Annotated in this window: 101 protein-coding genes; 66 read left to right on the top strand and 35 right to left on the bottom strand. The window is 67.6% G+C overall.

Annotation, left to right across the window (positions count from 1 at the left end; genetic code table 11):
• Positions 1–122: 122 nt before the first annotated feature.
• Positions 123–914 carry a helix-turn-helix domain-containing protein gene (locus AC1D2H_RS12635; RefSeq protein ID WP_478011183.1) on the bottom strand — a complete coding sequence of 264 codons (792 nt, stop codon included), beginning with the start codon at positions 912–914 and terminating at the stop codon, positions 123–125.
• A gap of 207 nt (positions 915–1,121) precedes the next feature.
• Here AC1D2H_RS12635 and AC1D2H_RS12630 point away from each other — a divergent pair, with 207 nt between their 5' ends.
• Positions 1,122–2,261: a GGDEF domain-containing protein gene (locus AC1D2H_RS12630; protein ID WP_478011253.1), complete on the top strand. Its 1,140-nt coding sequence runs from the start codon at positions 1,122–1,124 to the stop codon at positions 2,259–2,261.
• Here AC1D2H_RS12630 and AC1D2H_RS12625 read toward each other — a convergent pair.
• Together AC1D2H_RS12625 and AC1D2H_RS12620 are read right to left on the bottom strand one after the other, a co-directional pair.
• On the bottom strand, positions 2,258–2,506 hold the full coding sequence (locus AC1D2H_RS12625; RefSeq protein WP_477929979.1) for a hypothetical protein: 249 nt from the start codon (positions 2,504–2,506) through the stop codon (positions 2,258–2,260). The genes AC1D2H_RS12630 and AC1D2H_RS12625 overlap by 4 nt on opposite strands.
• The gene (locus AC1D2H_RS12620) at positions 2,503–2,715 is read right to left on the bottom strand and encodes a hypothetical protein (RefSeq protein WP_478011182.1); all 213 of its coding nucleotides are present in this window, start codon (positions 2,713–2,715) and stop codon (positions 2,503–2,505) included. Before AC1D2H_RS12620 ends, AC1D2H_RS12625 begins: the two co-directional genes overlap by 4 nt.
• Positions 2,716–2,914: 199 nt before the next feature.
• Between AC1D2H_RS12620 and AC1D2H_RS12615 the strand changes: the two genes are divergently transcribed.
• The 5 genes from AC1D2H_RS12615 to AC1D2H_RS12595 all read left to right on the top strand — a co-directional run bounded on the left by AC1D2H_RS12615 (position 2,915) and on the right by AC1D2H_RS12595 (position 7,065).
• Positions 2,915–4,027 carry an MlaE family ABC transporter permease gene (locus AC1D2H_RS12615; protein WP_478011181.1) on the top strand — a complete coding sequence of 371 codons (1,113 nt, stop codon included), beginning with the start codon at positions 2,915–2,917 and terminating at the stop codon, positions 4,025–4,027.
• The gene (locus AC1D2H_RS12610; protein WP_477929973.1) at positions 4,027–4,818 is read left to right on the top strand and encodes an ABC transporter ATP-binding protein; all 792 of its coding nucleotides are present in this window, start codon (positions 4,027–4,029) and stop codon (positions 4,816–4,818) included. The genes AC1D2H_RS12615 and AC1D2H_RS12610 overlap by 1 nt, the downstream gene beginning before the upstream one ends.
• Positions 4,815–5,861 carry an MlaD family protein gene (locus tag AC1D2H_RS12605; RefSeq protein ID WP_477929971.1) on the top strand — a complete coding sequence of 349 codons (1,047 nt, stop codon included), beginning with the start codon at positions 4,815–4,817 and terminating at the stop codon, positions 5,859–5,861. The genes AC1D2H_RS12610 and AC1D2H_RS12605 overlap by 4 nt, the downstream gene beginning before the upstream one ends.
• Positions 5,858–6,472: a PqiC family protein gene (locus tag AC1D2H_RS12600; protein WP_478011180.1), complete on the top strand. Its 615-nt coding sequence runs from the start codon at positions 5,858–5,860 to the stop codon at positions 6,470–6,472. Before AC1D2H_RS12605 ends, AC1D2H_RS12600 begins: the two co-directional genes overlap by 4 nt.
• 131 nt (positions 6,473–6,603) lie before the next feature.
• The gene (locus tag AC1D2H_RS12595) at positions 6,604–7,065 is read left to right on the top strand and encodes a DUF3592 domain-containing protein (RefSeq protein WP_477929967.1); all 462 of its coding nucleotides are present in this window, start codon (positions 6,604–6,606) and stop codon (positions 7,063–7,065) included.
• A 45-nt stretch (positions 7,066–7,110) separates the two neighbouring features.
• Here the strand turns inward: AC1D2H_RS12595 and AC1D2H_RS12590 are convergent, their stop codons facing one another.
• The 8 genes from AC1D2H_RS12590 to AC1D2H_RS12555 form a co-directional block, all read right to left on the bottom strand.
• Positions 7,111–8,502 (bottom strand): efflux transporter outer membrane subunit, encoded by a 1,392-nt coding sequence (locus AC1D2H_RS12590; RefSeq protein ID WP_478011179.1) that lies wholly within the window; start codon positions 8,500–8,502, stop codon positions 7,111–7,113.
• A gap of 1 nt (position 8,503) precedes the next feature.
• Positions 8,504–11,794 (bottom strand): efflux RND transporter permease subunit, encoded by a 3,291-nt coding sequence (locus AC1D2H_RS12585; protein ID WP_478011178.1) that lies wholly within the window; start codon positions 11,792–11,794, stop codon positions 8,504–8,506.
• An 18-nt stretch (positions 11,795–11,812) separates the two neighbouring features.
• Positions 11,813–13,042, bottom strand: a complete 1,230-nt coding sequence (locus AC1D2H_RS12580) for an efflux RND transporter periplasmic adaptor subunit (protein ID WP_478011177.1) — start codon at positions 13,040–13,042, stop codon at positions 11,813–11,815.
• Between the two features lie 193 nt (positions 13,043–13,235).
• Positions 13,236–14,810: a peptide MFS transporter gene (locus AC1D2H_RS12575; RefSeq protein WP_478011176.1), complete on the bottom strand. Its 1,575-nt coding sequence runs from the start codon at positions 14,808–14,810 to the stop codon at positions 13,236–13,238.
• 133 nt (positions 14,811–14,943) lie between these two features.
• Positions 14,944–15,516 (bottom strand): L,D-transpeptidase, encoded by a 573-nt coding sequence (locus tag AC1D2H_RS12570; RefSeq protein ID WP_478011175.1) that lies wholly within the window; start codon positions 15,514–15,516, stop codon positions 14,944–14,946.
• Positions 15,517–15,651: 135 nt separating this feature from the next.
• Positions 15,652–16,485 carry a hypothetical protein gene (locus AC1D2H_RS12565; protein WP_478011174.1) on the bottom strand — a complete coding sequence of 278 codons (834 nt, stop codon included), beginning with the start codon at positions 16,483–16,485 and terminating at the stop codon, positions 15,652–15,654.
• Between the two features lie 35 nt (positions 16,486–16,520).
• Positions 16,521–16,904, bottom strand: a complete 384-nt coding sequence (locus AC1D2H_RS12560; protein ID WP_477929956.1) for a hypothetical protein — start codon at positions 16,902–16,904, stop codon at positions 16,521–16,523.
• Between the two features lie 173 nt (positions 16,905–17,077).
• Positions 17,078–17,872, bottom strand: a complete 795-nt coding sequence (locus AC1D2H_RS12555; RefSeq protein ID WP_478011173.1) for an exodeoxyribonuclease III — start codon at positions 17,870–17,872, stop codon at positions 17,078–17,080.
• Positions 17,873–18,055: 183 nt separating this feature from the next.
• On the opposite strand from AC1D2H_RS12555, the gene AC1D2H_RS12550 reads away from it, so the two are divergent.
• The 3 genes from AC1D2H_RS12550 (at position 18,056) to AC1D2H_RS12540 (ending at position 21,958) form a co-directional block, all read left to right on the top strand.
• A complete protein-coding gene (locus tag AC1D2H_RS12550) occupies positions 18,056–20,377 on the top strand; it encodes a TonB-dependent receptor (protein WP_478011172.1) in 2,322 nt (773 codons plus the stop codon).
• Positions 20,378–20,606: 229 nt separating this feature from the next.
• The gene (gene pyrE / locus AC1D2H_RS12545; RefSeq protein WP_478011171.1) at positions 20,607–21,275 is read left to right on the top strand and encodes an orotate phosphoribosyltransferase; all 669 of its coding nucleotides are present in this window, start codon (positions 20,607–20,609) and stop codon (positions 21,273–21,275) included.
• Positions 21,275–21,958 (top strand): hypothetical protein, encoded by a 684-nt coding sequence (locus tag AC1D2H_RS12540; RefSeq protein WP_477929948.1) that lies wholly within the window; start codon positions 21,275–21,277, stop codon positions 21,956–21,958. Before pyrE ends, AC1D2H_RS12540 begins: the two co-directional genes overlap by 1 nt.
• Positions 21,959–21,990: 32 nt before the next feature.
• On the opposite strand, the gene gatB is transcribed toward AC1D2H_RS12540, so the two are convergent.
• From gatB to gatC, 3 genes are read right to left on the bottom strand one after another with little or no spacing between them, the layout of a single operon-like run.
• Positions 21,991–23,439 (bottom strand): Asp-tRNA(Asn)/Glu-tRNA(Gln) amidotransferase subunit GatB, encoded by a 1,449-nt coding sequence (gene gatB, locus AC1D2H_RS12535; RefSeq protein ID WP_478011170.1) that lies wholly within the window; start codon positions 23,437–23,439, stop codon positions 21,991–21,993.
• Between the two features lie 2 nt (positions 23,440–23,441).
• Entirely contained in the window at positions 23,442–24,929 is a 1,488-nt protein-coding gene (gene gatA, locus AC1D2H_RS12530) for an Asp-tRNA(Asn)/Glu-tRNA(Gln) amidotransferase subunit GatA (RefSeq protein ID WP_478011169.1), read from the bottom strand.
• Positions 24,926–25,225, bottom strand: coding sequence for an Asp-tRNA(Asn)/Glu-tRNA(Gln) amidotransferase subunit GatC (gatC, locus tag AC1D2H_RS12525; protein WP_477935574.1), 300 nt, complete (start codon positions 25,223–25,225; stop codon positions 24,926–24,928). The genes gatA and gatC overlap by 4 nt, the downstream gene beginning before the upstream one ends.
• A gap of 211 nt (positions 25,226–25,436) precedes the next feature.
• Here gatC and AC1D2H_RS12520 point away from each other — a divergent pair, with 211 nt between their 5' ends.
• The 5 genes from AC1D2H_RS12520 to rodA are packed head-to-tail and all read left to right on the top strand — an operon-like array spanning position 25,437 to position 31,190.
• Positions 25,437–26,480, top strand: coding sequence for a rod shape-determining protein (locus tag AC1D2H_RS12520; RefSeq protein WP_056191483.1), 1,044 nt, complete (start codon positions 25,437–25,439; stop codon positions 26,478–26,480).
• Positions 26,481–26,503: 23 nt separating this feature from the next.
• On the top strand, positions 26,504–27,508 hold the full coding sequence (mreC, locus tag AC1D2H_RS12515) for a rod shape-determining protein MreC (RefSeq protein ID WP_477935577.1): 1,005 nt from the start codon (positions 26,504–26,506) through the stop codon (positions 27,506–27,508).
• The gene (mreD, locus tag AC1D2H_RS12510) at positions 27,505–28,026 is read left to right on the top strand and encodes a rod shape-determining protein MreD (RefSeq protein ID WP_477935579.1); all 522 of its coding nucleotides are present in this window, start codon (positions 27,505–27,507) and stop codon (positions 28,024–28,026) included. The genes mreC and mreD overlap by 4 nt, the downstream gene beginning before the upstream one ends.
• Before the next feature lie 6 nt (positions 28,027–28,032).
• A complete protein-coding gene (gene mrdA / locus AC1D2H_RS12505) occupies positions 28,033–30,039 on the top strand; it encodes a penicillin-binding protein 2 (RefSeq protein WP_478011168.1) in 2,007 nt (668 codons plus the stop codon).
• Positions 30,036–31,190, top strand: coding sequence for a rod shape-determining protein RodA (gene rodA, locus AC1D2H_RS12500; RefSeq protein ID WP_478011167.1), 1,155 nt, complete (start codon positions 30,036–30,038; stop codon positions 31,188–31,190). Before mrdA ends, rodA begins: the two co-directional genes overlap by 4 nt.
• Here the strand turns inward: rodA and AC1D2H_RS12495 are convergent.
• A complete protein-coding gene (locus AC1D2H_RS12495) occupies positions 31,168–32,607 on the bottom strand; it encodes a sensor histidine kinase (protein ID WP_477935658.1) in 1,440 nt (479 codons plus the stop codon). The two genes, rodA and AC1D2H_RS12495, sit on opposite strands and share 23 nt — an antisense overlap.
• A gap of 99 nt (positions 32,608–32,706) precedes the next feature.
• Entirely contained in the window at positions 32,707–33,378 is a 672-nt protein-coding gene (locus tag AC1D2H_RS12490; protein WP_056191475.1) for a response regulator, read from the bottom strand.
• 202 nt (positions 33,379–33,580) lie between these two features.
• Here AC1D2H_RS12490 and recA point away from each other — a divergent pair, with 202 nt between their 5' ends.
• The 14 genes from recA (at position 33,581) to AC1D2H_RS12420 (ending at position 48,224) form a co-directional block, all read left to right on the top strand.
• Positions 33,581–34,618, top strand: a complete 1,038-nt coding sequence (recA, locus tag AC1D2H_RS12485; protein WP_477935584.1) for a recombinase RecA — start codon at positions 33,581–33,583, stop codon at positions 34,616–34,618.
• A 21-nt stretch (positions 34,619–34,639) separates the two neighbouring features.
• The gene (locus AC1D2H_RS12480; RefSeq protein ID WP_478011166.1) at positions 34,640–35,176 is read left to right on the top strand and encodes a RecX family transcriptional regulator; all 537 of its coding nucleotides are present in this window, start codon (positions 34,640–34,642) and stop codon (positions 35,174–35,176) included.
• Between the two features lie 176 nt (positions 35,177–35,352).
• Positions 35,353–35,931: a DUF2889 domain-containing protein gene (locus AC1D2H_RS12475; RefSeq protein ID WP_478011165.1), complete on the top strand. Its 579-nt coding sequence runs from the start codon at positions 35,353–35,355 to the stop codon at positions 35,929–35,931.
• 25 nt (positions 35,932–35,956) lie between these two features.
• Entirely contained in the window at positions 35,957–37,117 is a 1,161-nt protein-coding gene (sucC, locus tag AC1D2H_RS12470) for an ADP-forming succinate--CoA ligase subunit beta (protein ID WP_477935590.1), read from the top strand.
• 72 nt (positions 37,118–37,189) lie between these two features.
• A complete protein-coding gene (gene sucD / locus AC1D2H_RS12465; protein ID WP_056191464.1) occupies positions 37,190–38,083 on the top strand; it encodes a succinate--CoA ligase subunit alpha in 894 nt (297 codons plus the stop codon).
• Positions 38,084–38,211: 128 nt separating this feature from the next.
• Entirely contained in the window at positions 38,212–38,907 is a 696-nt protein-coding gene (locus AC1D2H_RS12460; protein WP_477935592.1) for a TerC family protein, read from the top strand.
• Between the two features lie 10 nt (positions 38,908–38,917).
• Complete coding sequence (locus AC1D2H_RS12455; protein WP_478011164.1) at positions 38,918–40,039, top strand: serine/threonine-protein kinase; 1,122 nt, start codon at positions 38,918–38,920, stop codon at positions 40,037–40,039.
• Positions 40,036–40,833 (top strand): Stp1/IreP family PP2C-type Ser/Thr phosphatase, encoded by a 798-nt coding sequence (locus tag AC1D2H_RS12450; RefSeq protein WP_478011163.1) that lies wholly within the window; start codon positions 40,036–40,038, stop codon positions 40,831–40,833. Before AC1D2H_RS12455 ends, AC1D2H_RS12450 begins: the two co-directional genes overlap by 4 nt.
• Before the next feature lie 51 nt (positions 40,834–40,884).
• Entirely contained in the window at positions 40,885–41,535 is a 651-nt protein-coding gene (locus AC1D2H_RS12445) for an FHA domain-containing protein (RefSeq protein WP_477935598.1), read from the top strand.
• Positions 41,536–41,703: 168 nt separating this feature from the next.
• Complete coding sequence (locus AC1D2H_RS12440; RefSeq protein ID WP_478011162.1) at positions 41,704–42,489, top strand: MBL fold metallo-hydrolase; 786 nt, start codon at positions 41,704–41,706, stop codon at positions 42,487–42,489.
• A gap of 250 nt (positions 42,490–42,739) precedes the next feature.
• A complete protein-coding gene (locus tag AC1D2H_RS12435) occupies positions 42,740–43,192 on the top strand; it encodes a pilin (RefSeq protein WP_478011161.1) in 453 nt (150 codons plus the stop codon).
• A 119-nt stretch (positions 43,193–43,311) separates the two neighbouring features.
• Positions 43,312–44,718: an O-antigen ligase family protein gene (locus tag AC1D2H_RS12430; protein WP_478011160.1), complete on the top strand. Its 1,407-nt coding sequence runs from the start codon at positions 43,312–43,314 to the stop codon at positions 44,716–44,718.
• Between the two features lie 89 nt (positions 44,719–44,807).
• Positions 44,808–46,490 carry a phosphoethanolamine transferase gene (locus tag AC1D2H_RS12425; RefSeq protein ID WP_478011159.1) on the top strand — a complete coding sequence of 561 codons (1,683 nt, stop codon included), beginning with the start codon at positions 44,808–44,810 and terminating at the stop codon, positions 46,488–46,490.
• Between the two features lie 27 nt (positions 46,491–46,517).
• On the top strand, positions 46,518–48,224 hold the full coding sequence (locus AC1D2H_RS12420) for a PglL family O-oligosaccharyltransferase (protein WP_478011158.1): 1,707 nt from the start codon (positions 46,518–46,520) through the stop codon (positions 48,222–48,224).
• Here the strand turns inward: AC1D2H_RS12420 and moaC are convergent, their stop codons facing one another.
• Positions 48,225–48,707, bottom strand: a complete 483-nt coding sequence (gene moaC, locus AC1D2H_RS12415) for a cyclic pyranopterin monophosphate synthase MoaC (protein WP_478011157.1) — start codon at positions 48,705–48,707, stop codon at positions 48,225–48,227.
• 154 nt (positions 48,708–48,861) lie between these two features.
• Here moaC and AC1D2H_RS12410 point away from each other — a divergent pair, with 154 nt between their 5' ends.
• Positions 48,862–50,463 (top strand): M48 family metalloprotease, encoded by a 1,602-nt coding sequence (locus tag AC1D2H_RS12410; protein WP_478011156.1) that lies wholly within the window; start codon positions 48,862–48,864, stop codon positions 50,461–50,463.
• Positions 50,464–50,466: 3 nt separating this feature from the next.
• On the opposite strand, the gene AC1D2H_RS12405 is transcribed toward AC1D2H_RS12410, so the two are convergent.
• Complete coding sequence (locus AC1D2H_RS12405) at positions 50,467–51,096, bottom strand: glutathione binding-like protein (RefSeq protein WP_477935611.1); 630 nt, start codon at positions 51,094–51,096, stop codon at positions 50,467–50,469.
• A 69-nt stretch (positions 51,097–51,165) separates the two neighbouring features.
• On the opposite strand from AC1D2H_RS12405, the gene AC1D2H_RS12400 reads away from it, so the two are divergent.
• Positions 51,166–51,798, top strand: coding sequence for a TetR/AcrR family transcriptional regulator (locus tag AC1D2H_RS12400; RefSeq protein WP_478011155.1), 633 nt, complete (start codon positions 51,166–51,168; stop codon positions 51,796–51,798).
• Here AC1D2H_RS12400 and AC1D2H_RS12395 read toward each other — a convergent pair.
• Positions 51,788–52,144, bottom strand: a complete 357-nt coding sequence (locus tag AC1D2H_RS12395; protein WP_477935615.1) for a phage holin family protein — start codon at positions 52,142–52,144, stop codon at positions 51,788–51,790. The genes AC1D2H_RS12400 and AC1D2H_RS12395 overlap by 11 nt on opposite strands.
• A gap of 249 nt (positions 52,145–52,393) precedes the next feature.
• Here AC1D2H_RS12395 and AC1D2H_RS12390 point away from each other — a divergent pair, with 249 nt between their 5' ends.
• The 7 genes from AC1D2H_RS12390 to AC1D2H_RS12360 all read left to right on the top strand — a co-directional run bounded on the left by AC1D2H_RS12390 (position 52,394) and on the right by AC1D2H_RS12360 (position 58,710).
• Positions 52,394–53,041, top strand: a complete 648-nt coding sequence (locus AC1D2H_RS12390; protein WP_478011154.1) for an energy transducer TonB — start codon at positions 52,394–52,396, stop codon at positions 53,039–53,041.
• Between the two features lie 94 nt (positions 53,042–53,135).
• Positions 53,136–55,385, top strand: coding sequence for a TonB-dependent receptor (locus AC1D2H_RS12385; protein ID WP_478011153.1), 2,250 nt, complete (start codon positions 53,136–53,138; stop codon positions 55,383–55,385).
• Between the two features lie 23 nt (positions 55,386–55,408).
• On the top strand, positions 55,409–56,092 hold the full coding sequence (locus tag AC1D2H_RS12380) for a Fe2+-dependent dioxygenase (RefSeq protein WP_477935621.1): 684 nt from the start codon (positions 55,409–55,411) through the stop codon (positions 56,090–56,092).
• A complete protein-coding gene (locus AC1D2H_RS12375) occupies positions 56,089–57,207 on the top strand; it encodes an alpha-hydroxy acid oxidase (RefSeq protein WP_478011152.1) in 1,119 nt (372 codons plus the stop codon). Before AC1D2H_RS12380 ends, AC1D2H_RS12375 begins: the two co-directional genes overlap by 4 nt.
• A gap of 10 nt (positions 57,208–57,217) precedes the next feature.
• Positions 57,218–57,502 (top strand): PepSY domain-containing protein, encoded by a 285-nt coding sequence (locus AC1D2H_RS12370; protein WP_478011151.1) that lies wholly within the window; start codon positions 57,218–57,220, stop codon positions 57,500–57,502.
• A gap of 3 nt (positions 57,503–57,505) precedes the next feature.
• Complete coding sequence (locus AC1D2H_RS12365; protein WP_477935626.1) at positions 57,506–58,051, top strand: cytochrome b/b6 domain-containing protein; 546 nt, start codon at positions 57,506–57,508, stop codon at positions 58,049–58,051.
• A 221-nt stretch (positions 58,052–58,272) separates the two neighbouring features.
• On the top strand, positions 58,273–58,710 hold the full coding sequence (locus AC1D2H_RS12360; RefSeq protein WP_056191416.1) for an SWIB/MDM2 domain-containing protein: 438 nt from the start codon (positions 58,273–58,275) through the stop codon (positions 58,708–58,710).
• 91 nt (positions 58,711–58,801) lie between these two features.
• Here AC1D2H_RS12360 and AC1D2H_RS12355 read toward each other — a convergent pair whose 3' ends face one another.
• Positions 58,802–59,194 (bottom strand): response regulator, encoded by a 393-nt coding sequence (locus tag AC1D2H_RS12355; protein ID WP_477935628.1) that lies wholly within the window; start codon positions 59,192–59,194, stop codon positions 58,802–58,804.
• A gap of 220 nt (positions 59,195–59,414) precedes the next feature.
• On the opposite strand from AC1D2H_RS12355, the gene AC1D2H_RS12350 reads away from it, so the two are divergent.
• Positions 59,415–60,221 (top strand): MHFG family PEP-CTERM protein, encoded by an 807-nt coding sequence (locus AC1D2H_RS12350; RefSeq protein ID WP_477935630.1) that lies wholly within the window; start codon positions 59,415–59,417, stop codon positions 60,219–60,221.
• Positions 60,222–60,367: 146 nt separating this feature from the next.
• Here the strand turns inward: AC1D2H_RS12350 and uvrA are convergent, their stop codons facing one another.
• On the bottom strand, positions 60,368–63,277 hold the full coding sequence (gene uvrA / locus AC1D2H_RS12345; protein ID WP_477935632.1) for an excinuclease ABC subunit UvrA: 2,910 nt from the start codon (positions 63,275–63,277) through the stop codon (positions 60,368–60,370).
• A gap of 76 nt (positions 63,278–63,353) precedes the next feature.
• On the opposite strand from uvrA, the gene AC1D2H_RS12340 reads away from it, so the two are divergent.
• The 6 genes from AC1D2H_RS12340 to AC1D2H_RS12315 all read left to right on the top strand — a co-directional run bounded on the left by AC1D2H_RS12340 (position 63,354) and on the right by AC1D2H_RS12315 (position 73,819).
• The gene (locus AC1D2H_RS12340; RefSeq protein ID WP_478011150.1) at positions 63,354–65,333 is read left to right on the top strand and encodes an alpha/beta hydrolase family protein; all 1,980 of its coding nucleotides are present in this window, start codon (positions 63,354–63,356) and stop codon (positions 65,331–65,333) included.
• Entirely contained in the window at positions 65,333–67,297 is a 1,965-nt protein-coding gene (locus tag AC1D2H_RS12335) for an alpha/beta hydrolase family protein (RefSeq protein WP_478011149.1), read from the top strand. The genes AC1D2H_RS12340 and AC1D2H_RS12335 overlap by 1 nt, the downstream gene beginning before the upstream one ends.
• 138 nt (positions 67,298–67,435) lie before the next feature.
• Entirely contained in the window at positions 67,436–67,660 is a 225-nt protein-coding gene (locus AC1D2H_RS12330) for a hypothetical protein (protein WP_477935638.1), read from the top strand.
• A 197-nt stretch (positions 67,661–67,857) separates the two neighbouring features.
• The gene (locus AC1D2H_RS12325) at positions 67,858–69,063 is read left to right on the top strand and encodes a hypothetical protein (RefSeq protein ID WP_477935640.1); all 1,206 of its coding nucleotides are present in this window, start codon (positions 67,858–67,860) and stop codon (positions 69,061–69,063) included.
• A gap of 85 nt (positions 69,064–69,148) precedes the next feature.
• A complete protein-coding gene (locus AC1D2H_RS12320) occupies positions 69,149–72,109 on the top strand; it encodes an ATP-binding protein (protein ID WP_478011148.1) in 2,961 nt (986 codons plus the stop codon).
• A gap of 279 nt (positions 72,110–72,388) precedes the next feature.
• Complete coding sequence (locus AC1D2H_RS12315) at positions 72,389–73,819, top strand: pectate lyase family protein (protein WP_478011147.1); 1,431 nt, start codon at positions 72,389–72,391, stop codon at positions 73,817–73,819.
• A 54-nt stretch (positions 73,820–73,873) separates the two neighbouring features.
• Here the strand turns inward: AC1D2H_RS12315 and AC1D2H_RS12310 are convergent, their stop codons facing one another.
• The 3 genes from AC1D2H_RS12310 to AC1D2H_RS12300 all read right to left on the bottom strand — a co-directional run bounded on the left by AC1D2H_RS12310 (position 73,874) and on the right by AC1D2H_RS12300 (position 78,847).
• On the bottom strand, positions 73,874–74,341 hold the full coding sequence (locus AC1D2H_RS12310) for a cupin domain-containing protein (RefSeq protein ID WP_478011146.1): 468 nt from the start codon (positions 74,339–74,341) through the stop codon (positions 73,874–73,876).
• A gap of 408 nt (positions 74,342–74,749) precedes the next feature.
• Positions 74,750–75,256, bottom strand: a complete 507-nt coding sequence (locus AC1D2H_RS12305; RefSeq protein ID WP_478011145.1) for a hypothetical protein — start codon at positions 75,254–75,256, stop codon at positions 74,750–74,752.
• A 69-nt stretch (positions 75,257–75,325) separates the two neighbouring features.
• On the bottom strand, positions 75,326–78,847 hold the full coding sequence (locus AC1D2H_RS12300) for a hypothetical protein (protein ID WP_478011144.1): 3,522 nt from the start codon (positions 78,845–78,847) through the stop codon (positions 75,326–75,328).
• A gap of 205 nt (positions 78,848–79,052) precedes the next feature.
• Here AC1D2H_RS12300 and AC1D2H_RS12295 point away from each other — a divergent pair, with 205 nt between their 5' ends.
• The 3 genes from AC1D2H_RS12295 to AC1D2H_RS12285 all read left to right on the top strand — a co-directional run bounded on the left by AC1D2H_RS12295 (position 79,053) and on the right by AC1D2H_RS12285 (position 80,982).
• Entirely contained in the window at positions 79,053–79,337 is a 285-nt protein-coding gene (locus AC1D2H_RS12295; RefSeq protein WP_478011143.1) for a hypothetical protein, read from the top strand.
• Positions 79,338–79,497: 160 nt separating this feature from the next.
• Positions 79,498–80,121 (top strand): hypothetical protein, encoded by a 624-nt coding sequence (locus AC1D2H_RS12290; protein WP_478011142.1) that lies wholly within the window; start codon positions 79,498–79,500, stop codon positions 80,119–80,121.
• Positions 80,122–80,148: 27 nt separating this feature from the next.
• Entirely contained in the window at positions 80,149–80,982 is an 834-nt protein-coding gene (locus AC1D2H_RS12285) for a sterol desaturase family protein (RefSeq protein WP_478011141.1), read from the top strand.
• 9 nt (positions 80,983–80,991) lie between these two features.
• On the opposite strand, the gene recQ is transcribed toward AC1D2H_RS12285, so the two are convergent.
• On the bottom strand, positions 80,992–82,881 hold the full coding sequence (gene recQ, locus AC1D2H_RS12280; protein ID WP_478011140.1) for a DNA helicase RecQ: 1,890 nt from the start codon (positions 82,879–82,881) through the stop codon (positions 80,992–80,994).
• Positions 82,882–83,145: 264 nt separating this feature from the next.
• Here recQ and AC1D2H_RS12275 point away from each other — a divergent pair, with 264 nt between their 5' ends.
• Positions 83,146–83,631: a cupin domain-containing protein gene (locus tag AC1D2H_RS12275; RefSeq protein ID WP_477935656.1), complete on the top strand. Its 486-nt coding sequence runs from the start codon at positions 83,146–83,148 to the stop codon at positions 83,629–83,631.
• A 13-nt stretch (positions 83,632–83,644) separates the two neighbouring features.
• On the opposite strand, the gene AC1D2H_RS12270 is transcribed toward AC1D2H_RS12275, so the two are convergent.
• The 4 genes from AC1D2H_RS12270 to pbpC are packed head-to-tail and all read right to left on the bottom strand — an operon-like array spanning position 83,645 to position 86,859.
• On the bottom strand, positions 83,645–83,968 hold the full coding sequence (locus AC1D2H_RS12270; RefSeq protein ID WP_478011139.1) for a hypothetical protein: 324 nt from the start codon (positions 83,966–83,968) through the stop codon (positions 83,645–83,647).
• Between the two features lie 53 nt (positions 83,969–84,021).
• Positions 84,022–84,276 carry a hypothetical protein gene (locus AC1D2H_RS12265; protein ID WP_478011138.1) on the bottom strand — a complete coding sequence of 85 codons (255 nt, stop codon included), beginning with the start codon at positions 84,274–84,276 and terminating at the stop codon, positions 84,022–84,024.
• Between the two features lie 22 nt (positions 84,277–84,298).
• Complete coding sequence (locus AC1D2H_RS12260) at positions 84,299–84,520, bottom strand: SlyX family protein (RefSeq protein WP_478011137.1); 222 nt, start codon at positions 84,518–84,520, stop codon at positions 84,299–84,301.
• Positions 84,521–84,525: 5 nt separating this feature from the next.
• Positions 84,526–86,859 (bottom strand): penicillin-binding protein 1C, encoded by a 2,334-nt coding sequence (gene pbpC, locus AC1D2H_RS12255; RefSeq protein ID WP_478011136.1) that lies wholly within the window; start codon positions 86,857–86,859, stop codon positions 84,526–84,528.
• A 129-nt stretch (positions 86,860–86,988) separates the two neighbouring features.
• On the opposite strand from pbpC, the gene AC1D2H_RS12250 reads away from it, so the two are divergent.
• Both AC1D2H_RS12250 and AC1D2H_RS12245 read left to right on the top strand, forming a co-directional pair.
• Positions 86,989–88,545 carry a DUF4331 domain-containing protein gene (locus tag AC1D2H_RS12250; RefSeq protein WP_478011135.1) on the top strand — a complete coding sequence of 519 codons (1,557 nt, stop codon included), beginning with the start codon at positions 86,989–86,991 and terminating at the stop codon, positions 88,543–88,545.
• A 20-nt stretch (positions 88,546–88,565) separates the two neighbouring features.
• Positions 88,566–89,099, top strand: a complete 534-nt coding sequence (locus AC1D2H_RS12245) for a PEP-CTERM sorting domain-containing protein (protein ID WP_478011134.1) — start codon at positions 88,566–88,568, stop codon at positions 89,097–89,099.
• A gap of 18 nt (positions 89,100–89,117) precedes the next feature.
• Here AC1D2H_RS12245 and AC1D2H_RS12240 read toward each other — a convergent pair whose 3' ends face one another.
• Positions 89,118–89,504 (bottom strand): DUF5329 family protein, encoded by a 387-nt coding sequence (locus AC1D2H_RS12240; RefSeq protein WP_478011133.1) that lies wholly within the window; start codon positions 89,502–89,504, stop codon positions 89,118–89,120.
• A 95-nt stretch (positions 89,505–89,599) separates the two neighbouring features.
• On the opposite strand from AC1D2H_RS12240, the gene AC1D2H_RS12235 reads away from it, so the two are divergent.
• From AC1D2H_RS12235 to AC1D2H_RS12195, 9 genes are all read left to right on the top strand, one after another.
• A complete protein-coding gene (locus AC1D2H_RS12235; protein ID WP_478011132.1) occupies positions 89,600–90,190 on the top strand; it encodes a putative 2OG-Fe(II) oxygenase in 591 nt (196 codons plus the stop codon).
• 7 nt (positions 90,191–90,197) lie between these two features.
• On the top strand, positions 90,198–91,325 hold the full coding sequence (locus tag AC1D2H_RS12230) for an aromatic ring-hydroxylating oxygenase subunit alpha (RefSeq protein ID WP_478011131.1): 1,128 nt from the start codon (positions 90,198–90,200) through the stop codon (positions 91,323–91,325).
• 121 nt (positions 91,326–91,446) lie between these two features.
• Positions 91,447–92,562 (top strand): DNA polymerase III subunit beta, encoded by a 1,116-nt coding sequence (gene dnaN, locus AC1D2H_RS12225; RefSeq protein ID WP_477928799.1) that lies wholly within the window; start codon positions 91,447–91,449, stop codon positions 92,560–92,562.
• Between the two features lie 94 nt (positions 92,563–92,656).
• Positions 92,657–95,206, top strand: coding sequence for a DNA topoisomerase (ATP-hydrolyzing) subunit B (gene gyrB / locus AC1D2H_RS12220; RefSeq protein ID WP_478011130.1), 2,550 nt, complete (start codon positions 92,657–92,659; stop codon positions 95,204–95,206).
• A 157-nt stretch (positions 95,207–95,363) separates the two neighbouring features.
• On the top strand, positions 95,364–96,818 hold the full coding sequence (locus AC1D2H_RS12215) for a class I SAM-dependent DNA methyltransferase (RefSeq protein ID WP_478011129.1): 1,455 nt from the start codon (positions 95,364–95,366) through the stop codon (positions 96,816–96,818).
• Positions 96,818–98,689, top strand: a complete 1,872-nt coding sequence (locus AC1D2H_RS12210; RefSeq protein WP_478011128.1) for a restriction endonuclease subunit S — start codon at positions 96,818–96,820, stop codon at positions 98,687–98,689. Before AC1D2H_RS12215 ends, AC1D2H_RS12210 begins: the two co-directional genes overlap by 1 nt.
• Entirely contained in the window at positions 98,686–101,076 is a 2,391-nt protein-coding gene (gene hsdR, locus AC1D2H_RS12205) for an EcoAI/FtnUII family type I restriction enzme subunit R (RefSeq protein ID WP_478011127.1), read from the top strand. The genes AC1D2H_RS12210 and hsdR overlap by 4 nt, the downstream gene beginning before the upstream one ends.
• 577 nt (positions 101,077–101,653) lie before the next feature.
• A complete protein-coding gene (locus AC1D2H_RS12200) occupies positions 101,654–103,009 on the top strand; it encodes a hypothetical protein (protein WP_478011126.1) in 1,356 nt (451 codons plus the stop codon).
• 8 nt (positions 103,010–103,017) lie between these two features.
• Positions 103,018–103,932, top strand: a complete 915-nt coding sequence (locus AC1D2H_RS12195) for a trypsin-like serine peptidase (protein ID WP_478011125.1) — start codon at positions 103,018–103,020, stop codon at positions 103,930–103,932.
• A gap of 392 nt (positions 103,933–104,324) precedes the next feature.
• Here the strand turns inward: AC1D2H_RS12195 and AC1D2H_RS12190 are convergent, their stop codons facing one another.
• Together AC1D2H_RS12190 and AC1D2H_RS12185 are read right to left on the bottom strand one after the other, a co-directional pair.
• Positions 104,325–104,858 (bottom strand): alpha/beta hydrolase, encoded by a 534-nt coding sequence (locus tag AC1D2H_RS12190; protein WP_478011124.1) that lies wholly within the window; start codon positions 104,856–104,858, stop codon positions 104,325–104,327.
• A gap of 97 nt (positions 104,859–104,955) precedes the next feature.
• A complete protein-coding gene (locus AC1D2H_RS12185; RefSeq protein WP_478011123.1) occupies positions 104,956–105,210 on the bottom strand; it encodes a helix-turn-helix domain-containing protein in 255 nt (84 codons plus the stop codon).
• Between the two features lie 214 nt (positions 105,211–105,424).
• On the opposite strand from AC1D2H_RS12185, the gene AC1D2H_RS12180 reads away from it, so the two are divergent.
• From AC1D2H_RS12180 to AC1D2H_RS12150, 7 genes are all read left to right on the top strand, one after another.
• On the top strand, positions 105,425–106,030 hold the full coding sequence (locus AC1D2H_RS12180; protein ID WP_478011122.1) for a transposase: 606 nt from the start codon (positions 105,425–105,427) through the stop codon (positions 106,028–106,030).
• A 23-nt stretch (positions 106,031–106,053) separates the two neighbouring features.
• Positions 106,054–106,527 (top strand): RNA polymerase sigma factor, encoded by a 474-nt coding sequence (locus tag AC1D2H_RS12175; RefSeq protein ID WP_478011121.1) that lies wholly within the window; start codon positions 106,054–106,056, stop codon positions 106,525–106,527.
• A 2-nt stretch (positions 106,528–106,529) separates the two neighbouring features.
• Positions 106,530–107,561 carry a FecR family protein gene (locus AC1D2H_RS12170; protein WP_478011120.1) on the top strand — a complete coding sequence of 344 codons (1,032 nt, stop codon included), beginning with the start codon at positions 106,530–106,532 and terminating at the stop codon, positions 107,559–107,561.
• Positions 107,562–108,028: 467 nt separating this feature from the next.
• A complete protein-coding gene (locus tag AC1D2H_RS12165; RefSeq protein ID WP_478011119.1) occupies positions 108,029–108,715 on the top strand; it encodes a hypothetical protein in 687 nt (228 codons plus the stop codon).
• A complete protein-coding gene (locus tag AC1D2H_RS12160) occupies positions 108,712–109,716 on the top strand; it encodes a relaxase/mobilization nuclease domain-containing protein (protein ID WP_478011118.1) in 1,005 nt (334 codons plus the stop codon). The genes AC1D2H_RS12165 and AC1D2H_RS12160 overlap by 4 nt, the downstream gene beginning before the upstream one ends.
• A 339-nt stretch (positions 109,717–110,055) precedes the next feature.
• Entirely contained in the window at positions 110,056–110,424 is a 369-nt protein-coding gene (locus AC1D2H_RS12155; RefSeq protein WP_478011117.1) for a hypothetical protein, read from the top strand.
• Between the two features lie 87 nt (positions 110,425–110,511).
• Positions 110,512–111,216 (top strand): S1C family serine protease, encoded by a 705-nt coding sequence (locus AC1D2H_RS12150; protein ID WP_478011116.1) that lies wholly within the window; start codon positions 110,512–110,514, stop codon positions 111,214–111,216.
• Here the strand turns inward: AC1D2H_RS12150 and AC1D2H_RS12145 are convergent.
• The 3 genes from AC1D2H_RS12145 to AC1D2H_RS12135 form a co-directional block, all read right to left on the bottom strand.
• Positions 111,185–113,197, bottom strand: coding sequence for a hypothetical protein (locus tag AC1D2H_RS12145; RefSeq protein ID WP_478011115.1), 2,013 nt, complete (start codon positions 113,195–113,197; stop codon positions 111,185–111,187). The two genes, AC1D2H_RS12150 and AC1D2H_RS12145, sit on opposite strands and share 32 nt — an antisense overlap.
• The gene (locus tag AC1D2H_RS12140) at positions 113,194–113,745 is read right to left on the bottom strand and encodes a PEP-CTERM sorting domain-containing protein (RefSeq protein ID WP_478011114.1); all 552 of its coding nucleotides are present in this window, start codon (positions 113,743–113,745) and stop codon (positions 113,194–113,196) included. Before AC1D2H_RS12140 ends, AC1D2H_RS12145 begins: the two co-directional genes overlap by 4 nt.
• Before the next feature lie 278 nt (positions 113,746–114,023).
• Positions 114,024–114,300, bottom strand: a 277-nt coding sequence (locus AC1D2H_RS12135; RefSeq protein WP_478011113.1) for an alpha/beta hydrolase, incomplete at its 5' end; no start/stop codon positions are given.

The raw sequence follows: 114,300 nt of genomic DNA, 5'->3' as shown, positions 1-114,300 counted from the left end.
CGATCGGCGAGGTGCGAAACCCCTGCGCCAGCGCGGCTTCGGCCCGCTCTACTGGGCGCGGCGCGGGTTGTCCCGGGCTGGGTTGGCCCCAGGCGCGCCGCGAGGGGCGCGGATACAAGGCGTCACGCCTCGGGGCGGATGTCGCGCACCCACTGGCGGAAGGCGCGCGGCGTGAGGCCGGTCAGCGCGCGGAATTGCTTGGTCAGTGCGCTCTGGTCGCAGAAGCCGCAATCCAGCGCGATGTCGCTGATGCGCCGGTCGCTGGCCTGCAGCAGCCGCGCCGCGGCGTCGATGCGCAGCTTGGTGAGGTACTGGCTGGGGCTGAGGCGAAAGATCTTCTTCATGCGCCGCTCGAACTGCGCGACGTTCAGGCCCGCATGGTCGGCCAGCATCTCGATGCCCAGCGGTTCGGCGTGCCGCGCCAGCATCAGGTCCACGACGGCGGCCATGCGCGCGTCGACCATGCCGGAGCGGCTGGGCTCCTCCAGGTCGCGCGACAGGCAGGCCAGGCCGATGACCTGGCCCGCGCGGTCATGCAGCGGCAGCTTGGTACTGAGGCACCAGCCGGGCTCGTGGTTGGCGAACAGCGTCAGGTCGAGGTTGTCGAGCACGGGCTCGCCGGTGCGGAACAGCTGCTCGTCCTGCGCCGTGTAGCGCTCGGCCATATGGGCCGGAAACAGCTGCCGCGCGGTACGTCCGATGGCGTCGCCCTGGTGCACCAAGCCGCAGCGTTCGGCGCAGGCCTGGGAGATCGACACATAGCGGCCGCTGCGGTCCTTGATGGAAAAGACCATGTCGGGCTGGCGGTCGAACAGGCCCTCCACCCAGGGCAGCGGCTGCGCCAGTTCACGCAGGAACTGCTGGCGCCAGTGCGCTACGCAGGGCTCGGGCGGGGGCGCGTCGGGGCTGATCAAGGCAGGGCGGCACAGAAATGGGCGCGCAGTGTGGCGCGCCGCTTTGCTCCCCAGCCAGTCCCCATCTGGGCGACGCATCAATCCGGATTGCGCGCCGGCCACCATTCACTCACGCGCACGCGCCCCGCGGCACTTTGCCGCATTCCACCGACCAACTTGCCACCTAGACTCGCGTTTCGACTGGCGGAAGGTCAGACCGTGCTGGACATGCTGCAGCTTCGCACCATCAGCGGCGTCACCGGGGTGATGGGCTGCCTGATGGCGCTGGTCATGTTCTTCCAGCGCCGCAGCTATCCGCCCTCCATCCATGGCCTGGGCCACTGGGCCGCCGCGCCGCTGGTGGGTTTCGCATCGGCGCTGCTGTTCACCTTGCGGGGCGCGCTGCCGGAGCTGCTGTCCCTCGGCCTGGCGAATGCGCTGATGTTTGCCGGCGCCGCCTTGTTCGTAGCCGGCAGCTACCGCTTCTTCGAGCAGCCGCTGTCGGCACGCAGCTGGGCGCTGCTGGGCATGACCGGACTCGCCATCGTGGCATTCATGCATTTCTTCACCGGGCCCTACGGCTACCGGGTGCTGTTCATGGGCCTGCTGTTGGGAGGCACGGGCGCCTGGCATGCGCACTTCATCTGGAACCAGCCGGCGCAGAGCTTCGCGACCCGCTTCACCGCCGTCGTGCTGCTGCTGAGCAGCACCATCATCCTGGCCCGCGCGGTGACGGCGCCCTTCATGCCGCCGCAGGAAGGCCTGTTCACGCCGTCGCCCATGCAGGTCATCTACCTGCTGGGGCTGGCCTTCGGCACGTTGCTGACCAGCATCGGCACGGTGTTGATGGCCTCGGAGCATTTGCGCCAGGAGCTGGAGCGTCTCATCACGCGCGACAGCCTGACCGGCGCGCTGACGCGCCGCGCGCTGTACACGACGGGAGAGGCGGAACTGTCACGGGCCCGGCGGCAGGGCCGCCCACTGTCGGTGCTGATGCTGGACCTGGACCATTTCAAGCGCATCAACGATGAGCACGGCCACCTGGTGGGCGACCGCGTGCTGGCCGACTTTGTCGAACGCGCGCATGCCGTGCTGCGCCGGCCGGCCGTGCTGGGCCGCTACGGCGGCGAGGAGTTCGTCGCCCTGCTGCCCGACACCGATGCCGCCCAGGCGCTGGCCGTGGCCGAACGCCTGCGCACCAGCACCGAGGGGGACGCGGCCCTGCCGCGCTGCCACGTCAGCATTGGCGTGGCCACGGCGCGACCGGAGGAGACGCTGGACGGCCTGATCAACCGCGCCGACGCCGGCCTCTACCAAGCCAAGGCCCAGGGTCGCAACCAGGTCGTGCAGCGGCTGATGACGTCCTAGCGGCGCGTTTTCTGGTCGCCGGCGCCGTGTTCTCCGCCCTTCACCATGCCGCCGCGTTTATCGGCGTCCAGCCCCGGCGTGGCGCGCAGGTCGGTGTCGACCTGGCCCTGCTGGAGATCGCGCGCGGCGCGGTGCACCTGCGGGTCCGGCTCGGGGTTGGTCGCCGTGTTCTGCTGGTCACGCTCATGCGGCAGCGAGGGCTTGCCCTCGGGCCGGGCGGCATCGGGGTTGATGGTCTTGCTCATCGCTTGGCGTGGCTCTTGCCAGCCTGTTCGGCGTCGCGCATCTCGCGGGCTTCGTCGATGTCGTGGGGTGCAGCCTCACGGGCCGCAGGCTCGACCGCGCCGCTCTTGACGAACTTCTCGACGGACTCGCGGTGGCGGCGAGCGGCGGCGTAGTTGCCTTCGCCTTGCAGGCCGTCGCCTTGGACGGGCGTCTTGGCAGTGGGTTTCATGGCGGGCTCCTGAATCGGCTGGGCGGGCTACAACTTTGAGCGCCGGCGCGCGCGGGCGCGGTCATCCACGCCGCCATTGGCGTGTCGGCCCACACCGACAGGGCCGGTGCGGCGGCGCGCCGTCCTACAAATCGCGCCGTCGGCGTCCGGGCCGCGAACGCGCAGCCGGGACAGAGCATGAGCTGTCATGTCCCATACCTTGTCAGCTCCCCTCCCTTCGTCCGGCGCTTCCGGCACGGGCGAGGCGCGCTGGGAGGGTAAGGGCCAGCAGTGGCGCCTGGTCTTGTCTGGCGACCTGAGCGGCGCAGAGCTGCCCAAGCCGCCCGCAGAACTGCCGGTGGCCGACGGCACGCGGCTGGGCTTCGACAGCGAGGCGCTCTCGCACTGGCAGCCGCCGCTGGCCGGCGCGCTGTGGCAACTGTTGGCGCCACTGGCGCGCGGCGGCGTCCAGCTCGACTTCGCCGGCCTGCCGCGCGGGCTGCAGCCGCTGCTGGGCCTGAGCCTTCCGCAGGCTCAGGCGCCCAAGCAGAAGCCGGTGGCCGATGACGAGGAAGCGCCCGATCCCGAATGGCGCAAGACCCTGGTCTTCATCGGCGACACGCTGGCCGCCCTCGGACGACTGATGCGTGGCCGCAGCGCGATGCGCATGAGCGACTGGCTCTGGCAGATCGAGCAGACCGGACCGCGCAGCCTGCCCATCGTGCTGCTGGTCAGCAGCCTGGTGGGCCTGATCGTGGCCTATATGGGCGCCGAGCAGCTGCAGCGCTTCGGCGCGCAGAGCTTCATCGCCAACCTCGTCACCATCGGCGTCGTGCGCGAGATCGCGGCCCTGGTCGTGGGCATCGTGCTGGCTGGCCGCGTCGGTGCTGCGTTTGCGGCCCAGATTGGCAGCATGCGCGCCGGCGAGGAGATCGACGCGCTGACGACGCTGGGGGTGGACCCGGTCGAGCACCTGGTGCTGCCGCGCATGCTGGCCCTGCTCGTCACCGGCCCGCTGTTGACGCTGTGCGCCGGCGTGGCCGGGCTGGCGGTGGGCGGGGCGGTGGCCRTCTTGCTCTACGACGTGCCGCCCATGGCCTATCTGACGACCACCCGCGAGGCGCTGGCGGGCTGGGACCTGTTCGTCGGCCTGCTCAAGGGCAGTGTCTACGCGGTACTGGTCGCGCTGGCAGGTTGCCGCCAGGGCCTGAACGCCGGGCGCAGTGCGCAGGCGGTGGGCGAAGCGACGACCGCGGCTGTTGTACAGGCCATTGTCTGGATGGTGGTGGCCGCCTCGACGCTGACCGTCATCTTCCAGCGCTTGGACATCTGATGGCCGACAAGAAGAAACAGCCTGACGAGGTGCTGATGCGCGTCGAGAACCTCAGCCTGCACGCCGGCGGCAAGGAGCTGCAGCATGGCCTGAACTTCGAGGTCAAGGCGGGTGAAGTGCTGGCCATCGTCGGTGCCAGCGGCTGCGGCAAAAGCACGCTGCTGCGCCACATGATCGGCCTGCAGACGCCGCGGACCGGCCGCGTGCTGTGGACGGCTGACGGCCAGCAGCGCGACGTGCACGGCGACGACCCGCCGCGGCGCGAGATCGGCGTCGCCTTCCAGGCCGGCGCGTTGTGGAGCAGCATGACGGTCGGCGAGAACCTGATGCTGCCGCTGGAGCTCTACACCGAGCTGGACGAGGCCGAACGCGAGCGCCAGGCGCGCTTCAAGCTGGCCCTGGCCGGCCTGGACGATCCCGCCACCTTCGACGCCGAGCCAGCCGCACTGTCCGGCGGCATGAGGAAGCGCGCGGCCATCGCCCGCGCGCTGATGCTGGACCCGCCACTGCTGTGCCTGGACGAACCTTCGGCCGGCCTGGACCCGCTCACCTCGGCGCGGCTGGACGACCTCATCAAGCGGCTCAAGGACGAGATGGGCCGCGCCATCGTCCTCGTCACGCATGAGCTGGAGAGCCTCTTCGCCGTGGCCGACAGGGTGCTCTTCCTGGACGTCGAAGCGCACACGGCAACAGCGCTGGGGCCACCCGCCGAGCTGCGCGACCACGGGCCGGATGCGGTGCGCGAGTTCCTGACCCGCGGTCAGTACGAGCCAGAGCGGGAGGCCGCGTGAAGCGCCGCCGCGCCAGCCCCTTCGTCATCGGCGCGTTCGTCGTCGGCGCCGTGGCCTTGCTGGTCATCGCGCTGATCGCCCTGCCCGGCCAGCACTGGTTCAAGCAGCCGGAACGCGTGGTGATGTTCTTCTCGGGCTCCGTGTTCGGGCTGCAGAAGGGGGCGCCGGTGGTGTTCCGCGGCGTGCGCATCGGCGACGTCACCGACATCACCGTGCACTACGACAGCAAGTCGGACAGCTTTGCCATCCCCGTCATCGCCAACCTCGACGAGGACGCCGTGCGCGGCCTGGACGGGCGCATGGGCAACGACGACATCGGCCATGCGCTGCCGACACTGATCAAGCGCGGCCTGACGGCCCAGCTCGGCACGCAGAGCCTGCTGACCGGGCAGCTCTACATCGACCTGGATTTCCGCACCAAGCCGCCCGGCAGGCTGCATGGCGGCTACAAGGGCGATGCGACCGAGATCCCGACCAGCGCGACCGCCTTCCAGGCGCTGAAGGACCAACTCGAAAGCGTCGACCTGAAGAAGATCGTCGACGACCTCAGCCAGATCGCCAACTCGGCGCGCCAGCTCATCGCGGCGCCCGAACTGAAGCAGGGCCTGAAGGATTTCGCCGCCACCGCCACCCACGCCCGCAGCCTGGCGGCGCAGCTGGACCGCCGCGCCACGCCGCTGACGAGCAGCGCCGAACGCGCGATGGCCAGCGTGGACCGTGCGGGCGACAAGGTCTCGATCGCAGCCGACAAACTGGGCACCGGCGCCGATCGCGCCAGCGATCTGCTGGACCCCAAGGGGCCGACCGTGCGCGACGTGCAGCGCGCGGTCAATGAGCTGGCGAAGGCCAGCGCCTCGCTGCGCGAAGCCGCCGACGGCGACGGCCCGCTGCTGCAGCAGACCGAGCGCACGATGCGCGAGCTGTCGCAGGCGGCACGCGCGCTGCGACAGCTCGCGCGGTCGCTGGACGCGCAGCCGCAGCAGCTGCTGCTCGGCCGCCAGCCGGATGCTCCCCCAACCGCCGCACCGGAGGCTGCCAAATGACGACCGCCATGAACCTGCGCCGCCGTGGCCTGCTCATGCTGGCAGCCGCAACTTTCGCCGGCTGCTCGACACGCAACACGCCACCACGCCGTCTCTACGGGCTGACCGGCATGCCGCCGCTGCCCGCCGATGCCAAACCCGGCCAGGACGGCCGCGCCTGGGTACTGAGCCCACAGCTGGCCCTGCCCGAGCTGCTGGACCGCGACGAGATCCTCGTCGCCGAGGGCAGTGCCGGCCTGCGTCCCTTGCCCGAGGCGCGCTGGGCCGAGCCGCTCAGCGAGGCGCTGCCGCGCCTGCTGGCCGAGGACCTGTGGCGGCTGCGCCAGCCCTACCCCGTCACGGTGGGCAAGCAGAACACGCCCGACGGGGAGTCGCTGCGCCTCGTCGTGCAGGTGGATGAATGGCTGGCACGGCCCGACAGCGGCGGGCTGCAGCTGCGGCTGCGCGCCCGCTGGCACTGGCTGCCGTTGCAGGCGCCGGCCGGCACCGCGCTGCCGCCTCCCGGCTCGGCCGACCTGAGCCTGCCTTGCGGCATGCAGGCAGACGCACTGGCCGATGCCTACCGCCGCAGCGTCATGCAGCTGGCCGCCCGCATCGTCGCGGCCTCGTGAGCCCTGCAGCTTCAGGCAGACCCTGAGAAAGCGCGCTCAGCGGCGCTGGAACAATCGCGGCCGCAGGGGCGGCTGCCTCGCTGAAAAAAGAACCGCGCCCGGGCCGCCCGAGGGCGCCAAGGGAGTGGGTGATGCTGGAAGGTTTCAGATCCTGGATCATGGTGGCCGTGCTGCTGATCGGCGGGCCCTATGTGATGTTCAGCGGCGCGAGCAATGCCCGCGACGTCAAGCGCCTGCAGGCCAATGGCCGCGAGGCCACCGCCGTGGTGGAAAGCATCGAGTGGCGCAAGAAGCGCGGCTCGGAGAGCGGCTTCCGCGGCCACATCGTCTTCAAGACGGAAGCCGGTGACCTGGCCCGTGGCGAGATCAGCCTGCCGCAGCAACTGGGTCAGTCCATGAAGGACGGCAAGACCGAGCCCATGGTCAAGGTGCGCTACCTGCCCAACGAACCCAGCGTCGTGCGCATGGCCGATATGGAGGACAGCTCCGGCGAGACGCGCTGGGTCGGCGCGGTGATGTTCGTCCTCGGCCTGGGCCTGCTGTGGTGGCGCTGGCGCAGGCGCGCGGCCGGACCGGCCACCGCGGCGGCCTGATCGCTACAGGGGCCGGCAGCGCCGGCCCCATGCACAACAGACGACCTACTGCGCCACTGTCAAGCGGGCCGCGAAAGCCTTGTGCACGCCCAGCAGGGCCGCGGCGCGCTGGGTCTGCACCTGGATCAACGCGTCCGCCGCCGCCAGGCGCTCCTGCTCGGCGCTGAGCAAGGCATAGAAGTCGGTCACGCCGGCTTCGTAGCGCTTCAGGGCCAATTCGCGGGCGCGCCGCGTCGCGTCGGCGGCCGTGGCCTGGGCCGTAGCCTGCAGCTCGGTCTCGCGCAGCGTCGACAGGCTGCCCTGGGCGTCCTGCAATGCCGTCAGCTGGGCCTGTTCGGCTCCGGCCACGGCGGCCTCATAGCCAGCGCGCGCCGCGCTCTCCTCGGCCTTGCGGGCGCCGAAGTCCAGGAAGTTCCAGTTCAAAGCAGCGGCGAGGCTGTGGATCTGCGTGCCGCTCTTGAACAGGTCGCCAGCACTGCCGGCGCTCCAGCCGATCTGGCCGGTCAGGCCCAGGCTGGGCCAGCGCGCGGCCCAGGCGACATGGGCGCGTGACGCGGCGGCCTGGGCCCGCACGGCGGCGGCCTTCACATCGGGGCGTGCGCTGAGCAATCCGGCCGGATCGGGCAGGCTGCCGAGGCTGATGAGGCGGGGCTCGGGCATGCCGGGCAGCGGGTCGCTGTCGGCCTTGTCGCAGTCGGCCGGCGGCTGGCCGCGCAGCACGTCGAGCTGCAGGCGCGTCAGGCAGGCCGCGTTGCGCAGCGCGGGCACGCTGGCCGAGGTCTGCGCGACGAGGGCTTCGGCGCGGGCCTGGTCGAGGGCCGTGCCGCGGCCGGCGCCGACGCGCGCCTTGACGAGGTCGAGCAGCTGGTTCTGCACGCCCAGCGTTTCCTTGGCGAGCGCGAGCCGGTGGCCGAGGCCGATGAGCTGGGTCTGCAGGTTCAGCGCCGTGCCAGCCAGGCTGAGTTGGGCCGCGTCGCGATCCAGCGCGGCGCCTTGGGCGTCATAACCGGCCGCCTGTGCGTTGGAGGCCGCGCGGCCCCAGAGATCGACCTCCCAACCCGCCGTCGCATTGACGCCGTAGCTGGTGAAGTTGTTGAACACGCCCTGGTCGTTGGGCGCGCGCTGGCGGCTGGCGCTGGCGCCCAGGCCCACGGTGGGCAGGCGGCGGGCGCCGGCCGCATCGGCCAGGGCCTCGGCCTGCTTCAGCCGCGCGGCGGCAGCGCGCAGGTCGCGGTTGTTGGCCAACACCTCATCGACGACGCGCTGGAGTTGGGCGCTGTCGACAAAGGCGGTGGTCATCTGCGCAGCGCCGGAGTTGGCGGGCGGCAACTGCGCAAACTTCTCGGGCGCGAGATTGGCCGGGCCCTTGGACAGGCCGGGCGCGGCGCAACCGACCAGCGCGACGGCCAGGGCGAGTGGGGTCAGACGGGCGAGCATGTCAGTGACCCTCCTTCTTCGTGGAGACATCGTCATCGATGCCGGGGTGGAAGGCATGGGCCGAGGCCTCGACCTGGGCACGCAGCGCCGCCGCACGGGCGCGGCGCTTCTCGGTGCTGGCGCGCAGCAGGCTGTAGAAGACCGGCGTCAGGAAGATGCCGAACAGCGTCACGCCCAGCATGCCGGCGAACACGGCGATGCCCATCGCACGGCGCATCTCGCTGCCGGCGCCGCTGCCCAGGATCAGCGGGATGACGCCGGCGCAGAAGGCGATGGACGTCATCAGAATGGGGCGCAGCCGCAGGCGGCAGGCCTCGATGACGGCGTCGCGGATGGACTTGCCCTGCTCCTCCAGCTCCTTGGCGAACTCGACGATCAGGATGGCGTTCTTGCACGCCAGGCCGACCAGCACGACCAGGGCCACCTGCGTGAAGATGTTCAGGTCCCCCGCCTGCCCGAAGGGCGGGAAGTGCGACAGCCAGACGCCGAACAGCGCCGACAGGATGCACATCGGCACGATCAGGATGATGGCCAGCGGCAGGCTCCAGCTCTCGTACTGGGCCGCCAGCACGAGGATGACGAGCAGCACCGAGAAGGCCAGCACCGCCGCCAGCGTCGGCACCTCGACGTTCAGCACCGGGATGGTGACGCTGCGCGTCAGGCGGTCCTGGTAGCTGAGCTCGGTGAACTCGTAGCCGAAGCCGCGCGGCAGCGTCTTCAGCAGGCGCTCGATCTCGGCCTCGGCCTGGCCCGACGAGAAGCCGGGCTTGGGTGCGCCGTTGATGTCGGCCGACGGGAAGCCGTTGTAGCGCGTCACGCGCGTCGGGCCGAAGGTCGGCTCGACGCTCATCAGCGAACCCAGCGGCACCATCTCGCCGCTGCCGTTGCGGGTCTGCAGCTGCGTGATGTCCTCGGCCTTGGCGCGGAAGGGCGCGTCGGCCTGCACGATGACCTGGTAGGTCTTGCCGAAGCGGCTGAAGTCGTTGACGTAGAGAGAGCCGAGGTTGATCTGCAGCGTGTCGTAGATGGAAGCCAGCGGCACGCCCATCTGCTTGGCCTTGGTGCGGTCGACGTTGGCGAACAGCTGCGGCACGTTGATGTCGTAGTTGGAATACGGCGTGCCGATCGACGTGTTCTGGTTGCCATAGACCTGGCCCAGCGTGCCCCAGACGGCGCCGTACAGGGCCTGCTCGCCCTGGCTGCTGCGGTCCTGCACCTGCACCTTGAAGCCGCCGGCGATGCCCAGGCCGTCGACCGGCGGCGGCGGCACGACGAACATGCGCGCGCCCTGGATCTGCTGGATGGCGCCGTTGACCTTGCCGAGGATGGCCTCCTTGCTCAGGTCATGCGAGGTGCGCTTGTCGAAGTCCTCGAGGCCGAAGAAGACGATGCCCTCGTTGGGAGCGGCCGAGAAGCCGGCGCCCGACAGGCCGGGGAAGGCCACCGAGTCCTTGATGCCGGGCACCTTCAGCGCGATCTCGCTCATGCGGCGGATGACTTCCTCGGTGCGGTCCAGGCTGGCGCCGGCCGGCAGCTGGGCGATGCCGATCAGGTACTGCTTGTCCGGCGCGGGCACGAAGCCGCTGGGGATGCGCGCCAGCAGCAGCACGGTGGCGCCCAGCAGCAGCGCGTAGACGATCAGCGCTGCCGACTTGCGGCGCAGGATGCCCGTCACGCCGCGGCTGTAGCCCTCGGAGCGGCGGTGGAAGAAGCGGTTGAACCAGTTGAAGAAGCGGCCGAAGACCTTGTCCATGCCGCGCGTCAGTGCATCCTTGGGCGCGTCGTGCGGGCGCAGAAGGATGGCGGCGAGGGCCGGCGAGAGTGTCAGCGAGTTGAAGGCCGAGATCACCGTGGAGATGGCGATGGTGACGGCGAACTGCTTGTAGAACTGGCCCGACAAGCCTGGCACGAGTGTGAGCGGGATGAACACCGCGCACAGCACCAGGGCGATGGCGATGATGGGACCCGAGACCTCCTGCATCGCTTTCACCGTCGCCGCATGCGGCGTCAGGCCGTCCTGGATGTTGCGCTCGACGTTCTCGACCACCACGATGGCGTCGTCCACCACGATGCCGATGGCCAGCACGAGGCCGAACAGCGTCAGCGTGTTGATGGAAAAGCCCAGCAGCAGCAGCACGGCGAAGGTGCCGATGATGGACACCGGCACGGCCACCAGCGGGATGATGGAGGCGCGCCAGGTCTGCAGGAAGATGATGACGACCAGCACCACCAAGGCAACGGCCTCGAACAGCGTGTGCACGACCTTCTCGATGGAGGTCTGCACGAAGCGCGTCGGGTCGTAGACGATGTCGTAGTCCACGCCCTTGGGGAAGCTGGGCTTGAGCCTCTCCATGGTCTTGCGCACGTTGTCCGAGATGGCCAGGGCATTGGAGCCCGGCGCCTGGAAGATGGCGATGGCCGCGGCTTCCTTGTTGTTCAGCAGGCTGCGCAGTGCATAGGTGTTGGCGCTGATCTCGACACGGCCGAGATCCTTCACGCGCACCATGGCGCCCGTCTTGGGTTCGCTGCGGACGATGATGTCGCTGAACTCCTCCTCGCTGGCCAGGCGCCCCTGGGCATTGATGGACAGCTGGAAATCGGTGTTCTTGGGCGATGGCGAGGCGCCGACGACACCGGCCGCGACCTGCGTGTTCTGTTCGCGGATCGCGCCCACGACGTCCGAAGCCGTCAGGTTGCGGGCCGCCAGCTTCTGCGGGTCGAGCCAGATGCGCATCGCATAGTCGCCTGCACCGAAGCTCAGCACCGAGCCCATGCCGGGCACGCGCAGCAGGTCGTCACGCACATTGAGCGTGCCGTAGTTGCGCAGATAGAGGGCGTCGCGCGAGTTGTCCGGGCTGACCAGGTGGACCACCATGGTCAGGTTGGACGCCGCCTTCTCGGTCGTCACGCCGATCTGGCGCACGATGTCGGGCAGGCGCGGCAGCGCGCGGTTGATGCGGTTCTGCACCGCCGTCTCGGCCGCTTCCGGGTGGGTGCCGATCTTGAAGGTGACGGTCAGCGTCATGCCGCCGTCGCCGGTGGCCTGGCTGTCGAAGTAGAGGACGTTCTCGAGGCCGTTGATCTGCTCTTCGAGCGGCGTGGCCACCGTCTCGGAGATCACGCGCGGGTTGGCGCCGGGGTATTGGGCGCGCACGACGACCTGCGGCGGCGCGACCTCGGGGTACTCGGAGATCGGCAGCAGCGGGATGGCCAGCGCGCCGATCAGGAAGATGAAGAGGGACAACACGGTCGCGAAGCGCGGCCGGTCGATGAAGAAGCGTGAGATGTCCATGGGGCTACCGCCTTGGGATTACTTCGAGGCGGCCGAAGCGGGAGCAGAAGCCGGGGCGGGAGCAGGCGCAGCACCCGGGGGAGCCGCCGGGATGGGCATGCCCTTGTCATCCACCTTCAGCACCTGCGGCGTGACCGGCGCGCCGGGGAAGGCGCGCAGCAGGCCGTCGACGATGACCAGCTCGCCGGCCTTGACGCCGTCGACGACGCGCATGCCGTCGATCAGCGCGCCCGGCGTGACCGGGCGGGGCTGCACGATGTTGTTGGCGCCGACGATGAGGACGACCTTGCGCGTCTGGTCGGTCGAGATGGCGCGGTCGGGCACGACGACGGCTTGGTAGCTGCCGCTGCCGATCAGCTTGATGCGGGCGAACAGGCCCGGCGTGAACAGGCCCTGCTTGTTGTCGAACACCGCGCGGCCGCGGATGGAGGCAGTGGCCGGGTTCAGGCGGTTGTCGACGAAGTCCATCTTGCCGGCATGCGGGTAGCCCTGCTCGTTGGACAAGCCCATCTGCACCGGGTTGGCCGCGTCGCGAGACGAGGCGCGGCTGCCCTCGCGGGCGGCGCGCATGTACTTCAGGTAGGTGGCTTCGCTGGCGTCGAAATAGGCGTAGACCTTGTCGCTGGAGACGACGGTGGTCAGCACCGGGTCGCCGACACCGACGAGATTGCCCGGCGTGACGTTGGCGCGCGAGGTGCGGCCGCTGACGGGCGCCGTGATGCTGGCGTATTCGACATTCAGCTTGGACTGCACCAGGGCGGCTTCCGCGGCCTTCTGGTTGGCCTCGGCCGAGCGCAGTGCCGAGCGCAGTTGGTCGATCTCCTGCTGGCTGACGGCGTTGATGCTGACCAGCTTCTCGGAGCGCGCCAAATCGGTGCGCGCTAAGTCGGCCTGCGTCTTGGCCGCGGCGATCTGCGCTTCGACACGGGCGACGTCGGCCTTGAAGGCGCGCGCGTCGATCGTGAACAGCGGGTCGCCCTTCCTGACGAGCTGGCCTTCCTTGAAGCGCACGGCGTCCACGGTGCCGGCAACGCGTGAGCGCACGTCGACGGTGTCGGGCGCTTCCAGGCGGGCCGTGAACTCGTCGAATTCCTGCACCTCGCGCTGGGTGGCCGGCGCCACCGACACCGGCGGCGGGCCGCCACCGTGGCCGCCCGGGCCGCCGGCGCCTTCCTGCTTCTGGCCGCAGGCGGCGAGCAGGGCGATGAGAACGGGGGTCAGGGTCAGCGCCAGATTCTTCTTGGACATGGGGGGCTCCGAATGCAAGCGGGCGACTGTAAGCACATCGCCGCGGCGCCGTTACCCCAAAACCTAAAGCCCGACCAGGCTGCTGACATTCCTTGTCAACAGGGCGGAACTGTGAACAAAAAAGCCGCCGGGCGCGGGGCCGGGCGGCTTTGGCAGTAACGCACGGGTTTCATGACCCCGTGCAGATGATTTATTAGTGGACGCCGTGCATCTTCTTCTTCATCCAGGGCGTCAGCAGCATCAGGATGACGCCGGCGCCGATGGGGATGGCCGTGAAGATCAGGAAGAAGACCGACATCGAGTACTTGGTAGAGATCTCGTCGATGTAGGCGCCGGTGGAGCCGGCCAGCTTGTTGGCAATGGCCGTGTTCAGGAACCAGACGCCGAACATCAGACCCAGCAGGCGCGCTGGCGCCAGCTTGGAGATATAGGACAGGCCCACGGGCGACAGGCAGAGCTCGCCCATGGTGTGGAAAAGATAGGCCAGGCACAGGAAGACCATGCTGACCTGGGCCGTCTTGGCGCCCGCCGGGATGCCGCTGGAGCCATAGGACAGCGCCGCGAAGCCCAGGCCCAGCAGCACCAGGCCGACGCCGAACTTGACCGGGCCGGCCGGGTTCCAGTGCTTCTCCCACATCTTGGAGAAGGCCGGCGCCAGGATGACAAGGAAGAAGGAGTTCAGCACGCCGAACCAGCTGGCCGGGACTTCCGATTGCTCCAGCGCGAACTCGCGCGCCAGCATCCACAGCACCAGGCCCCAGATGACTGCGAAGGCCAACGCCAGCAAGCCGTTGGCCAGTGCGTAGCGGCTGCCCGTGCTGCGGTTGAGCTTCCACAGCAGCCAGGTCAGGATCAGCGCCGGCAGCACGGTCATCAGCGAGTTGACGACCTTGAAGACGAAACCACTGGTGCCGACCAGGGTGCGGTCGGTGTAGTCGGCCGCGAAGATGGTCATGGAACCACCAGCCTGTTCGAAGGCGAACCAGAAGAAGATCGTGAAGAAGGAGAACACGAAGATGGCCTTCAGGCGGTCGGCCACGACATGGGCCGGCGCCTCGTCTGCCGCCGCGGCAGCAGCAAGCTTGGCGCGGTCTTCGGCCTTGGGCGGGCCGCCGATGTCGCCAAAGATGTGCTGGCTGAAATAGAACTGCAGCGCGCCCAGGATCATGAACAGGCCCGCGAGGCCGAAGCCCAGGTGCCAGGACACCTTCTCGCCGATGTAGCCGCACAGCAGGATGCCGAAGAAGGCGCCGGCGTTCACACCCATGTAGAACAGCGTGTAGCCGCCGTCACGGGCGTTGTCTTCCTTGGGACCGTAGAGCTGGCCGACGATGGCCGACACATTGGGCTTGAACAGGCCCGTGCCCAGCACGACGAGGCCGAGGCCGGCGTAAAAGCTCGGCACCGTGTTCATGAACATCGAGATGTGACCGGCCGCGATGACGAAGCCGCCGAACAGCACCGCGCGGCGCGTGCCGAGGTAGCGGTCCGCCAGATAGCCGCCCAGCACCGGCAGCAGATAGGCCATGCCCGTGTACCAGCCGTACAGCGACGTCGCCTCGGCGCGGGTCCAGCCCCAGCCGCCCTTGGCGACTTCGGTAACAAGGAAAAGCACCAGCAGGCCGCGCATGCCGTAGTAGGAGAAACGCTCCCACATCTCGGTGAAGAACAGCACGAAGAGCTGGTTGGGCTGGCCGAGGATGGTCGCCGGGGTCGGCGTCGCTCGGCCGGCCGCGGCCGGGTTGGCCACGGGGGAGGTGGTAGTCACGTCAGTCGTTCCAGGTGAAACCGCAGGAGGTGGGCGGGTAGCCCGCGCGGAAGCCTGGAATTGTCCCGCCCGCAGCGCGTTTTCCACGGACGGGCGGCCCAGGGATTGCCCTGGGTCGGCCGGCCCGCGGAACTCAGGGCGCGGCGGCGTGCGGCGTGCCCGCGGCGGCGGCGATCAGGGGTTCACGCTCCGGCAGGATGTAGACCAGGCTCTTGCCGCCGCCCAGCGTCGGCAGCACGACCTGGTCGAAGAAGGCGGGGTCGACGACGACGCAGCCCAGCGTGATGCGGCGATCTTCCAGCCTGGCGGAGGCGAGGCGCTCGGGGCGGCGTTGGCTGGCCGGCGCCGGGCGCAGGCGGTGGATGGCGAGGTTGGCGTCGTAGTCGAACCAGACGATGCGCTCGCCGTTCAGGTTGACGCCAGGCTGAGCCTCGAAGCGGCCCGATGGCGTCACGCGTTCGCTGACCTTCAGCGCCGAAGGATCCTTGCCGCGCGAGCTCTGCGGCTCCTGGTCGCCGGGCGTCAGCCCGAGCAGCACCGGCGCGCGACCGACGAGGCTGCCGTCGGCGGCGTAGATGGACAGGGTCGCCTGGCGCTTGTCGACGATGGCAAAAGGGCGGGCGTCTCCCGCGTCACCGGCGACGGGGCGTGAGATGACTTCCGCGCCCGCTGATGCGGCTGCAAGAAAGCCCGCCACGCCAGCCATGCCACATACGAAGGCCTTGGCCCGAACTGCCCAACTGCTGCCCACTCGACGCCCCTTGTCCCGGGCGGCGCAACCATCGCGCCTGCCTTGGCGGGCAGTCTAGGAAGAGGCTCTTGTAACCAACAGACAAGGAGTTCACGGTTTGGCGCTGTTACCTCGCCGTGAACCCGCCTGGGCCAGCATCTGGGGGGGCGCGGCGGCCGGGAAGAAGGCTGTCAGGGGTTGCTTTTCAGGCAGCACATAGACCACGGCGCGGCTCTGGCCCAGGTTGGGCAGCACGGTGCGCTCGAAGAAATCGACAGGAACATTGATGCAGCCCCAGCTGATGCGGTTGTCGGCCGCCGTCTTGGTGGCCAGGCGCTCCAGGCGGCGCTCCTTGGGGTCGCTGTTGATCACGCGGTGCATGGAGACGGCCGCGTCGTAGTCCACCCAGACCACCTCCTTGCCGTCGGCATTGAGGCCGGGGGCCGAGACGAAGCGGCCAGCGGGCGTCGTGCGCTCCTGCGGCTTGATCTCCTCGATGCGCTTGTTGCCGATGCCGGCCACCGTGCGGTCGCCGACGGCATAGCCGAGCAGCACGGGGCTGGTGCCGAGCAGTTGGCCGCCAGGGGTGAAGACATAGACCTGGGCACGGCGCTTGTCGACGATGGCGAAGGCGCTGCTGCCGTTGTCGGCCTCGCGCACGGCCCAGGCGGCGACGCGGGTCACGTCCAGCGGCGCGCGGACCTGGCCGAAGTCGAGCTGGCGGTCGATGACCGCGGGCGGCGACGGCTGTACCGCAGCGGAAGCCTTTGCGCTGGCCACCGGGCGGGGGGTCGGCGCCGCGAGCTTGCGCTTGAAGCTGCCGCCCGAGAAAGTGAAGAACACGGCCAGGGCCAGCGCAGCGATGACGCCGCCCTGGCCCAGGCCGATGAGGATGTCCCGCCGCCGGGCTGCGGCGGCGAGTTCGGCGCGTTCTCCGAAACGCATGGTCGGTGACGGAGGCCGCGCTCAGCCGATGACGCTCAGTGGCGGTCGGCGCGGGGGGCCGGGGTGGCCGGCTGGTCATAGCTCGGGCTCGGCGTCGTCGTGGTAGTGGTCGTGGTGGTCGTGGTGTCGCTCGGCAGCGCGGCCGTGCTGTCCACCGGCGGCGTCACCTTGGCCGGGTCATCGGCGGGGGCGGGCTGCTGGGCGATGGCGGCGTTGCTCTCGAGGGGCATGGCGGCGTTCGGATCAACCGGCGCTGCGTTCGGGTCGGCAGGTGTCTGCTCGCTCAGGGGCGCAGCGGTGGCTGCGGCCACGGGATCAGTCGGCTGCTTCTGGTCTTCGGTCTGGGCAACAGCCAAGCCGATGCCGCTGACAAGAATGGCGGCGGTCAATGCACTGGTGACGGTCTTGAGGGTGGACATTGGGAACTCCTATTCAAAGCGGGAACCGGCCTGGAGCCGGATGGCTGGGCCGGACATTTCCACCGGCTGAGGTCCACTCTAGGACGCCCGCTTCTCGCCCGGCGTCGGTGCCAAGCGTCATCTCATGTAGGAGGCTCCCCCAGCCTGTAGCGGCCGGTTACGCCGTGTTTTCGTTACAGCTTGAAGTCGTAGTCGATCGTCAGCGGTGCGTGGTCGCTGAACATCTGGCCGGTGTAGATGGCTTCCGTTCGGGCCAGGGCCGCGATGCCGGGCGTGGCCAGGTGATAGTCCAGCCGCCAACCGACGTTGTTGGCGCGCGCGGCGCCGCGGGCGCTCCACCAGGTGTATTGCTCGGCCTTGTCATTGAGCGTGCGGAAGACGTCGACCAGGCCGCCCCCTTCAGCGCCGTCATCGAACAGCGTCGTCAGCCAGGCGCGCTCCTCGGGCAGGAAGCCGCTGTTCTTCTGGTTGCCGCGCCAGTTCTTCAGGTCGATCTGCTTGTGCGCGATGTTGACGTCAGCCACCAGGATGAACTCGCGCTCGGCCTTCAGCGCCACCAGGTGCGGGTGCATCGCGGCCAGGAAACGGTACTTGACCGCCTGGCGCTCCTCGCCACTGGTGCCGCTCGGGAAGTAGACGCTGATGAGGCTGAGCTTGCGGCCGGGCTTGTCGAAACGCTTCTCGACCCAGCGGCCCTCGCTGTCGAACTCGCTGATCCCCAGACCGGTGATGAGGTCACTCGGCTCTTCACGCGTGTACAGGCCGACGCCCGAGTAGCCCTTCTTCTCGGCGTAGTGGAAATGCCCGCTGAGCTTGTCGCAATGGCGGAACTTGGCCTCCACCACATCGGCCTGTGCCTTGAGCTCCTGCACGCCCACCGCGTCGGCCTGCTGCTGGTCGAGCCACTCGAAGAAGCCCTTGCTGGCGGCGGAACGCACGCCGTTGAGATTGGCGGTGATGAAGCGCATTTGAACTAGGGAGAGGGTTGGTCCGGGGGAGTATCGCAGTGCAGCAAATGAACAACACCCACCGCACGGTTTCATCATCAAACGGTCACGCGATCTTTACGATCCCGTAGGAATCAGAGGCGTTACGAACGCCCATTTTTTCGCCCCCGCATGCCCTTACCCCCGCCAACCCGAGGATTTCCCATGCCGAACCCCCGCATTTCTCCGACCCTGCTCGCGCTCGCGCTGGTCGCGGCCTTCCCGATGCAGGCCGCCCTGGCACAGACCGCGACGGGCCCGGAGGCCAAGAAGGACGTCAGCCAGCTGGAAGCCGTCATCGTGACCGGCAGCCGCCGCGCCGAGAACCTGAAGGAAGTGCCGCTGTCGATCTCGGCGATCAAGTCCGAGGACCTGGACACCTACAACGCCAGCGGCCAGGACATCCGCGCGCTGTCCGGCAAGGTGCCGAGCCTGAACATCGAATCCGACTACGGCCGCACCTTCCCGCGCTTCTATGTGCGCGGCCTGGGCAACACCGACTTCGACATGAATGCCTCCCAGCCGGTGGGCCTGGTCTATGACGATGTCGTGCAGGAAAGCATCGCGCTGAAGGGCTTCCCGGTCTTCGACATGGCGCAGGTGGAACTGCTGCGCGGCCCGCAGGGCACGCTGTTCGGCCGCAACTCGCCGGCCGGCGTCATGAAGTTCGACTCGGCCAAGCCGACCAAGCGCCTGGAGGGCTATGCCAACGTCGGCTTCGGCCGCTGGAGCGCCGTCAACCTGGAGGCCGCCGTCAACGTGCCGGTGAACAGCGACCTGCAGCTGCGCGTGGCGGGCCTGGCCCAGCGCCAGAGCGACCGCGTCCACAACCCGCTGCCCAACGCCACGTCCGACCTCGAGGGCTACAACGACAAGGCGCTGCGCATGCAGGCCCTGTACAAGAACGGCAACTTCGAGGGTCTTTTCAAGGTCCAGGCCCGTGACTTCAAGGGCACGGCGACGACCTTCCGCGCCAACATCATGAAGCGCGGCACCAACGACCTCGTCGACGGCTACGACGACAGCTCCTACCCCACCGACGGCTACAACTCGCAGACGCTGAAGTCCAGCGAGGTCAGTGCCCGCCTGCGCTGGGACTTCGACGGCGTGTCGCTGTACTCCATCACCGCCCACGACCGCGCCAAGTTCTACAGCCGCGGCGACGTGGACGGCGGCTTCGGCTGCCGCTTCTGCGGCATCCCCGACGGCCCGAAGTACTACCCCTCCGGCTCGCAGACGCCCTATCCCTCGGTCATCCCCTTCGACGCCCAGACGGCCGACGGCATTCCCTATCTGCGCCAGACGACGCAGGAATTCCGCCTGCAGTCCAACACCAGCGCGGCCTTCCAGTGGATCGCCGGCCTGTACTACTTCAACGAGAAGCTGCAGGTCGACAGCTTCAACTTCGACAGCTTCGCCGTCGGCGACCCGCAGAACGGCTACGCCGTGCAGCACCAGCAGGCCAAGTCCTGGGCGGCCTTCGGCAACGTGAAGTTCGCCGTCACGCCGGACTTCAAGCTCACCGCCGGCCTGCGCTACACCGACGACAAGAAGGACTTCGACGCCGTGCGCACCTGGACGCCGGGCAAGGCGCCCAACGTCGACATCATCGGCCCCTTCTACACCCACCCCAAGTCCACCAACTGGAGCTGGGACGTCGGCGCCAACTACAACATCGACAAGTCCACCAGCGTGTTCGCGCGCGTCGCCACCGGCTACCGTGCACCGTCCATCCAGGGCCGCGTGCTGTTCGGTGATTCGATCTCCATCGCGAACTCCGAGAAGGTGCTGTCCGTCGAGGCCGGCTTCAAGGCCGACCTGCTGGACAACACCGCCCGCATCAGCGGCACGGTGTTCAAGTACCGCGTGAAGGACATGCAGCTGACGGCCGGCTCGGGTTCGACCAACCAGAACCGCCTCGTCAACGCCGCCAAGGCCGAGGGCCAGGGCTTCGAGCTGGACGCACAGGCCATCATCGCGCGCGACTGGCGCACGACGCTGGGCTTCTCGTACAACGACACGAAGATCAAGGATGCCAACCTCTTCGTGCTGCCCTGCGGCAATGCCGGCTTCCAGTTCCTGGAAGCCAACACCGGTTGCACGGTGCTGGATCCGGCCGGCCCGCTGGCCGGCACCGTCAGCATCAACGGCAACCCGCTGCCGCGCGCACCCAAGGTCACCTGGAACTGGACGCTCAAGTACAGCGTCGAGATCGGCGCCGGCGAGCTGAGCGTGCTGACCGACTGGGCCTACAAGGACAAGTACAACATGTTCCTGTACGAGGCGGTCGAGTACAAGGCCAAGTCGGCCCTGGAAGGCGGCCTGCGCGTCGGCTACGGCTGGGCCAACGGCAAGTACGAGGTGGCGGCCTACTCGCGCAACATCACCAACCACCGCCAGGTCGTCGCCGCCATCGACTTCGACAACCTGACCGGTATCGTCAACGAGCCCCGCAGCTACGGCGTTCAATTCAAGGCCAGTTTCTAGTCCTTGAGGGATGGACCTGACCGTGTACTCACGGGCAGCTCTGTCCTCAACTGATCCAGCGGGTTCTTGAGGGGCGGACCTGGCCAGGTACTCCTGGACAGCTCGGCCCCCAACTGGTTCAGCGCAAGACGACAAGCGGGCCCCGCCCGCGACTTGGTGAAAACCACGGACGGCCCGGCCTCCTTCTAGGGGTCGGGCCTGTTTTTTTGACCCCTAGAATCTTTGTCACATGTCCGCCGCGCCCACCGACTCTCTCGCCCAGTCCTTTGTCGCCTTCGCCGTCGAGGCGGGCGTGCTGCGCTTCGGCGAGTTCAAGACCAAGGCCGGCCGGCTCAGTCCCTACTTCTTCAACGCCGGCCTGTTCGATGACGGCGCCAAGCTCGGCCGCCTGGCTGGCTTCTATGCCGAACGCCTGATCGCTTCAGGCCTGCCGTTCGACATGATCTTCGGCCCGGCCTACAAGGGCATCACGCTGGCGGCGGCCGTGTCCATGGAGCTGGCGCGGCGCGGCCGCAACCTGCCCTTCGCCTACAACCGCAAGGAAGCCAAGGACCACGGCGAAGGCGGCACCCTGGTCGGTGCGCCGGTGAAAGGCCGCGTGCTCATCATCGACGACGTCATTTCCGCCGGCACCTCGGTGCGCGAGTCCATCCAGATGATCGAAGCTGCCGGCGCCACGCCTTGCGGCGTCACCATCGCATTGGACCGCCAGGAAAAGGCGGCCGAAGGCGGCGTGGACAGCCCGTTGTCGGCCGTGCAGCAGGTACAGCAGCGCTACAACCTGCCCGTCGTCGCCGTGGCAGGTCTTGCCGACTTGCTGGCCTATCTGGAGGACGCGCCCGAACTGGCCGCCCACCGCCCGGCCGTGCTGGCCTACCGCGAGCGTTACGGGGTCTGATGCGCGTCCTGCCCGTCGTTGCCGGATTGTTCCTCGCCAGCACCGCGCTGGCGCAGGACGCCACGCCCGCCAAGGGCATCTACACCTGCACGACGGCCGACGGCCGCAAGTTGACGGGCGACCGCCCGATTCCCGAATGCGTGGCGCGTGAACAGCGCGTGCTCAACCCCGATGGTTCTCAGCGCGCGACGCTGCCGCCCTTCCTCAGCCCCGAGGACCGAGCTGCCAAGGAGGCCGCCGACCGCCGCGCCGCCGCCGACCGCCTCGCCCAGCAGGACGCCATCCGCCGTGACCGCTCGCTGATGCTGCGCTACCCCACCGAGGCCTCGCACCTGCGGGCGCGCAACACCGCGCTGGACGATTCGAACAAGGCCATGCGCAGCTCCGAGCGCCGCATCAAGGACCTCAACGTCGAGCGCAAGCCGCTGCTGGACGAAGCCGAGTTCTACAAGGGCAAGCCGCTGCCGGCCAAGCTCAAGCAGCAGCTGGACGCCAACGACGCCAGCATCGAGGCCCAGGAAGTTCTCATCGAGAACCAGAAGGCCGAACTCGTGCGCATCAACAAAACCTTCGACGCCGAACTCAGCCGGCTGAAGAAGCTCTGGAGTGGTGCCACGCCGGGCTCGCTGCCTCCGCTCGGTGAGTTGCCGCCGACGGCGCCGCCACCGACGCCCAAGCGCTGAAATCGGCCTCAGAGAAACCCTGAGGCCAATGTTCAACCAAGTTTCTTCTTCAGCAGCTCGTTGACCAGGGCCGGGTTGGCCTTGCCCTTGGTCGCCTTCATCGCCTGGCCGACCAGCGCATTGAAGGCCTTGTCCTTGCCAGAGCGGTACTCGTCCACCGACTTCTGGTTGGCCGCCAGCACCTCGTCGAGGATGGCTTCGATGGCGCCGGTGTCGCTGACCTGCTTCAGGCCCTTGGCTTCGATGACGGCGTCCACGTCGGTGGCCTCGCCGCTCCACAGTGCCTCGAACACCTGCCTGGCGGCGTTGTTCGAGATCGTGCCGTCGGTGATGCGCGCGATCAGCGCGCCGAGCAGCGCGGGGCCAACCGGCGCCGCGTCGATCTCACGGTCTTCGGCATTCAACCGGCGCGAGATCTCGCCCATGACCCAGTTCGCCACCAGCTTCGGTTGCGCGCCCGCGGCCTTGGTGGCCTCGTAGTAGCGCGCCGTCGCCAGGCTCTGCGTCATCATCGTCGCGTCATAGGCAGGCAGGCCGTCGACGCTCTCGAAGCGCGCCGCCATCACGCGCGGCAGTTCGGGCATCTCGCCCTTGACGCGCTCCACCCATTCCGGCGCAATGACCAGCGGCGGCAGGTCGGGGTCGGGGAAGTAGCGGTAGTCGGCCGAGTCCTCCTTGCTGCGCATCGCGCGGGTCTCGCCGGTGTCGGGGTTGTAGAGGATGGTGGCCTGCTGGATCTTGCGGCCGTCCTCGATCTCGTCGATCTGCCAGTTGACCTCGTAGTTCACGGCGTCCAGCAGGAAGCGGAAGCTGTTGAGGTTCTTGATCTCGCGCCGCGTGCCATAGGGCTCGCCGGGCTTGCGCACCGACACGTTGACGTCGCAGCGGAAGGAGCCTTCCTGCATATTGCCGTCGCAGATGCCCAGCCACATCACCAACGCATGCAGCGTCTTGGCGTACTCGGCGGCCTCGGCGCCCGAGCGCATGTCGGGCTCGGAGACGATCTCCAGCAGCGGCGTGCCGGCGCGGTTCAGGTCGATGCCCGACTGGCCGTGATAGTCCTCATGCAGGCTCTTGCCCGCGTCTTCCTCGAGGTGGGCGCGGGTCAGGTTGACCTTGTGCTTCACGTCGCCGACGAAGAACTCGACCGAGCCGCCCTGCACCACCGGGATCTCGAACTGGCTGATCTGGTAGCCCTTGGGCAGGTCGGGGTAGAAGTAGTTCTTGCGCGCGAAGATGGACAGCGGCGCCACCTTGGCGCCGACCGCCAGGCCGAAGCGGATGGCGCGCTCGACGGCGGCACGGTTCAGCACCGGCAGCGTGCCCGGCAGCGCCAGGTCCACCGGCGAGGCCTGGGTGTTGGGCGCCGCGCCGAAGGCGGTCGAGCTGCCACTGAAGATCTTGCTCTGCGTGGAGAGCTGGACGTGGTTTTCGAGGCCGATGACGACCTCATAACCGCGGATGAGCTTGGAAGTAGGCATGTTCAGAATCCTGCCGGGGCGCGCTGGTGCCAGTCGGTCGCCTGTTGAAGCGCGTGGGCCGTGTGCAGCAGTTGCCCTTCCTTGAAGTAGTTGCCGATCAGTTGCAGGCCGACCGGCATGCCGCCCGCGCCGGTGCCCACGGGCACGCTCATGCCGGGCAGGCCGGCCAGCGAGCCGGGCAGCGTGAAGATGTCGGCCAGATAGGCCTGGGTCGGGTCGTCCTTGCCTTCGCCATGCTTCCAGGCGACGGTGGGCGCCACCGGGCCGGCGATGACGTCGCACTGCACGAAGCATTGCTGGAAGTCGTCCGCGATCATGCGGCGCAGCTTCTGGGCCTGCAGGTAGTAGGCGTCGTAGTAGCCGTGCGAGAGCACATAGCTGCCGATCATGATGCGGCGCTTGACCTCGGGGCCGAAGCCTTCGGCACGCGTCTTCTTGTACATATCGAGCAGATCGTCGTACTTGGCGGCACGATGGCCGAACTTGACGCCATCGAAGCGACTCAGGTTGGAGCTCGCCTCGGCCGGGGCAATGATGTAGTACACCGGGATGGCCAGTTCGGTACGGGGCAGGCTGACATCCACCAATGTGGCGCCCAGCTTCTCCAGTTCGGCCAGACCGGCGCGCACGGCGGCGTTCACATCCGCCGACAGGCCGGCCGGGAAGAACTCCTTGGGCAGTCCGACGCGCAGACCCGCCAGCGGCTTGCCGGCAGCAGCGCCCTCGCGGGCCACCAGCATCTGCGTGTGGAAGTCCTGCGGTGGCTGCTGCACGCTGGTGGCGTCGCGCTCGTCGAAGCCGCTCATGCTGGACAGCAGCAGTGCGCAGTCCTCGGCCGAGCGGGCCATGGGGCCGGCCTGGTCCAGGCTGGAGGCAAAGGCGATCATCCCGTAACGCGAGCACACGCCATAGGTCGGCTTGATGCCGGTGATGCCGGTGAAGCTGGCCGGCTGGCGGATGGAGCCGCCGGTGTCGGTGCCCGTCGTGCCGGGCACGAGGCGCGCAGCCACGGCCACGGCCGAGCCGCCGGACGAGCCGCCGGGCACGCGGCTGACGTCCCAGGGGTTGTGGGCCGGGCCGTAGGCGCTGTTCTCGTTGGCCGAACCCATCGCGAACTCGTCGCAGTTCAGCTTGCCCAGGCTCACCGTGCCGGCCGCGTTCAGCCGGGCCACGACGGTGGCGTCGAAGGGGCTGCGATAGCCGGCCAGGATCTTGGAGCCGGCCGTCGTCGGCATGTCGGCCGTGACGTAGATGTCCTTGTGCGCGATCGGCACGCCGGTCAGTGGGCCGGCCTGGCCAGCGGCCAGCGCCGCGTCGGCGGCGGTCGCGCGAGCCAGGGCACCCTCGGCATCGACGTGCAGGAAGGCGCCGAGGCTGGCGTGGGCGGCGATGCGGTCCAGCAGGCCTTGCGTGGCCTCGCGGCTGGAGACGGCACGGTTCTTCAGGGCGGCGGCCAGCTCGGCCACGCCCATGTCGTGAACGGGCTTCATTCGATGACCTTGGGAACGAGGAAGAGGCCGTCCTCGACGGCCGGGGCGCTGCGCTGGTTCAGCTCGCGCTGATTGCTCTCCGTGACGGCGTCGTCGCGCAGGCGCAATTCCACCTGCTGGATGGCCGACAGCGGCGTGTACAGCGGCTCAACGCCGGCGGTGTCGACGGCGCTCATCTGGTCCACGATCTTGAAGAAATCGTTCAGGTTGCCCAGCAGCGCCTCGGATTCGGCGGGCTGCAACTCCAGCCGCGCCAGGTTGGCGATGCGGCTCACATCGTCGGGGGTGAGGCTCATGGGTGCGTTTTCAGGTGTAAGGATTGAGCCGAAAACCCAGTGGCAGCGGGCTCAAAACGAAGGGGTTCGGTTATTATCGCCGCCCATCTTCATGGCCTTCGGGGCTGCCCATTCAGCGACGCGTTTCGTCGCCGGCCGGGCGGCCTCTTGGCTTTCCAGACCCCCCGTTTTCCCCAGCCGCGCCCCGCAGGCGAGGCTCTTCGCGCCCACCATGTTCGCCTCCCTGCGCCGCTATTTCTCGACCGACCTCGCCATCGACCTCGGCACCGCCAACACCCTGATCTACGTGCGCGGCAAGGGCATCGTCCTTGACGAGCCGTCGGTCGTGTCGATCCGCCACGAGGGCGGCCCCAACGGCAAGAAGACCATCCAGGCCGTCGGCCGCGAGGCCAAGGCCATGCTGGGCAAGGTGCCCGGCAACATCGAGGCCATCCGCCCGATGAAGGACGGCGTCATCGCCGACTTCACGGTCACCGAGCAGATGCTCAAGCAGTTCATCAAGATGGTCCACGACTCGAAGACGTTCAAGCCGTCGCCGAGGATCATCATCTGCGTGCCCTGCGGCTCCACCCAGGTGGAGCGCCGCGCCATCCGTGAGAGCGCCCTGGGCGCCGGCGCCAGCGAGGTCTACCTGATCGAGGAACCCATGGCAGCCGCCATCGGTGCCGGCCTGCCGGTGGCCGAGGCCTCGGGCTCGATGGTGGTCGACATCGGCGGCGGCACGACGGAAGTCGGCGTCATCTCGCTGGGTGGCATGGTCTACAAGGGCTCGGTCCGCGTCGGCGGCGACAAGTTCGACGAAGCCATCATCAACTACATCCGCCGCAACTACGGCATGCTGATCGGCGAGCCCACCGCCGAAGCCATCAAGAAGAACATCGGCTCGGCCTTCCCCGGCTCCGAGGTCAAGGAGATGGAGGTCAAGGGCCGCAACCTCTCCGAAGGCGTGCCGCGCAGCTTCACGATCTCGTCCAACGAGATCCTGGAGGCGCTCACCGACCCGCTCAACCAGATCGTCTCCGCCGTGAAGAACGCGCTGGAGCAGACGCCGCCCGAGCTGGGCGCCGACATCGCCGAGCGCGGCATGATGTTGACCGGTGGCGGCGCGCTGCTGCGCGACCTGGACCGCCTGCTGGGCGAGGAAACCGGCCTGCCGGTGCTCGTTGCCGAAGACCCGCTGACCTGCGTCGTGCGCGGTTGTGGCATGGCGCTGGAGCGCATGGAACGTCTCGGTTCCATCTTCACTTCGGAATAAGCTGCTAACCCGCCAGGCGCTCGATGCCCCTCGGCACCCTAGACCGCACCCCCCCGCCGTTCTTCCGCCAGGGTCCGTCGGCGCTGACCAAGCTCGCGCTGTGCTCGGCGCTCGCGCTGTTGCTGATGGTGGCGGACGCCCGCTTCAAGCTGATGCTGCCGGTGCGCGCCACCTTCGCGCTGGTGCTGCACCCGGTGCAGCGCCTGCTGCTGACGCCCGTGGACGCCTGGGAGACGGCGGGCGACTACCTGCGCGGCACCAAGCGCGCCATGGAGGCCGAAGACCAGGCCCGCCGCCAGCTCGCCCAGCAGGCCGAGCGCCTGTCGCGCGCCGAGGCCCTGCAGGCGGAGAACGAACACCTGCGCAAGCTGCTGGGCCTGAAGCCGTCGCTGAACGTGCCCTCGATGCCGGCCGAAGTGCTGTTCGAGGCGCCCGATCCCTTCTCGCGCCGCGTCGTCATCGACCGCGGTGCCGCGCTGGGCGTGGCGGCCGGCTCGCCGGTCATCAACGAGGCCGGCGTGCTGGGGCAGGTGACGCGCGTCTACCCGTTGTCTGCCGAAGTCACGCTGCTGACCGACAAGGAAGCCGCCATCCCGCTACTGAACGCGCGCACGCAGATGCGCAACGCCGCGGCCGGCCGCTCCGACGGCTCGGGCATGGAGCTGCGCTTCCTGGCCGCGAACGCGGACATCAAGGTGGGTGACCTGATGACGACCTCCGGCCTGGACGGCGTCTACCCGCCGGGCCTGCCGGTCGCCAAGGTCAGCGTCGTCGAACGGCGCGGCGACTCCAGCTTCGCGCAGGTGCTGCTGGCGCCCATCGCCCAGCCCGACAGCGCCCGCCACGTGCTCATCCTGCTGCCGCAGGACCGCCATCTGTCGGCCAAGAAGGAGGCTGAGGCCGCCACGGCCGAAGAAGCAGCCTCGGCCGCGGCCACCAAGGCGGCCATCCGCGCCGTCAAGAAGGCCGAGCGCGCCGAAAAGGCGGCCGAGAAGGCCGCCGCCAAGGCTTCGGGAGCATCTCAATGATCATGCCGCGCGCCGCCGACCAGCTGCTGCTGCCGGTCAACCCTCTGTTCATCGGCTTCACGCTGCTCGTCGCGCTGATGATCGACATGGTGCCCGCCGGCCGGGTCGCGGCCACGCCCGATGTGCTGGCCGTCGTGCTGGTCTTCTGGGGCGTGCACCAGCCGCGGCGCATCGGCGTGCTGTGGGCCTTCATCTTCGGCCTGGCCATCGATGTCCACGACGGCGCGCTGCTTGGCCAGCATGCCCTGGCCTACAGCGGCCTGAGCTTCGGCGCCATCACGCTGCACCGCCGCCTGACCTGGTTCCCCCTCTTTGCCCAGGCCGTGCAGGTGCTGCCGCTGTTCTTCGCCGCCCACGCGCTGGCGCTGATCGTGCGGATGATCATCGGTGGCATGTGGCCGGGCTGGGGCGTGCTGCTGGCGCCGGTCTTCGAGGCCGCGTTGTGGCCGATTGCGAGCTTCCTGCTGCTGGCGCCGCAGCGCCGCGCGCCGGACCGCGACGCGCATCGACCGCTCTAGCAACCCGTGGTCGTCCTCAAGAACCTCCACCAGGAGCTGTCGCGCTTCCGGCTGCGCGTGCTGGCCGCGGGCGCCTTCGTGCTGTTCTGCTTCGGCCTGCTGGTGGCGCGCCTGCTGTGGCTGCAGGTCACGCAGTACGACAGCTTCGCCGAGCGGGCCGAGTCCAACCGCATCGCCGTCGTGCCCATCGTGCCCAACCGCGGCTTGATCAAGGACCGCAACGGCGTCGTGCTGGCCAGCAACTACTCGGCCTACACGCTGGAGATCAACCCCGAGAAGGTCACCGACCTCGATGCCACCATCGAGGCCCTGGGCCAGGTCATCGAGGTCCAGGCGCGCGACAAGCGCCGCTTCAAGCGCCTGCTGGAAGAAGCCAAGCACACCGACTCCCTGCCCATCCGCACCAAGCTGACGGATGAAGAGGTCGCGCGCTTCACGGCCCAGCGCTTCCGCTTCCCCGGCGTGGAGATCAAGGCGCGGCTGTTCCGCTCCTACCCGCTGGGTGACGTCGGCGCCCACCTGATCGGCTATATCGGCCGCATCAACCAGGCCGAGAAGAAGGCCATGGACGACTGGGAGGAGGAAGACCTCGCCAACTACCGCGGCACCGAATACATCGGCAAGCTGGGCCTGGAGCAGGCCTACGAGAAGGAATTGCACGGCGCAACCGGCTTCGAGCAGGTGGAGACGAGCGCCGGCGGCCGCGCGGTGCGCCGGTTGGCCCACAAGCCACCCACGCCCGGCAACACGCTGAACCTGTCCATCGACATCAAGCTGCAGGCGCTGGTGGAGCAACTCTTCGGCGAGCGCCGCGGGGCGCTGGTGGCCATCGATCCGCGCAACGGCGAGGTGCTGGCCTTCGTGTCCAAGCCCAGCTTCGACCCCAACCTCTTCGTCGACGGCATCGACGCCGACTCCTGGCGCGACCTCAACGAGGACATCGACAAGCCGCTGCTGAACCGCGCGCTGCGCGGCACCTACCCGCCCGGCTCCACCTTCAAGCCGCTGATGGCCATGGCCGCGCTGAACAGCGGCAAGCGCGCACCCGGCACGGTCATCATGGACAACCTGACCTACAGCTTCGGTGGCCGCACCTTCGGCAGCCCGGAGACCGACCGGGCCGGCCCGAAGGACATGCGCCTGGCCATCGTCAGTTCGTCCAACGTCTACTTCTACAGCCTGGCCAACGAGATGGGCGTGGACCTCATCCACGACCAACTGGAGCCCTTCGGCCTGGGCCGCAGGACCGAGATCGACGTGCAGGGCGAGGTCACCGGCGTGCTGCCCTCGCAGGAATGGAAGCGCAACTATTTCCGCAAGAGTCCGGCGAACCAGAAGTGGTTCCCCGGCGAGACCATCTCGCTGGGCATCGGCCAGGGCTACAACAGCTTCACGATGCTGCAGATGGCCACGGCCTACTCGACCATCGCCTCGGGCGGCCAGCGCTACAAGCCGCGCCTGGTGCGCGAGATCGAGGACGTCGTGAAGCACGAGCAGCGCCGCGTCGCCAGCGATGCGCTGCCCGCGCTGCCGCTGAAGCCCGCCGACGTCGCCGTCATCCAGAACGCGATGAACGGCGTGACGCTGGAGGGCACGTCGCGCCAGGTCTTCCTGGGCGCGGGCTACCAGAGCGGTGGCAAGACCGGCACGGCCCAGGCCGTCGGACTGAAGGCCGGCGAGAAATACAGCAGCATCAAGGCGGACGAGCGCAAGCGCGACCATTCGCTCTACGTCGCCTTCGCGCCGGTGGACAACCCGACGGTGGCCCTGGCCGTCATCGTCGAGAACGCCGGCTGGGGCTCTTCCTCCGCCGCGCCGATTGCGCGCCGCGTGTTCGACTATCTGCTGCTGGGCCAATACCCCAGCGAGGAAGACATCGCCAAGACGCAGCTGGGCCAGACCTTCGCCCCCATCGGCACGCCGCGCAAGGTGGTGGACGTGCCGCTGTCCGGCTGGCAGCCGGTCTCGGCCGCCTCGGCGCCCCCCGCACCCTCTTCGGGAGCCTCGCGATGACCGTCATCRAACGCCCGCCCCTGTGGCAACGCCTGCGGCCCTGGCTGATCGGCTTCGACATCCCGCTGCTGATCGCCGTGCTGTGGATGTGCGGCTGGGGCCTGCTGTGCATGTACTCGGCCGGCTATGACCATGGCACGCGTTTCGTCGACCACGCCCGCAACATGGTGCTGGCCCTGGGCCTGATGTTCATCGTCGCCCAGGTGCCGCCGCAGAAGCTGATGGCGCTGGCCATTCCCCTCTACACCTTCGGCGTGGCGCTGCTGATCGCCACCGCGCTGTTCGGCGTGACAAAAAAGGGGGCCACGCGTTGGCTCAATATCGGCGTCACGCAGATCCAGCCCTCCGAGCTGCTCAAGCTCGCCACGCCGTTGATGCTGGCCTGGTGGTTCCAGAAGCGCGAGGGCCTGCTGCGCTGGCCGGACTTCATCGCAGCCTTCGCGTTGCTGCTTGTGCCGTTCCTGCTGATCGCCAAGCAGCCCGACCTGGGCACCGGCATCCTGGTGCTGGCCGCGGGCCTGTACGTGATCTTCTTCGCCGGCCTGCCCTGGAAGCTGATCGTGCCGGCCCTCGTGCTGGCCGCCGCCGGCGCCACGACCCTGGTGCTCAGCGAGGACGCCATCTGCCAGCCCGACCTCAAATGGCCGGTGCTGAAGGAGTACCAGAAGCACCGCATCTGCACGCTGCTGGACCCGTCCAAGGACCCGCTCGGCAAGGGCTTCCACATCATCCAGGGCGAGATCGCCATCGGCTCCGGCGGCGTGACCGGCAAGGGCTTCATGCAGGGCACGCAGACCCACCTGGAGTTCATCCCCGAGCGCACCACCGACTTCATCTTCGCGGCCTTCGGCGAGGAGTTCGGCCTGATGGGGGCGCTGGCGCTGCTGACCGGCTTCACGGCGCTGATCCTGCGCGGGCTGATGATCGCTTCCGATGCACCCACGCTGTTCACGCGCCTGATGGCCGGCGCCGTGACGCTGTCCTTCTTCACCTATGTCTTCGTCAACATGGGCATGGTCAGCGGCATCCTGCCCGTCGTCGGCGTGCCGCTGCCCTTCATCAGCTACGGCGGTACGGCGATGGTGACGCTGGGGCTGTCGCTCGGCCTGCTGCTGTCGATCGCCCGGGTCAAGAAGCTGGTAAAGACGTAGCCGGGAATCTGATCGTGAACCGGGCGCCCGGCCCCTGGCCATCGGGCGACTCCCCTCCTGCGGCGCGGCGTACCCGCGTGTCGTCCAGCGTCAGTTCGGCCTCGTGCTGCTGCACGATCTCCTGCACGATGGCCAGCCCCAGGCCCGAGCCTTCGACGCCGCTGCCGAGCGACCGATAGAAGGGCTGGAAGACCTTCTCGCGTTCGTTCGGCGCGATGCCCGGCCCGGTGTCCTCGACCTGCAGCACGACCACCTGGCCGAAGGGGTCCTCCACGACGCGCACCGTCACCAGGCCGCCGGCCGGCGTGTACAGCAAGGCGTTGTCGACCAGGTTGCGGATCAGCTCGCCCAGCAGCATCGCCTGGCCGTTCACGCGCAGCCGGCTGTCATCCGGCACCACGCCGTCATAACCCAGGTCGATGCGCCGCTCCAGCGCGCGAGGCACAAAGTCGCGCACCGAGTCGATGGCGATCTCGGCCAGGTTGACGGGCTCGCGCTTCATGGCCTGCTCGGCATCCTCGGCGCGCGCCATGGCCAGCAGCTGGTTGACCATGTGGGCGGCGCGCTCGCTCGCGCGGGCGATATGGGCGAGGGAGCGCTTCAACTCCTCCGGCGACGCGCGGCCGGCATCGATCTCGCGCTGGATCAGCTCGGCCTGGGTGCGCAGGCCCGCCAGCGGCGTCTTCAGCTGGTGGGCGGCGTCGGCCAGGAAATGCTTCTGCCGGCTCATCGACGAGTCCAGCCGCGCCAGCAGGTCGTTGATGGCCTGCACCAGCGGCGCCACCTCGTCCGGCACGCGCTGCTCGTCGATGGGCGAGAGGTCCGAGGCCTCGCGCGAGCGGATGCGGCGCTGCAGCTCGTTCAGCGGCGAGATGCCGCGCGCCAGCGCCAGCCACACCAGCAGCACGGCCAGCGGCAGGATGACGAACTGCGGCAGGATGACGCCCTTGATGATCTCGTTGGTCAACCGCGCGCGCTTGCCCAGCGTCTCCGCCACCTGCACCAGCATCGTCTTCGTCGATCCGGCCTGCCCCTCGGGCGCGATCCACAGATAGGCCACGCGCACCGCGTCCGTGCCGACCTCGTCGTCGCGAAAGTGCAGCTCCCAGGGCACGACGGGCGCGTCCTCGGTCGGCACGGGCAGGGTCGCGTCGCCGCTCAGCAGCTCGCCGCGCTGGCCGAGCACTTGGTAGAAAACCGTGTCCGAGGCATCCGCCCGCAGCAGCGCCGCCGCCTCGGGCGCGAGGGCGTAGCGGTCTCTTCCCTTGGTCGGCGCAGATTCCGCCGCGACCTGAAGCCCGAGGCTGCGCGCCATCTCCCCGAGCTCACGGTCGTACGGCCGGCTTGCAATGCCCTGCGCCACCAGCCACGTCAGCGCCACGCTGATCGGCCAGATCAGCAGCAGCGGAGCGAGCATCCAGTCGAGGATCTCGCCGAACAGCGAGCCCTGCGCAGCAGGGGCGCCCGCCCGAACCAGCGAGCCCTGCTCGGGGCTGGCGCCGTCCTTGTTGGGCATTTAGGAGTTGATCTTTTCGAGGCAGTAGCCGAGACCGCGCACCGTCGCGATGCGGATCGGGCCCTGCTCGATCTTTTTGCGCAAGCGGTGGATGTAGACCTCGATGGCGTTGTTGCTGACCTCTTCACCCCATTCACACAGCCGCTCGACGAGCTGGTCCTTGCTGACGAGACGACCCGCTCGCTGCAGCAGCACCTCCAGCAGCGACAGCTCGCGCGCCGACAGTTCCAGCATCTGCTCGTTGATGTAGGCCACGCGGCCGGTCGCATCGAAGGTCAGCGGCCCATGCTTGATGAGGCTGCTGGCCGTGCCCAGGCCACGGCGCGTCAGCGCGCGCACGCGCGCCTCCAGTTCCTGCAGCGAGAAGGGCTTGGCCATGTAGTCGTCGGCGCCCAGGTCCAGCCCCTTGACGCGCTGCTCGACGCTGTCGGCCGCGGTCAGGATCAGCACCGGCATCGTTGAGCCGCGTGCGCGCAGCTTGCGCAGCACCTCGAGACCGTGCAGGCGCGGCAGGCCGAGGTCGAGGATGACCAAGTCGAACTCATGAGTCGCCAGCGCCGAATCGGCCTCGGTGCCCGAGCTGACCCGGTCCACCGCATAGCCGGAGGCGCGCAAGGCCCGCAACAGGCCATCGGCCAGCACTTGGTCGTCTTCGGCAATCAGGATGCGCATCGTCTTGTCTCCTGCGCCGATGTTATGTGCGACCGCAACGCCGGCGGCTTGCGGCAGCGCAAGGCTGGCTCACGCCATGAGCCACCTTGTTCCTAGGATGCTCCTCAATCCTGAGCCGCTTGCTGCCGCGGATCGGGGGACAAACCACTGTACAAACATACAGATTGCCCCATAATTCAGCCCATTCCCCACGGAGATTCGCATGGACGCCCCGGTCAAAGCCCTCAACACCGAAAAAGCCAAGGCCCTGCAGGCCGCCCTCGCCCAGATCGAAAAGCAATTCGGCAAGGGCTCCATCATGCGGCTCGGCGAAGGCGAGGTCATTGAAGACATCCAGGTTGTTTCCACCGGCTCGCTGGGCCTGGACATCGCCCTGGGCGTCGGCGGCCTGCCGCGCGGCCGCGTCGTCGAGATCTACGGCCCCGAGTCCTCGGGCAAGACCACGCTGACGCTGCAGGTCATCGCCGAGATGCAAAAGCTCGCCGGCACTTGCGCCTTCATCGACGCCGAGCACGCCCTGGACATCCAGTACGCCCAGAAACTCGGCGTCAACCTGCAGGAACTGCTGATCAGCCAGCCCGACACCGGCGAGCAGGCCCTCGAGATCGTCGACGCGCTGGTGCGCTCCGGCTCGGTGGACCTCATCGTCATCGACTCGGTTGCGGCGCTGACACCCAAGGCCGAACTCGAAGGCGAAATGGGTGACAGCCTGCCCGGCCTGCAGGCCCGCCTGATGAGCCAGGCGCTGCGCAAGCTGACCGCCACGATCAAGAAGACCAACTGCATGGTCATCTTCATCAACCAGATCCGCATGAAGATCGGCGTCATGTTCGGCTCGCCCGAAACGACCACCGGCGGCAACGCGTTGAAGTTCTACGCCTCCGTGCGCCTGGACATCCGCCGCATCGGCTCGATCAAGAAGGGCGAGGAGGTCATCGGCTCCGAGACCAAGGTCAAGGTCGTCAAGAACAAGGTCAGCCCCCCGTTCAAAACCGCCGAGTTCGACATCCTTTACGGCGAAGGCATCAGCCGCGAGGGCGAGATCGTCGACATGGGCGTGGTCGCCAAGGTCGTCGAGAAGTCCGGCTCCTGGTACGCCTATCAGGGCGAGAAGATCGGCCAGGGCAAGGACAACGCCCGCGAGTTCCTGCGCGAGAACGTCGATGTCGCCCGCGAGATCGAGAACAAGATCCGCGAATCCCTGGGCGTCGCACCGCTGACCTTGGCGGCCGAGGAGTAAGAGCCGCCCGGGGCCTGCTGCATGGCGACCCGAGCGCCGCTGTCGCTGAAGGCCCGCGCCATCGGCCTGCTGGCCCAGCGTGAGCACAGCCGCGCCGAACTCCGGCGCAAGCTGTTGCGCATCGAGCAGCAGCAACGGCAGCAGCGCTTGCGCCTTGCCGCGGCGCAAGCGGCGGGTGAGGCTGAGCCGCCACCCGCGGCCATCGACGACGAAGATGAAGAAGAGGCTGGCGAGGCGGCCGTCGAGGCGCTGCTCGACAGCCTCGCCGCCGCCGGCTATCTGGACGAGGCCCGTTTCGTCGAGTCACGACTGCATTTGCGCGCCAACCGCTTCGGTGCCCAGCGCATCCAGCAGGAACTGGCCCAGCACGGGCTCAGATTGGATGCCGAACAGCAGGCGGGCCTGCGCGAAACCGAAATGGAACGCGCCCGCGAAGTCTGGAAGAAGCGCTTCGGCGACGCGCCTTCGCGCGACACGGCGGAGCAGGCGCGCCAGACCCGCTTCCTGCTCGCACGCGGTTTTGCCCCCGAAGTGGTGCGCCGCTTGCTGAGGGCCTAAGGCCCGCTTGACCGAGCGCGCAGGGGGAGTTTTCACCCTCCGTGCTACATTGCCGCCTGCCCTAAAACGAGGGTTCACCCGGTTACAGGCCCCTTTGCCCCATGGGCAAAGCGCTGCCAAGGCCGGGCAGACCACGTCCCGGCGCTGGCCGGGGAGATTCGCCATTCCCCCGCCCCATGCCCGCCGTCCACCCGTCCATCACGCGCCGCCCGCTGCATCGCCGCGCCCTCGATGTGCAGGTGTTCGCGCGCGATGACGGCCTGTTCGATGTCGAAGCCAGCCTGACCGATGTCAAGACGCACGACGTCCCGCTGGCTGGCCTGCCCCGCAAGGCCGGCGAGCCCATCCATGAGATGCACCTGCATTTGACCGTGGACGCGACGCTGACCATCACCGCGGCGAGTTCCGAAACGCTCTGGATGCCCTATCCCGGTGCCTGCAACGAGCACGGCGATGCCTATGCGCGCCTCATCGGCCTGAACCTGATGAAGGGTTTCCGCCAGGCCGTGCAGGAGCGCCTGGGCGGCACACGCGGCTGCACCCACCTCACCGAGCTTTGCCAGATCCTGCCCACGGCCGTCATCCAGGCCATGGCCGGCTCCGTCATCGACACGCGGGAGGGCGACGCCGCCGGCAATCCGCCCTTCCAGCTCGACCGCTGCCACGCCCTGCGTCGCGACAGTGCCACCGTGGCCAAGTTCTACCCGCGCTGGCACCAGCAAGCTGCTGCCCAGCCCGCCACTTCCGAATCCTGACTTCCCCGACCCGAGAGACCCAGCCATGAAAATCCACGAATACCAGGGCAAAGAAATCCTGCGCCAGTTCGGCGTGCCGGTGCCGCGCGGCATCCCGGCCTTCACCGTGCAGGAAGCCGTCGAGGCTGCCCAGAAGCTGGGCGGCCCGGTCTGGGTGGTCAAGGCCCAGATCCACGCCGGCGGCCGCGGCAAGGGCGGTGGCGTCAAGGTCGCCAAGAGCATCGATGACCTGAAGGAAAAGGCCGACGCCATCCTGGGCATGCAGCTCAAGACGCACCAGACCGGCCCCGAAGGCCAGAAGGTCCGCCGCCTCTACATCGAGGACGGCGCCGACATCAAGAATGAGCTCTACGTCTCGCTGGTCACCGACCGCGGCACGCAGAAGATCGCCTTCATCGCATCGAGCGAAGGCGGCATGGACATCGAGGAAGTGGCCCACTCCACGCCCGAGAAGATCATCACCGAGATGATCGACCCGCTGACCGGCCTGACCGAAGCTCAATCGCGCAAGATCGCCGCGGCCATCGGCCTGACCGGCGCGTCCATCGACCAAGCCGTCGACATCTTCGCCAAGCTCTACAAGTGCTACATGGACACGGACGCGTCGCTGGTTGAAATCAACCCGCTGAACTGCGACTCCAAGGGCAACCTGATGGCGCTGGATGCGAAGTTCAACTTCGACGCCAACGCGCTGTTCCGTCACCCGGAGATCGTGGCCTACCGCGACCTTGACGAGGAAGATGCTGCTGAAGTCGAGGCTTCCAAGTTCGACCTGGCCTACATCTCGCTGGACGGCAACATCGGCTGCCTGGTGAACGGCGCCGGCCTGGCCATGGCCACGATGGACACCATCAAGCTGTTCGGCGGCGAGCCCGCCAACTTCCTGGACGTCGGCGGCGGCGCCACGGCCGAGAAGGTCACCGAGGCCTTCAAGATCATGCTGAAGAACCCGGAAGTGAAGGGCATCCTGGTCAACATCTTCGGCGGCATCATGAAGTGCGACACCATCGCCGAAGGCGTCATCGTTGCCTGCAAGGCCGTGAACCTGTCCGTGCCGCTGGTCGTGCGCATGAAGGGCACCAACGAAGAACTGGGCAAGAAGATGCTGGCCGAATCGGGCCTGCCCATCATCGCCGCCGACACCATGGCTGAAGCCGCGACCAAGATCGTCGCAGCAGTAGCTTAATGACCTTGCGGGACAGGCCGCCCGAGCGTACTCGCGAGTAGCTCTGTCCCCAACTGACTAGGAACAGTTCTCATGTCCATCTACATCAACAAAGACACCAAGGTCATCACCCAGGGCATCACCGGCAAGACCGGTCAGTTCCACACCCTGGGCTGCCAGGCCTATGCCAACGGCAAGAACGCCTTCGTCGCGGGCGTGAACCCCAAGAAGGCCGGCGAGAAGTTCTCCGAGATCCCCATCTACGCGACCGTCAAGGAAGCCGCCGGCCAGACCGGCGCGACCGTGTCCGTCATCTACGTGCCGCCCGCGGGCGCTGCGGCTGCCATCTGGGAAGCCGTCGAGGCGGACCTGGACCTGGCCATCTGCATCACCGAAGGCATCCCCGTCCGTGACATGCTGGAAGTGCGCAACAAGATGAAGGCCAAGGAAGCCGCCGGCGGCAAGCGCACGCTGCTGCTGGGCCCCAACTGCCCGGGCCTGATCACGCCGGAAGAAATCAAGATCGGCATCATGCCGGGCCACATCCACCGCAAGGGCCGCATCGGCGTCGTGTCGCGTTCCGGCACGCTGACCTATGAAGCCGTGGCCCAGCTGACGGAGATCGGCCTGGGTCAATCGAGCGCGGTCGGCATCGGCGGCGACCCGATCAATGGCTTGAAGCACATCGACGTGATGAAGGCCTTCAACGACGACCCGGACACCGATGCCGTCATCATGATCGGCGAGATCGGCGGCCCGGACGAGGCGGAAGCCGCGCGCTGGTGCAAGGCCAACATGAAGAAGCCCATCGTCGGCTTCATCGCCGGCGTCACGGCGCCCCCCGGCAAGCGCATGGGCCACGCCGGCGCGCTGATCTCCGGCGGTGCCGACACGGCCGATGCCAAGCTCGCCATCATGGAAGAGTGCGGCTTCACGGTCACGCGCAATCCGTCGGAAATGGCCAAGCTGCTCAAGGCCCTGCTCTGAGCCTGCGCTGCTGAGCGCTTCGAGGGCCGTTCGCTGAACGGCCCTTTTCCTTTGCTGCCTGCGTAGTTGCACGCAGACGCAGCCCGCCCGGGCGGACCGACACTCGGGCCAAACACAACGAGCCTGCCATGGACCTGCTGAACGCCGCCTTCTTCATCGCGCTGCTGAAGATCATCTGGGTCAACATCCTGCTGTCCGGCGACAACGCCGTCGTCATCGCGCTGGCCGCGCGCAACCTGGCGGCCGAGCAGCAGAAGAAGGCCATCATCTTCGGCAGCGGCGCAGCCATCGTGCTGCGGGTCGTGCTGACTTTGTTCGCCGTGCAACTGCTGCAGCTGCCCTGGCTCAAGCTCATCGGCGCGGTGCTGCTGCTGTGGATCGGCATCCAGCTGCTGGCCGACAGCGATGACGATGCCGACGTGCACGCCAGCAGCAGCGTCTGGGTGGCCATCCGCACCATCCTGATCGCCGACCTGGTCATGAGCCTGGACAACGTCATTGCCGTGGCCGCGGCGGCCAACAGCGCCCCCGAAGGCGCACGCCTGATGCTGCTCATCATCGGCCTGGGCCTGTCGATTCCCCTCATCATCTTCGGCAGCACGCTGCTGCTCAAGCTGATGGAGCGCTTCCCGGTCATCATCACGCTGGGCGCGGCCCTGCTGGGCTTCGTCGCCGGCGAGATGGCCACCACCGACATGGCCGTGCACGAGTGGTTCGAAGCCCATATGCATGGCCTGGACTACGCGGTCAGCATCAGCTGCGCGGTTCTCGTCGTCGCCGTCGGCATGGCGCTGGCCCGCCGCGGCAAGCGCAAGGCGGCCTAAGATCGGTCGCATGGCAAGCGGCGCAAAAACTGGCTTCTGGCGGCGCCTCGTCGACCGGGTGTCAGGCCCGGCTGACGCGCAGCCCAGCGAGCTGTCCACGCTGCCCGCCGTCCAGCAGACCCTGGCGCCAGGCGCCTCCGCGCCTCAGGCCCTGCCAGCCGCCCCACCCCCCGATCTGCACGATTTCGAGATCGGCGCCGAGATCGGCCGTGGCGCCATGGCCATCGTCTACAAGGCGACGCAGCGCTCCACCGGCCGCCAGGTCGCCATCAAGCGGCTGGCGCTGAGCCGCGAGTTCTCCGCCGAAGACCTGGCCGACGTGCGCGAGCGCTTCATGCGCGAGGCCCGCGCGGCGCGTCAGCTGGAGCATCCCGACATCCTGCAGGTCGTCGATGCCGGCCAGGACGGCAACGACAGCTGGCTCGCCCTGGAATACGTGCTCGGCCGCGACCTCAGCCTTTTCACCCGGGTCGGCCAGCTGCTGCCCGCGCGCGAGGTCGTGCAGATCGGCGTGCGGCTGGCCCGCGCCCTGGGCTATGCCCACAGCCAGGGCATCGTGCACCGCGACATCAAGCCCGCCAACGTCATGCTGGACCGCATCAACGGCAGCCTCAAGCTGATGGATTTCGGCATCGCCCGCGTCGGCGACGGCAGCCGCACCCGCACGGGCCTGGTGCTGGGCACGCCGTCCTTCATGTCGCCGGAGCAGCTGGCCGGCCTGACGGTGGACGGCCGCAGCGACCTCTATTCCCTGGGCGTGCTGCTCTATCAGCTGCTGTGCGGCACGCTGCCCCACCAGAGCGAATCGATGGCGCGGCTGATGCAACAAATTGCGACCGAGCCAGCGGCCGACATCCGCACCCACCGGCCCCGGCTGCCGGAGGCCCTCGCCCTGATCCTGGCCCTGTCGCTGGAGAAACGCCCCGAGCTGCGCTACGCCAGCGGCGAGCAGATGGCCCGCGACCTCGAGGCCATCCTGGTAATGAGCATGCAGACCGAGGAGCCGGCCGCTCCCGAGGCTGTTTCCCCCCAGGATGGGGCGTTCGCACAAACACTGCGCTTGACGCCCGGGGAAGCAGGGCAGAATCCCCGATCCTCTGCCGAGCCCCACGAGCCCCCGCAAGCCTCATGACACTGGAGTTCTTCAGCGCCACCGACGTGGGACGTGCGCGCGACAACAACGAAGATTCGGTCGCCCTGGACGAGGCTGCCGGCTTGGCCGTGCTGGCCGACGGCATGGGCGGCTACAACGCCGGCGAGGTGGCCAGCCAGATGCTGACCAGTTTCGTCAGCTCCGAGCTGGGCCGCTGGCTCAAGGACGCCGGCCGCGAGGCCAGGGCCGGCGAAGTCAAGCGCGCCATGGACATCTGCGTGGACAACGCCAACCGCGCCATCTTCAACGCCGCCAACACCAATCCGCGCTATGCCGGCATGGGCACGACGCTGGTGCTGGGCGTCTTCCGCCCCGAAGGCCTGCTGCTCGGCCATGTGGGCGACTCGCGCGCCTACCGCCTGCGCGCCGGGCGGCTCATGCAGATCACGCGTGACCATTCCCTGCTGCAGGAGCAGATCGACGCCGGCCTGCTGACTGTCGAAGAAGCGGCGTTTTCCAGCAACAAGAACCTCGTCACGCGGGCCGTCGGCGTCGAAGACACGGTGCTGATGGAGCTGCATCTGCACGAAATCCAGCCGGGCGACACCTATCTGCTGTGCTCCGACGGCCTGTCCGACATGCTCGACGATGACAGCCTCGCCAATCTGCTCAACGGCAATCCGGCCTTGCCCGAGGCTGCACGCGCGCTGATCAACGCAGCCAATGACAGCGGCGGGCGCGATAACATCGCGCTTATCCTGGCCCGCGCAGAAGGCCGCCAACGTACCGAAGGACGGGGCTGGTGGCCCTTCGGTCGACGCGGCGGCAACTGACTGCTGTCCCATGCAGAGTCACGGCACGTACAACAGAACTTGAGGTCATAAATGGGCAAACTGGTGGTTTCGCTCGACGGCGTCGTGATCAAGGAGGTACAGATCACGAAGGACAAGACCACCCTTGGTCGGCGTCCCTACAACGACATCGTCATCGACAATCTTGCGGTCAGCGGCGAGCACGCCGTGCTGCAGATGGTCGGTGCCGACGTCTTCATTGAAGACCTCAACTCCACCAACGGCACCTACATCAACGGCAAGGCGATCAAGAAGCAGCTGCTGGCCGACAACGACACCGTCGAGATCGGCAAGTACAAGATCAAGTTCCTGCTCAACGATGGCGGCGACTACGAAAAGACCATGATCCTCAAGCCCGGTTCCGGCGCACCGCCGAACCTGGGTCTGGGCTCATCCTTCGGTTCGTTGGGTGCGGCCACGGTCGGCCCGGCCTCCATCAAGGTGCTGACCGGCGCCGCCGCCGGCCGCGAGGTCGCGCTGTCCAAGGTCGTCACGACGCTGGGCAAGCCCGGCGTGCAGGTCGCCTCCATCACCAAGCGCCCCACGGGTTACGTGTTTGCGCACGTCGAAGGGGGCCAGCGCCCGAGCGTCAACGGCATCCCGCTGACAGGCGAATCGATTGCATTGCGCACCGGCGATCTGATCGAACTCGCCGGCACGCAGATGCAGTTCATCCAGGGCTGAACAGCCCGCAGTTCAGGCCGGCAGCGGGCTTCGCGGCTGCTGTGACTTCCTCACGATAGCGAGACCCCCAAGTCGGTAATCCGACCGTCCGGCCTCGCTGACGGGTGCGTACATTCTTGGCTCGGCCTCGCCTGACGCGAGGCACCCCAATCCGAGCCACGCCCCCGCATGAACATCCGCGTCCTGGGTTGCTCCGGCGCCATTGCCGCCGGCTACAAGACCACAGCCTTCCTGCTCGACGGCGATGTCCTCATCGACGCCGGCACCGGCGTGGGCGACCTGCCGCTGGACGCGCTGGCCGCCATCGACCACATCCTGCTCAGCCATTCCCATCTGGACCATGTGCTGGGCATCCCGCTGCTGGCCGACGCGGTGCTGCGCCTGCGCGCCGCCGCCGGCCGCCCGCCCATCCAGGTCCATGCCCTGCCCGAGACGCTGGCCGCGCTGCGCCAGCACATCTTCAACGGCGTGATCTGGCCCGACTTCACCGCCCTGCCCAGCCGCGACGCGCCGGTGCTGAGCCTGCACGCCTTCCAGATCGGCGACCGCGTCGACCTGGGCGGCCGCGTCATTGAAGTCCTGCCCGCCGCCCACACCGTGCCCGCCGTCGGTTTCGCCGTCGATGCCGGCGCGGCCAGCGGCCATGCCCACTGGGTCTTCACCGGCGACACCGGCCCCAACCCGGCGCTGTGGCAACGCCTGGCCGACCTGCGCCTGTCCCATCTCGTCATCGAGACGGCCTTCAGCGACGATGAGGCGGAGGTCGCCCATGTCAGCCAGCACCTGTGCCCGGCCGACCTCGGCCATGAGCTCAGCCAGTTGGCCGGCAGCGTCGACGTGCGCATCACCCACATCAAGCCCGGCGAAGTCGACGCTGTCATGCAGGGCGTGCAGGCCTTGAACAGCCCGCACCGCATCAGCGCGCTGCAGGCCGGCCAGGACATGGCGCTCTAGCCTGCTCCGGCCTTGCGATCCCCCGATCAGGCGCCCTCGAGGCGCCTTTTTCTTGCCTGACGTTTCCTGCCCTGATTCGTCCCGCTGACAGAACGCGTCAGCCCGAAGTGACGTTTTTTGTCAGTCCAAGGCCGTGTCGCCCGCCATCCGTGCGCTTTCGCACGGCTGATCAGGCAGAAAAAGCTGGCACGGGCCCTGCATTCAGGGGGTGTGCCCTCCTCCCACCACTCACACTCTCTGGAGTACTGACATGAACCTGAAAGCACGTGCCCAACAAGGCTTCACCCTGATCGAACTGATGATCGTCGTGGCCATCATCGGCATCCTGGCTGCCGTCGCGATCCCGCAATACAAGGACTACACCGCCAAGGCCAAGGCCGGCAACGCCCTGTCTTCGGCTGACACCGCCAAGGCCGCCGTGGCCCTGTGCGCCCAGGAAGAAGGCGGCCTGTCGACCTGCAACACCGCTGGCGTCCTGAGCAACTACGCCTTCACGCAGACGGCTGAAGTCGCCTCGCTGACCATCACTGGCAACGGCGTCATCGCGCTGACCTTCAACGCCGCGACCAAGGTCGGCAACGACCTGGGCGCCAAGACCATCACCTTCACGCCGAGCCTGGGCACGTCCAGCGTCGTGTGGACGGCCACCACGACCGTGACCGCGCCGGTCCTGGTTGCCGCGATCCAGAAGAACAACACCTGATCCAGCGTTGTTCAACAAAAAGGGGCCTCGTGCCCCTTTTTTGCGTTTCTGCAGCGGTGATTCACTGACCTGCCCATCGCTGCTGTCAGTCCAACCCAGACATCCCCTACGGTCCTGCCATGCATCACAGAGATTGGGGCGCCAAGCTGACGGCGCTTGGGTTTGGCGGCGGGCTGCTGGTGTTCGTCCTGCTGATGCCGTTCTATTCGGCATTCAGCACGTCTGCACACAATGCCGCGAGGTTGGCGCAGGTCCCCTTGCTCCTGCTCGCAACGCTCTTCCTGCTGGTTGGCGGCCGTGCGCGGTGGGCGCGCGCCAACACCATCAAGCTCGCCGGCCTGGTGGTGTTGATGCTGATTTCGGCACTTCACGCCCATCAGCCGGCCGCCGCGTTCAGAGAGCTTTTCCTGCTCTTCTCGCTGTTCTTCCTGACGCTGGCCATCGGCTCACTTCAAGAAGAAATCGGGATGGAGAAGGTCCTCCTGGCCATCGTCTCGGCGTGGCTGCTCTACGAGGTGTTCTTCCTGCTGGCATGGAGCGCCAGCGCCCTGAACGGCGGCGCGGGCAACTTCTGGCTGATGGTGCCCGGATTCGACAACCCGCGCTTCCTGAATCACGCCCAAACACCCGCGCTGCCCATCCTGATCGGCGTGGCGAGTGACAGCAACAACTCGCTGCGGCTGCGGCGTCTTGGCTGGGTCGCTGCGACGCTCAGCATCGCCATCCTGATTGGCCTGGCATCGCGGGCAAGCATGCTCGCGCTGGTCTTGAGTGCGCTGGTGGTGACCCTGCTGTTTCGCAAGCAAGCGGCTCTCTATCTGAAATGCAGTTTGATCGCGCTGATCGCGGCGTCGATCTTCTACTTCTGCTTTTTCTACGCCTTGCCGTCGACGCTGGATTCGGCGGCCATGACGGTGCAGCACAGCACGACCGATCTGGTCAGCGATCATTCGCGCCTCTTCCTGTGGAAGATTGCCGCCGATCAGCTGATGAGTTCACCGTGGCTGGGCGTCGGGCCCATGCATTTTGCGGAGTACGTCAACCTGCGCGGCGCCCATCCGCACAATGTCTATATCCAATTCCTTGCGGAGTACGGATTGCCGACCACCTTGCTGGTGTTCGGCTGGTTGCTGCACCTGCTGTGGAAAGGCCTGCAAAAGCGACGGGCTGTGAAGCAGGCCCTCACCGGGGTCGATGTCGCGGTGGTCGCCGCCGTCTTTGCCTTGGCCATCGACGGATTCTTCTCCGGCAATTTCGTGATGCCGGTTTCGCAGGTGTGGATCTGCATCGCGATCGCGCTGTTCGCGAACGGCCCGGCGGCCGCCTCCGAATATGCACCCACCGTGCGGCAGGAAAGGCTGCCGGTACGCCGCATCATCATGCTAGCCCTGCTGGCCTTCCAACTCGTGCTGGCCTGGCCGACGCTCAGGGAGTACGAAATGCCGCGTCCCACGCTAGGCCAACGCCCAGCGTCGCCGGAATCGGAACCCAACAACCCACGCTTCTGGCTCGACGGCTGGCTCTGATCAGCCGCATGTGCCAGCCCCATTCATCCCGATAACCCGGCATGGCTCAGACCATATCGTCGACGCATCGAGGCACCCGGCATCCGTGGATGAGCGCGCTCAATGGCGTGATGCTGCTGACGCCGCCATCGGTGCTGGCCATGGCGGGTGGTGCCGCAAGCCACGATCTTCGTGCGCCCGTCTGCGGCCTGCTGCTCTCGCTGCTGATATTGGCGTTGCCGATGCTGCTCGTGAAGACCTGGCGCAGTTTTTTCCTGCTGCATCTGCCGCTGCTGGGCTTGTCGCCTCTGTTCATCTGGTACGTGCTCAACTTCTCGGCGCCACCTGATGAAAACGCATTCGCCGTGTTGCTGACCTCCTCGCCGGCCGAGATCGCCGGGTTTGTGTCGTTGTTCCACCTGCAATTGCCGCTGGGGCTGTGTGGCGCCGCGATCGCCTTGTATGCCGTCCATGCCGCCTGCCTGGGAAGCCAGCCGATTCCCTTGTCGGTGCGCCGCGCCGTGCGATGGCTGGCCGTCCCCCTGCTCGCGCTGCTGCTCTTCATGCCGTCCACGGGGCCGCACGGCATTCGAGTGGATATCGGCGAAAACGTGAACGGCTATCTCACGTCGAGCTATCCCCTCGGAGGCTTCATCAGCGTCATTGGCGGTCTGGAAGGCAACGCCCAGGCGATGGGAATGTTCGACGCGCATGAGCCTTTCGGCGTCCGCGCCAGCGTCGCCTCCGCCACGCCGCAGACTCACATCCTCGTCATCGGCGAGTCGGCCCGGGCCGATCGGTTCCATCTCCTCGGCTACGCCCGTCAGACCACGCCGGAACTCGAGCGCATTGACGGCCTGCTGGCGTTCAAACGCGTCTATTCGACTGGCAATCTGACCTTGCTCGCAGTACCCATGCTGATGACGGGCACCGCACCGGCGACGTACTCGCCGCAATCCGTTCGCGGGACGCTGATCGACCTCGCCAACGAAGCGGGCTACTTCACCGCTTGGCTGTCCAACCAGAACATGGAGCTCTACAAGATCGTCCACCCACGGCCCCAGGTTTGGCGCCAACCAGCGGACACAGGCAACTGGAGCGAAAACCATGCCACGCCGGACGACATCCTGCTCGCGCCGCTGGACGAGATGCTGGGCAACGAGCGCCCCCGCAAGCTCATCGTGATGCACACCTACGGCAGCCATTGGGACTACACACTGCGCCTGCCGGACAACGGCTTTCACTTCTCCGGCAGCGATCGCGAGACCGTGCGGGCCGCCATCCAGGCCGAGCAGTCCGGCAAGGTGGCGGCAGACGCCTACGACGACACCATCCTCCAGACGGACTTGGTGCTGAGCCAGATCATCCGGCGCGCCTCGAAATTGCCCGGCGAGGTCACGGTGACGTACATCCCCGATCACGGCGAAGCGCTGAAGGCGGTGGAAGGCCGTGCCACCCATGGCTTTCGGGACTTCAACACCAGCGAACTGCACATCCCGCTGCTCATCTGGGCCAATCCTGCATTCAGGAGCGCGCACGCCGCGCAGTGGCAGAACCTCAGCGCGCGCACAGGGCAGGTCGTCAGCCAGGACGCCGTCTTCCACACCGTCGCCTCCATGCTGGGCATCGAGTTCCCAGCACACGACTCTCAACGCGACGTCACCTCCCCAGCTTTTCGAGCCATTCATATCCGCCAACTCCAGTTCCGCATCGCCGGCAGCAGCGAGTTGCGTCGGTTGACAGATGCGCTGGACTGGCCCAAGGCCTGCCAGGAGCTGCACGCCTGCAACTGAGCTGCCGCCATGCCATCATGCGCGCCCATGTCGTCCCAGACCCTTGACCAGCCGCGAGCCGACACCGCGCCGCTCGGCCTCATCCTCGCCACCGCCCTGCCGACGCTGCTGGCCTTCAACCAGACACCGGCGGCCACGCTCTACAACCAGTTGCTCGCCCTGGCTGGATGGGGCGTGGCCTTGCTGCTGTGGGCGCGTGCCACCCCGGGCTGGCGCGCCGGTCTGAAGAGCCCTGCGGCCGCGGCCCTGGCCCTGCTGCTCCTCGCGCCCCTGGTCTCGATCGGCTGGCGCCACCTGCCCGCCTCGCTGGGCCTGGGTGCCGCCGCCGTCATCGGCGCCGGCCTGGCCGTGCTGCTCGTCGCCCAGGGCCTGACGCGCGAGCAGCGCAGCCACGCCGCCGAAGCCCTGTGCTGGGGCCTGCTGGTGGCGGGCCTGCTGAACATCGTCGTCAGCCTCGTGCAGGTCTTCATCCCCGACCTGGCCGACGGCAACCTCATCGCCCGCTCCGGCATCCCGGGCCGGGCCGTCAGCAATCTGCGCCAGCCCAACCACCTGGCCAGCCTGATGATGTGGGCCGCTGTCGCCGCCGTCTTCATCACCGAGAAGCGCCGTTGGCGCCTGGCCCTGCCGCCCCTGCTGTTCGCCTGCGTCTTTGCCGTCGTGCTGAGCGCCTCGCGCACCGGCTTCATCGGCATCGCCATGCTGGCGCTGTGGGGTGTCGCTGACCGCAAGCTCTCGCGCAGCGCCCGTTTTTCGCTGCTCGCCACGCCGCTGATGCTCGGCGTCAGCTGGCTGTTGATCTCGCTGTGGTCGGCCGAGAGCGGCCATGCCTTCGGCGCCGCCTCGCGCCTGTCCGAAGGTGCCGGCTCGCCGTCGCGCCTGGCCATCCTGCGTGATGCCTGGGCCCTGACGCTGGCCAATCCGGTCTCCGGCGTCGGCTGGGGCGAATTCAACTTCGCCTGGAGCCTCAGCCCCTTCCCGAGCCGGCCCATCGCCTTCTTCGACCACACCCACAACCTGCCCGCGCAGCTGGCCGTCGAGCTCGGCCTGCCCTGGGCCGGCGCCGTGCTGGCCCTGCTGGGCTGGGCCTTGTGGAAGGCCTGGTGCGGCGCCCTGCGCGAGGACGACGACGCCCCACTGCGCCGTGCCGCGCTGATGATCGTGCTGACCATCGCCCTGCACAGCCTGCTGGAGTACCCGCTCTGGTACGCCTATTTCCTGCTGCCGGCCTGCTTCGCCTTCGGCCTCACGCTGCCGGCCGATGCGCCTGCCCGACCCGCCGCTGCGGCACCCTGGCAGGTCGTGGGCGGCCTGCTGATCGCCGGCAGCCTCTTTGCGCTGTGGGACTACCACCGCATCGTCGCCATCTACATGCCCAGCGAGGACGCCGTGCCGCTGGGCGAACGCATCGCGACGGGCCAGCGCTCGCTGTTCTTCAGCCACCAGGCCGACTACGCGGCCGCCACCAGCCAGCCCGCGGGGCCGGCGGCGCTGGCAGCCGCGCGCCGCACCGCCTTCAGCCTGATCGACGCCAGGCTGCTGATGCACTGGTCGCAGTCGCTGGACCAGACGGGTGATGCTGAAGGCGCACGCTTCCTGGCCGACCGCCTGCGCGAGTTCCGCAATCCGACGGGCGACAACTGGTTTGCCAGCTGCGAAGACGCCGCTTCGGCGCCGGTCATGCCGCAGTGCCAGCCGGCATCGGGCGTCGTCGACTGGCGAACCCTGCGTTGATCAGACGGCGGCGTGCCAGTCGCCGCTCTTGCCGCCCTGCTTTTCCAGCACGCGCACGCGGTCGATGACCATGCCGCGATCGGCCGCCTTGCACATGTCATAGATGGTGAGCAGGCCGACCTGCACGGCGCACAAGGCCTCCATCTCGACGCCGGTGCGGCCCAGCGTCTCGACCTGGGCGCGGCACAGCACGCGGCTGCCCGCCTCGTCCAGCTCGAAGTCGACCGCCACGCGCGTGATCGGCAGCGGGTGGCACAGCGGCACCAGGTCGGAACAGCGCTTGGCGCCCTGGATGGCCGCGATGCGCGCCACGCCCAGCACATCGCCCTTCTTGGCGCTGCCGCTGGCGATCAACGCGAAGGTCTCGGGCAGCATGCGGATCTCGCCGGCCGCGACGGCCACGCGATGCGTCTCGGCCTTGGCCGACACGTCCACCATATGGGCCTGGCCCAGGGCGTCGAAGTGGGTCAGCGGGGTTGTCATGGCAGTGGCGCCCGGCCGCCCGAAGCCGCTGACGCGCCTCCTCGGGAGGCAGCGAGCAGGGCGAGCGTGGAGGCTGTCATTTCAGGAAACAAATAGGAAACCGAGTTGCAGGCATCATAGGCAGCCGGCTGCCGCCGGCCGGAGTTCCTGTTCGATGAAGAAGTCCCGTGTCCCCGCCCCTTCCCGCGCCCTGCTGACCCTGCTCGCGGCCGCCTGCCTCATCACCACCGCGCCCATCCAGGCCCAGGTCAACCTGCCAGCCCTGGGCGACTCGGTCTCGCAAGACCTCGATGTCGGCGCCGAGCGGGCCCTCGGTGAGCGCTATATGCGCATGATCCGCCTCGACCCCGCCTGCGTGCAGGACCCGCTGTTGCAGGAATACATGACGGGCATCTTCGAGCCGCTGGTGGCCGCGTCGCGCAAGCTCGGCCATGTCGGCGAAGACATCCAGACCCGCTTCGCCTGGGAGAGCTTCCTGGTCGAGGACAAGAGCATCAACGCCTTCGCGCTGCCGGGCGGCTTCGTCGGCACCCACCTGGGGCTCATCGCGATGACGGTGTCGCGCGACGAGCTGGCCTCGGTGCTGGCGCACGAGATCTCGCACGTGACGCAGCGCCACATCGCGCGCCGCATTGCCGGCGACTCCAAGAACAGCATGGTCGCCATCGCGGGCCTGCTGCTGGGCGTGCTGGCCGCGTCGCGCGGCAACATCGAGCTGGCCAATGCCGGCATCGTCGGCGGTCAGGCCGCGGCCACGCAGCTGTCGCTGAACTTCTCGCGCGACATGGAGCGCGAGGCCGACCGCGTCGGCTTCAACGTGCTGGTCGAGGCCGGTTTCGCGGGCAGCGGCATGGTCAGCATGTTCGAGCGCATGGAGCAGGCCTACCACCTGATGGACAACGGCGCCTTCCCCTACCTGCGCTCCCACCCGCTGACCAGCGAGCGCATCGGCGACGCGCGCACGCGTCTGGCGCTGGAACCGTTCGCGCGCCCGCGCGGGCTCGCCGAGCATGCGCTGATGGCAGCGCGCTCGCGAGTGCTGATGGACCCGCGGGTCGAAGCCTGGAAGGTGCTGGAGAACTACGACGCCGGCGCCCGCAACATCCGCGAGAGCGGCGGCTATGAACAGCTCGGCGCCCGTTATGCCGCGGCGCTGGCCTCCATCAAGCTGCGCAACTTCGACCGCGCCGAGGCCACGCTGCGCAGCGCCGAGGTGACGCTGCAGCTCATCAACCCCAGCCCCACCGAGACCGTCGCGGCCACGCGGCAACTGACCTATCTGCGTGCCGAACTGGCACAGGCCCGCGGCCGGCCGATGGAAGGCATCGCCGCGCTGGACACGCTGGCGGGCGAGAAGTCCCGCCCCATGCTGATGCAGCGCGTCGGCCTGGCGCTGGCGACCGGCCCGGCATCGCCCGCCTTGCGCGAAGCCGCGGATGCGCTGCAAACCCATGTGAGCCTCGAGCCCCGCGACTCCCTGGCCTGGGCCCAGCTCGCGCTGATCTGGCAGAAGCTGGGCCAACCGCTGCGGGCCGTGCGCGCCCAGGCCGAGGTGCATGCCGCCGCCGGTGACCTGAACGGTGCCATCGACCGCATGCGCTCGGGCCTGCGCCAGTCACGCGGGCCGGATGCCGACCAGGTCGAGGCCTCGGTCATCGACGCCCGGCTGCGCGCCCTCGTCTACGAGCGCCAGTCCCTGCTCGGCGAGATGTACCGCGGCCGCTACATCCCGCCGGACGTCGAACTCCCCAACTGAGCGTCAGGCAGCTTGCCGCTGCTCTTCCTGATACAGCGCGAACTCCTCGCGCAGCGCCCGCGCCACCGCCTCGCGCTGGCCGATGCGGCGGTGATAGGCCTTCACCGCCGGCCAGGCCGCGAGGTCGACGCCGGCATACGGCGCCCAGTTCAGCACGACGGCGAGGTAGATGTCGGCGATGCCGTAGCCACCTTCCAGGAATTCATGCTGCTGCAGATGCGCCTCCAGCGTGGCCAGGCGCAGCGCCGCCTTGTCCATCGAATAGGCCTTCACGTCGGCGCTGGCCTGGGGGTCCAGCAGGGGCACGAAGACGGCCTTGTGCAGTTCGGTGCCGATGAAGCCCAGCCACTGGCGCACCCGGGCGCGCGCATCGGCGGCGGTCGGCAGCAGGCCGGCCTCGGGCCATGCCTCGGCCAGGTATTGCAGCACCGCCGGGTTCTCGGTCAGCACCCAGCCGTCCGGGGTGCGCAGCGCCGGCACCTGCCCCATCGGGTTGATCTGCCAGTAATCACGGCCGTCCAGCGTGCGCTTGGCCTTGCTGTCCACCTGCGTGAAGCGCGCCTCGGCGCCCACTTCATAGAGCACGGTGCGGCTCGCCAGCGAACAAGCCATGGGGGAAAAGAACAACTCCATCTCGGTCTCCAACAGTGTTTTTGTACTGTATTGAATAGAATTCACTGTCGTCAATGAATTTCATGCGCCGTGGTACAAAAATCTGAAGACGAGGCTCCAGCCCCCGCGCCGCGTCCGCGTGGCCGGCCGCGCAGCTTCGACACCGAAGCCACGCTGGCCCAGGCGACGCTGGCCTTCTGGCAGCGTGGCTATGCATCGACATCGCTCGATGACCTGAGCCAAGCGACGGGCCTCAACCGACCCAGCCTCTACGGCGCGTTCGGCGACAAGCACGCGCTGTATCTGCAGGCGTTGCGCCTGTACACCGAGCAGTCCAATGCCGCCATTGCCGCGGCGTTCGCAGACCGTTCACTGCGTGATGGCCTGCTGCGGGTCTACGAGCTGGCGCTGCAGCTCTACTGCCCGGCCGGTGAGGCCGCGCGAGGCTGCCTGCTGATCGGCACGGCGGCCACCGAGGCGCCGCGGGACGAGGCCATCCGCCTTCAGCTCGGTGATTCGCTGCGTGGTTTCAATGCCGCATTCGAGGCGCGACTGCAGCAGGCGATCGACAGCGGCGAACTGCCGGCCGGCATCGATGTCGGGATGCGCGCCCAGCTGGCGTCGGCCGTCTTGCACTCGATGGCGCTGCGCGCCCGCGCGGGAGACCCGCGCGAGGAACTCGCCGCCCTGGCCCGCGCCGGCGTCGAGATGGTCAGTCGCTAGGGAAGATGCGCTCGACCGCGACGTCGATGACCATGCCGCACAGGCTGTAGATCAGCGAACCGATCAGCGCGGCGGCGAAGCCGGTCACGGCCAGGCCGTCCAGCACCGTGGCGGCCATCCAGAACATCAGCGCATTGATGATGAAGAGGAAGAGGCCCAGGCTGAGCACCGTCACCGGCAGCGTCAGCAGCACGAGCACGGGCCGCAGCAGCGTGTTCAGCAGGCCGAGCACGAAGGCGGCGATCAGCGCCGAAGTGAAGCTCTTGACGACGACGCCGGGGTAGAGATGCGCCACCAGCAGCAGGGCGCCGGCAAGCAGCAGCCAACGAACGAGAACCTTGGTCATGGCCGCGAGCATATCGGGCGGCCACACCGGCGTGTCGCGTCACGGCCTCACCCCAGCCTGTTCGCAAATAGGAATTGTTCGCATTCGTGTTAAGATTTTTCCATCGCACTTGCTGACGTCTCGTTTGTGAAGCCCGCTCTCGCCTTTGTCGCCTCCACTTCGGCCGCTCCCGCGCCGGTCGCCGTCCCTTCGCGGCCGGCGGAGCTGGTGCCGGCGCAAGTGCAACAGCCGCGGCCTAGCTTTGCCGAGATGTCGAGCCAGCCGCGTCGCCGCCTGCTGCTGGTCGGCATCGCCGCGCTGCATCTGCTGGGCCTGTGGGGCCTGAGCCAGGTGCAGGATGTGCGCCGCTCCGTGGCGCGCCTCGCGCCTGTCGTCGTGCGCCTGGTGGCGCCGGCCGAGCCGCCCAAGCCGTTGCCGCCGCCCCCCATCGCGACGCCGCAGATGCAGGCCCCGGCACTGACCATGATCGACCCGCCGTTGATCGCCGTCGCCGCGCCGCCTGCGCCGTCCCTCGTCGTGGCGGCGCTGCCACCGCCACCGCCACCGGCCGTCGTGCCGGTGCAGAGCGCGCCGACGCCCATCATTCCGATCACGCCGCCCGCGCCCCAGATCAAGCAGATCCCAGCCAGCGCCGTGCGCTATCTGAAAGAGCCGCGTTGGACGGTGCCGCTGATGTCCAGGCGGCTGCGCGAGTCCGRCATCGTGCACCTGCGCGTCGTGGTGGACGCGCGCGGCCTGCCACGCGACATCACGCTGGCCAAGTCCTCCGGTTTCGCCCGACTGGACGAGCAGGCCTTGCAGGACATGCGCGGCGCCCGCTTCGTGCCGCAGACCGAGAACGGTCAACCCGTCGAGTGGGAAGTCATCACGCCGCTGTCCTACGAACTCGACCGCTGACCCCTTTTCCTTTCCCTCACTAGCCATGCCGTGGGCGGCTGCCGATGCCGCCTTGGGCAAAGCCATGCCCATTCACGATCCATCGGAGAGATCCATGTCCCGCAAGAACCCATCGACGGCCCCGGCCCGGCAGCTGCCGCTACTTCCTCTTGGCGCACTGGCCGCCGGCTTCGGCCTGGCCTCGGCCGCCCTGGCCCAGACCGCCCCGCCCAAGGAAGAAACGGTGCTGCCCACGGTGCGCATCAAGGCCAGCGTCGAGAAGCAGGGCAAGGACGACTACCAGGTCACCGAGACCCGCATCGGCAAGGGCAAGCAGGACATCCGCGACATCCCGCAGTCGTTGACCGTCGTCACCGAGAAACTCATCGACGACCGCAACCTCGACAACGTCAAGGAAGTGCTGAAGAACACCGCCGGCATCACCTTCCAGGCCGCCGAGGGTGGCGAGGAGGACATCAAGATCCACGGCATCTCGCTGCAGAGCACTGGTGACATCTTCATCGACGGCATGCGCGACCCGGCCTTCTACGACCGTGACACCTTCTTCCTCGACAAGATCGAACTGCTGCGTGGCTCCGGCGCGCTGATGTTCGGCCGCGGTTCCAGCGGCGGCGCCGTCAACCAGGTGACCAAACAGGCCGTGCTGGCCGACCAGAACCAGATCGACGTGACGATGGCCAGCCACGGCGGCCTGCGCGTCATCGGCGACCTGAACAAGCGCCTCGGTGAGACGACCGCGCTGCGCGTCAGTGCGATGAGCACGAACTCCGACAACGACGGCGCCGGCTCCTCGCTGGACAAGCGGGGCGTCGCCGCCAACCTGCGCTGGGGCATCGAGGAGCAGGACGAATTCAGCCTGACCCTCTACGCCCTGGACAACAACAACGGCATGAACTACGGCATGCCCTGGATCAAGCCGACGCCGGCCGCGCCCACCAGCGCAACGACGCTGTTGCCGCTGGACCCGACCGCTTACTACGGCATGGCCAGCGACTACAACAAGGGCACGGCCAACTACGGCATGCTGACGCACACCCACCGCTTCAGCCCGTCGGTCGAACTCGTCACCAAGGCCCGCTACGCGAGCTACACGCGTGACCAGCGCGCCGGCACCGTCCGCTTCGCCGCCGCGAACCTGCAGCCCGGCGGCGTTGCCGCGTCGCTGGCCACTTTCGGCCCCGACACCGTCATCAACCGCGGCACTCAGCTGAAGGTGCAGGACATGCAGACGGTCACGGCGCAGAGCGACCTGAACGTCCGGCTGAAGGCCGCGGGCATGGAGCACAACATCACCACCGGCGCCGACTTCTCGCAGGAGAAGAAGCAGGTCTACGCCGCCTACTCGGCCAACCAGGGTGGCGTCGTGCCGACCAAGCCGACGACGACCATCGGCCGGCCCGATGACGGCGCCTGGATCAATGAAGGCCTGCGCAGCTTCCGCACCAACAACGACTACGTCTCCAAGGGTTATGGCGCCTATCTGCAGGATCTCGTGCAGATCGCGCCGATGTGGAAGGTGCTGGCCGGCCTGCGCTACGACAAGCTCGATGGTGACTACAAGGTCTACAGCATCCCCAACAACGCTCCGTCGCCCACGACCACCCAGCCCTACGCGATGAAGGTCTCGGAGTGGAGCAAGCGCGCCGCCGTGCTGTTCCAGCCGAGCGCCCAGCTGTCCTTCCACCTGATGGGCGCGACGTCCTTCAACACCTCGGGCGACACCTACTCGCTGAGCGCGGCCAACGCGAACATTCCGCCCGAGAAGTCGGTCAACATCGAACTCGGCGGCCAGTACGACAGCGCCGACGGCAAGCTGACGACGCGTTTCGGCATCTTCCGCGCCACCAAGCTGCATGAGCGCAACACCGACCCGCTGAGCAATCTGGTCGAGCTGTCGGGCAAGCGCCACGCCCAGGGCATCGACGTCGACGTCACCGGCCGCATCACGCCCGAATGGGAGGTCTTCGGCACCTTCACCTGGATGCCGACCGCCATCATCGACATCGGCGCCGAGGGCGCCGAAGGCCAGGGCAGCCGTCCGTCGCTGACGCCGCGCTATTCCGGCAGCCTGTGGACGACCTACAAGATCACGCCGCAATGGCGCGTCGGCGGCGGCGTCAATGCGCGCAGCGGCCAGCAGCCCAACCGCAACCCCGGCTTCTACGCGCCCAAGTTCGTCATTGCCAACCTGATGGCCGAATACGCCGTCGTCGAGGACACGCTGCTGTTCCGCCTCAACGTCGACAATGTGACCAACAAGCTCTACGCCGACACGCTCTACACGGGCCACTACATCCCGGGCAAGGGCCGCGTCGTCGCGCTGACGGGCACCTACAAGTTCTGACCCCGAAAGGCCCTCGCCCCGCCATGCTGCTCAAGATCGAACAAGTTCTGGATGCGGCCGGCCTGGCGAGGGCCCGCGAACTGATGGCCGCGGCCCCCTGGGCCGACGGCCGCGCAACCGCCGGCCGCCAGGCGGCCCAGGTCAAGAACAACGAGCAACTGCAGCCTGGCAGCGAGCAGCATCGCGAGCTGCAGGCCCTGGTGCTGCAGGCGCTGGAGAAGCACCCGCTGTTCTTCTCGGCCACGCTGCCCAAGCGCGTGCTGCCGCCGCTGTTCAACCGCTACGCCGGCGCCAGCAACGCCTACGGCAGCCATGTCGACCAGGCCGTGCGCTACCTCCCCGGCGGCGTGCAGCGCGTGCGCACCGACATCTCCTGCACCCTCTTCCTGAGCGACCCGGCCGACTACGACGGCGGTGAGCTCGTCATCGAACATGCCTTCGGCGCGCAGCACGTCAAGCTGGCGGCGGGCGACCTCGTCGTCTACCCCGGCACCAGCGTGCACCGCGTCGAACCCGTCACGCGCGGCCAGCGGCTGGCCAGCTTCTTCTGGATCGAGAGCATGGTGCGCGCGGACGAACAGCGCCGCCTGCTTTACGAGATGGACATGAGCCTGATGAAGCTGCGCGGCGAGCTGGGCGAGACGGACGAACTCGTGCAGCTGACGGGCACGTATCACAACCTCCTCAGGATGTGGGCAGACACGTGACCAGCCCCCGCATCGAATCGTTGCCCGATGGCCTCGCCAACCTGGCTGATTTCGAAGCCCCTGCCCAGGCCCGCGTCGACGCCAAGGCCTGGGCCTACCTGAACGGCGGCGCTGCAGACGAGATCACGCTGCGCGCCAACCGCGCGGCCTGGGATGCCATCAAGCTGCAGCCCCGCGTGCTGCGCGACCTCAGCGGTGGCCACACGCGCGTGACGCTGCTCGGCCGCGAGCTGCTGCATCCCATCCTGCTGGCACCCATCGCCTATCAGCGCCTCTTCCACGCCGACGGCGAGCTGGCCATCGCCCATGCCGCCGCTGCCCAGGAAGCCGGCCTCATCCTCAGCGCCCAGGCCAGCGTGGCGATGGAAGAAGTCGCCGCGCCGATGCTGGCCGAAGCGAGCGCCGGCCCGCTGTGGTTCCAGCTCTACTGGCGCGACGACCGCGACTTCATGCGCGCGCTCTTGCGCCGCATCGAGGCCGCCGGCTACCAGGCCCTCGTGCTGACCGTCGACGCCCCCGTGCACGGTGCGCGTGACCGCGAACGCCGCATCGCCTTCAAGCTGCCCGACGACGTCCGCGCGGTGAACCTCGGCGGGCTGAAGAAGCCGCTGAACCTGCAGCCCGGCCAGAGCGCCCTCTTCGACGGCCTGATGCCGCGCGCCGCCACCTGGCGTGAGATCGACTGGCTGCGTTCCGAAAGCAAGCTGCCGCTGCTGCTCAAGGGCGTCACCCACGCCGACGACGCGCGCGAGGCCCTGGCCCGCGGCGTCACCGGCTTCGTCGTCTCCAACCACGGCGGCCGCGCCCTCGACACGCTGCCGCCCACTGCCGAGCTGCTGCCGCCGCTGCGCGCCGCCCTCGGCCCCGACGTGCCGCTGCTCGTCGACGGCGGCATTCGCCGCGGCACCGACGTGCTCAAGGCCATCGCGCTGGGCGCCAACGCCGTGCTGCTCGGCCGCCCCTACGCTCACGCCCTCGCCGCCAGCGGCGCCCTGGGCGTCGCCCACGCGTTGCGCCTGCTGCGCGACGAGCTCGAGATCGCGATGGCGCTCTCGGGCTGCAAGACTCTCGCCGACGCCGGCCCGGCGCTGCTCTGGCCCGGCAATTTCCGCTGAAGGACTCACCATGAAACTCCTCGTCCCCCTGCTCCTCGCTTTCACCGCCTCCGCCGCCTTTGCCCACGGCAACGTCTCCTGCCCGGCCATGCCCAAGGAAGAGAAGAAGCCGCAGATGGAACTGCAGAAGAAGCTCGAAGGCGAAGGCTGGAAGGTCCGCAAGGTCCAGAACTACAACGGCTGCTACGAGGTCTACGGCTTCGACGGCCAGGGCAAGAAGGCCGAGGCCTTCTTCAACCCCAAGACCTTCGAGCGCGTCTACCCCGAAGGCGAGCAGCCCGCCGAAACGAAGTAGGCCATGCGCGTGCGCGTCTGGGACGGCCTCGTCCGCCTGCTGCACTGGACGCTGGCCGCCGCCGTGGCCACCAGCTGGATCAGCGGCCACTGGCCACCCAGCCACTTCGACGCCTGGCACCACACCGCCGGCTATGTGGCCGCCGCGGCCGTGGTGCTGAGGCTGGTCTGGGGCTTCAGCGGCAGCCGCCACGCGCGCCTCGCGCAGTTCGTGCGCAGCCCGCGCGCCGTGCTCACCTATGCCCGCGCGATGCGCGCCGGCCATGAGCCGCGCTATATCGGCCATAACCCGCTGGGCGGGTGGATGGTGCTGGCGCTGTGGTCCACGGCCGCGGCGCTGTCGCTGACGGGCTGGCTTTACACGACCGACTGGCTGTGGGGCTACGAATGGCTGTCGGACCTGCACGCCTGGCTGGCCTGGGGCATCGCGACCCTCGTCATCGGCCATCTCGGCGGCGTCGCCGTGACCAGTTGGAGGCATCGCGAGAACCTTGTCGGCGCGATGTTCAGCGGCAAGAAGCGCGCGCCCGAAGGCGACGACATTCACTGACTGCAAGCCTCGCGAAGGCCCGAGTGATGCGGCCCCGCGACAAGCAGGGCCTCAAAGGGTCGATTTCATGGGCCTCTGCGGGTCATCCCCTCTATGAAAGCCTTCTCTTCCCCTGGGGAGCGCAGTACCATCGCCGCCGCAGGGTGCTAGAGAGTATTGAAGGCTTACGCGGCCTTCACCCGGACCCGGCACATCAACAACCTTTGATGGAGTGAATCGACATGGCAACTGCGAAGAAGGCCGCGCCCGCGAAGAAGGCGGCGGCACCGGCCAAGAAGGCTGCACCGGCGAAGAAGGCAGCAGCGCCCGCAAAGGCGCCTGCAGCAAAGAAGGCAGCTCCGGCCAAGAAGGCCGCAGCACCTGCGAAGAAGGCAGCTCCGGCCAAGAAGGCCGCAGCACCCGCCAAGAAGCGCACGCCCAACGCCGCCTTCATGAAGGCCCTCACCCCCAGCGCCGCTCTCGCGGCCATCGTCGGCGCAGCCCCGCTGCCGCGCACCGATGTGACCAAGAAGGTCTGGGAGTACATCAAGAAGAACAAGCTGCAGGATGAGCTGCAGAAGCGCGTCATCAACGCCGACGCCAAGCTGAAGGAAATCTTCGGCAAGGCCAAGGCCGACATGTTCGAGATGACCAAGCTGATCAACAGCCACCTGAAGTGAAGCGACGCCGCGCAAGCGGCCTCGTCAACACAAGCCCGGTTCGCCGGGCTTTTTTTATTGGCGCAGCAGCTGCGTCATTGATGACGCGTGCTCAGCCAATCAGCTTGCGTAATCCGGCTTGCAGGACGGGCACATCGATGGGCTTGAGCCAGTAGTCGTCGAAGCCCGCCGCGCGGGCGGCGCGCACGACGGCGCCGGGGTTGTCGGCCGACAGCGCGACCCAGCGCACGCCTTGCAGCGCGGCGGACAGACCTTCGTCCGCGGCCACGCGGGCCCGCAGCTCCAGGCCCGTCATGTCGGGCAGGTTCATGTCCACCAGCACCAGCGCCGGCCGGCGTTCGGCCAGGGCCGCCAGGGCCTCAGCGCCCGTCTCGACCATGCGCAGCTCCCAGCCCTCCAGCAGCCGGAACACCTCCTCCATCAGGATCAGGTGGATGCGGTCGTCTTCGACGTAAAGCACCAGCGGCGCGGCGCGGTCGGTCATGGCGGGTTCAGGGGACAGCAGGAGGCGGTGGGCACGATAGCAGCAATGCCGGGCCGGACTGGCCCGGTCGCTCTGCCAAACGTTTTCAGCCCTCTTCGTGATTTATCTCACCCGCCGGACACCCCCGCTTTGCGGGTCTTCAACGCGGACAAACCCTAGCTCTCCCTAATACTAGGGACATGCGCCCTGGTTCGGGCGCGACCCTTTTCTGGGCCCGCAAATGTCCCTGATCGCCACCCTCGCCCTCGCCGTTTCCGCCGGCTCCACGCTGCCCCAGTGCAGCTGGGACCGCCCCGGCGTCAACCCGTTCATGGGTGACGTGGTCGCGGCCGTCGATCGCTACCAGGACATTCCGGCCGCCACCCGCGAAAAGCTCAAGGCCCGCATGAAGGCGCGCAGCTATGACGACATCGCCGTCATCGAGCGCGATGCCATCAAGGGCCAGGCGACCTACGCCCCCGAGATTCGCGACATGCACTTCGGCCCCGGCGCGGTCTGCCGCACGGTGACGCGCACCCAATGGACGGCGACGACCCAGGAGCGGGGCCTCGTCTACTGCGAAGACGGCCAGTGCATCCTCGTGCCCACCGTCTGCCGCAACGTCAGCCGCATCCGCCGCCTGGACAAGCCCCGCGCCGTGGCGCCGGCCCAGGCCGGCAACGTCGCCTCATCGACCCGCGAGGGCGAGGAGACCGCGCCGCTGGAATTCGAAGCCCCGGCCGCCGGCCCGATGGCCGCTGCGGCGCCGGACAGCTTTGCCACCGCGTCCGGTGTGCCGGCGCTGGGCGGCTCGCCTGCCCAGGGCGGCGGCATCCTGGCGGGCGGCAACGCGCCCAGCCCCGCCAGCCCCGGTGGCGGCCCCGGCCTCGTCAACATCGGCATGCCCTCGCTGCCGCCCGGCACGGTGCGCCCGGCCGACGGCCCCGTCGACCTGCCCCACACGCCGGCCGTGCCCGAGCCCGGCACCTGGGCCATGATCGCCCTGGGCCTGCTCGTCATCATCTTCAAGGCGCGCCAAAGGCGCTGAAGCCCCTCGTCCGGCCTCGCCCTGCTGGACGCGGGCGAGCCTGATCGGTCCCCCGAGGGGACGGCGATGCTCGCGGCATTGAGCCGCAAGCACATCGCCCAACGCGGGCCGGCTAGGGAGCGGCCCGGCGCTCGGCCCGCAAAAAATCAGCGTCTCAGCAGAGGGGCCAGATAGCGCCCCGTGTGGCTGGCCTCGCAGGCCGCCACGTCCTCGGGCGTGCCCGCCACCAGCAGCGTGCCGCCGCCGGCACCGCCTTCGGGCCCCATGTCGATGAGCCAGTCGGCCGTCTTGATGACGTCCAGGTTGTGCTCGATGACGACGATGGTGTTGCCCGCATCGCGCAGCTGGTGCAGCACCCTCATCAGCAGAGCGATGTCGGCAAAGTGCAGGCCGGTAGTGGGTTCGTCCAGGATGTACAGCGTGCGGCCGGTGTCGCGCTTGGACAGCTCCAGCGCCAGCTTGACGCGCTGGGCCTCGCCGCCGGACAGCGTCGTGGCGCTCTGGCCCAGCTTCACATAGCCCAGGCCCACGTCCAAGAGCGTCTGCAGCTTGCGCGCCAGTGCCGGCACGGCGTTGAACAGCTCGAAGGCGTCCTCCACCGTCATGTTCAGCACCTGGGTGATGTTCTTGCCCTTGTAGAGCACCTCCAGCGTCTCGCGGTTGTAGCGCCGGCCCTGGCAGACATCGCAGGGCACATAGACGTCGGGCAGGAAATGCATCTCCACCTTCAGCACGCCGTCGCCCTGGCAGGCCTCGCAGCGGCCGCCGGCGACGTTGAAGCTGAAGCGCCCCGGGCCGTAGCCGCGTTCGCGCGCCGTGTTCATCTCGGCGAACAGCTCGCGGATGGGCGTGAACAGGCCCGTGTAGGTGGCCGGGTTGGAGCGCGGCGTGCGGCCGATGGGCGATTGGTCGACGTTGATGACCTTGTCGAAAGCGTCCAGGCCCTCGATCTCATCGTGCGCAGCCGGGTCGGCATGGCTCTGGTAGAGCTTCTTGGCGACGGCGGCGTACAAGGTGTCGTTGACGAGCGTGCTCTTGCCCGAGCCCGACACACCCGTCACGCAGGTGAAGAGGCCGACCGGGATCTCCACCGTCACGCCCTTCAGGTTGTTGCCGCGCGCGTTGACGATGCGCATCACCGCCTCGGTCGCCGGGTGGCGCCGGGTGGGCACCTCGATGCGCGCGGTGCCGCTCAGATACTGCCCTGTCAATGAATTCGGGTTGGCCGCCACCTGATCAGGCGTGCCCTGGGCCATGACCTGGCCGCCATGCACGCCGGCGCCGGGGCCGAGGTCCAGCACCCAGTCGGCGGCGCGGATGGCGTCCTCGTCGTGCTCCACCACCAGCACCGAATTGCCCAGGTCGCGCAGCCGCCGCAGCGTCGCGATCAGCCTGTCGTTGTCGCGCTGGTGCAGGCCGATGCTGGGCTCGTCCAGCACATACATGACGCCGGTGAGGCCCGAGCCGATCTGGCTGGCCAGGCGGATGCGCTGGGCCTCGCCGCCGGACAGCGTCTCGGCGCTGCGGTCCAGGCTCAGGTAGTTCAGGCCGACGTCGTTCAGGAAACGCAGCCGCGACGCGATCTCGCGAATGACCTTGTCGCCGATCTCGGCCTTGTTGCCCTTGAGCTTCAGGCTCTCGAAGTAGTCCAGGCATTCGCGCAGCGTCGAATGCTCGACCTCGAAGATAGGCCGGCCGCGCACGCCCACCGGCGCGTCGGCCGGCTGCAGCACGACGTTGCGCGCCTCGCGCCGCAGCCGCGAGCCCTCGCAGGCAACGCAAGGCTTGGCGGCCATGTAGCGAGCCAGGTCCTCGCGCACCGCCGCCGAGTCGGTTTCCTTGAAGCGCCGCTGCAGGTTCGGCAGGATGCCCTCGAAGGGATGCTGGCGCTTCACCGAGCGCTTCTTGCCCGAGGCCGTCTCGGCCTGGTAGACGAAGCTGATGTCCTCGGTGCCGGAGCCGCGCAGCAGCACCTCCTGCGCGCTGGCGGGCAGGTTCTCCCAGGGCGCCTCGACGTCGAACTTGTAGTGCGCYGCGACCGACTCCAGCAGCGAGAAGGTGTAGGGGTTGCGCCGGTCCCAGCCCTTGACGGCCCCGCTGGCGAGCGACAGCGTCGGGAAGGCAACGACGCGGTCGGCGTCGAAGACGGTGACCTGGCCCAGGCCCTCGCAGCTCGGGCAGGCGCCCACCGGCGAGTTGAAGGAAAACAGCCGCGGCTCCAGCTCGGGCAGCGAGTAGGAGCAGACCGGGCAGGCGAACTTGCTGGAGAACAGCGTCGTCTGCTCGCTGTCCATATTCATCACCAGCGCCCGCCCGTCGGCCAGGCGCAGCGCGGCCTCGAAGCTCTCCGCGAGGCGCTGGCGCAGGCTGTCGGCCGAGTCATGGCGCAGCTTGATGCGGTCGATGACGACGTCGATGTCGTGCTTCTCGGCCTTCTTCAGCGCCGGGATGTCGGGCGCCTCCACGGTGGCGCCGTCGACGCGAAAGCGCACATAGCCCTGGGCCTGCAGCTCCCCGAAAAGATCGACGAACTCGCCCTTGCGGTCGCGCACGACGGGCGCCAGCAGCATCAGCTTGGACTCGTCCGGCATGGCCAGCACGGCGTCCACCATCTGGCTGACGGACTGGGCTTCCAGCGGCAGATCATGATCCGGGCAGAAGGGCGTGCCGGCGCGGGCATAGAGCAGGCGCAGATAGTCGTGGATCTCGGTGACCGTGCCGACCGTGGAGCGCGGGTTGTGCGAGGTTGCCTTCTGTTCGATGGAGATCGCGGGAGACAGGCCCTCGATGATGTCCACATCGGGCTTGTCCATCAGCTGCAGGAACTGCCGCGCGTAGCTGGACAGGCTCTCGACATAACGCCGTTGCCCCTCGGCATAGAGCGTGTCGAAGGCCAGCGACGACTTGCCCGAGCCCGACAGCCCCGTGATGACGACCAGCGCATGCCGCGGCAGGTCGACGTCGATGTTCTTCAGGTTGTGCGTGCGCGCACCACGCACGCGGATGAACTTGGATTCGGGCGGAACGGACGATTGGGGCAAATCCGGGAGGGCCATGGCAGTTTTCACAAGCGAACCGGACATGATAGGCCGCCACAATCCGGCGCGTCCAAACACAGACAGGGAGGTCCCGATGAGGACGCTGATTGGAACGCTGGCGCTCACCCTTGCCGGCGCACTCGGCTTCGCCACGCCACCGGCCACTGCCGAGCCGCCGTCGATCACGGCCTTCTTCAAGCGCCCGGCCGTCAGCCAGCCCCGGCTCAGCCCGAGCGGCCGCTACCTGGCCGTGCTGGTCGCGGGCAAGGGCGACCGCGTCTGGCTGGCCGTCATCGACCTGCAGAACTTGGGCGCGCCCAAGGTCGTCGCCGGCTTCCATGACGCCGACGTGGGTCGGCACCAGTGGGTCAACGAGGACCGGCTGGTCTTCCAGGTCAGCAACTCGCCCGACGGCAGCACCCGCGTCTTCAAGCCCGGCCTGTGGGCCGTGGACCGCGACGGCAGCAAATACCGCCAGCTGATCAACAGCGACAAGCAATGGATCAGCAACAGCAGCAGCCTCATCAATGACCGGCGGCTGGAGGCCAACTGGAGCTTCTTCGACACGCTGCCGGAAGGTGGCGACGAGATCCTCATCAAGCGCCTGCGCTGGGCCGACGAGAAGGAGAGCACCAGCATGCAGCTGGCGCGCCTGGACACCCGCACCGGCTACACGCGCAACCTCAACCAGGGCTTGCCCGACGGCGTCGTCGACTGGACGGTGGACTGGCGCGGCGAACCGCGCGCCATCGAAGCCCGCGCCCAGGGCGGCATCAAGGGCTATCTGCGCCAGGCCGACGGCAGCTGGAAGCTCTGGTACGAGGACACCGCCTATCTGCGCCAGGGCTTCAGCGCCTACTGGTTCGGGCCCGATGGCCAGACTCTGGTCGAAGCCAACCACGAGGGCTTCATGGCCCTGTTCCGCCTCGACGCCAAGACCGGCAAGCCCGAGGCCGAGCCGCTGATCAGCTTCAAGGGCTATGACTTCAGCGGCGAGCTGGTCTTCGACCCCGTGGCCAAGCGTCTGCTCGGCCTGCGCTACGAGACCGATGCGCCCGGCACCCTGTGGCTGGACGCGACGATGAAGGCCCGGCAGGCCGACATCGACGCCAAGCTGCCCGGCACCGTCAACCGCATCGAATGCGAACGCTGCCTGGACGCCGCCCATCTCGTCGTCACCTCCCTGTCCGACCAGACGCCGCCGCGCTACTGGCTCTACAAGCCGGCCGACAAGAGCCTGCAGTCCCTGGCCGGCGGGCGGCCCGACCTGCCGCTGCGCGAGATGGGCCAGCGCGACGTCGTGCGCTTCAAGGCCCGCGACGGCCTGGAGATCCCGCTGCTGGTCACCCAGCCGCCCGGCAACCCCGCAGCGCGCCCGGCCGTCGTGCTCGTCCACGGCGGCCCCAATGTGCGCGGCACCCACTGGCCCTGGGAGGCCCAGGCCCAGTTCCTGGCCAGTCGCGGCTATGTCGTGCTGGAGCCCGAATTCCGCGGCAGCACCGGATACGGCTCGCGCCACTACACCGCCGGCCTGCAGCAATGGGGCCTGGCCATGCAGGACGACCTGGCCGACACCGTGGCCTTCGCCCGCCAGCAGGGCTGGATCGATGCAAAGCGCGTCTGCATCGCCGGCGCAAGCTACGGCGGCTATGCAGCGCTGATGGCCAGCATCAAGCAGGCCGACCTCTTCAAATGCGCCATCGACTGGGTCGGCGTCACCGACATCGGCCTGCTGTCCAGCATCAGCTGGAGCGACGCCAGCGAGGAATTGAAGCGCTACGGCATGGGCGTGCTGATCGGCGACGACCCCGAGCAGCTGCGCGCCACCTCGCCGCTGAAGCGGGCCGCCGAGGTCAAGCTGCCGCTGCTGATGGCCTATGGCGCGCTGGATCCGCGCGTGCCGCTCAAGCACGGCACCGACATGAAGGCCGCCCTGCGCGCCGACCAGCCGCTGGAATGGGTGGTCTACCCCGACGAAGGCCACGGCTGGTTCGACCTGCAGACCAACGAAGATTTCTGGGGGCGCGTCGAGCGCTTCCTGTCTCGCCACATCGGCGCTCCCGCCAAACCATGATGAACACACTCGCCCTGGCCCTGCTGGCCGCCACCTCCCTCGCCTCGGCGGCCCCTGCGGCGCCGCCCAGCATCGAAGACTTCCAGCGCCCGCCGGCCTTCTCCGACCCGATGCTGTCGCCCGATGGCCGCCATGTGGCCGCCATCATCAATCCCGACGGCAAAACCACCAGCCTGGCCGTCATCGCCACCGACAAGCCCGGCGAAGCGCTGCCGATCAAGGCGTTCGGCCAGGCGGACATCCGCGAGATTCACTGGCTGGACAACGAACGCCTGGCTTTCACGGTGCGCCCGCGCGTAGACGGCGAGGGCCGGTGGATCAACTCTGGACTGTGGACGCTGAACCGCGACGGTAGCGGCTTCAAGCAATGGGTCGAGCACCCGCAATACCCAACCCGTAACGACGTCGGAAGCAGGCCGCAGATCAACCGCCGCTTGGGGCCGACCTGGAGCCTGTTGCAGGCGCCCGCGCTGGATCGCCCCGGTGAACTTGTCATGCGCCGCACCCTTGTCGATCGCCAGGGCTATCCCGCCTACGTCGAGTTGGCGAGCCTGGACGCCGCCGACGGCAAACGTAGGCCGTTGACCGAAGGCGCACCCGATGGCATGACGCATTGGGTCCTGACTCCATCGGGCCAGCCGGCTTTCGCGGCCGGCACCAATGGTCGAGGCGGCGTGCGCATCTTCTGGCGCGATGGTGATGCAGGTTGGAAGCTCTGGCACGAGACCGAGCATGGGGAAGCAGACCGATGGCCCCTGGCCGTCGACCGCGCTGGGCGCCTCTACCTGAGCCTCCACGAGAACGGCCGCCGCACCCTGCACCGGGCAGACAGCCTGGCGCCGAACGCGCCCACCACGCGCATCGCCGCCTCGAACACGCATGACGTCAATGCCCGCTTGCTTCGCGATGCGGACAGCGACGAACTGCTTGGCGTGAGCTTCGAGGCCGACGTGCCGCAGACCGCCTGGTACTCCAAGGAGATGGCCGAAGCCCAGGCCGAGATCGACAACCGCCTGCCCGGTGCGGCCAACACCATCCGCTGCCTGCGATGCCTGGCCGTGCCGACGCTGCTGGTCACCTCGATCACCGATCGCCGCCCGCCGCGCTATTTCCTTTTTGACCGCGCCACCCGCCAGCTGACCCCGCTGGCGGCCTCCATGCCGTGGATCCCCGAGGGTCGGCCGCGCCAGACCGCCAGCACCGCCGCACGCGACGGCCTGCGGCTGCCGATGGTCGTCACCCACCCCGGCACCGCCGGCCCGGCGCCGACCGTGCTGCTGGTGCATGGCGGCCCGTGGGTGCGTGGCAACCATTGGGCCTGGAACGAAGAGGCGCAGTTCCTGGCCTCGCGCGGCTACCTCGTGCTGGAGGTCGACTTCCGTGGCAGCGCGGGCTACGGCCAGCGCCACCTGCGCGCCGGCGACAAGCAATGGGGCCTGAAGATGCAGGACGACCTGGACGATGCACTGGCCTGGGCGGTCAAGGGCGGCCTGGCCGACCCCAAACGCGTCTGCATCGTCGGCGCCAGCTATGGCGGCTATGCAGCGTTGATGGGACTGGCCCGCGGCGGCATCAGCTGCGCGGTCGCAGCGCTGGCGCCGACCGACCTGACCAAGCTGACCTCGCGCCACTGGTCGGACATCGCCGCGGAGTCGCTGAGCTTCGACCTTCCCAAACATGTGGGTGACGCCCGGGCCGATGCCGCCCTGCTGCGGAACAACTCGCCCATCAGCCGGGTCGACCAACTGCAGGGACCGCTGCTGCTTGTGTATGGCGAACGGGACGAACGGGTTCCCCTGGCCCATGGCACCGAGCTGCGCGACGCGCTGACCGCCGCCGGCCGCCCCCCCGAGTGGGTGTCCTATCCCGGTGAAGGCCATGGCTTCTACAAATGGGAGCACCAGCAGGACTACATGCGCCGCATGGAAGCCTTCCTGGCCCAGCATCTGGCGCCGAAGAACTGACGGTTTGTCGCGGCCGCATGCAGCTCGCGGCCCGCGTCTGGCGATTCATCGCAGCGGCGTGGCGGCGACCTGGCTCAGTGACGAAACTGCTTCCATCGACACAGCAATCCCGCTGTGCAGACACCGAAAGGAAGCATCATGAAGACCACCGTCCTGATCCAAGCCGCCGCCGTCGCCGCCTTCGCGTTCACCGCCTTCGCTGCCAGCGCCGCCCCGCAAGAAGTGCAGAAGCTGCCCCGCGTCGTCATCACCGGCAAGGCCACGCAGCAAGTCGCTCAACTGCCGCGCGTCGTCGTCACCGGTTATGCCGTGCGCGAAGTGGCCCAACTGCCCCGCGTGACCATCACCGCCCGCCGCGCCTGAGTCCTCGCATGACGATTCAGATGACCCACGATCACCGAGCCGAGTCGCCGGCGCAGCAGGCCGGTGGCCCGCGCTGTGCCGACGAGTCGGCTTGGGGTAAGCCAGTAGCCTCGGCCTGAAAGACAATCCAGGCTTCTGACTGGAGCCTGCTTGTGAAAGAAGAGCTGCGCAAACGCCGGTCCTGGCTGGATGGCTTCATGGCTTATCCAGCCCCGGCCGGCCTGAGCGAAACCGCACTGCGCGAGAACATCATCCTGCTCGACCAGGCGCTCTACACGTTGTGGGGCCTGGGTGACAACCTGATCTACGCCTGGACACCCGAGGCCCGCGGCCTGCGCGTGCTCGTCGCGCCGCACCAGATGCTGACCGAGTACACGCTGGGCGACGGCACCTCGCCGCCGGCCGAGGTGGCGCGGCGCACGCGCCTGCTGGACAAGCTGCTGTCCAACCAGGAGCACCTCGAGAAGCAGCCCTTCGATACGGTGGCCATCGCCCTGGGCGTCGCGCCCAAGCTCATCGACCTGCCCTTCAACCCCGAGCGCGGCCTGGGCCTGCCGCTGATCGCGGCCATCGCGGCGCGCTATGGCATCCGCCTCGTCGAGGACCGTGCCGTCATCCTGTTCGACGCCGTCGGCTTCTCGCTGCTGACCCCCTTGCAGCAGGTCGTGCAGCTGAACAGCCTGTCCTGCTCGGTGAATGCGGCCTACGCCAAGCTGCTGGACCGCGAGATCAACATCAACTTCGCCCGCACCACCACGGGTGACGGCTTCTACATCTGGAACCGCATGCGCGGCGTGGAGGCGAATGTCGAGCTCTACCAGCTGATGCAGTTCATCCTGGCCGACAACGCGCTGGCCCGCGAGCGCGCGACGCGGCCCGAATCGGTGCCCAAGCTGCGCGCCTGCTTCCACGTCGGCTCGCACTACGAGTTCTACCAATCCGAAGGGCTCAACCCGACCTCCTTCAGCTATTTGGTCGGCCAGGTCACCATCGAACTGGCCCGCATGATCGAGCGCGCCGAGCCGGGCCAGATCCTGGTCGGCAAGTTCAACACGCTGATGCACGATGAGTCCAACGCTGAAGACGTGCACATCGACAGCCTGGATTTCGTCGAGCGCACGCGCGCGCCGCTGCGCAGCCTGAATGGCCTGAAGCTGGCCGGCTCCGAGGTCGACGAGATCGCCTGCTACCTGACCGGCCGGCGTGACTCGACCGGCCTGTGGGGCATCAGCGAATACCAGATGGCCGACAAGCATGGGCTGATCCACCGCGTCTACAACGCCAAGATCAACATCCACCGCCGCAACGGCGAGCCCATCTACCTCGGCCTGCGCGAGGAAGACCTGCCCCCGGACGCGCCACGCACCGTGGCGGACACCGATTTCGCGCCGCTGCAAGGTTGACGAAGGTCCAGAGGTTACAAAACCAGTAGAGCCCTGACCCCAAACGGCCTGTTCATGCGTTCACCCCCTGGGTGCAGCGGCTAGGATGACCAGCGCCGTGACCGAGTCCTCCGCTCCTTTCGCTGCCCCTCCTGCGCCGGTTGGCCAGCGCCGGCTGCTGACCCTGCTGTTTGCCGACCTCAGCGGCTCCACCGCCATGGCCGAGTGGATGGAGGCCGAGCACTACGCGGCCATGCTGGCGGGCCTGCGCACGCTGTACGAACGCATCGTGCCCCACCACGGCGGCGTCATCGCCCGCATCCAGGGCGACGGCATGCTGGCCGTCTTCGGCCACCCCGAGGTGCGCGAGGACGACGGCCGCCGCGCCACCGAGGCCGCGCTGGAGCTGCACACCGCCGTGCGCGAGCTGCTGCCGCCCGGCCCGCGGCCGGCCGACTTCCCCGGCCTGGCCCTGCACAGCGGCATCCATGCCGGCATCGTCCTCATCAACGAGGGCGACCAGATGCGCGGCCGCTTCGAGCTGCTCGGCAACGCGCCCAATATCGCGGCCCGCCTGTCCGAGGCCGCCAAGCGCGACGAGATCATCGCCAGCGAAGAGAGCCTGGGCCTGCAGAGCCAGTTCTTCGACACCGGCCCGCGCTTCTCGCTGCAGCTGCGCGGCCGCGCAACGCCGTTGGCCGCCTACCGCGTCTTCGGCCGCGCCCCCGTGGGCCGGCGCTTCGAGGCCAGCGTGCGCCGCGGCCTCGCGCCCTTTGTCGGCCGTGGGGCCGAGCTGACTTCGCTGGACGCCGCCCTCGCCCGCGCTCTGCACGGCAACACGCTGTGGCTGGGCATACGCGCCGGCGCCGGCGTGGGCAAGACCCGCCTCACCGAGGAATTCCTGCGTCGCGCCGCAGATCAGGCCTGCCAGATCCATCGCGGCTACTGCGAGAGCTACCTCAGCGCCGAACCACTGCAGCCTTTCCTGCAGATGCTGCGCGGGCTGGACGGCCTGCACGACGCGCCGCCTGAACTCTTCGCCGCCCAGCACAGCCAAGCCGGCCAGCGCGCCGACGCCCTGCTGACGCTGCTGCTCGCGCTGGCTCGGCGCACGCCCCAGCTCGTCTTCATCGACGACCTGCAATGGGCCGACGACGCCTCGCTGCGCCTGCTGCACCGGCTGCGCGCCGGCGCCGAACGCGAGGGGCTGCCGCTGCTGCTGCTGACCGCCAGTCGGCCTCAGCCCGCCCTGCCCGGCGCCAACGACGGCGACGCCGACCTCATCGAGCTGCCGCCGCTGACCGAGACCGAGGCGGCGCGCGCCGTGCAGCAGTTGCTGCCGCAGATCGACCCCTTCATCGCCGCCGAGGTGCAGCGCCATGCCGGCGGCAACCCCCTCTTCATCGAGGAGCTCTGCCACGCCGCGGCCGACACCGGCGAAGGCCTGGTCGCGGGCCAGAGCAGCTCGGCCTGGCTGGCCGCGCTGGTCGAGTCGCGCGTCGGCCGCCTGCCGCCCGAACAGGCCCAGCTCGTGCGCCTGGCCGCCGTCATCGGCAACGTCATCCCGGTCTGGCTGCTGCAGGCCCTGGCCGGCCGCGGCGAGCAGCACCCGGACGTGCAGGCCCTGGCGGCCCAGGACTTCATCTTCCCGGACCAGCGCCCCGGCCATCTGCGCTTCAAGCACGGCATCACGCGTGACGTCGTCTACGAGGCCACCGGCCTGCACGAACGCCAGGCCCTGCACCGGCGCATCAGCATCGAGCTGACGGCCCACGGCGGCAACGAGCTGCACGAGCAACTGGCCTACCACGGCGCCGCCGCCAACGACTGGCCCGCCGCCGCCCACCATGCCGAGGCCGCCGGCGACCAGGCCCTGGCCGCTTCGGCCCTGGACCGCGCCAAGAAGCAGTTCCGCGCCGCGCTGGCCGCGCTGGAATTCCTGGCCGACGACGACGCGCGCCAGCGCCGCTGGGTCGGCATCGCCCAGCGCCTGGGCATGGCCTGCGTGTTTGACGCCTCGCAGGACGACCTGCGCGTGCTCAGGCATGCCGCCGCGCTGGCCAAGGCCAGCGGTGACACCGGCCTGATCGCCCGCACCGAATACTGGCTCTCCTATGTCGGCTACGCGCTGGGCGAGACGCGCGACAGCCTGCGCCATGCGCGCGCTGCCGTCGAGATGGCCCAGGACTGCGGCGACCACGCGCTGCTGGCCCAGCTGCCCGGCACCGTCGGCCAGCTGCAGGCCGCCGCGGCCGACTACGCCAACGCCCTGCCCATGCTGGACCTGGCCATCGCCCGCCAGCGCGCCCGCGCCCGCAAGAGCGCCGTCAACCAGATCGGCCTGTCCTTCTCGCTGTGCTGCCGTGCCTATGTGCTGGGCGACCAGGGCCATTTCGAGCAGGCCCACGAGCTGTTCGGCGAAGCCCTGACGCCTTTCGACGGCAGCAGCCACGCCGTCGAGGCCAGCATCCAGGGCTGGCGTGCCGCCGTGCTGCTGTGGCAGGGCCGCTGGGCCGAGGCGCGTGAGGCCGCCCTGGTCGCCCACCGCGTCGGCGCCCAGGTGCGCAGCATGTTCACCTGCGCCATGGGCCATGCGGCCGGTGCCTATGGCGCCTGGATGCAGGAGGCCGACCCGACGGCCCGCCAGCACATCCTCGACGCCACCGCCTGGCTGGCACCGCGCGGCGGCGGCCTGTACAGCAGCTTCCAGCACGGCTGGCTGGCCGACATCCTGGCCACCCAGGGCGACGCTGGCGCCGCCCGCCACCATGTCGCGCTGGCGCTGAAGCGCGGCCGCCAGCACGACTGGATCGGCGGCGCCATGGCCTACCGTGCCACCGCCCGCCTGGCCGCCCGCATGGGCGACGGCGAGCGCGCCAAGCGCTATCTCGGCCTGGCGCGCGGCGCCGGCGAGCAACGCAGCTCCCTGCACGAGGCCGCCGTGACGGCGCTGCTGGAGGCCGAGCTGAGGCTGGACGACAGCTGGCAGGCGGCGCGGGACCGCGCCGGACGGGAGTTCGAGCGCCTCGGGATGACCGGCTTCCTGGAGCGGGCCCTGCAGCTCTGAACGCTGTCGCGTCACAGCCAACGGCTACGTGAAACCACGTATCCAATAAAACAGAACGCCGTTTCATAGTTGCCCCGCGATGCGCGGCGATGCCGCACCGACCTGACGTCGCCGTGCCCATGCGCGCGGATCGACCGGTAGCGACCTGACGTCGGCACCGGTTTTCTTCCCCCTTGCCCCGACAGCCTTCGTGGCGGCCACTCCTCGGCCCCGGCGACGGCACGCTGCGCGCATCCGGACGGAAACCGCGCTGCCCCACAACGACAGGAGACATTCCCCATGATCACCAAGAAGCTCACCCCCCCGCCCCTGCCCGCCGTGCGCTCCGCCGGCGCCGCCATGTCGCTGCTGCTGGCCGCGTCGGCCGCCCACGCCGTGGACTGGCCCTCGGGCTATTCCAAATGCGCCGACGAGGGCGAGACCTGCAAGGTCGGCACCAGCACCCGCGCCGTGTCCTATGGCATCAAGGACAAATGGGTCATCAAGAACCTCAAGGGCGACATCGCCTGCACGACGGCCACCTTCGGCTCCGACCCCAACCCCGGCATCACGAAGAAATGCGCCCTCGGCCCGGTGGCGTCACCAGCCCCGACGCCGGCGCCCACGCCCGCACCGACTCCAGCGCCCACGCCGGCTCCCACCCCTGCCCCGACCCCGGCACCTTCCCCCGCTCCGACACCCGCACCCGCCCCGGCCGGCGCCAGCGGCGGCTACGCGGGCACGGTCACCGGCGGCGGCAGCAAGACGGCCGTGACCGTCAGCACCGCCGCGGCCATGCAGGCGGCCCTCAATGCCTATGACGGCAGCTCCGGCCTGGTGCTGCGCTACACCGGCACATTCGACTTCGGCACCATCCCCGACGCCTGCACGCAATGGCAGAAGCCGGCCGGCGCCATCGTCGAGATCAAGAACAAGAACAACGTGACCATCGAAGGCGCCAACGGCTCGGCGGCCAACTTCGGCCTGGCCATCAAGGCCGCGGCGCAGAACATCATCATCCGCAACATGACCATCGGCCTGCTGCCGGGCAGCATCGACGCCATCGGCATCGAGGGCCAGAGCGGAGGCACGCCGGGCTATATCTGGATCGACCACAACACCCTGTTCAGCAGCCTGAAGGAGTGCAGCGGAGCGGGCGACCTGGAGTTCGACGGCCTCGTCGACAACAAGGCCGGCGCCCACCACATCACCTATTCGTACAACTACATCCACGACCACCACAAGGTCGGCCTGATCGGCTCCAGCGACAGCGACGCCAGCGACCGCTTCATCACCTTCCACCACAACCACTACAAGGATGTGGGCTCGCGCCTGCCGCTGCAACGCGCCGGCTACACCCATCTGTACAACAACCTGTACACGGGCATCCTGACCTCGGGCGCCAACATCCGCATGGGCGGCTACTCGCTGATCGAGGGCAACTGGTTCGAGAACTCCCAGAACCCGGTGACCTCGCGCGACAGCTCGTCCATCGGCTACTGGCAGCTGCGCAGCAACAACATCACCAGCCCGGCCGACTTCGCGACCTATGGCATCACCTGGGTCGCCAGCGGCTCCTCACCGTCGCGGGATGCGACGGACTGGGCGACGACGGCCAACTACCCGCTTGGCATTCCCTACAGCTACACGCTGCAGGCGCCGTCCTGCGTGAAGCAGAAGCTGCCGGCGGCGGCGGGGGCGGGGACGAACTTCGCGAAGGTCAGCTGCTGACGCCGAGCGCGTAGTCGGGGGCTGGCGGGGCGCCTGAAGCGCTCCGCCGGCTTGTCAGTCCTGAGGCTCGGGCACCGGCGAGCCGTCCGCGCGGAAGAACTTGTGCCCGTTCTCGTCATGGCGCAGCACGAGGCCATGGTCCGGGTAGTGCACGACACCGGAGGCAGCACGCGTGCCCACCATCAGCACGGTGGCCGGGTGCGCCGATCGGTTCTCCAGGCAATGCGCGACGGCCGCGCCAGCCTTCCAGGCGGCGGCGTCGCCGGTGTGGAGCACGGACTCCTCGTCCTCGATCAGTACCACCTCTCCCTCCAGCACATAGACCAGCTCATCCTCGGTCTCGTGCCAGTGCCGGAACGACGAGCGCGAGCCCGGCGGCAGCCGCTCGAGGTGCACACCGAACTGCGCCAGCTTGGCTTGATCGCCGAGCACCAGCTCGCTGAAAGGCCCGTTGCTTTGCCCCGTCAGGCGATGCGTCTTTGCGGGATGGTCCTGCCATTGGGCGACGTCGAGCTTGGGCATGGCGCTGACTCCAAAGGGCGATGCGGGGCATTGGATCACTCGCTGATCAACGGCAACTGGTCCGAGAACGCCGGAACGCGGTGACCTCGCGCGACAGCTCCTCCATCGGCTACTGGCAGCTGCGCAGCAACAACATCAGCGGCCCGGCGGACTTCGCGACCTGTGGCTCACCTCGGTGGCGAGCGGCTCGTCACCGTCGCGGGATGCGACGGGCTGGGTCAGTACCGAGACCTTCCCGCTCGGCATTCCTTACAGCTACACGCTGCAGGCGGCGTCCTGTGTGAAACAAAAACTGCCGGCGGAGGGGCGCGGACGAACTTCGCGAAGGTCAGTTGCTGACGACGTAATTGACCGACGCCAAGTGCTTGGCGCCGGCTCTATGCCAACGGACGCGGCGTCATACCTGTATTAAGCCTGTGCTAGCTCTGCTAAAAGCTTCTGATGCTCGGCTTGCACCTCTCCCAGGTTGTGCTCCATCGCATCGACGCACTCCATATATTCTTGATAACTTGCGGTTCCATGCTCCATCGCTGTGGCGGCATTCCATGCGGCAGTTTTGAGGCGATCTCGCAAAACAACTAGTGCTGTTGACGAGGCGCCTGACGGCATTTCCAGAGGAGAAATCTGCATGAAGGCCTGACAAAATTCCTCCATCAGCTCTTTGGTGCTATGTCCTTCAAACCATTTAACTGGATCCGGGCCTCTCAAAGCTTTAAGTGCCACGCCGTATTCAAAAATTGCGGCGCTGACCAAACCAGTCAGCGCCTCATATCTACGCTTCCTCTCGGCTCGCAGCGATTCGCGCTGAAGGACGGTGGCGTCGCGAAATTGCTTGGAAGAAACTAGGAATGCTGCAATTACAGCGAGGATGCTGCCAATAGCTTGGACCCAAGACGCGAGCTCTGCTGAATTCATTCCGTACCTTCTATCTAGATGAGTGGAGCAAATGATGATTAGTCAAAGGCAAAAGTGGCAATCTCGTCATCACTCCACCCCCATCGCCACCACCGTCTGCGCCCCCGTGTAGCGCAGCACCCCCGCATCCAGCACCGCCGCAATGACGCCCAGCATGACGCCCATGCCCATGCCATAGCCTGAGCAGGCATGGGGCGGCCGGCCCTTGGGATCGTTGCAGTCGCCGCCGAAGGCGACGTGGTGGCGCAGCGGGTCTTGCTGGGTGGCTGAACCCAGGCCGACGACGACGACGCGACCGGGCTCTATGTCCACCGGCCCCAGCTTGTGCGCCACGCGCGCCTTGCGCCAGATCTGGAAGGGCGTGGGGCGTTGGTTCAGCGTCGCGATCAACGTCGGACGCAGGCAGGCCACGGCCTCGGCATAGGGGGGCGGAGCGTCCTGTGTCTCGGGCGCCACCGCGTTCCACTGCGGCTGCAGCTCCCACAGCTTGCGTGTCTGCACCCAGGCGGCCAGCACGGTGATGAGGTTGGCATGCGTGGTGGGCGGGAAGCCCAGCATGATGCCGGCCAGCATGCGCGCCGGCAGGTCGGGCGGTGCGCCGGGCACGGCGCGGGCTTCGTCGACGATCTTCTGGCCAAGCGGCGGCAGCTTGACGCCGGGCTCGGCCAGCCAGGCCTCGACGGCGGCCGTGAAGCGGCGGCCGGCGGCGCGGCCCTCGGCTTTCACGGCGTCGGTCGGGTAAGGCCCGAAAACATGGCGCGAGACCTTGATGAGGTCGCGCGGGCAGCGCGGCGCGACGCCGTTGGGGTAGGCCTCGGCATGGAACTCGGTGCCCCAGATGTGGCGGCCATCGGGCTGGCCGAACCAGCGCTGGCACAGCGCCGCCAGCACGCCCTCGCTGAGGCGCTCGAAGTCCAGCGGCGTGTCGGTGGGCAGGTCCACGGGCTTCTGCGAGGCAGGGAAGGCGGCCAGCAGCGTGCGAGCCTCCTTCTTCAGGCCCTGCAGGCCAAGCTTGGCGGCCATATAGGCCTCGGCATAGCACCGCGCCTCGCTGTAGGCCTCGATGGCGGCGTTGATGGCCGGCGCCAGCTCGCGGTGGCCGCTGTCGTCGTCCTGACCCAGGTAGCCCACGCCGATGGAGTCGTGCATGCGCTCGCCATAGCCGCTGACGGAGTAGCGGTCGGGGGCGTTGCGCAGCACCTCGCAGACACGCTCGGGCGCGCCCACGAGCACACCATAGGCGGTGTCGACGACGCCGCCGGGCTGGGCGCGCACCCAGGCCCAGGCGCCGTCGCGGCTGGTGGTGTCCTCCAGCCACAGCTGGCAGGCGGCCTTGTCCTGCAGGTCCGGCACGCGCTCGGGCAAAGGCGTGGGAGCAGGCAGCGGCAGGGGCAATTCGACGAGGCCAGGCAGGGCCTTCAGCGCGACGACGGAGGGCAGGAAGAAATAGGCGCCCCATTGCAGCGTGACGAAGGGCTCGGGACCAAGGTCGATCTCATAGGGCTTGCCGCCATGCTCGAAGGGGAAGAGGCGCGGGCCGCCGCTGCCATCGACGACGCCCAGCAGCGGGTCGCTCTGCGCCGAGTAGCCGCCGCTGGCATTGCCGCCGGCCACCCAGCGCTGCACCACCTCGAACTGCTCGGCCAAGTGGGCGTTGTAGGCCATGAAGACGAGGCCGCGGTCCTCGTCGTCGGGGGCGTCGGCATGCACCGGCGCGCCGTAGCTCATGCCGCGGCGCAGGATGCGCGGCATGCGACTCTTCGAGAAGGCCGTGCCAGCCAGGTCGCGCGGGTTGGTGCGGCGGATGTGCGAGTGGAAGGGGCAGGCCGAGCCTTGCCCGTCCTTGGCGAAATTGAAGTCGTTGCCGCTGCCGGCGGCCTCGGGCGCCGCGAGCGCGCGGCCGTCCTGCCAGCGACCCATCAGCTTGGCCATCACCAGCTCGTGGTCGAGGCCGATCTTCCTGGCCTCCTGGTAGGTACGCTTGGCGAAGCGGCCGGTGTACTGGCGCAGCTTGCGCACGACGAGGAAGCTGCCGCGGTCCAGCAACGCGTCGGGTTGCTCGGGCACGGCATGGCCCTTGTCGCGCTCGGTCGGGAAGCCCTGCAGCACCTCGCCGGTCTTGACGCGGTCGTCCCAAGACTGGCCGGTCGCTTCACCGCCCAGCACGGGCTGGCTGATGCCGTCCTTGAAGCCGAAGTGCTCCTTGTCAGCGGCGTTGCTGCGCATGGGCTCGATGGCCATCAGCGCCAGGCCGGTGTTGACGGTCAGCGCGTCGGCCAACTCACGCAGTCGCTTGTCGTCGGCCGCGGTGAAGTTTTCGCCCGGCTCGGTGGCCGGGAAGCGAAATTGCACCAACACATGGGCGTTGGCCGGGTCAATGCGGTCGATGCCGTTGACGTGGCGGGCCAGCGTCCAGTGCGTCGGGTGGTTGTGGCGCACATCGCCCAGCAGGCCGGCGCGGGCGGCCATGCCCTCCTTGAAGGCCTGGGGGAAGCGGTCCAGCCGCGCGGCCGGGACGCCCAGCGCCTTCAGGCCAGACAGCGTCAACGCGACCTGGCGCCAGGCGGTCAGCTGGGCACCGTCCTCGTCGTCGCGCTGCACGGGCGCCGTGCTGAGCCAGGCCACGGCCTGGGTGGGCTGGGCCACGCGCAACAGCACCAGGCCGCCGCGGTTGCCGGGTGGCTTGGTCAGCAGGCAGCACTGCAGGTCGCCGGGCAGCAGCGGCAGCTCGCGCGCCTTGACCTCGGGCTCGGGCAGGACCTGCTCGAACCAGGCCAGCATTTCGTGATGACGCTGGCGCAGCTGGCCGCCGGCCGTCTTGCCGCCGTCCTTGGGGAACTGCTGGGCGGTGTCGAGCTGGCGCAGCTCGAACAGCACGTCCTGCGTGGCGCGCAGCAGGCAGTCACGGTCGGGCGCCGCGGCGCCGAAGTAGCGCTGCAGCGTGTGCAGGCCCGCCAGCGGCAGCAGGCCGCGCGTGGCCATCGCGAAGCGCTCCTTGTCACCGTCCGGCAGGGCTGGGGTCTCGCCGGAGGCCGGCGCGCGCAGGCGGTTGAAGGCCAGCTCGTTGGCGCGGCCGCGCTGGGCGGCCTCCAACCGGGCCAGGTACTCGCCATCGCCGACGCTGCGGCCGGAGGCGATGAAGAGGAAATCGGCCGAGATCTCGTGCTCGCGCACCCAGCGCGCATAGGTCTCGAAGCTGCAGTCACGCGACAGCGTGTAGCCCTCGGTGTGGCAGAGCATCAGGTCCAGCGTGGAGCCGAGCTGGTCCCAGATGACGCGCATATAGGGCTCCCAGCCGCCGTCGAAGTTGACGGACAGCAGCAGCCGGTCGGGCGCGCCGTCCTTGCCGTCGACGATGCTCCAGCGGAAGGAATGGACGATGCGCCAACGGGCAACGATGTCGGTATAGGGCGAAGCGGGCGCGCTGGACTCGCGCGACCCCAGGCGCAGGCCGTTGAGCGTCTTCAGCACCTTGCGCAGGCGGTCGACGTAGGTGACGACCTCCAGCGCATCGACGAAGCCATGCTTGATGTCAGCCAGCAGATTGAGGTCGGTGATGCCACCGAGCTGGACGTCGTTGCCGCGTGCCATGACTTTTCCCCCTAGCTTTTAGGGGAGGAGTATCCCGGCACCGCATCACGGCGGCGTCAGGGCGCGCCCTCAGGTTTGACGACGGAACTGTTGATCCGCGCCGGACGCATTTCATCCGCGAAAAACCGCGACCTATCGCAAACCCTTAGATCGCAGCCCCCCTCGAGAACACACTGGCGGCACACCAGAGAGAAAGAAGTACGCCATGAACCGCATCAGCACCACCACCGCCGCCCGCACCCGCCTGCAAGCCGTCAGCGCCGCCATCCTCGTCGCCATGGTCGCCCTGACCGGCGCCACCTGGATGACGCTCACCGTGCCGGCCGAAACACCCGACGTCATCAAGCTGGACCGCGTGGTCATCAGCGGCCTGAGCACCCCCGAGACCGTGGCCACCATCGAGCAGCTGCCGCGCGTCGTCATCGAAGGCCGCCGCACGGTCGACACCACCCAGGTTGCCAGCGCCGACGTGGCCCCGGCCGTCCGCTGACATCCCCTGAACAGCCCGGGCGTCCCCGGGCTGTTGACTGGGGCGAGGTGCACCACTCACCCCCCCGAATGCGCGTCCCGACCTGAGGCCCTAGGGATTCTTGTGCGACCCGGGCCGGACTACGGTCCACACCCTCGTCACTCAACGATGGTGGTCCGCGATGGTGCTCAAACTTCTGCCATGGCTCCTCGCTGCGCCCCTGCTGGCGCACGCAGCGGACAACCTGGTCACCAACGGCTCGATGAACTTCGYCGGCGCCGGCGCCCCCACCGGCTGGACACTCGTGGTGCCCACCGGCGAATCCTGGCAATCCTTCGAGAACCACGCCAGTCCGGACGCCGGCTCCTACTTCGGCATCCAGGACCTCGACTCGTTCGCGCCCCGCTTCAACGCCGTCGGCATCACGCAACTCATCTCCGGGCTCCAGATCGGTGCCAGCTACCAGCTGAGCTTCTTCTCGATGTCCAACCACACCTCCCTGAGCCCCAGCGCCGTGCAGCAATGGCACGTCACGTTCGGCGCCCAGGACCAGACGGGACAGCAAACCTCCGCCAGCGCGCAGACCTGGGTGCAGTCGACGATGACGTTCACGGCGACGGCCACGGTGCAGGCCTTGACCTTCGCGGCCGAATTCCTGCCGGGCTCCTATCCGGAGATCCTCAATGTCGACGGCGTGAGTTTGACGGCCGCGGCAGTGCCCGAAGTCTCGGCTCAGCATCTGCTCGCCGCGGGGCTGCTGGCCCTGGCTGGATTGAAGCTGCGGCGCCGTCGCCAGGCCCCCTGACCCCTTGACCTCCACGCGTCGCGCGCCTTGAGCCAGGTCTGGCAACAGTGGCAGGCGCTCGCGGCATCGTTGCCGCACAAGGCGCTGGGGCTGGGCGTCTGGCTGCTGGTGATGGCGCTGGTCTTCGGCCTGCTGGAGCGCCGCTTTGCGATCCGCCCGCAGCGCTTCCTGCGCCCCCACATGGCCCAGGACCTGGGCTATTACTTCCTGGGCGGGCTGCTGCCGCCCTTCCTGACCGTGATGGCGACGGTGGCCCTGAGCTGGTTCGTCAGCGGGCTCGTGCCAGCCGGCTTTTACGCCTGGGTCGCGAGCCTGCCCTTCGCGGTGCGCGTCGCCGCCATGGTGGTGCTGGGCGACGTGGCCTTCTACTGGGCGCATCGCTGGTCGCACGAAAACGAATGGCTGTGGCGCATGCACGCCGTCCACCACAGCCCGACGGCGATGGACTGGCTGGTCAACACCCGCGCGCACCCGCTGGACCTGGTTTTCGCCCGCGCCGTGTCGGCGGTACCCATCGTCGTGCTCGGCATTCGCCAGGCCAACGACGGGCTGGACGCGGCAGTCGCGGTCTACCTGGCCCTCACCACGCTGTGGGCCTTCTTCGTGCACACCAACCTGAAGTGGCGTCTGGGCTGGCTGGAACAGCTCGTCGTGACGCCCGCCTTTCATCACTGGCACCACGCCAACATGCCGGGCACGCTGAACAAGAACTACGCGGCGCTGTTTCCGTGGATAGACCGCCTGTTCGGCACCTACCACCTGCCCGCGCAGCAGTTCCCCGCGTCCTACGGCGCCGATCGTGAACTGCCGAAAACCTTGGGCCAGCAGCTCATCAGCCCGTTCAGGAAACGCCCGAGCTGAGCGAGGCCTTCAACGGCCCAGCACCCGCAGGATCTCGCGGCCATAGGCCTCGAGCTTCTTCGCGCCCACGCCACTGATCTCGCCCAGCTCGGCGAGGTCGCCCGGCAGCACGCGCGCCATCTCGGCCAGCGTCGAGTTCTGGAAGATGACGTAAGCCGGCAGGCCATGTTCCTTGGCCACCTCGGAGCGCCAGGCCTTCAGCGCCTCGAAGCGCTCCTGGCCTTCGCCGTCCAGGCCCAGCGCCGGGTCGGCCTTGGGTTTGGCCCCGCCCCGCGCTGTCTTGGACTTGCCACGCGGCTTCTTCTCCTCGGCCTCGCGCAGGCGCAACTCCACCTCGCCCTTGAGCACCGCCCGGGCGCTGTCCTGCAGGGCCAGCGTGTGGAACTCGCCTTCTGCCGCCACATGGCCCAGCGAGATCAGCTGGCGCAGCACCGCACGCCACTGTTGCTCGGACAGGTCCGCGCCGACCGCCCAGGTGGACAGCTGGTCGTGGCCGTACTGCCGCGTCTTGTCCGTCGCCTTGCCGCGCAGCACGTCGATGAGGTGGCCGGCGCCGAAGCGCTCGCCGCGTTGGTGGAAGCGGTAGATGCAGCTCAGCAGCTTGCGCGCCGCCTCGGTGCCGTCCCAGGTCTGCGGCGGGTTCAGGCAGTTGTCGCAGTTGCCACAGGGCTTGGCTTCCTCGCCGAAATAGTTCAGCAGGCGAACGCGCCGGCAGTCCGTCGCCTCGGCCAGCGCCAGCAGCGCGTCCAGCTTGCCGCGCTGACCCTGCTTGAAGACCTCGTCGGCCGGGCTGTCGTCGATCATTCGGCGCTGGTTGACGACGTCGGCCAGGCCATAGGTCATCCACGCCTCGGCCGGCGCGCCATCGCGGCCCGCGCGGCCGGTCTCCTGGTAGTAGCTCTCGATGTTCTTGGGCAGGTCCAGGTGGGCGACGAAACGCACATCGGGCTTGTCGATGCCCATGCCGAAGGCGATGGTGGCCGCCATGACCAGGCCCTCTTCGCGCAGGAAGCGGTCCTGGTGGCGGCGGCGCACGTCGGCGTCCAGGCCGGCGTGGTACGGCAGGGCCTTGATGCCCTCGCTCTCCAGCCACACCGCCGTCTCGTCGACCTTCTTGCGGCTCTGGCAGTAGACGATGCCGGCCTCGCCCTCGTGCTCGTCGTTGATGAAGCGCAGCAGCTGGTCGCGCGGCGAGGCGGTCTTCTCGGCGATCAGGTAGCGGATATTGGGCCGGTCGAAGCTGCTGATGAAGACGCGCGCGTCCTGCAGCTGCAGCCTCTCGATGATGTCGGCCCGGGTCAGGTCGTCGGCCGTGGCCGTCAGCGCCACGCGCGGCACGTCCGGGAAGCGTTCGTGCAGCAGGCTCAGCTGCAGGTATTCCGAGCGGAAGTCATGCCCCCACTGGCTGACGCAATGCGCCTCGTCGATGGCGAACATGGACAGCAGGCCGCGTTCGTTCAGTGATTCCAGCTGGGCCAGGAAGCGCGGCGTCGTCAGCCGCTCGGGCGCGGCGTAGAGCAGCGTGAGGCGCCCGCTCATCATCTCGCGCTCGATGCGTGTGGCTTCTTCGCCGGTCTGGCTGGAATTGAGGAAGGCCGCGTGCACGCCGGCCTCCTCCAGCGCACCGACCTGGTCGTGCATCAGCGCGATCAGCGGGCTGACGACGATGGCCACGCCCTGCTGGCGCGTGTGGCGCACGATGGCCGGCACCTGGTAGCAAAGGCTTTTGCCACCGCCGGTGGGCATCAGCACCAGCGCGTCGCCGCCGGCGGCCACCTGCTGGACGATGTCGGCCTGCTGGCCGCGGAAGGCGGTGTAGCCGAATACTGCTGACAGGACCTGGTGAGCTGCGGATTGCAGGTCGTCGGAGGCTTGGGGAAGATGCAGGGGCGGATTCATTCAACCTGGATTCGGCAGTAGGGCGCGCCCGAGGGGCTGGCGAGGCGGGCTGCTGGCAAGGCGCGACGACGAAGTGGGCTCCTGCCCACGAGAAGAAGCAACGCCGCCAGCGGGCCGAAGCGCCAGACCAGCGGGCGTGCAGCGCTCGTCACCGAAGTGGTGAACGAGGCCATGGCCGAAAGATGTTGATTGGAGAAGCATTCCGATGAGTAGCAAGCGGCCAACTGCCGAATGCAGGTTCACCATTGTCCCAGGAGCCCCCAGATGCCCACACCCACTGAATTGCGCGACCTGCTGATCCGCAATTTCAACGAGGCGCCGCGCGAGCGCTTCGTCCGCGCGCCGCGCTATGACACTGAGACAACCAGCCTCACCAAGGGCACCGCGGCCAAGAAGCTCGGCGCCAGTTTCGACATCGTGGCACCCGGCCAGATGAGCTGCCCTTACCACCTCCACCATGCGGAGGAGGAGATGTTCATCGTGCTGCAGGGCGAGGGCACGCTGCGCGTCGCGGGCGAGCAGGTGCCCATCAAGGCCGGCGACGTCATCACCATCCCGCCGGGGCCCGAGTACCCCCACCACATCATCAACACCTCGGACGCACCGCTGCACTACCTCAGCATCAGCACGATGGAAAAGCCCGAGGTCTGCGAGTACCCGGACTCGGGCAAGGTCGGCGTCTTCGCGCCGGGTTTGCGCCTGTTGCAGCGCAAGGAGGCCGGGCTGGACTACTGGGACGGAGAGCCCTGACTCAACGCTTGCGTCAACGTGATCGCTGCTCGCGCTCGGTGCCGGTGTCGAAGAACGTGTCGACGTACGGCTCGGGCGCCAAGTCGCTATCCCGAAGCAGCGAGAACACCTCCACCCCGTGACCGGGCAGCGGCTCGACCAAGGCATAGGCCTGGGCGAATCCCAAATACTCGATGCCGGCATCGGCATATGCGCTGGCTTCATGCTCCGCAAGCGCGATGGCCTCGTCCAAACTGCCCGCAGACCACAAGGTGATCCGCTCTTCGTACAAATAGGCCAAACGCTGATCGGGACGCGACGGCCAGCGAAACAGGCAGCGAACCGTGTATGACTCCATGACGCGCCTTGAGTTCCCGAATAAATGAAGGCGCTATTGCGTGAAGAGCGGCTTCATTCTTCGGCGTCAGTGGGCAGGCGCCGCAGGGCAGCTTTCTCGTGGAACCGGATGCGGCTGTTCACGAATTTCTTGCCGCCACGCTTCGCCTTGGCGTAGCCACGATGGCCGTTGCTGTTGTCACCTCCCCAACCCGCCCCGACCGTGCGGCCCGCCAGCGCTGAATATCGCGAGGTGCAACCCATCGGGCTGAAGGCGTACCGCTCCGAGTCCTTCTGCGCGGTGAAACCGCGTCGATGATTCTTCTTCATGCGTAGGCCTCCAGCTTGGTAGTCAGTAATGCGGCGGCAGCTCGTCGCGCAGGTTGCGGGCCTCGCCTGGTTCGGCCGCCGTGGCGCGATTGCGCAGTTCGACGAGCTCGCGCACCAGCCGGTCGATCTGCTCCTGCTGGCGCGTGACGACTTGGTTGAGCTGCTCCACCGTGTCTTCGGCGAAGCTGGCCTTGATCTCGAGATCGGTGATGCGCTTCTCCAGCGCTTGCAGGTTGCTGTCCATGGACGCTATTGGGCCAGATGAAAGTCCACTTTCGCCCAGCGGCCCAATCCGTCCATGACCGTGAGGCGGTKCGGGCCGGCGCGGTCGACGCGCAGCGTCTGGGCCGCGGCCGCCCTGGAGCTGTCGGCCATCCATTGCCCATCCAGCAGCCAGGTCGTGCCCTGCTGGGCGCCGACGGCCTGCAGCTTGAGCACGACGTCATGCTGCCCCGGCGTCGGCCGCAGCACCGTGCCCGGCTCCAGGCCGACGACGCGCAAACGGTTGGCCACCGGCTGGTTGCCGCCGCAGTCGGCGCGCCAGGGCAGGCGCTCCAGCGGATGCTGCTGCTCGGCGTCGAGGAAGGGCCCCAGCAGGGCCGGCCAGCGCACGGCTTCATGGCGCTCGGCATCGGGCGCGCAGCCGGGCTGCACGCGCTGGCCCGCGGCCACCCAGACGGGCTCCGCCAACGGCCCCGGGCGCAGCCGGTCGGGCAGCGTCGGCGGCACGGCGCCGTCCAGCGTCCAGGCGGTGCGGCGCTGCAGGCAGAGTTCGGGCGCCGTCGCTGCTTCGGCCGTTCCCATGGGCCAGCAGATGGGCACGGCCACGACGCTGTCGGGTCGGCGGCGCGGCGCGAGCTGCTGGCGGGCCTCGCTGGGGCCGAGTGCGGCGGCCAGGTCGCGCAGCAGCGGCGCGGCCGAGTTGGCGCCGAAGTGGCCGGGGTTGGGCGTGCCATCGGGCCGGCCTATCCAGACGCCGAAGGTGTAGCGGTCCGTCACGCCCAGCGCCCAGGCGTCGCGAAAGCCGAAGGACGTGCCCGTCTTCCACGCCACGCGCTGGCCGCTCTCGCGAAACGGCGAACCGGGCCGGCCGCCGTTCTCCAGGATTTCTCTGACGATGAAGGCGGCGCCCGCGCTCATCAGCCGCGCCTCCGTCAAGGGCTCGTCGGGCGTCAACCGCGGGCGGGCGGCGACGCCCTCRCGCGCCAGCGCCGTGTAGGCGCCCACCAGCTCCTCCAGCGTCGTGCTGCCGCCGCCGAGGATGAGGCTGAGGTTGGGCGTCGCATTGGCTGGCATGCGCAGCCGCAGGCCCGCATGGCGCAGCCGGCCGGCGAAGCGCTCGGGCCCGAGGCGGTCCAGCAGGTCCACCGCGGGCACATTGAGCGAACGCTGCAGCGCCTCGGCCACGCTGACCGGGCCCGAGAAATCGGCCTGGAAGTTGCCCGGCGCATAGCCGCCGAAGTTCTGCGGCGCGTCGATGAGCAGGCTCTCGGAATGGATCAGCCCTTCGTCCAGCGCCATGCCATAGAGGAAGGGCTTGAGCGTGGAGCCGGGCGAGCGCTTGGCCCGCACCATGTCCACATGAGCGCCACGATGTGAATCCGTGAAGTCGGCCGAGCCGACATAGCCGCGCACTTCCAGCGTGCGGTTGTCGACGACGAGGGCCGCCAGCGACACGGTGTCGGGCAGGCTGTTGAGCCGGTCCGTCAGCAGCTGCTCCAGCCGCGCCTGCAGGCCAGCGTCCAGCGTGGTCTGGATGACGGCGGCCGTGTGGCCCTTGCGCCTGGCCTCCTGCCGCAACCGCTCGGCCGCCAGCGGCGCCAGCCAGCGCGCGCGCAGCGGCGGCGCGAAGACGCGTTCCAGCTTGGCGTCGGCCACGTCCGCCGCACTCCAGATGCCAAGGGTCTGCATGCGCGTCAGCACCTTGTCGCGCGCCGTCTGCGCAGCGGCCACGGCGCGGTCGGGCCGCAAGCGCGTGGGTGACTGCGGCAGCGCCACGAGCAGCGCCGCCTCGGCCTTGGACAGGTCGGCGGCCCCCTTGCCGAGGTAAGCGCGGCTGGCCGTCTCCACGCCCTCCAGCGGCCCGCCCATCGGCGCCAGGTTCAGGTAGAGCGACAGGATCTCGTGCTTGCTGAGGTGCAGTTCCAGCTGCAGCGCGCGGGCGATCTGGCGCAGCTTGGCCGGCACGCTGCGGCCGGCGGCGCGCTCGTCCACCAGCCGCGCCACCTGCATGGTCAGCGTCGAGCCGCCCGACACGATGCGGCCATGCCGCGCCCACTGCCAGGCCGCGCGCGCGAGGGCGAAGGGGTTCACGCCCGGATGCCAGTGGAACCAGCGGTCCTCGTAATGCAGCAGCGCCCGCACATAGTTGGGCGACACGGCTTCGGGCCTTGTCGGGTGGCGCTGCGCGCCGTCGTCGCCCGGCCAGGAACGCAGCGGCGTGCCGTCGATGGCCAGCACGGTCAGCGTGGGCGACTGCGCGGCCGGCTGCGGCAGCGGGCAGGCGAGGTCCAGCACGAGCACGGCGATGAGCAGGCCGGCGAGCGTGAGTTCGAGGTGGCGGCGGGTGATGCGCGTCGGCATGGCGAAGACGATAGCCGACCCCGACCCCCTAGCTTGCATTGCATCCAAGCGGCGCGCGCTGCGTAAGAGATGAGCCGCAGCGCGATTGTTTCCATCTGTTTGCGGCCCCAGCCACAAACAGGAGCCCTCATGAAACATGCATCTCGCGCGCCGACCCTAGCGCTCATCACCGCCAGCATCCTGGCCGGCCTGGCCGCCCCGCCGGCCCAGGCCTCCAGCCACCGCGAGGCCCCGTCCATCGGCGGCATGCCGCGCGTCGACGGCACCGACTTCTATATGTTCAACAGCTACGAAGGCGTGGCCGCCAACGGCACCGGCGGGCGCGCGGGCTATGTGACGCTGATCGCCAACTACCTGCCGCTGCAGGATGCCTATGGCGGCCCCAACTACTTCAAGCTGGACCCGAACGCGATCTACGAGATCCACGTCGACAACAACGGCGACGCCAAGGAAGACCTGACCTTCCAGTTCAAGTTCATGAACACGCTCAAGGGCATCACCCTGCCCATCGGCAACCAGGTCGTGCCCATCCCGTTGACCCAGGCCGGCACGGTGAGCGCGCCCAATGCCGCGGCGCTGAACGTCAACGAGAAGTTCGCGCTGACGCTGATCCGCGGCGACCGCCGCACCGGCACGGTCAGCCCGATCGCCAACCCGGCCGGCGGCACCTGGTTCGACAAGCCGGTGGACAACATCGGCACCAAGACGATCGCCGACTACCCGGCCTATGCCGCCCAGCACATCTACAGCGTCAGCCTGCCCGGCTGCGCCTTCCCGGCCAAGGTCTTCGTCGGCCAGCGCCAGGAGGCTTTCGCGGTCAACCTCGGCCCCATCTTCGACCTGGTCAACGCCGACGTCGGCGTCATCACCAACCGCAGCCTCATCAACGCCGCCGCCGTCAATTCCATCCAGGACAAGAACGTCACGTCGCTGGCGCTGGAGGTGCACAAGAGCTGCCTCACGCAGGGCAGCGAGACCGTCATCGGCGGCTGGACGACGGCCAGCGTGCGCCAGAGCCAGATCGTCAATGCGGCACCGCCCAGCGGCTACGACACGGCCGTCAAGACCGGCGGCGCCTGGGTGCAGGTCTCGCGCCTGGGCAACCCGCTGGTCAACGAGGTCGTCATCGGCCTGCCCGACAAGGACAGGTTCAACGCCTCGGTGCCGACGGGCGATGGCCAGTTCGCCACCTATGTCACCAACCCGACGCTGCCGGCCCTGCTGTCGGCCGTGCTGCCGATCGGCAACGCCGCCCCCACCAACCTGCCGCGCCTGGACCTGGTCACCACCTTCCTGACCGGCATCCCCGGCGTGAACCAGCCGGCCAACGTGGTGGGCTCGGAGATGCTGCGCCTGAACACCGCGATCGCGCCGCGACCCTTCGCGATGCAGAACCGCCTGGGCATCGTCGGCACGCTGCGCGATGGCGAGAGTCCGCCCGACCTGGCCGGCTTCCCGAATGGCCGCCGGCCCAAGGACGACGTCGTCGACGTGTCGCTCGCCGCCGTCATGGGTGGGCTGTGCTGGCTGAACAACGGCGGCGCCCTGTTCGGCCCCGCCTGCACCCGCGCCGCGGTGCCACTGGGCGCGACGTCGCTGGAGCTGCATGACGCCGTCGACCAGGCCGTGGTGCCGCTGCTGCCCGGCTTCCCCTATCTCAACACGCCCAAGCCGGGCGCCAAGTGAAACCCCACAGGAGCACAGCCATGAATCGTTTCCTCGGCGCCGTGGCCCTTGCGGCCGCGCTCTGCAGCAGCGGGGCGGCACAGGCCGGCCTCGTCACCTTCGACAACCCCGGTGTCATTGACATCGACAACAACACCGGCATCGCCACCTATACAGAGGCCGGCTTTGTCATCAGCGGCCCCGCCACCAGCTTCCTGCCCCTGGACGGCGCCATGGTCGGCGGCTTCGACACCACGCCCTTCAGCTTGAGCCTGCTGACCGGCGGCGTGTTCGGGCTGCAGTCGATCGACATCGCGGCCTATGACCTGGGCTTCGGCCCCGGCATGCTGGCCCTGGTCGGCCTGCTGGGGGGTGCGCAGGTGGCTTCGCTGAACATCGACCTGGCCAGCGCGGGCTCGGTGCTCTTCGACAGCAGCTGGGCCCAGCTGACCTCGGTCAGCTTCTCGGCCACCAGCGGTTTTGCGCTCGACAACATCGCCAGCGTGCCCGAACCGGGCAGCTTCGCGCTGGCGGGGGCGGCGCTGCTGATGGCGGCAACGCGCCGGCGGCGCTGAGGCGCGTGACCCGGCGCCTCAGCGCGCCGGGCTCGATGCCGCACTCGCGGCTCGCAGCAGCTGCAGCTCCGCCTTCAGCCAATGCGCACTCTCCACCGGCGCCTTGCCGGCGCAGCGCACCAGATAGGCCTTGCCGCTGCTGCTGCTGCTGGCCGACGCGCCGCGTTCGATGAACTGCTCGGCCGTCTTCACCATGTCCTTGCCCTCCAGGTAGTCCAGCTTCTTCAGCAGATGCGCCCGGGCCACGGCGCCGGCGTACCAGCTGCCGTTGCGGTTGAACTCGCAGCCCGAGGCCTGCAGGCGGGACAGCAGCGCATCGACCTCGGCGCGGGCGGCGGGCGGCAGGGGGTTGGCAAGGGCGGCGGCCGCGGCGAAGGCGAGCAGCAGGGCGAGGGGCGTGCGCATGGCTCGGATGCTAAGGGTTGCACAGGCGGACAAACACGCGGCCGGCACCCCCGGCGCCACCCGCAGAATGGCCGCCAGACGCCACCAAGACCCCCATGCAGAAAGAAGCCTGGAAGCTCTTCCCCACCCTCGTGCACCGCTACACCGAGGTGCTGAGCCCCGACCAACTCGCCACCATCCTCGCGCACTGCCTGCAGCTCGACACGGCCCGTCACGACGCCCTGCTCGGTGACGCGCTGTCGTCCTTCGACCGGCGCGCCCACGTCGTTGCCCAGCTGGAGGAAAACCACGCCAATCTGAAGGGCCTGACCTCGGGCCTGGCGCGGCTGATGGACGCCTACGCCCAGGAGCTGGGCTTCGACGGCGCGCGGCTGTCCAACTCCTGGTTCAATGTGCAGCGACCCGGCAGCCTGCTCAAGCACCACACCCACCCCGACTCACGCGTCTCAGCCGCGCTGTGCATCGCCAGCGACGAGCGCAGCAGCCAGCTCCACTTCGAGAACCCCAACCCGCTGATCGGCTTTGCCGGCGCCGAGCAGCGCACTGACTTCAACATGGAGATGGCCAAGTTCAAACTCGCACCCGGCGACCTCGTGCTCTTCCCGTCCTGGCTCAGGCACGGCTCGGGCTTCGAGGCCAACCAGTCCGAGCAGCGCGTCGTCATCAGCATCAACGCCGGAGCTTGAGAACGCCATGACCCAAGCGCCCGCTTCCCGCTGGCAAATCCACCCCGAAGTCGCCCGCGCCGAGACGCTGGACAAGGCCTTCTACCTCGACCCCGCCGTGCAGCGCCTGCAATACGAGCGCGTGTTGGCGCGCAGCTGGCAGTGGCTCGCCGACCTGCACGGCCTGCAGGCACCCGGCAGCCTGCAACCCGAAACCCTGCTGCCCGGCAGCCTGGACGAACCCCTGCTGCTGGCACGCGACGCGGCGGGCGCGCTGCGCTGCCTGAGCAACGTCTGCACCCACCGCGGCAATCTGCTCATCCAGCAGTCCTGCCAGGGCGCGGCGCAGATCCGCTGCGGCTACCACTCGCGCCGCTTCGAGCTGGACGGCCGCATGACGTTCATGCCCGAGTTCCAGCAAGCGCTGGACTTCCCCCGCCCCTGCGACCACCTGCCGCGCATCCCGCTGCAGGACTGGGGCGGCCAGGGCTTTGTGGCGCTGGAAGACCCGCTGGACAGCTTCGACGCTTTCTTCGGCCCCGCCATGCAGCGCCTGCACTGGCTGCCGCTGCAGGACTTCCGCCTGGACGCCAGCCGCAGCCGCGACTACGAGTTCGACGCCCACTGGGCCCTCTATGTCGAGAACTACCTCGAAGGCCTGCACATCCCCTTCGTGCACCCCGGCCTGACGCAGACGCTGGACCTGAGCCAGTACCGCTACGAGCTGCACGAGTGGAGCAACCTCCAGCTCGCCACCGCCCGGGCCGACGAAACCGCCTTCGAGCTGCCGCCCGAAGCCGCCGAGCACGGCCAGCGTATTGCCGCCTACTACTGGTGGGTGTTCCCCAACCTGATGCTGAATTTCTACCCCTGGGGGCTGTCGCTGAACCAGGTCACGCCGATCGGCCCGGCCCGCACGCGCGTGCGCTTCCGCAGTTATGTCTGGAAGCCGGAGCTGCTGGGCAGCGGCGCCGGCGGGGCACTGGATGAGGTGGAGATGGAGGACGAAGCCGTCGTGATGACGGTGCAAAAGGGGCTGCGCTCGCGTTTTTACCAGCGCGGGCGCTATTCGCCGACGCGCGAGCAGGGCGTGCATCACTTCCACCGCCTGGTCGCCCGTGCCATGGAGAGCCCGCCGTTCAGGGTTGACCCGTAGCCTCCACGACAGCCCTGCCGGACGGCCGGGCACCGTTTCCGGGCGACAATCGCAGCTTCGCGCGCGCGTTGTGCTTGGGTGCGCCGAACTGACCCCCCAGAGATCCCCCCAAGAGGCCTCCATGATCGTTTTGAAAGCTCCCCAGGATCAGGTGCTCGGCGCGCTGCAAGCAGTGTCCGGCATCGTCGAGCGGCGCCACACGCTGCCCATCCTGGCCAATGTGCTGATCCGCAAGACCGGCAACCAGGTGGAGCTCACGACCAGCGACCTCGAGATCCAGGTCCGCACCACCGTGCAATTCGACGGCGACGCCGGCAACTTGTCCACCACCGTCGGCGCCCGCAAGCTGATCGACATCCTGCGCTCCATGCCGGCCGACCAGGTCGTCAGCCTGACCAGCAACCAGAACAAGATGACGCTGCAGGGCGGCAAGAGCCGCTTCACGCTGCAAACCCTGCCGGCCGACGACTTCCCCCTGGTGCAGGAAGCCGCCGACTTCGGCCCCGCCTTCAGCGTGCCGCAGAAGGCGCTCAAGGGCCTGATCAACCAGGTCCACTTCGCGATGGCGGTGCATGACATCCGCTACTACCTGAACGGCATCCTGTTCGTCGCCGAAGGCAAGAACCTGACGCTGGTGGCCACCGACGGCCACCGCCTGGCTCTGGCCCAGGCCGAGCTGGACACCGACATCCCCAAGCAGGAAGTCATCCTGCCGCGCAAGACCGTGCTGGAACTGCAGCGCCTCTTGAAAGACGGCAAGGACGACGATGCCGCCATCGAGATGCGCTTCGCCGGCAACCAGGCCAAGTTCAGCTTCAGCGGCATGGAGTTCGTCACCAAGCTGGTCGAGGGCAAGTTCCCCGACTACAACCGCGTCATCCCCAAGAGCCACAAGTTCCGCCTGACCCTGGGCCGCGCGCCGCTGCTCTCCAGCCTGCAGCGCGCCGCCATCCTGACCAGCGAGAAGTTCAAGGCCGTGCGCCTGACCTTCGAGCCGGGCCTGCTGTCCATCGCGTCCAGCAACGCCGAGCAGGAAGAGGCCAAGGAAGAGATCGAGATCGACTACGCCGGCGACAAGATCGAGACCGGCTTCAACGTCACCTACCTGATGGATGCCCTGGCCAACATGAGCCAGGACATGGTCTGCATCGACCTCAACGACAGCGCCAGCAGCGCGCTGCTGACCATCCCCGACACCACCGGCTTCAAGTACGTCGTGATGCCGATGCGAATCTGAGTCACGACCTGACTTGGACACAGCGGGCTTCGGCCCGCTTCAGTGCTTTTAAAGGGCGATGAATTTATCGCCCGCGAGTGAGAGAGAGTTCCCGATGAGTGATGTGAATAGCAGCCCCGAACACCCGGATGGTCTGAACGCCAACCAACAGGCGGCCGCGGCGGCCGAGGCCAAAGCGGGCGAGGCCTATGACGCCAGTTCCATCCAGATCCTGGAAGGCCTGGAGGCCGTCCGCAAGCGCCCGGGCATGTACATCGGCGACACCTCCGACGGCACCGGCCTGCACCACCTCGTCTTCGAAGTCGTCGACAACTCCATCGACGAAGCCCTGGCCGGCCACTGCGACGACATCGTCGTCACCATCCACACCGACAACTCCATCTCCGTCATCGACAACGGCCGCGGCATCCCCACCGGCGTCAAGATGGACGACAAGCACGAGCCCAAGCGCTCTGCCGCCGAGATCGCGCTGACCGAACTGCACGCCGGCGGCAAGTTCAACCAGAACAGCTACAAGGTCTCGGGCGGCCTGCACGGCGTGGGCGTGTCCTGCGTGAACGGCCTGTCCAAGTTCCTGCGCCTGACGGTGCGCCAGAACGGCAAGGTGCACTTCATCGAGTTCGCCAAGGGCATCCCGCAGGACGGCGAAAGCGTCATGGTCGATGGCTTCGAAACCCGCCCCATGAAGATCATCGGCGAGACCGACAAGCGTGGCACGGAAGTCCACTTCCTGCCCGACACCGAGATCTTCCAGCAGAACAACGACTACCACTACGACATCCTCGCCAAGCGCCTGCGCGAGCTCTCGTTCCTGAACAACGGCGTCAAGATCCGCCTGGTCGACGAGCGCAACAACAAGGAAGACAACTTCGCCTACGCGGGCGGCGTGAAGGGCTTCGTCGAGTTCATCAACAAGGGCAAGACGACGCTGCACCCGAACATCTTCCACGCCCAGGGCGACAAGATCAGCGACCAGAACACCAACGTCGGTGTCGAAGTGGCCATGCAGTGGAACGACGGCTTCAACGAGAACGTCCTCTGCTTCACCAACAACATCCCGCAGCGCGACGGCGGCACCCACCTGACCGGCCTGCGCGCCGCGATGACCCGCGTCATCAACAAATACATCGACGACAACGACCTCGCCAAGAAGGCCAAGGTCGAAGTCGCCGGTGACGACATGCGCGAAGGCCTGGCCTGCGTCGTGTCCGTGAAGGTGCCCGAGCCCAAGTTCAGCTCGCAGACCAAGGACAAGCTCGTCAGCTCCGAAGTGCGCGGCCCGGTGGAAGACATCGTCTCCCGCCTGCTGACCGACTACCTGCTCGAGAACCCGCTCGACGCCAAGATCATCTGCGGCAAGATCCTCGACGCCGCCCGCGCCCGCGAGGCCGCCCGCAAGGCCCGCGAGATGACGCGCCGCAAGGGCGTGCTCGACGGCCTGGGCCTGCCCGGCAAGCTGGCCGACTGCCAGGAAAAAGACCCGTCGCTGTGCGAGATCTACATCGTCGAGGGCGACTCCGCCGGCGGCTCCGCCAAGCAGGGCCGCGACCGCAAGTTCCAGGCCATCCTGCCGCTGCGCGGCAAGATCCTGAACGTCGAGAAGGCGCGCTACGAGAAGCTGCTGACCAGCAATGAAATCATCACGCTGATCACGGCCCTGGGCACCGGCATCGGCCGCGGCGCCGGCAGCGACGACTTCAACCCCGACAAGCTCCGCTACCACCGCATCATCATCATGACCGACGCGGACGTGGACGGCGCCCACATCCGCACGCTGCTGCTGACCTTCTTCTACCGCCAGATGCCCGAGCTCTGCGAGCGCGGCCACATCTACATCGCCCAGCCGCCGCTGTACAAGGTCAAGGTCGGCAAGCACGAGCAATACCTGAAGGACGGCCACGAGTTCGACGCCTTCCTGCTCAAGGTCGCGCTGCAGGACGCCAGCCTCGAGACCGGCACCGGTGACACCCTCAAGGGCGACACGCTGGACACCCTGGCCCGCAAATACGTCGCCGCACAAGCCGTCATCGGCCGCCTGTCCAACTGGATGGACATCGAAGCCCTGCACGTGCTGGCCAACGGCCTGGCCCTCAAGCTCGACACCCACGAGGAAGCCGAAGCCAGCGCCGCCAGCCTCAAGGGCCTGCTGCACGACGCGCTGGTGACGGTGGAGACCGACCCGCGCACCGACAAGTTCTTCCTGAAGATCGCCCGCACCCACCACGGCAATGTGCGCGCAAGCGTCATCCACGCCGACTTCGTGCACGGCGCCGACTACGAAGTGCTGGCCGACGCCGGCCTGAGCTTCCAAGGCCTCATCAAGCCCGGCGCCATGGTGCGCAAGGGCGAAGGCGACAAGGCCAAGGAGGCCAAGGTCGACGACTTCCGCGCCGCCATGGCCTGGCTGATGCAGCAAGCCGAAGGCAGCGTCGGCCGCCAGCGCTACAAGGGCCTGGGCGAGATGAACCCCGAGCAGCTCTGGGAAACCACGATGGACCCCAACGTGCGCCGCCTGCTGCGCGTGCAGATCGACGACGCCATCGAGGCGGACAAGGTCTTCACGATGCTGATGGGCGACGAGGTGGAGCCGCGACGCGATTTCATTGAGACGAATGCGTTGAGGGCGGGGAATATCGACGTTTGACCGTCGGTCGGTAGCTCACCCTGCGGCGGTGAGATTCGAGACCCGTAAGTTGGAAAGCTTATGGGTCTTTTTCTATGGCAAACCGCCTCCTATTGCGCCCCAATCAGGGCTGTGATGGATCGTCGGCGCCTACCCCGGATACAGAGACCCCGTTTTTATGTTTGAGCAGACCTTCAAGAACATCGACGACGTGCTGCACAAGGATGCCGGCTGCACGAGCGAACTGGACTACACCGAGCAATCGTCCTGGCTGCTGTTCCTGAAGTACCTCGACGCTCTGGAGCGCGACAAGGCCGATGAGGCTGCGCTGGAAGGCAAGCGTTACACCTACCGCATCGAGCCGGTCTACCGCTGGGACAACTGGGCTGCCCCCAAGACGCCAGACGGGCGCCTCGATCACAACGTGGCTATGACGGGCGACGACCTGCGGGACTTCGTCAACCTGCGGCTGTTCCCCTACCTCGCCGGCTTCAAGCAGCGGGCAAGCGGCCCCAACACCATCGAATACAAGATCGGCGAGGTCTTCGGCGAGATCAAGAACAAGGTGCAGAGCGGCTACAACCTGCGCGACGTGATCGACTTGGTGGATGAGCTGCGCTTTGGCGCCCAGGCCGAGAAGCACGAGCTGTCGCACCTGTATGAAGCCAAGATCAAGAACATGGGCAACGCCGGGCGCAACGGCGGCGAGTACTACACGCCGCGCCCGCTCATCCGCGCGATGATCAAGGTGCTGGAGCCGCAGATCGGCGAGCGCATCTACGACGGCGCCTGCGGCTCGGCCGGCTTCTTGTGCGAGGCCTTCGACTACCTGCTGCCCAAGGYCACCAAGGCCGACGACCTGAAGACGCTGCAGACGCGCACCTTCTACGGCAAGGAGAAAAAAAGCCTGGCCTACGTCATCGCGATCATGAACATGATCCTGCATGGCATCGAGGCGCCCAACGTCATCCACGCCAATACGCTGGCCGACAACATCAGCGACATCCAGGACCGCGACCGCTTCGATGTGATCCTGGCCAACCCGCCCTTTGGTGGCAAGGAGCGCAAGGAGGTCCAGCAGAACTTCCCGATCAAGACCGGCGAGACGGCCTTCCTGTTCCTGCAGCACTTCATCAAGACGCTGAAGGCCGGCGGCCGCGCGGCCATCGTCATCAAGAACACCTTCCTGAGCAACACTGACAACGCCAGCACCAGCATCCGCAAGCTGCTGCTGGAAAGCTGCAACCTGCACACGGTGCTGGACATGCCTGGCGGCACCTTCCAGGGCGCAGGCGTCAAGACCGTGGTGCTGTTCTTCGAGAAGGGCGCACCCACGCGCAAGGTCTGGTTCTACCAACTGAACCCGGGCCGCAACATGGGCAAGACCAGCCCGCTGAACGATGCCGACATGGTTGGCTTCATCGAGTTGCAGAAGACCTTTGCTGACTCGGCGCAGAGCTGGTCAGTGGATGTGGCCGGCATCGACGCAGCGACCTTCGACCTGTCGGTCAAGAACCCTAACGGCGATGACGAGGTTGCGCTGCGCACGCCGCAGGCAATCCTCGACGAGATCGCGGCGTTGGATGCCGAGAGTGCCGAAGTGCTGGCGACGATTCGAGAGCTGGTGGCGTGATGGGCCGTTGGATTCGTGCACCTCTCGGCGACCTGACTTCAAAGATTGGAAGCGGTGCGACGCCCTTGGGCGGTGAGGCGGCTTACAAGGCCGATGGCATCTCGCTCATTCGGAGCTTGAACGTTCACGATGGCGAATTCCGACGCAAGGACTTGGCGTTCCTGAGTCAGGAGCAAGCGGACGGCTTAGCGAACGTTGTTGTTCAGCCAAATGATGTGCTGCTCAACATTACCGGAGCCTCGGTTGCTCGATGCTGCACTGCGCCTGACGAGGTCTTGCCAGCCAGAGTCAATCAACACGTTGCCATCATCAGAACGCATCCGAATCGGCTGTTACCGCAGTTTCTACAGTACTTGCTCGTATCCAGTGAGTACAAGGACCGCCTTCTGAGCACAGGTGAAGCGGCTGGCGCCACGCGACAGGCGCTGACCAAGGCGCAGCTTCAGAACTTCTTGATTGAGTTCCCGGAGTCATTGCAAGAGCAGGCGCGAATCGTCGCCATCCTCGACGAAGCCTTCGAGGGCATCGCCACCGCCAAGGCCAACGCCGAGAAGAACCTGCAGAACGCCCGCGGGTGGGCTGCAGCGCAATTGACAGCAGTTCTGAGCGCGGCATCGGTGAGTGGCCGGTCAGGGACGCTGGAAACGCTGGTGGCGCCCAGTTGCACTTTGTCCTACGGCATCGTGCAACCCGGCGACGAAGTGCCCGGGGGGCTGCCAGTTGTGCGGCCGGTCGATCTCGGCGACAAGGTTGTGTATGCCGAAGCACTCAAACGCATCGACCCGGCCCTGGCCCGCTCCTACACGCGAACAACTCTGGAAGGCGGAGACCTGCTGCTCTGTGTTCGGGGCACCACGGGCACAGTCGCCGTGGCTGAACCGGCATTGGCAGGCGCCAACGTGACGCGTGGCATCGTGCCGATTCGATTCGATCCCGGCACCGTCAGTCAGGCCCTCGGCTACTACCTGATGCGCTCGCAGCCAGTGCAGGCGCAGATCCGCGCTAAGACGTACGGCACAGCGCTCATGCAGATCAACATTGGCGACTTGAGGAAGATCGTCGTCGCGTTCCCTCCGGCGGAAAAGCAGGCTGCGCTTGTTGAGCAGCTTGATGCGATCCAGGAGGCCGCAGACCAACTCATCGATGTGTATGGGCGCAAGCTCGCCGCCCTCGACGAACTGAAGAAGTCCCTCCTGGAACAAGCCTTCACCGGTCAACTGAGCGCCCGCAGGCTCGTCCCCACGAGCGCAGTGCTGCCGTCACAAACAAGCTCCCAGCAGTTCACTGCCGCCATCATCTCGCTCGCCCATGAACGCCATCGGCGACGGCAGCGGGACAAAACCTTCGGGCACGTCAAGCAGCAGAAGCTGCTGCATCTGGTTGAAGCTCTTGCCAAGGTGGACTTGGGCCGTCAGCCCATGAAGGACGCGGCAGGCCCGAATGACTTCCCGCACCAGCTCAAGGCCGAGAATTGGGCGCGGCAGAACGGCTTCTATGACGTCAGTCAGCGCGACGGCGGCGGCTATGACTTCAAACGACTCTCCGGCTTTGACAAGCTGCTGGGTGACGCACCGCAAGTGTTGGGGGCTAGCCTCGGCGCGATCGAATCGGTGATCGACTTGCTGATCCCGATGGACAGTCAGGAAGCCGAGCTTTTCGCCACCGTGCACGCGGCATGGAACAACCTCCTCATTGATGGCGCCGAGCTGACGGACAAGGCCATCGTCCTGGAGGCGCGAGACACTTGGCATCCCGACAAGCTGAAGATCCCGGAAGCCAAGTTCCACCAGACGATTGCGCTGATCCGCTCCAAGGGCCTGGTGCCTGACGGCAGTGGCAAGTACGTTGGCGGTCAAGCCCAGTTGATATGAACGAAGCCGAAACCCGCGCCGAGCACATCGACCCCGCACTGAAAGCTGCGGGATGGGGTGTGGTCGATGGCAGCCGGGTTTTGCGAGAGCACGGCATCACGCTGGGCAGGCTGCAGGGCGGCATTGGCAAGGGTGGACAGAACGCTCGCGCCAAACCTGAGATCGCCGACTATGTTCTGGTCTACCGCAACACCAAGCTGGCCGTCATCGAGGCGAAGGCCTGGGACAAGCAGCTCACCGAAGGCGTAGGCCAAGCCAAGAGTTACGCCGCCAAGCTGGCGGTGCGTTTCACCTACGCCACCAACGGGCAGGCGATGTACGCCATCGACATGGAGGCCGGCACCGAAGGCGAGGTGCCTGCGTTCCCTAGCCCCGATGAGCTGTGGGAGATGACGTTTGCCGGCACGGAGGCGCTCACAGCTGCGTGGCGCGAGCGCTTCGCAGCTGTGCCGTTTGAGGACCGGGGTGGTAGCTGGCAGGGGCGCTACTACCAGGACGTTGCCATCAGCCGCGTGCTCGACGCGATGGCGGCGGGCCGTGACCGCATCCTGCTCACGCTGGCGACTGGCACAGGCAAGACCTTCATCGCCTTCCAGCTTGCGTGGAAGCTGTTCCAGAGCCGCTGGAACCTCACCGACTGGCGCGGCGATGCTTCGCCGGAGCAGTGGGGCAGCCGTCGCCCGCGAATCCTCTTCCTGGCGGATCGGAACATCCTGGCCGATCAGGCCTACAACGCGTTCTCGGCCTTCCCCGACGATGCGCTGGTTCGCATCGATCCGGCAGAGATCAGCAAGAAGGGACGCGTGCCCAAGAACGGCAGCATCTTCTTCACGATCTTCCAAACCTTCATGAGCGGCCCGGGTGAGTCGCCGTACTTCGGCGAGTACCCGCCCGATTTCTTCGACTTCATTGTCATCGACGAATGCCATCGGGGCGGCGCGCAGGACGAGAGCAGCTGGCGCGCCATCCTTGAATACTTCGCTCCGGCCGTTCAGCTCGGCCTCACGGCGACACCCAAGCGCACGATCAACGGTGACACCTATGCCTACTTCGGCGAGCCGGTCTACCAGTACTCGCTGAAGGAGGGCATCAACGATGGCTTCCTGACGCCGTTCAAGGTCAAGCAGATCGCCACGACGTTGGACGACTACGTCTACACCCCCGACGACGAAGTACTGCAGGGCGAGGTCACGGCCGGACGGCGCTACGAAGAGAAGGACTTCAACAAGATCATCGAGATCAAGGAGCGCGAGGCCTACCGGGTGCAGCTCTTCATGAGCATGATCGACCAACGCGAGAAGACACTGGTGTTCTGCGCCACGCAGCTCCACGCCCTGGCCGTGCGCGACCTGATCAACCAGACGAAGAGCAGCCGCGACCCGCTGTACTGCGTCCGTGTGACCGCCAACGACGGTGCCCTCGGCGAGCAGCACCTGCGCAACTTCCAGGACAACGAGAAGACCATCCCGACCATCCTGACCACGTCGCAGAAGCTCTCGACGGGCGTAGATGCCCGCAACGTGCGCAACATCGTCCTGATGCGGCCGGTGAATTCGATGATCGAGTTCAAGCAGATCATTGGTCGGGGCACGAGGTTGTACGACGGCAAGGACCACTTCACGATCTACGACTTCGTCAGGGCTCACAAGCTCTTCAACGATCCCGAGTGGGACGGTGAGCCGCTGCCGCCGGAGGAACCCAACCCAACGCCCCCGCCTCCGAGGCCCGAAGGGCCCAGCGAACCGCCGTTGAATCCTCCACCGCCGCCAGAACCTAGGCCAGAGCGCATCAAGATCAAGTTGGCGGATGGCAAGTCTCGCCGCATCCAACACATGGCATCCACCAGCTTCTGGAGCGCCGACGGCACGCCGATGTCAGCCGCGCAATTCCTGGAGCAGATGTACGGGGCGCTGCCGGGGTTCTTCAAGGACGAGGGCGAGTTGCGCCGCATCTGGAGCGAGCCCGACACCCGCAAGGTACTGCTGGAAGGTCTAGCCGAGAAGGGCTTCGGCCGTGAGCCGCTGGCCGAGATGCAGAAGGTCATTGAAGCCGAGAACAGCGACCTTTTCGACGTGCTGGCCTTCGTGGCGTTCGCCGCAGATCCGATCTCTCGCGAAGCGCGCGCTCAGGTCGCCCGGCTTGCTGCGGCGGCCGATCAGATGACCGATCGGCAACAGGCCTTCATCGATTTCGTGCTGGCGCAGTACGTCAAGCAGGGCGTAGACGAGCTAGACGCTGACAAGCTTCCGCCGCTGCTCAAGCTCAAGTACAGCGCTATGCAAGACGCGTTTGCCGAGCTTGGCAAGCCGGAGCAAGTTCGGGCGTTGTTCGTTGGATTTCAGCGGCATTTATACGAGCAAGGCGGGGGCGAGCGCCCGTCGTCCTGAAACTCTCGGATCTGGCTACTGCTGCGGCTACCCAAGTCCCTCGCCGCCCATCACACCCACCCACAAATGATCCAGGTACGTAGGCGCGGCCTGACGGACCTCTTGACGGACGCGAGGTAGCTCAGATGTCAGCACGTGGCGCAGCAACCCGAAGGGCCATCCATGTCATGGCGCCATGGTCGGGACTGCCATTTGCCCCTCTGATAGGAGTCACCTGAACCTGACCGAGGCCCCGGCCATGCGATACGACCTCGTCAGCCTGAAGCTCTTCGTTGCGGGTGCCGAATGCGCCTAACACTCCCAACCCACCTGCGAGTTCAGATGCACCACTTGCTGGCTGACTGCCGTAGCCCCTGATGCAAGACAGCGGTGCGCTCGCAAAGCACGACCTCACCATCCGCAGGGCCTCTGCAAGACCGGCCGGCCGATCGACGCTCTTCGATCGATCAGCGCCAGCCGGTTCGGCCCAGTGATGCAGCGGACCGAACTCCCCCACACTCATCAACACTGAGGATGTTCAGACGTCCATCGACATCCAGACTGCCCCGGTCTTCTAACCGCCTTTCGGAGGTGAACCATGGCAAGGAACTTGGCGATCGTTGCGCTGGTCGTCTGTGCAGCGCTGCAGGGATGCGCGGTGCTTCAGAGCGAGCCGGTTGGCAGTGTCCTGGATATGCCGTCCGCCCCCGGTACGGACGCGCAGGCGGGCCGCATGTACATGATGCCCAAGGCGCTGTTGCCGGTGGAGTTGGTGATCAACGGCGGCGCCGTTCGCCTGGATGTGCTGGCACCTACCGTTGTAGGCGACACCGAGTACAGATACCTCCTCCGTCAGCCAAATCACCCGTTCCGGAGCGACAACGTGGATGTGGAGATCGATCCGCAGACGTCACTGCTCAAGTCGATCAAGGTGACCACGACGGACAAGACCGGCGACATCATCAAGAAGATTGCAGCCACGCGAGCAAAGCCGGAAAGCGGCGAATCCGGCGACGTCAAACTGCACAAGGCCTTGATCGACCCAGCCGATCCGGATCAGATCAATGCGGCCAACCTCGCCATGAACGGGGCGCTCTCGTTCCATCTGGGGCGCTTGCGGGCCGAATGCGCCCAGAACAAGGCGGAACATGAGCAGGCGAAGACAACACCAGGCGCCGCGGAAGTAGAGCGCTGCAAGGCGCTCGCACAACTGGAAGCGACGCGCCTCGCAATGATCCCCAGAGATCGGAAACCGAACGACGGTCCGATCATGTACGTGGGCGTCACCGTCGGCGAGCCCAAGGGGTTGGTCAAGCGCCAACAGAACGCCGGGCCAGCAATCCAGCCGTCGTGCATGAACGGCATCTGCCACCGGGCGACGATGCCGTTTGTAGTCAACGCACATGTCCTCGGCACGACGTCGTCAACCGTCGTGTACCTCCCGAACGCGTCTCCGGTGCTGTCGCTGCCCATCGCCAGCCACGCACTGGTCACCACGACCTACGACCTTGTGTTCGCCAACGGCAGCCTGTCGAAGGTGACGAAGGATGCTCCCAGCAGCGCACTGGCACTCGTCTCTCTGCCGCTCGATGTCGTGAAGGCAGTCGCCGACACCGTCAACGACCTCATCCAGCTGAAGATCGACACCAGCGGCAAGGAGAAGGCGCTTGCGGATGCCAAGGTGGCGCAGATCACTGCGCAGGCAGCTCTTGAGGCAAAGCTGGCCGAACAAGCCAGCTCGACCGGACAGGAGAGCGCCGTTTACGCTGGCGCCTCCAGCAAAGGCGTGCTGCTGTCAGCGTTCGTGGGCAAGCCAAGCTCTGCACTGCCCCTGGATGCTCCCCCGGCGCCCGTGGGCGCTCCAGCGACACCCGTTCCAGCCGTAGGTCAGCCGGGCCAAGGAAGCGACGGCTCATTGGGCCCCGGCGCCCTCCCCCGTCTCCAGAGCAAGTGAGGTCGATCATGAACACCCCTGCGGCAAAAAAATTGCCCCGGCCCCGCAAAGGGGGCGCGTCCGACGCTGGTTCAGAGATCACGGAAGCACGGGTCACCCCGTCCTATATGGTCGAAACCAACAACGGTGGGAACGTCGAGAACGTGCCCGGCTTCGACTCCGCCAGAGTGCTCGCCGAAGGGTTTGGAGGCGGCCGCGTCCCTTCCAGATTTCGCGGTGATCGACTGGGATCCGCCTCATACCTAGAGTTCGCGTTCCCGCAGTCCGTGTGCGGGCGGGATGACCGCGTGTTCATCCCGAACCCGACCACCGTGCCTTGGCGCTGCGTCTGCCAGTTGGTCATTGAAGGATTGCATGCCCAGGAAGTGCTCGGAACGGGTTGGCTCGTCGGCCCTCGGACGTTGATCACCGCCGGCCACAACCTGTACAGCTTTGCTGCCAAGCGCGGCGCGTCGCGGATCTGGGTGCTGCCTGGCCGGTCCGGTGACAACGTCCCCTTCGGCTACTTCCAGACCAACAGCTTTGCGGTTCACCCACTGTGGCAGAGCAAGGGGGATCCGATGCACGACGTCGGCGCCATCAGGCTGCCGACACCCATCGGTGATCGCTTGGGCTGGTTCGGCTACGCCGCGCACACCGATGCACAACTCCAGAACCTGGTGGTGAACAACGCTGGCTACCCAGCCGACAAGCCCATCGGCACACAGTGGTTCAACGCAGGCCGGATCGGCAAGGTAGACCCCAACGTGCTGACCTACGGTCTGGACACGGAGGAAGGACAAAGTGGCAGCCCGGTCTTCTACTTCACCGCCGATCAACGACGCATCGTCGTGGCGATCCACGCCTACGGCGGCTGCCCCGAGAACAGAGGGATTCGCATCACACCCGCATTGCATGCGGCCATCACGAGCTGGAACCAGTAGGAGGCCCGGCAAACACCATCCAGCGGGCGATGACACCTGGCAGCGGTAGCTATCGGCTGCCACAGGCGCCGACACCGGGTCGGCAAAGACAACAGCAAGAACTTGAGAGCCGAGAGCGCTGCTGGCTTCGTCTTCTCGGGCTGGCCTGCAGTGCTCCCCCGGTTCGAGCTCGGCCTCCTTGACCAGCGGCGCACCAGGTGCGCATTGATGCCGTAGGCCATGGTTACTGATGCCGACGACACGCCAGGCTTGGATCAGGCCGCCACGATGTGCGCCTTGAACTCAGCGCTGTGAACACGCCGGTGACGCCGGCCCTGACCGAGGGCTATAGAAGTGTCCATTCCTCCACCAACAGTTAAGTGGAGAAGAGCATCCTTTGCCGTGCGCAGGACTCAAGGTGGGCGGACTGGACGCTCACCCCGCTGCCGCAGCCAATCCTCCACCCGCCTCGGCCAAGCCGACGCCGTGCCCAGCCCGTCACGCATGCCAATGCCGTGCCCGCCCTGCTCGAACAGGTACAGCTCGGCCGGCACGCCGGCGCGGGTGAGGGCCTGGTAGTACAGGATGCTGTTCTGCACCGGCACGGTCTTGTCGCCCTGCGTGTGCAGCAGCACTGTGGGCGGGGTGGCGGCCGTGACCTGCTGCTCCAGCGAGGCGAGTACCAGCAGCGCGGGGCCGGGCTCGGCACCGAGCAGCGCGCGGCGCGAGCCGGCGTGGGCGGCGGGGTCGGTCATCGTGATGACGGGGTAGACGAGGACGGCGAAGTCGGGCCGGGCGCTGACGCTGTTGTCCAGCGCGGCGCCGGTGCGGCCGTCGGCATGGTCGAACAGCGTGCTGGCGCTGGCCGCCAGGTGGCCGCCCGCGGAACTGCCCGTCACGCCGATGCGCTTCGGGTCGACACCGAACTCGACCGCGAGTGAGCGCACCGAGTGGATGGGAGTTCCAGAGCGGTCAGACCTTCGCGATCGGCGGCGACTCGGCCGGCGGAATCCAAGTGTCGCCACCCACCAGTTCCGGCCGGTCCTATTCGTCGTCGAATCCAGTGAACTTCGCGGGATCGACTAGGTCTCGCAGAGGCACGCCTATGGCGATAGCCAACGCATCGGCGTTGTCGATGGAGATGTTTATCGTGCCTCGTTCTACGCGGCTCAGGTAGCCGCGAGGGACCCCCGCGTCGAGTGCCAGACTCTCCTGTGTAAGGTCCTTGAGGCGACGCGCGCGACGCAAATTTCGTGCGAATACCTCGCGCGATGTCACAGCTGGCTTGGTAGGGGGCATGACCAGTGAGCATCAGCACTTCGCCATCCATCCTCCACAACTTGCGTGGTTCTTTTGGTTCACTTTGTGGATCATATGGAGTACCATTTAAGCCATAACGAGTGACTTGAAGCCCATGATGTGCATTTAGGTACAAGCCGCGAGCACTCTGAGGGCAAATCCGCGGGCAGACGGCTGGAGCCTCGTGCGCAACCTCACTCAGTAGGAGCTAGCGATGAACATCTCCCTGATCAACGCCGAGCCTCGAATTGAGGCGCTCTGCCGCTCATACGTCTGCGCGGTGTTCGAAGTGCTCAGGCTCCAGATTCGGACCGATACCGGCGTCCACGCCACACAACTCCTCTGGGCTGTCGGCGTCCTGTCAGACCGCGGCCCTCACTATCTGGGCGCCTGGCACGTGCACGACCCCAAAGACGCCTGGTGGCGCGCCATCGCCGGCGACCTTCAGGACCGCGGCGTCGAGCGGCTGCGCATCGTGATCGGCCCCGATCCCGTTGAGATCCAAGCCGCCATGGCGCCCCGCTACCGCTACAACTCGGTCTTGCCGGCGTCCGCGGCCCTCGCCCACCCCGAGATCGAATCGACCCTGTCTGGCCATCGGCAGTACGTCGAGCGCGCTTTGAAAGTCTCCAGTTCTCTGAGCCTGCGCCTGAAGCGGGCCGTGGCTCGCCACGGCCCGTTCGCCAACGCGGCTGCCGCCGCAGCGCTGCTCTGTCAATCGGCCGACCGGTGCATCTCTCGCGACTGGCCTGAGCCCTCTGCGCCCATGCGCGCGCCGCGCTCTCCGGCCTCCATGGCGCTCACTGCGGAAGTCAGCTGATAGCCTCTCCGCAACGCCTGGCCATGAACATCAAGAAGACCCTCGCCAGCATCCGTGCTGCCTTGCTGCGCCGAGGGAACTCGGCGCAGGACGCTGAGGACCTGGTTCAGGAAGCGTGGATTCGCCTGGCGGGATACCAGCGCGAACAGGTCGTGGCGCAGCCCGAGGCATTCATGATGCGCACCGCGCTGAACCTTTCCATCGACGCCCACCGTTCCCGAATGACGCGTGGCGACGAGGTGCTCGTGGAGGAAGCGGTCATCATCGATCTCGCGCCCACCGCCGAGGATTCGATGCTCGCCAAGGAGCGCCTCGCACGGCTCAGCGAGGGGCTCAGCCKTCTGAGCGAGAACACCCGTGCCATCTTGCTGTCCCACCGCCTGGACGGCCTCACGTATGGCGAGATCGCGCGGGCTCGGGGCGTGAGCATCACCACCGTGCACACACATATTGCGAAGGCCACCTTGCAGCTCACCAGTTGGATGGAAGGCTGGTAGCCGTGCCGTCAGACGGAGCGTCCGACGCGCCGGGGAAAGCGAAAGAAGCGCAGCCGCTTGTGACGCCAGAGATCGCGTCCGAAGCTGCTGTCTGGGTTGCACGCCTGCACGGACCCGACAGGTCAGTCGCCGTGGACCGCGAGTGCCTCGCGTGGCAGGCGCGCTCAGCGGCGCATCGCCTGGCTTTGGAGCGCTGCACCGACACCTGGCAGGACATCCCGGGCCTCACGCTTAGCGGGTACGCCGCAGCCGTCGGTGCGGCGAAACCTGAGCCACCCAACCTTGCTCGGCGCGCAGCGCTGGCATGCGCAGCTGTTGCGGGAGTCGCATGGGCCGTGGGGCGCCCGTGGGCGACCGGTGACATCTATGAAACCAACGTCGGCGAGCAGCGCGCCGTCATCCTGCCGGATGGCACGCGCGTGATGCTGAACACGGCGACCCGCGTGCGCGCGACGTTGACCAAGGACAAACGCGTCGTCCAAGTGAATCGCGGCGAAGCGCTGTTCGAGATCGCAAAGGACGCCGCCCGGCCCTTTGTCGTGCGGGTGGCCGACGCCAATGTGACCGCGACCGGCACCACCTTCCTGGTTCGAGCCACGCCGCAGGGTGTCGATGAGGCATTCGGCGTTACGCTGATCGAAGGCCAGGTGATCGTGAGCCGAGTTGGCGCTGCGCATGGCCGCGTCGACGAGCGCTTCGTGATGAAGCCAGGTGAGCGTCTGCGTATGCAACTTCCAGGCGTGGAAGCACGCGAAGTCCGGGGTTCGTGGGTGGACCGGCCGAACATCGAGCACTTGACCGCCTGGCAGCGCGGGGAGGTGGTTCTTGACAACGCCCCGATCAGCGATGCGGTTGCAGAGATGAACCGCTACGGCAAGCCACCCGTGGTCATCGTCAACATGAAAGCGATCGGCGGGCTGCGCATCAGTGGCGCCATGCGCGCGGGAGACAGCGAGGCTTTCGCGCAGGCAGTTGCCAGCCTTCATGGACTGAGCGTGAGAAGGACCGACGGCCGCATCGAGCTCGACAAATAGACGGACGGCACACGCGCGAGGCGCATCGAGGCAACGCGCGCCGTCACCGAAAGAGTGGCGGCCTTGTGCTCCGTGTGCCCGACTCCTGTGCGTTCAGCCGGACAGACGGCGCCGTCTCGGCCGACGAATTTGAAAGCAGTTGAAAAGGCGCTGCCGCTCCGACAAGAGACGGAACCAGTGGACGTTTGAGTCCTCGATATTTTCCTGGTCGCGACGTCGGTGGTTTCCTGGCTTCATGCGAAGCGGTCTCGTCATACCGCTTAAAGCGTTCGGTCGCGGATCCTTCAAGTGGCACTTTCAGCTGGCCGGGAGGTCCGCAGAGCTGTCTGGCAACTACCGGCGCTGTAAATCCGCACATCTAGACAGTTAGAAATCAACGGTCTGCAATCGCCTCCGCAGCCGACGCTGCGAGCCCGCTGATCGAGCGGCGCAGGGTTTTACAGCACGCGCAATTGCGGGAGTGACGCATGAATCCCTGGTTTACACGCACCGGAGTTCGCATGAAGAATTCATCAACGGATCCAGAACCACGGCAGTCCGAGTCCGCGTGCGCGGACTTAGAGGCTGCCGAAAAGGAACTCGCCACGGACGATCCAGCGAAAGTGGACCTCGACCGCGGGCGCGTGTACATCAGACTGGGCGCCTTGGGTCCACGCCTGCGCACTCTGGCGACACTCGAGCGGACGTCGGTGTCAGCGTTGATGCGGCGCGCCGCCGTGCAGATGCTTCGCGACCGACCGGTCGAAGCCGATGAAGGTGGCAATCTCCCGCGGGCGGATCGCTCCCAGTGGGTGAGAGTCCACCTGAGCTTGCCACAGGCGCATAGTGATGAGCTGGCTGTGCGAGCGCGTGCTGCTGATATGTCGCGCAGCGAATTCGTGTGGTCGCTGCTGCAAGGCAAACCGCCGCCGCCGGTTCCGGCCGATTTCACGTCGGCAGTTCGTTGCCTGCACTTATCCACGGATCAAGTCGCGGCGCTCTCCACGGACCTGAGCGTGTTCTTGCGGTTGCTGGAGAAGGCCAGCACGCGTGCACCCGAGCTCCAGCCATTTCGTGAAAGCTTGAGGACGCTGCGTGAAGATGTTCGCGAACACCTGAAACGAGCCTCGACGCTGCTTGCGGCACTTGAGCCCTACCGGAGACCGAGACCATGAGCACCAGCCAAAGCGTTGATGGCATCCTCGTTCATTGGGGTGAGCGGCTGTTCTACCCTGGCAACCGGATCGTCAAGCCGGACTACACGCCGCGGCTGGACGGGTCGCTGAAGTCCAGGGCAGCCGTCGTCCGCGGTCGCATCGCGCTGACCGTACGCCGACCGCCGCAGGCATTCGTGCGGGTCACAGGCGGGGGGCGGGGCATGGGAGCGATCGCAAGCCACCTGGCCTACATCACCAAGGACGGTGAGTTGGCTTTCGAGGACGACCGTGGGGTGCTCCGCGAGGGCAAGGCTGCGCTGTCGGACCTCGTGGACCAATGGCGTTACGGCGGCCCCTACATCGCCAAGGTCGAGAGTCGGCGAGAGGCCTACAACCTGGTGCTGTCGATGCCCTTCGGGACTGACCCGGACCTCGTGAAGCAGGCTGTGCGTGAGTTCGGCCGGGCCGAGCTCGCAGGACATCGTTACGTGATGGTGCTGCACAAACACCAATCGACGCCGCACGTCCATCTCTGCGTCAAATTGGAGTCCAGGGATGGCACTCGTTTGCAGCACGGTCCGCAGGACTTGCACCGCTGGCGAGAGACGTTTGCATATCGGCTCAGAGGTCTTGGCATCGAGGCGGAGGCGACTCGGCCGGCATTGCACGGCGAAGTCCGCAATTTCGAGCCGCTCTGGCGGCTCAGTGCCAAGGAGGAGGGACGGCCGCTGACAACGTCGTTCCCTACGGAAAGAGGTCCCGCGCACGAGCGCAAGTGCCGTGAAGCGATGGAGGGCTGGGCAGGAATTCTGAAAGCACTTCGGTCTTCGGACCTGGAGGAGGACCGAAAGCTTGCAAGGCAGGTGATCGACTTCATGGTTCGCACCCCCTTCGCTAGAAAGGTCATCAGCAAGAACCCAGAAAAGCTGCGAGTTGCCGCTCAGTACCTGCAGTCCAGTGACCATGAGCCGCCGAAGACCGTGACCCTTCAGCGGTCCGGCCCGGAGTGGACGCGTTGACGCCGCATTCCGCACGTCTGCTCGGGAGTGAAGGGGCGGTGCGTCATGAGGCAATCTCGACGGGGTCGAAAATCGATAGCGTCGATGGATGGCAAATGTGGGCCATGTCGATATCTAGGCGGCCGGCACAGCGGCGCGGGTGAGATGGACCGCTAAGGCAATCTGACCGTCCGCATCGTCAACATGGAAGCGATCGGCGTCATGCGCGCGGGGGACAGCGAGGCATTCGCGCACCGTTGCCAGCCTTCATCCCACGCCATCCTGATCTCAGTTCTACTTCGGCGCTGACAGCGACACTACCCAGCCAACGCCTTGGATCTGCACCGAAGGAGACGGCCCTTGAAATCTCTGCTGCCAAGCGACGAGGACTTGCCTTCCTGGCTGCATACGGCCTTGCTGTTGGGCCTCGTGTCTGTCTTCGGGCTGCCTTTGATCTGGTCTGGAGCCAAGGCACTGCTGACCGGAACGATGCTCCCCGTGAGCGGCCCGGACTTCGGGACCTGGCTGATCAGCTCACTGCCCTTGCACGGCCGGGCAGCTCGGGTCGGCGGACTGGCATTGGTCGTGCTGGGAACGGCCTTTCTGGCCCTCGGCCTGGCCTGGACACGTTGGGCTGCCAAGCGGCGCCTCGTGAAGGCGGTGCCATGGGGCTTGCTGGTGCTCGCGCTGCTACTGATGCGCTGGGCCGGTGCGCTGACCCGGCCTTGAGCCGTGCCCGCCCCGGGGTGGCGTGCATCAGCGGGCCCCTGACGCGCTCCTATAGTCCAAGCCCATAGTCCAACCGAGAGCATGCTTGTGAATGGCCTGCGCCTTGCCCGCACCGCAAACATCCTGCTGGCGGCAGTCGCCCTCGGCGTGACGACCGGCTGCGCGCTCAGACCGCCGGCCCAGGCCGCCAGTGATGCGATGGTGGCATTGATACAGGAGGCGTCGCCGGCCATTGTGGGGGTGGGCAACGGCCGCGAAGTGATCGGCTCGGGCTTCAGGGTGGCCGGCACGCCGTGGGTCGTGACGGCTGCGCACGTGGCGCGCCAGCTCGGAACCCGGCCGACGATCACTTGGAAGGCCGTCAGCTGGCAGGTGCGCTTGTCCATCATCGACGAAGCGACGGACCTGGCCCTGCTGGAACTCGACGAGGCTGTGCCCCTTGTCGGCCTCAAGCTCTCTGAAGCCGACAGCGTTGCGGCTGGCCAGACCATCGTCGTGCTGGGGTGCCCGTTCGGCACCCTGCCCACGGCCACCGCGGGCATGGTCAGTGCGCTGCCGGGGGCGGTGCTCCAGCCCCCATCGCTGGCGAATCAGCTGGAACTCAACGCCGCCATCAATCCCGGCAATTCAGGTGGCCCGGTCGTTGACCTGCAGGGCCGTGTCGTCGGGGTGGCCGTTGCCACCTTGTCGGGCGGGTATGGCCTGGGCTTTGCCGTGCCGGTCGACGCTCTCAGGCGCCTGCTGGCACGGCAGGCCGCGCTCAGCCGCACTGGCCCAGGAAGTCCAGGTTGACGGCCACCAGACCGCCGGTCTGCGTGTTCATCACGATCACGATGCCGACGCAGGGCAACCGGCCCTGGTTGACGCGCGGCCAGCCCTTCGAGAAATACAGCATGTCGTTGGCGAGGCCTATTTCGTCATCGGCGATGTAGTCCGGCACGACCACGGCGCCCACCCCGCCCTGCTGCTGCAGGGAATTGCTGATCGAGATCACCTTGTTGATCAGACGGATACCGGCCGCGAGGTTGGTCGGGTTCCGCAGCGTCATCAGGTTGCGGATCAAGTCGCCGCCGATGCAGCCGACGAGTGCCACCTTCATCACGCTCGCGTCGCGCCCGAAGCCTGAGCCGCCGATGCGGGTGGGCATGTAGTTGGGGCAGGCGAAGGCGAGCGACGAGCTGGCCAGGCAGTAGTCCAGCGACATGCCGCCCGGGTTGTTCTGGTTGATGACGTTGGCCGCGGCAATGTTGACGAGGCTGTTGGTCAGCGTGATTACCAGCTCGATGATGTTGCCGCGCGCCGTGCCCGACAGGTCAGTCAGGATGCCGAACATCGTCGAGAAGAACGAGAACTGGACGGGCTCGACACCAGCGTACATGGTGGTCACCGACGCGCTCTGCCCGGAAGCCAGCGACGCGAACCATTCGCTGGACGCAATGGCCGCCGTCTTGGCGCGCGCCGCCGCCGGCGCCGGCGCCACGACAGGGATGCCCAGCATGCTGCCGCCCATCACCTTGATCGCATCCATCAGCTGGGGAATTTCCGTCGCCAACTGTTGGTTGATGGCGCCTTGCTGCTGCGATGCACCCAGCGTGCTGGTCTGGAGCGCATGCAGGGCCTGCAGCGACTGCTTGTACGCGGCCGCACCGTTTTGCAACGCGGTGATGGCGTTCGGATCAGGCGAGGCCACATTGATCGCCGCGATCTGGGCCTTCACCAGGCGGATCTTGGTGACCAGGTCGGCCAGGGCCGCAGCGTACTGCGCATCCTGGTTGCCGGGCGTGAAGCCACGCGCCTGCAGGATGCTGGGCGTCACCAGGTAGCCGTCCGGCGGCGCAGACGCGTTGGTCGCGTTGAGCACGGTGAAGCTGAAATCGCTGTTCCCGTTGACCGCGGTGAAGGCGGCCTTGGCCTGGCTCATCTGGTTGGGGTCCCCGCTCTGGCTGGCCTGCAACGCCAGCGCCATCGCGTTGCCCATCTGGCCGGCGTATTGGCCCGCCGTGTAGCTGACGTTGGCCGTGCCTGCGGGCAGCACCGTCACGTCCTCCGAGGCCGTCAGCGACGAGCCCACGAGGGATACGTTCACGTGATAGCGCCCGCCGGTCTCCTTGCCATAGTTCGGGTCCGCAGGGTCGGTGTCGGCGTAGAGGCCATTCGGGTCGATCGTCGGATTCGGGCTGATGAGCCGTTTGACGAGCTTGGGGAAAGACACGGTCAAGCCGTTGATGACCGGTGCGTTCCCGGTTACCGGCCCGGCAGCGCTGACCGACACGTTGAACTGCAGGCCGGCATTGCTTTGCACGACGCCGTTGCCGTCCTTGACGACCGGCACGACGGTGATGCTGCCGTTCGGTGCCACGAAGGCGTCGGAAAGCGTCACGCTCATCGACGGCGGGCCGCCCACGGGCGTTCCCGTGACGGTCCAGGTCAAGGCGGCCGGATTGAATGGCACCGTGCGGTCCTGGCGGATCGTGAAGGTGTCGGAGCTGGCCGTCGTGGCGCCGGCGGCCAGCGTGCCCAGGCTGACCGCGCCCTTGATGACCTGCGTGGCCGCCGAACTGCTGGTGACCGTGGCCTGCGCCTGGTTCAGCGCCGGCGTGCCGTTCTGGACGGCGATGGTGTAGGTGTAGTCGAAAGTCGTGCGCCCGACGCGCGTCGAACTCACCAGGCTGATGTTGGTGACGCTGGCAGCGGCATGAGCCCACGCCGGCAGCAGCAGTGCCGCGACCAGCAGCCCGAGCGTCGCCGCGAGCGATCGAATGGTGGCTTTCATCGTTGGGCTCCCCGAATGTTTGTGCGGCGACGCAGCAGGAAGGCCAGGGCGGCAACACCTGACACCATCAGCGCGGCGCTGTCGGGCTCCGGCACCGGAGCCAGCGTGGTGGTACCGGAGTACACGACCTGGAACGGGTTGGATGCCACCAGATCGAAGCTCTGAGAACCCGGCTGGGCCCCTGGGGCCACGGTGAAGTCCACGGAGAAACCCGTCAGCACGGTGCCTGCGGGAATGTGTCCGCCAGCATGGACTGCGTCCGCGAAGCCGCTGGCGGGGACGCTCGAGTCCGGCTGAATCGTCAAGGTGTCCCAGCCGGCAGGCGCGGTGAACGACGTGATGGTGGCAGTGACGGGAAGATCGAAATAGATGGTGAACTCATCGAAATCGACCGGTGCCGTCGAGTTGTCCACCACATACGAATAGCGCCAGGCATCGCCGCCCAGAGACACCAAGTTGTAGTCAATGCTGGCAGCATTGGCGCCCGGCGCACTGAGTGCTGCGGCCACGACAAGACTCAGGGCTGCGCCCGGGAACGGCTTGTTCATCAATCCTCCAGACAGCAACAGACAGCGTTTCTCACGCGCGGCGAGCACGGGCGCCAGCCACCGAACCGAGTGTGCATGACCCATCCTTGCGGTCGTGTGACCGAAACCAAGGACATGCGCGGTCCATGCCGTCAAGCTAGGGGTGTCGCGGCCGCCGACCTGGGGTCAGGCCTTGCTTTCTCCTCCAGGATTCGTTGAGAGTGGCCTGCAGAACCAGACGGGTCAGTCAGTCGCGGGCGTCAACAGATCAACGGCCAGGGCCAGCAGTTCACGGCGCTTCATCGCGCTTGCCCCTTGTCCAGCAGGCCCCGCTGCCGCAGCCATTCCTCCACCCGCCTCGGCCAAGCCGACGCCGTGCCCAGCCCGTCCCGCATGCCGATCCCATGCCCGCCCTGCTCGAACAGGTACAGCTCAGCCGGCACGCCGGTGCGGGTGAGGGCCTGGTAGTACAGGATGCTGTTCTGCACCGGCACGGTCTTGTCGCCCTGCGTGTGCAGCAGCACCGTGGGCGGGGTGGCGGCCGTGACCTGCTGCTCCAGCGAGGCGAGTACCAGC

It is taken from the genome of Roseateles sp. P1_C1_2 (genome assembly GCF_056406535.1).
This window is presented reverse-complemented; position numbering and strand designations above follow the sequence as displayed.

Coding starts and splice junctions, on each gene's coding strand:
- AC1D2H_RS12325 (WP_477935640.1), top strand. CDS start 67,858: ATGGCTTATCCAGCCCCGGCCGGCCTGAGCGAAACCGCACTGCGCGAG.
- AC1D2H_RS12410 (WP_478011156.1), top strand. CDS start 48,862: ATGAAGAAGTCCCGTGTCCCCGCCCCTTCCCGCGCCCTGCTGACCCTG.
- AC1D2H_RS12460 (WP_477935592.1), top strand. CDS start 38,212: ATGGACCTGCTGAACGCCGCCTTCTTCATCGCGCTGCTGAAGATCATC.
- AC1D2H_RS12450 (WP_478011163.1), top strand. CDS start 40,036: ATGACACTGGAGTTCTTCAGCGCCACCGACGTGGGACGTGCGCGCGAC.
- AC1D2H_RS12425 (WP_478011159.1), top strand. CDS start 44,808: ATGAGCGCGCTCAATGGCGTGATGCTGCTGACGCCGCCATCGGTGCTG.
- AC1D2H_RS12585 (WP_478011178.1), bottom strand. CDS start 11,794: ATGGACATCTCACGCTTCTTCATCGACCGGCCGCGCTTCGCGACCGTG.
- recA (WP_477935584.1), top strand. CDS start 33,581: ATGGACGCCCCGGTCAAAGCCCTCAACACCGAAAAAGCCAAGGCCCTG.
- AC1D2H_RS12300 (WP_478011144.1), bottom strand. CDS start 78,847: ATGGCACGCGGCAACGACGTCCAGCTCGGTGGCATCACCGACCTCAAT.
- AC1D2H_RS12335 (WP_478011149.1), top strand. CDS start 65,333: ATGAACACACTCGCCCTGGCCCTGCTGGCCGCCACCTCCCTCGCCTCG.
- AC1D2H_RS12240 (WP_478011133.1), bottom strand. CDS start 89,504: ATGCGCACGCCCCTCGCCCTGCTGCTCGCCTTCGCCGCGGCCGCCGCC.
- AC1D2H_RS12495 (WP_477935658.1), bottom strand. CDS start 32,607: ATGCTCGCTCCGCTGCTGCTGATCTGGCCGATCAGCGTGGCGCTGACG.
- AC1D2H_RS12610 (WP_477929973.1), top strand. CDS start 4,027: ATGGCCGACAAGAAGAAACAGCCTGACGAGGTGCTGATGCGCGTCGAG.
- AC1D2H_RS12350 (WP_477935630.1), top strand. CDS start 59,415: ATGTCCCTGATCGCCACCCTCGCCCTCGCCGTTTCCGCCGGCTCCACG.
- AC1D2H_RS12355 (WP_477935628.1), bottom strand. CDS start 59,194: ATGACCGACCGCGCCGCGCCGCTGGTGCTTTACGTCGAAGACGACCGC.
- mreD (WP_477935579.1), top strand. CDS start 27,505: ATGATCATGCCGCGCGCCGCCGACCAGCTGCTGCTGCCGGTCAACCCT.
- AC1D2H_RS12565 (WP_478011174.1), bottom strand. CDS start 16,485: ATGCGTTTCGGAGAACGCGCCGAACTCGCCGCCGCAGCCCGGCGGCGG.
- AC1D2H_RS12160 (WP_478011118.1), top strand. CDS start 108,712: ATGAGCACCAGCCAAAGCGTTGATGGCATCCTCGTTCATTGGGGTGAG.
- AC1D2H_RS12560 (WP_477929956.1), bottom strand. CDS start 16,904: ATGTCCACCCTCAAGACCGTCACCAGTGCATTGACCGCCGCCATTCTT.
- AC1D2H_RS12195 (WP_478011125.1), top strand. CDS start 103,018: ATGAACACCCCTGCGGCAAAAAAATTGCCCCGGCCCCGCAAAGGGGGC.
- AC1D2H_RS12185 (WP_478011123.1), bottom strand. CDS start 105,210: ATGCCCCCTACCAAGCCAGCTGTGACATCGCGCGAGGTATTCGCACGA.
- AC1D2H_RS12595 (WP_477929967.1), top strand. CDS start 6,604: ATGCTGGAAGGTTTCAGATCCTGGATCATGGTGGCCGTGCTGCTGATC.
- AC1D2H_RS12305 (WP_478011145.1), bottom strand. CDS start 75,256: ATGAATTCAGCAGAGCTCGCGTCTTGGGTCCAAGCTATTGGCAGCATC.
- AC1D2H_RS12310 (WP_478011146.1), bottom strand. CDS start 74,341: ATGCCCAAGCTCGACGTCGCCCAATGGCAGGACCATCCCGCAAAGACG.
- sucD (WP_056191464.1), top strand. CDS start 37,190: ATGTCCATCTACATCAACAAAGACACCAAGGTCATCACCCAGGGCATC.
- AC1D2H_RS12250 (WP_478011135.1), top strand. CDS start 86,989: ATGAAACATGCATCTCGCGCGCCGACCCTAGCGCTCATCACCGCCAGC.
- AC1D2H_RS12540 (WP_477929948.1), top strand. CDS start 21,275: ATGCGCGTCCTGCCCGTCGTTGCCGGATTGTTCCTCGCCAGCACCGCG.
- AC1D2H_RS12210 (WP_478011128.1), top strand. CDS start 96,818: ATGGGCCGTTGGATTCGTGCACCTCTCGGCGACCTGACTTCAAAGATT.
- sucC (WP_477935590.1), top strand. CDS start 35,957: ATGAAAATCCACGAATACCAGGGCAAAGAAATCCTGCGCCAGTTCGGC.
- AC1D2H_RS12570 (WP_478011175.1), bottom strand. CDS start 15,516: ATGGCTGGCGTGGCGGGCTTTCTTGCAGCCGCATCAGCGGGCGCGGAA.
- AC1D2H_RS12590 (WP_478011179.1), bottom strand. CDS start 8,502: ATGCTCGCCCGTCTGACCCCACTCGCCCTGGCCGTCGCGCTGGTCGGT.
- AC1D2H_RS12320 (WP_478011148.1), top strand. CDS start 69,149: ATGACCAGCGCCGTGACCGAGTCCTCCGCTCCTTTCGCTGCCCCTCCT.
- AC1D2H_RS12370 (WP_478011151.1), top strand. CDS start 57,218: ATGAAACTCCTCGTCCCCCTGCTCCTCGCTTTCACCGCCTCCGCCGCC.
- AC1D2H_RS12260 (WP_478011137.1), bottom strand. CDS start 84,520: ATGGACAGCAACCTGCAAGCGCTGGAGAAGCGCATCACCGATCTCGAG.
- AC1D2H_RS12385 (WP_478011153.1), top strand. CDS start 53,136: ATGTCCCGCAAGAACCCATCGACGGCCCCGGCCCGGCAGCTGCCGCTA.
- AC1D2H_RS12165 (WP_478011119.1), top strand. CDS start 108,029: ATGAATCCCTGGTTTACACGCACCGGAGTTCGCATGAAGAATTCATCA.
- AC1D2H_RS12620 (WP_478011182.1), bottom strand. CDS start 2,715: ATGAAACCCACTGCCAAGACGCCCGTCCAAGGCGACGGCCTGCAAGGC.
- AC1D2H_RS12440 (WP_478011162.1), top strand. CDS start 41,704: ATGAACATCCGCGTCCTGGGTTGCTCCGGCGCCATTGCCGCCGGCTAC.
- AC1D2H_RS12360 (WP_056191416.1), top strand. CDS start 58,273: ATGGCAACTGCGAAGAAGGCCGCGCCCGCGAAGAAGGCGGCGGCACCG.
- AC1D2H_RS12445 (WP_477935598.1), top strand. CDS start 40,885: ATGGGCAAACTGGTGGTTTCGCTCGACGGCGTCGTGATCAAGGAGGTA.
- mreC (WP_477935577.1), top strand. CDS start 26,504: ATGCCCCTCGGCACCCTAGACCGCACCCCCCCGCCGTTCTTCCGCCAG.
- AC1D2H_RS12330 (WP_477935638.1), top strand. CDS start 67,436: ATGAAGACCACCGTCCTGATCCAAGCCGCCGCCGTCGCCGCCTTCGCG.
- AC1D2H_RS12405 (WP_477935611.1), bottom strand. CDS start 51,096: ATGGAGTTGTTCTTTTCCCCCATGGCTTGTTCGCTGGCGAGCCGCACC.
- AC1D2H_RS12550 (WP_478011172.1), top strand. CDS start 18,056: ATGCCGAACCCCCGCATTTCTCCGACCCTGCTCGCGCTCGCGCTGGTC.
- AC1D2H_RS12200 (WP_478011126.1), top strand. CDS start 101,654: ATGGCAAGGAACTTGGCGATCGTTGCGCTGGTCGTCTGTGCAGCGCTG.
- AC1D2H_RS12435 (WP_478011161.1), top strand. CDS start 42,740: ATGAACCTGAAAGCACGTGCCCAACAAGGCTTCACCCTGATCGAACTG.
- AC1D2H_RS12275 (WP_477935656.1), top strand. CDS start 83,146: ATGCCCACACCCACTGAATTGCGCGACCTGCTGATCCGCAATTTCAAC.
- dnaN (WP_477928799.1), top strand. CDS start 91,447: ATGATCGTTTTGAAAGCTCCCCAGGATCAGGTGCTCGGCGCGCTGCAA.
- AC1D2H_RS12245 (WP_478011134.1), top strand. CDS start 88,566: ATGAATCGTTTCCTCGGCGCCGTGGCCCTTGCGGCCGCGCTCTGCAGC.
- AC1D2H_RS12430 (WP_478011160.1), top strand. CDS start 43,312: ATGCATCACAGAGATTGGGGCGCCAAGCTGACGGCGCTTGGGTTTGGC.
- AC1D2H_RS12630 (WP_478011253.1), top strand. CDS start 1,122: ATGCTGCAGCTTCGCACCATCAGCGGCGTCACCGGGGTGATGGGCTGC.
- AC1D2H_RS12555 (WP_478011173.1), bottom strand. CDS start 17,872: ATGCGCTTCATCACCGCCAATCTCAACGGCGTGCGTTCCGCCGCCAGC.
- gyrB (WP_478011130.1), top strand. CDS start 92,657: ATGAGTGATGTGAATAGCAGCCCCGAACACCCGGATGGTCTGAACGCC.
- AC1D2H_RS12520 (WP_056191483.1), top strand. CDS start 25,437: ATGTTCGCCTCCCTGCGCCGCTATTTCTCGACCGACCTCGCCATCGAC.
- AC1D2H_RS12315 (WP_478011147.1), top strand. CDS start 72,389: ATGATCACCAAGAAGCTCACCCCCCCGCCCCTGCCCGCCGTGCGCTCC.
- AC1D2H_RS12480 (WP_478011166.1), top strand. CDS start 34,640: ATGGCGACCCGAGCGCCGCTGTCGCTGAAGGCCCGCGCCATCGGCCTG.
- gatB (WP_478011170.1), bottom strand. CDS start 23,439: ATGCCTACTTCCAAGCTCATCCGCGGTTATGAGGTCGTCATCGGCCTC.
- gatA (WP_478011169.1), bottom strand. CDS start 24,929: ATGAAGCCCGTTCACGACATGGGCGTGGCCGAGCTGGCCGCCGCCCTG.
- AC1D2H_RS12145 (WP_478011115.1), bottom strand. CDS start 113,197: ATGAAAGCCACCATTCGATCGCTCGCGGCGACGCTCGGGCTGCTGGTC.
- AC1D2H_RS12490 (WP_056191475.1), bottom strand. CDS start 33,378: ATGCGCATCCTGATTGCCGAAGACGACCAAGTGCTGGCCGATGGCCTG.
- AC1D2H_RS12420 (WP_478011158.1), top strand. CDS start 46,518: ATGTCGTCCCAGACCCTTGACCAGCCGCGAGCCGACACCGCGCCGCTC.
- gatC (WP_477935574.1), bottom strand. CDS start 25,225: ATGAGCCTCACCCCCGACGATGTGAGCCGCATCGCCAACCTGGCGCGG.
- AC1D2H_RS12340 (WP_478011150.1), top strand. CDS start 63,354: ATGAGGACGCTGATTGGAACGCTGGCGCTCACCCTTGCCGGCGCACTC.
- AC1D2H_RS12475 (WP_478011165.1), top strand. CDS start 35,353: ATGCCCGCCGTCCACCCGTCCATCACGCGCCGCCCGCTGCATCGCCGC.
- AC1D2H_RS12580 (WP_478011177.1), bottom strand. CDS start 13,042: ATGTCCAAGAAGAATCTGGCGCTGACCCTGACCCCCGTTCTCATCGCC.
- AC1D2H_RS12365 (WP_477935626.1), top strand. CDS start 57,506: ATGCGCGTGCGCGTCTGGGACGGCCTCGTCCGCCTGCTGCACTGGACG.
- AC1D2H_RS12235 (WP_478011132.1), top strand. CDS start 89,600: ATGCAGAAAGAAGCCTGGAAGCTCTTCCCCACCCTCGTGCACCGCTAC.
- AC1D2H_RS12380 (WP_477935621.1), top strand. CDS start 55,409: ATGCTGCTCAAGATCGAACAAGTTCTGGATGCGGCCGGCCTGGCGAGG.
- pyrE (WP_478011171.1), top strand. CDS start 20,607: ATGTCCGCCGCGCCCACCGACTCTCTCGCCCAGTCCTTTGTCGCCTTC.
- AC1D2H_RS12230 (WP_478011131.1), top strand. CDS start 90,198: ATGACCCAAGCGCCCGCTTCCCGCTGGCAAATCCACCCCGAAGTCGCC.
- AC1D2H_RS12180 (WP_478011122.1), top strand. CDS start 105,425: ATGAACATCTCCCTGATCAACGCCGAGCCTCGAATTGAGGCGCTCTGC.
- AC1D2H_RS12140 (WP_478011114.1), bottom strand. CDS start 113,745: ATGAACAAGCCGTTCCCGGGCGCAGCCCTGAGTCTTGTCGTGGCCGCA.
- AC1D2H_RS12295 (WP_478011143.1), top strand. CDS start 79,053: ATGAACCGCATCAGCACCACCACCGCCGCCCGCACCCGCCTGCAAGCC.
- AC1D2H_RS12600 (WP_478011180.1), top strand. CDS start 5,858: ATGACGACCGCCATGAACCTGCGCCGCCGTGGCCTGCTCATGCTGGCA.
- AC1D2H_RS12395 (WP_477935615.1), bottom strand. CDS start 52,144: ATGACCAAGGTTCTCGTTCGTTGGCTGCTGCTTGCCGGCGCCCTGCTG.
- AC1D2H_RS12270 (WP_478011139.1), bottom strand. CDS start 83,968: ATGGAGTCATACACGGTTCGCTGCCTGTTTCGCTGGCCGTCGCGTCCC.
- moaC (WP_478011157.1), bottom strand. CDS start 48,707: ATGACAACCCCGCTGACCCACTTCGACGCCCTGGGCCAGGCCCATATG.
- recQ (WP_478011140.1), bottom strand. CDS start 82,881: ATGAATCCGCCCCTGCATCTTCCCCAAGCCTCCGACGACCTGCAATCC.
- AC1D2H_RS12455 (WP_478011164.1), top strand. CDS start 38,918: ATGGCAAGCGGCGCAAAAACTGGCTTCTGGCGGCGCCTCGTCGACCGG.
- AC1D2H_RS12265 (WP_478011138.1), bottom strand. CDS start 84,276: ATGAAGAAGAATCATCGACGCGGTTTCACCGCGCAGAAGGACTCGGAG.
- hsdR (WP_478011127.1), top strand. CDS start 98,686: ATGAACGAAGCCGAAACCCGCGCCGAGCACATCGACCCCGCACTGAAA.
- AC1D2H_RS12625 (WP_477929979.1), bottom strand. CDS start 2,506: ATGAGCAAGACCATCAACCCCGATGCCGCCCGGCCCGAGGGCAAGCCC.